Genomic DNA, 115,343 nt, shown 5'->3' with positions numbered 1-115,343 from the left:
CAGATGGCCGCCGGCGTGAAGGGACGCAAGCGCATCGTCGCCTATTTCCGCGAGCAGATCCCGCTGCGACGCGGCAATCACGGCGGCGACGATCTGTTCTCGCAGCTCTGCCGCGCCACCCACGAGGATGGCGCCCTGCTCTCCGAGCAGGACATCATCGACCATATGAGCTTCTTGATGATGGCGGCGCACGACACGCTGACCTCGTCGCTGACCTCCTTCATCGGCGAGCTCGCCGCCAATCCGGACTGGCAGGATAGGCTGCGCGCAGAGGTTCTTGCGCTGGGGCTCGCACCGGGTTCGCCGAGCAGCTTCGACGACCTCGAAAAAATGCCGCTGTCGGAGATGGCGTTCAAGGAGGCCCTGCGGATCAAGCCGCCGGTGCCGTCGATGCCGCGCCGTGCGATGCGCGATTTCACCTTCAAGGGTTTTACGATTCCGGCCGGTACCGCCGTCGGCGTCAATCCGCTCTACACCCACCACATGAAGGACATCTGGCCGGAGCCGGATCGCTTCGATCCCTTGCGCTTCACCGAGGAAGCCCAGCGCAACCGGCATCGCTTCGCCTGGGTGCCGTTCGGCGGCGGCGCGCATATGTGCCTCGGCCTGCACTTCGCCTACATGCAGGCGAAGTGCTTTGCCCGGCACTTTTTGCAGAACCTCGAAGTATCGCTGGAGCCGGGCTACAAGCCGGACTGGCAGATGTGGCCGATCCCGAAGCCGCGGGATGGGTTGCGGGTGCGGGTGAAGGCGGTGTAGGCGCCCTCGCCGTCATTGCTTCGTCGCTTCGCTCCTCGCAATGACGAAAGTTGCAGAGATATCGCGGGCTCAACTCTCGTGCCCCGGACGCGCTGCAGCGCTTGCGCTGCTGCGCAGAGCCGGGACCCAGCAAGCCAGAGGGTAAGCTGCGGATAGACGGGCCCCGGCTCTGCGGAGCGGCACTTCACGCCGCACCGCATCCGGGGCTCGAGACCTATCCGCTACGCCTCATCAAACGCCTTGCGCAACGCTGACAATCCCTGCTGCTGCTGGCTCCAGTTGCGACCGCCGGTGATGGCGCCGTCGATGACGAGGTCGTGGCCGTTGATGAAGCTCGACTCGTCGCTCGCCAGGAACACCGCAGCAAGGGCGATGTCATCAGGAATGCCGGCGCGCGGGATCGGCTGCGCGGTCTTGTAGACATCACGCATCACCGCCGGCGTCTTCTCGGCGGCCTCTGTCGACAGCCCCAGCGCCTTGCCGAAAATGCCGGTTGCGATCGCGCCGGGCGAGATCGAGTTGACGCGCACATTGGACTCGCCGAGCTCCATCGCCACGCATTTGGTGAGATGGATCACCGCCGCCTTGGCCGCGCCATAGACGACCGAGGAGGAAAAGCCGGCGAGACGGCCTGCGATGCTGCCATTGTTGATGATGCTGCCAGACCCCTGCTTCTTCATGACGGGCGCGGCATGCTTCATGCCGAGCATGACGCTGCGCACCAGGGTCGCCATCGCCGCGTCGAACCGCTCGACATCGAGACCTTCGATGCCCCCGGTCTGCGCCGGGCCGCCGGCATTGTTGAACAGGCAGTCGATCCGGCCGAACCTCTCCACCGCGAGCGCGATCAGCGCCTGCATCTGCGCTTCGACCGTCACGTCGGTCTGGCGAAAGATGCAATCGGCCCCGAGCTGCTTCGCCAGCGCCTCGCCTTCCGGTATGCGCCGCCCCGCGATCACAATTTTGGCACCTTCGGCAACGAAGACTTCCGCCGTACGCAGGCCGATCCCGCTCGTCGCGCCCGTAATCACCGCAACCTTGCCATCCAACCTACCCATGGAATGTTCCTGTTTTCGAATGATTTGATGTCAAATGGCGGACGCCGATCGATCTCGGCGCCGCGACAGTCACTATTCCTGCCGGTCTGCGACAAGGCAAGCTTTGCTTGTGCATGCGACATGCGTAACATTCCCGCTCCTTTCTCGATTTACGCGCGCATAGCGCAACCGGGCCGGGCATGGAGAAGCTGATCGACGAATTCCGCAAGGGCTGGCAGGGCGTGGCAGCGCCATCGCTCGCTCTGAGCCTCGGCTTCGCGGTCGCCTGCCTGCTGGTTGCGACGGTGGCGCGCTGGGGTCTCGCGCATGTGCGGCCCGACGTCTACTTCACCCCGTACTTTCCGGCCGTGTTCTTTGCCGCCGCATTCGGCGGCTTGCGGATCGGCATCATCACCGCGCTGGTCGGCGGCGTGCTCGGCGTCGTCGTCAATTTCAGCGACGCTCTTGCCGATCGCTCCAGGTTCACCTTGCTGACCCTTTATTGGGGCGTCTCCGCCCTCACGATCTGGGGCGTCGAGCATTATCGCGGGATGCTGGCGGAACAGCGCCGGATTTCCAAACGCCTGATCGAGGAAGAAGAATACCGCAAGCTGCTGGTCGACGAGCTCCAGCATCGGCTGAAGAACAAGCTGTCGACCGCGCACGCCGTGCTGCACCAGGTGCTGCACGACCAGCCGCAGGTCTGGGCCCGGATCGACCCGCGGCTACGGTCGCTGGCTGCAACCGACGATCTGATCTCGCGGATCGACAAGGGCGGCTGCGATATCCGCGATCTCCTGATCGCAGAGCTCGGACCTTACGGCCATGTCCGCTTCACGCTCAACGGCGACCGGCTGTTCCTGCCGCCGAAGCTCGCCGTCACGCTGTCGCTGATGTTTCACGAGCTCGCCACCAACGCGGGCAAATATGGTGCGTTCTCCGCGCCGCGCGGATTATTGCAGGTGTCGTGGACCGTCAGCGGCGACCGTCTGACCGTCACCTGGGACGAAACCGAGGGCCCGAGCATCGACAAGGTCTCCGAGCCCGGCTTCGGCACCAAGCTGCTGAAGTCGGCGCTGTCGGCTTTCGACGGCAAGTCCGAGGTCTCGTATCTCAAGACCGGCCTGCATTGCATCATGCAATGCCGCATCCCGCAGAACGGTTAGACGCGGCACGAGCGCAAGAGACGCGCGCCCCGCTCGCAGTTTCGTTGCGCGCGTTGACGCTCCGTTAATGACGATGGGTCGGGCGCGTCGCATCGCCGCAAAACACCCCCGTATTTCTCCGTACCCCTTAACCAAACCTAAGAGGGAACTGCGCAAGATCGCGTCCATTGCAAAGGCGCGTTGAAACAACAAGATTCATGACTTCTATGAACGACAACAGATATTCCGGCGCGAGTGAAGCCGAACTCGGATTTCTCAAGGAAATCGTTAGAATGCTGCCTGCCGGTCTGACCGTGCAGGATGCGCAGGGTGAGCTTCTGCTGGTTAACGATGTCGCGGCCGCCCTGCTCGGCATGGACGGCAGCCGTCCGTCGCCCGATCCGACGCCGCGCCGGGAAGCCTGCCAGCGGGCACTGAGGTCCGGCGAGGCGGTCATCTCCGAGGAAGCGCTCCAGGACGGAGCTGCACGCCAGGTGCTGCTGACCACCCATCGCCCCGTCCGCGTTGCCGGACGCGAGCTGCTGATCTCGGCGTCCTCCGACATCACCGAACAGAAGAATTTCGAGGACCAGCTGTTCCGCTCGGCCTATTTCGACGAGCTGACCGGCCTGCCCTCGCGGCGCGTGATCGAGCATCGCGCCAGCAGCCTGCTCGCGCGCGACGGCAAAGGCGAGCGTTTCGCGCTTGCTTTTCTCGACGTCGACAATTTCAAGCACATCAACGACTATTACGGCCACGCCGTCGGCGATGCGCTGCTGGTCGAGCTGTCGAAGCGGCTCGGGCGCGACCTGCGCGATTCCGACATGCTGTCGCGCATCTCCGGCGACGAATTCCTGCTGCTGCTCTCCCCGATCCAGAGCCAGGAGGAAGTCGCCGAATTCATGCAAGCGACGCTGGAGCGGCTGACCGCACCGTTCTTCATCGACAATTCGGAAGTCTTCGCCTCCACCTCCGTCGGCGTCAGCCTCTATCCCGACCACGGCCGCAGCTTCGAGACGCTGCGCCAGAACGCCGACATCGCGATGTACCGCATCAAGAACAGCGGCAAGGGATCGGCGGCCTTCTTCGACGCCAGCATGGAGCGCGAGGCGCTGGCGCGGATGAAGATCGAGCAGTCGCTGCGGCTCGCCATCCTCGAAAAGCGCTTCTGCTGCGCGTTCCAGTCCAAGGTCGACATCCGCACCCAGGCCGTGACGGGCATCGAGGCATTGGTGCGCCTGCGCGACGACGAGGGCGTGATCCAGGCGCCGGGCTCGTTCATCAACCTTGCCGGCGAATTGGGACTGATCGACGAGCTCACCCATCTCGTGCTCGCCGAGATCGTCAAGTCGATCGACCTGATCAACGACAGCTTCGGCGCGGAAGCGACCATCAGCATCAACGTCGCCGCCAAGCAGGCCGGCAACCCCGAATTCATGCGCAGTTTCGCGCGGGCGCTGGACGAGACCGGCTTTCCACAGCGCTTCATGATCGAGGTGACGGAAGATGCCTTCGTCGCCAAGAATCATTTCCAGACCGAGATCCTGCCGATGTTCCGCAAGCTCGGCGTCGGCATCTCCATCGACGATTTCGGCACCGGCTATTCCTCGCTCTCGGCGCTCGCCGACATCACCGCCGACGAGATCAAGATCGACCGCTCGTTCATCACCGACATCCATAAGCGCCCGCGCAGCCAGGGCATCTTGCGCGCGATCGAATCCCTGAGCGAAGCGCTCGGCATGACCGTGATCGCCGAAGGCCTCGAATCCTACGAGGAGCTGGCCTATCTCCAGGCCGCGACCAAGATCCGCTACGCGCAAGGCTATTATTTCGCCCGGCCGATCTTCCTGGAGGAGCTCAAGCTCGCGACCCCCGCCTCCAGCGAATCCCGTCCCGGCGTGTCCAACCGCCCGACGCAGCAGAACCGCCAGGGCTATTCGCGGGCGAGCGGGTATCGGCGGTAAGGCGACAACGGCGCAACGAGTACCGCCGTCGTCCCGGGGCGCGCAAAGCGCGAGCCCGGGACCCATAACCCCAGGGAGCAGTTGTGGAGCGAGGCTCCCACTCCTAGTCTTCGCCAAACTTCTCCCTGTGGGTATGGGTCCCGGGTTCGCTTCGCGCCCCGGGACGACGGCAATTGCTAAGCTGCTTACGTGCCATTTCCCCCCTTTGAAATTGCTGCCCTTTTGCTAATACACAGGCGGACTTCCCTGAGGTACGCCATGCCCTCCTCCCCCGATGTCAGCGATCCCGCCTATGTCCGCGCGCGGGCGATGGTGACGCTGTTCGAGCGGCTGGAGCATCTGTGCGAGGGCGCGATCGCGATCGACCGCGGCGGACGGGTGATCTACGTCAACGAGAAATATCTGGCCTCGCTCGGCCTCAAGCACACCACCGAAGCGATCGGCCGGCCGATCGAGGAGATCATCCCGAACAGCCTGATGCGGACCGTCGCCGAGAGCGGCGAGCCGATCCTGCTCGACATCATGGAGCTCGACGGCGAGCAGCTCGTGGTGACGCGCATGCCGATCGAGGACGAGGACCGCAACGTCATCGGCGCGATCGGGTTCGTGCTCTACGACCACCTCGAGAGCCTCAAGCCGCTGCTCGCCCGCGTCACCCAGCTCGAGAGCGATCTGCGGCTGGCGCGGCGGCAATTGTCCAACGCCCGCGCGGCGCGCTTCACCCTTGCCGATTTCGTCGGCACGACAGCGGCGATCGCGCAGGCCAAGGAGTTCGCCAAGCGCGCGGCGCGGCAGAGCGTGACCGTGCTGCTCACCGGCGAGACCGGCACCGGCAAGGAGCTGCTGGCGCAGGCGATCCACAATGCGTCCTCGCGCGCGGAAAAGCCGTTCGTCAGTGTCAACGTCGCGGCGATCCCGGAGACGCTGATCGAGTCCGAATTCTTCGGCACTGCGCCTGGCGCCTATACCGGCGCCGACCGCAGGGGACGCGAGGGCAAGTTCCGGATCGCCGATGGCGGCACGCTGTTCCTCGACGAGATCGGCGAGATGCCGCTGCAATTACAGGCCAAGCTGTTGCGCGTGCTGCAGGAGCGCGAGATCGAGCCGCTCGGCTCGGACAAGATCAGCAAGGTCGATGTGCGCGTCATCGCCGCGACCAACGTGGATTTGCGCAAGCGCGTCAGCGACGGCGCCTTCCGCGCCGATCTCTACTACCGCCTCAACGTGCTCTCGATCGACCTGCCGCCTCTCAGAAAATGCCTCGACGACCTGCCCGACATCTGCGCGCGGCTGATCGAGGACATCAGCGCCTCCGGCGATTTCCTCAATGCCAGGATCACGCCGAGCGGATTGTCGGCGCTCGCGCGCTACGACTGGCCCGGCAACGTCCGCGAGCTCCGCAACATTCTGGAACGCGCACTGATCCTGAGCGATTCCGGGCGCCTGACCGGCGACGATTTCGTTCACATCCTGCCGGTCAGCGCGGAGGCCGGCCCCGGACCGGCGACGCAGATGACCGGCTCGGTCGTCCCCTATGCCGAAGCCGAAGCGGAGTTCGAGAAGCAGACGCTCGAGCATGCGCTTGCCGCCAGCAACGGCCAGATCTCGGAAGCCGCGCGGATGCTGCGCATCTCGCGCGCGACGTTCTACAAGAAGCTCGCCAAGTTCGGACTGGCGTCGGGGTCGCCGCCTGTCTGACTTTCGAGACGGCACGTGTCCGGAGTCTCGGACTCCTGACACCGTCATATCGGCACTCGCCTGTGGCGTTCGCGCGCGATCCGCCGCAATTTCAGGCATTCCCGCGCAAAGCTCCGGATCTGGCGCAGGGCTTGCTCTGAGGCAGCCTGAGGAAACGCAAGGGCTGATGTGAAGCCAGGGGATCGCTAACGCGAACGCGTCGCGGCCTGCGACGATCCGGCACGCGCACGTCAAGAGACTGTCACATGTGCCTCGTGCAAGCTCCGCCGGAAGGTGGAATTGCAATGTATGCACACTTGTGCAAATCGCTGTGATCAAGGCAGTTCATTCAAGGAGGAAATCATCGTGCGTCGATCGCTCATTCTCACGGCAGCCATCCTCGGCCTGGCCGCGAACACCTCCGCGCAGGCCGACGACCTCAAGGTCGCGCTGATCTACGGCAAGACCGGCCCGCTCGAAGCCTATGCCAAGCAGACCGAAACCGGCCTGCAAATGGGTTTTGAATACGCCACCAAGGGCACCATGACGCTCGACGGCCGCAAGATCGTCGTCATCACCAAGGACGACCAGGGCAAGCCCGACCTGTCGAAAGCCGCGCTCGCGGAAGCTTATCAGGACGACAAGGCCGACATCGCGATCGGCACGACCTCGTCGGCCGCGGCGCTCGCCATCCTCCCCGTCGCCGAGGAGAACAAGAAGATCCTGATCGTCGAGCCCGCCGTCGCGGACCAGATTACCGGCGAGAAGTGGAATCGCTACATCTTCCGCACCGCGCGCAACTCGTCGCAGGACGCAATCTCGAACGCGGTCGCGATCGGCAAGCAGGGCGTCACCGTGGCCACGCTGGCGCAGGACTATGCCTTCGGCCGCGACGGCGTCGCCGCCTTCAAGGAGGCGCTCGCCAAGACCGGCGCGACGCTCGCCGCGGAAGAATACGCCCCGACCTCGACCACCGACTTCACCGCGGTCGGTCAGCGCCTGTTCGACGCTCTGAAGGACAAACCCGGCCGCAAGGTGATCTGGGTGATCTGGGCCGGCGCCGGCAATCCGCTGGCCAAGCTCCAGGACATGGATCCGAAGCGCTACGGCATCGAGCTCTCCACCGGCGGCAACATCCTGCCGGCACTGGCCGCCTACAAGGGCCTGCCCGGCATGGAAGGCGCGACCTATTACTACTACGACATCCCGAAGAACCCGGTGAACGACTGGTTCGTCGCCGAGCACCAGAAGCGCTTCAACGCGCCGCCGGACTTCTTCACCGCCGGCGGTTTTGCCGCCGCGATGTCCGTCGTCGCCGCCGTCACCAAGGCGAAGTCGACCGACACCGAGAAGCTGATCACGGCGATGGAAGGCCTGGAGTTCGACACGCCGAAGGGCAAGATGGTGTTCCGCAAGGAGGACCATCAGGCGCTGCAAAGCATGTATCACTTCAAGGTCAAGGTCGATCCGAACGTCGCCTGGGCCGTGCTCGAGCCGGTGCGCGAGCTGAAGATCGAGGACATGGACGTTCCGGTCCGCAACAAGCGTTGATATCAAGTCCCCTCTCCCCGCATCGGCGGGGAGAGGCTTCTTCCACATTCCCAGAGTTCTCCCGATGGCCCTGACGCTAGAGACGCGCGACCTCACCATCCGCTTCGGCGGCCATGTCGCGGTCAACAACGTCACCTGCACGTTCCGCCCGGGCGAGCTCACCGCCATCGTCGGGCCGAACGGCGCCGGCAAGACCACCTATTTCAACCTGATCTCGGGCCAGCTGCGCGCTTCACACGGCAGCATCCTGTTCGACGGCACCGACATCACGCAGCATTCCGCGCCGCTGCGCACCCGCGCCGGCCTCGGGCGCGCCTTCCAGCTCACCAACCTGTTTCCGAACCTCACCGTGGAAGAGAACGTCCGCCTCGCGGTGCAGGCGGCCAGCGGCACCCATTACGACATGCTGCGGCCCTGGATGGTCCGCCGCGACCTGATCACCCGCGCCGATGCCATCCTCGACCAGGTCGCACTCGGCAATCGCCGCGGCGTCGCCGCCACTGCGCTGTCGCATGGCGACCAGCGCAAGCTCGAAGTGGCGCTGATGATCGCGCTCGAACCCAGAGTGTTCATGTTCGACGAGCCGACCGCGGGCATGAGCATCGACGAGGTGCCGGTCGTGCTGAACCTGATCGCGCAGCTCAAGCAGGACAAGAGCAAGATCATCCTCCTGGTCGAGCACAAGATGGACGTGGTGCGCTCGCTCGCCGACCGCATCATCGTGCTGCACAACGGACAACTTGTCGCCGACGGGCCGCCGGCCGAGGTGATCGCCTCGCCGATCGTGCAGGAAGCCTATCTCGGCATTGCTCCAAAGAGTGCCGCATGACCGATCTGCTCAAACTCTCCGGCGTGCACACGCATATCGGCCGCTACCACATCCTCCAGGGCATCGACCTCGCGGTACCGCAGGGCCAGACCACCATGCTGCTCGGCCGCAACGGCGCCGGCAAGACCACGACGCTGCGCACCGTCATGGGCCTGTGGCAGGCCTCCAGCGGCGAAATCACGCTCGGAGGCGAGCGCATCGAGAGCCGCGCCACGCCCGACATCGCGCGGCTCGGCGTCGGCTACGTGCCGGAGAGCATGGCGGTGTTTTCCGACCTCACGGTGAAGGAAAACCTGGTGCTGGCGGCGCGCGACGGGCCGCTCGACGATACCCAGCTCGACTGGATCTTCGGCTTCTTCCCCGCGCTGCGCCGGTTCTGGCTGTCGCGCGCGGGAAGCCTCTCAGGCGGACAGAAGCAGATGCTGTCGATCGCGCGCGCCATCGTCGAGCCGCGCAAGCTGCTGCTGATCGACGAGCCGACCAAGGGATTGGCGCCCGCGATCGTCATGGCACTGATCGAGTGCCTGAAGGAGATCAAGCGCAAGGGCGCGACGATCCTGCTGGTCGAACAGAATTTCTTTGCCGCCCGCGAGCTCGGCGACAACGTGCTGGTCATGGACAACGGCACCATCGTCCATCGCGGCGAGATGGCGGCGCTCGCCGCCGACGTGCCGCTGCAGGAGCGGCTGCTCGGCCTGAGCCTGGAGGCGCATCAGTGACTGAACTCGCCGCAAATGATCCGCTGCCGAAGCCGAAGCGCGATCTCGCGCCGATCCTGCTGCCGATCGCGCTGGCGCTTGCGATGATTCCTCTGGTGGGGTCACCCAGCACCTGGCTGACGCTGACCGCCGCGAGTCTCGCCATGGGCATGATGATCTTCATCATGGCCTCGGGGCTGACGCTGGTGTTCGGCCTGATGGACGTGCTCAATTTCGGCCACGGCGCCTTCATCGCCGTCGGCGCCTATGTGGCAACCCTCGTGCTCGCGCCGTTCGCGGCCTCGATGCAGGCGGATTCACTGTGGATGAACCTCGCCGTGCTGGCGCCGGCGGCGCTGCTGTCGATGGCGGTATCCGGCGCGCTCGGCCTGGTCGTCGAGCGCGTGCTGATACTGCCCGTCTATGGCCAGCATCTGAAGCAGATCCTGATGACGACGGGCGGCCTGATCGTCGCTGAGCAGACGCTCTATGCGCTGTGGGGACCGCAGATCATCCCGACGCCCCTGCCGACCTCGCTGCGAGGCTCCTTCATCCTCGGCGACGTCGCGATCGCCAAATACCGTGTGCTGGCGATGCTGATCGGCCTCGCCGTCTTCATCGCGATCCAGCTCGTGCTCAACCGCACCAAGCTCGGCCTGCTGATCCGCGCCGGCGTCGAGAACCGCGAGATGGTCGAGGCGCTCGGCTATCGCATCCGCCGCCTGTTCCTCGGCGTGTTCATGACGGGATCGGCGCTCGCCGGCCTCGGCGGCGTGATGTGGGCGCTCTATCGCGAGCAGGTCCATGCCTCCATGAGCGACGACCTCACCGTCCTGATTTTCATCGTCGTCATCATCGGCGGCCTCGGCTCGATCGGCGGCTGCTTCATCGGCGCCATCCTGGTCGCGATGGTGGCCAATTACGGCGGCTTCCTGGTGCCGAAACTCGCCCTCGTCTCCAACATCCTGCTGATGGTCGCCATTCTGATGTGGCGGCCGCGCGGCCTCTATGCGGTGACCAGCCGATGATGCTCCTGTCAGGCGATCCGCCGAAGAGCCGCGTGCTCACGCTTCTCCTCATCGTCATCATCCTGGCGCTGGCGGCGACGCCGTTCCTGTTCCCGGGGGCCAAGGCGCTGAACGTCGCGGCCAAGATCTGCGTCTTCGCCGCGCTCGTGGCCTCCTACGACCTCCTGCTCGGCTATACCGGCTCGGTATCGTTCGCCCACACCATGTTCTACGGCATCGGCAGCTACGCCATCGCGATCGCGCTGTACGGGATGGGCCCGAACTGGGCCGCGGTCGCAACCGGCATCGTGGTCGGCCTGCCGCTCGCGGCGCTGCTCGCGCTCGCGATCGGCCTGTTCTCGCTGCGGGTCGCCGCGATCTTCTTTGCCATGATCACGCTCGCGGTCGCCTCCGCCTTCCAGGTGCTGGCCTCGCAGCTCTCCTGGCTGACCGGCGGTGAGGACGGACGCAGCTTCCAGCTGCCGGAATTGCTGCGGCCCGGAACGGTGCTGATCTCCAAGAACCTGTTCGGATTCGAGATCAACGGCCGCATCCTCACCTTCTACCTGGTGTTCGCCGTCTCGGCCCTGATGATCCTCGCTTTGTTGCGTGTCGTGAACTCGCCGTTCGGACGCGTGCTCCAGGCGATCCGCGAGAACCGCTTTCGCGCCGAGGCGCTCGGCTTTCGCACCGTCTTCCACCTGACCTACGCCAACTGCCTCGCCGCGCTGGTCGCCGCCAGCGCCGGCATTTTGAACGCGCTGTGGCTGCGCTATGCCGGTCCCGACACCTCGCTCAGCTTCTCGATCATGCTGGACATTCTGTTGATGGTGGTGATCGGCGGCATGGGCACGATCTACGGCGCGATCATCGGCGCCACCATCTTCATCCTCGCCCAGAACTACCTTCAGTCGCTGATGGGCGTGGCCTCCAAGGCGGCGAGCGAAGCCGGCCTGCCGTTGCTGCCGGGGCTGTTGCATCCCGACCGCTGGCTGCTGTGGCTCGGGCTGCTGTTCATCGCCAGCGTCTACTTCTTCCCGACCGGCGTCGTCGGACGTCTGCGCAATGCCGGCCGCGACAAGAGCGCGGGCGCTTCGCATTAAGCCGGCATTAATGATGCAGCGCAGCGATTGTGATGGGCACGGCACAACCGCGACGTGATTCCCGCCCCACTGCATACGGGCGCGACTGCACAACCGGATTAATGCTTAGGTAACTGGCTTTCCTAAGGTTTGCGCCATTTGTGCGGTGTATTCCTGTCCTTCCAGGGAGGGGGGAAATGCGCCAGGTCTTTTCCACGGTGACAGCCGGAATGTCATCAGCCGCGACCAACGGCTGGGCGGCCTTGGCGCGGCGTGGTCCTGTCCTCTGGCTGACCCTGTGCGGCGTGTTGCTGGTCGCCGGGATCTTCGCCGTGACCGCCATGGCCATCGGCGAATTCCGCGAGCGCACCCTGGCCAATCGCGAGCGCGAGCTGGAAAACACGGTGCAGCTGATCGCGCGGCACTTCGATCAGCAATTCCAGGATTCCGACGTCGTCGCCGCCGACCTGATCGGGCAGATGAACCTGCCGGAGATCACCTCGCCGGCGATGTTCAGCGAGCGCATGTCCGGGCTCGCGACGAACCAGATGCTGCGGAGCAAGATCAGCTCCGTCTCCTATCTCGGCGACATCGCGATCTACGATGCCGACGGCGAGCTGATCAACTGGTCGCGGGCCGAGCCGCTGCCCAAGATCAACGTCTCCTCGCGCGCCTACTTCCAGACGTTCAAATCCGATCCGATGGCCGAATCGGTCATCCTGGAATCGGTCCGCAGCTTCATCATCGGCAAATGGACCACGATCGTCGCGCGGCGGCTGAGCGGCGCGGACGGCACCTTCCTCGGCGCCATGGTCCGGCGGATCGATCCGGACAGCTACCGGCAGTATTTCGCTTCTGTCGCGCTTGCCGAGGGTACGGCGATCTCGCTGTTCGATCGCGAAGGCAAGATGCTGGCGCGCTATCCACATGTCGAAGAGCTGATCGGCAGGAATTTCAAGGACGCGCCGCTGATGCGCAAGATGCTGGCCGAGGGCGGCCGGCACACGCTGCGCGTCAAGGGACCGATCGACGGCGAGGACCGCCTCGGCTCGGGGGCCTCGCTGTCGCATTTCCCGCTGGTCATTGTCGCGACCAACACCACGAGCGCCGCGCTGGCCGACTGGCGTCAGCAGACCGGCTTCATGGTCACCACGGCAACGCTTTCGGCGATCGTGATCGCATTGATCCTCTTCCTGATCATCCGCCAGATCAGCCGGCAGAACCGGGAAGCCCAGGAGCGGATCGAAGCGGAACGGCTGCGGCTCGACACCGCCCTGAACAACATGTCGCACGGGCTGATCCTGTACGACGCCGCCGGATTTATCGTCACCTGCAACCGCCGCTACTCCGAGATGTTCGGCCTGTCCGACGACATCATCAAGCCCGGCTGTCACATCCGCGAGGCGATGCAGCATCGCAAGGAGCGTGGCACGTTCGGCGGCGACGTCGAGACGTTTTGCACCGATGTGATGCGGGTCGTCGCCGAGGGCAAGGTCTCCAGCAGGATCCACGAACTGCCCAACGGCCGCGCCTTCCAGGTCATCAACACCCCGCTGGCGCAGGGCGGATGGGTCGCCACGATCGAGGAAATCACCGAGCGGCGCAATCTGGAGCAGGAGCGCGACCGCAACTACATGTTCCTGCGCGAGATCATCGATCACATCCCCTCGCAGATCACGGTGAAGGATGCCCTGACGCGGCAATATCTGCTGGTCAACCGGACCGCCGAGGAGCAGTTCGGCCAGTCGGGTGACGTCATCGTCGGCAAGACTCCTTTCGACATGTATCCGGAGGCCGCCGCCAGGATCGTCAACGACGACGACAGCAAGGCGCTGCAGGCGCCCGGGGGATTGTTCAAGGACGAGCACGCCTGGCAGAGCCAGACCAAGGGACCGCGCTACATCACCTCGACCCGGATCGGCATTCGCGACAAGTCCGGCGAGCCGCGCTACCTCATCAGCGTCGTCGAGGATGTCACCGAGCGGCGGCGCGCCCACGAGAAGATCGCGCATATGGCGCATTACGATGCGCTGACCGACCTGCCGAACCGCACGCTGTTCCGCGAACAGATCGAGCGCGAGCTGGCGAAGGTCGCCGGCGGCGGGCAGTTCGCGCTGCTCTATATCGACGTCGACGAATTCAAGGGCATCAACGATTCGCTCGGCCATCACGTCGGCGACGAGCTGCTGAAGGCAATCGCGACCCGTCTCCGCGGCTGCCTCAAGAAGAGCGACCTGATCGCGCGGCTCGGCGGCGACGAATTCGCCGTGATCCAGAGCGGAATCCAGTCCTCTGCGGACGTGCTGTCGTTCGTGACGCGGATCTACGAGGCGATCCGCCAGCCCTATCACTGCCTCGGCCATCAGCTCTCCACCGACGCCAGCATCGGCATCGCGCTGGCGCCGCAGGACGGGACCGATCTCGACCAGCTCATCAAGCACGCCGATCTTGCGATGTACGGCGCCAAGGCCGAAGGACGCCGTACCCATCGCTTCTTCAAACCGGAGATGGATGCCAGCGCCAAGGCGCGCCTGACCATGGAGCAGGATCTGCGTCAGGCGCTGGTGAACGGCGGCTTCGAGATCCACTACCAGCCGCTGGTCGACCTGCGCACCAACGACGTGTCGGGCTGTGAGGCGCTGCTGCGCTGGCGGCATCCAGAACGCGGCTGGGTGTCGCCGGCGGAGTTCATTCCGATCGCCGAGGATACCGGCCTGATCAACGAGCTCGGCGACTGGGTGCTGCGCATGGCCTGCAACGAGGCCGCGACCTGGCCGGCGCATGTGCGGATTGCGGTCAACGTCTCGCCGGTGCAGCTCAAATGCGACACGCTGGCGCTGCGGATTGCCAGCGCACTCGCCGCCTCCGGGCTCTCTCCCTCCCGGCTCGAGCTCGAAATCACCGAGGCCGTGCTGATCCGCGACGACGAGGCCGCGCTCTCGATCCTGCACCAGCTCCGGTCCATCGGCGTGCGCATCGCGCTCGACGATTTCGGCACCGGCTATTCCTCGCTGAGTTATCTGAAGCGCTTCCCGTTCGACAAGATCAAGATCGACCGCTGCTTCGTCGCCGACATCGCGGAGACCAGCGGCGCGCCCGTGATCGTGCAGGCGGTGGTGAACATCGCCGCAGCCAGCCACATGACCACCGTCGCCGAGGGCGTCGAGACCGAGGCGCAACGTGAGATGCTGCGCGCGCTCGGCTGCACGGAGATGCAGGGCTATCTGTTCAGCAAACCGAAGCCGGCCGCCGAGGTACGAAAGCTGTTCGGTCCGAACGATGCCGCGCCGGTGGCGGCGGTGGCCTGAGATGGCGAAGCCGCGGAAAACGTCAGCGAAAGCCGTCGACGTCGCGGATTCCTATGCCGTGCGGCTGATGCAGCATCTGGTGGTGCCGACCTTCGTGATCGACCCCAAGCGCCGCGTCGTGATCTGGAACAGAGCCTGCGAGCGGCTGACCGGCGTTCCCGCCGCGGAGGTGATCGGCACGACGAAACACTGGCAGGCCTTCTACGAGACCAGGCGCCCCTGCCTCGCCGACCTGGTCGCGCTCGACCGTCCCGAGCAGCTGCCGGAGTTTTATTCGGAATATGCCGCACGCGGCCACAACGGGCTCGGCTTTTCCGCGGAGAACTGGTGCGTGATGCCCAAGCTCGGCAGCCAGCTCTATCTCGCGATCGACGCCGGCCCCATCCACGACGAGGCCGGCCATCTGATCGCCGTGGTGGAGACGCTGCGCGACCTCACCGATCAGAAGCGCGCCGAGATGGCGCTGAAGGAGCTCGCCACCAAGGACGGGCTGACCGGCCTGTCGAACCGGCGCGCCTTCGACCAGATGCTGATGAGCGAATGGGCCCGCGCCCAGCGGACGCAGAAGCCGATGGCGCTGCTGTTCGTCGACGTCGATCATTTCAAGCTTTTCAACGACCGGCACGGCCACCAGAGCGGCGACGAATGCCTGCGCGCGGTCGCTGATGTCGTCAGCCGCCATGCCGTACGCCCGCTCGACCTCGCCAGCCGCTATGGCGGGGAAGAGTTCGCGCTGATCCTGCCCGACACGGAGTGCGATGCCGCCTGCGCCATCGCCGAGGAGATCCGCCGTGCCGTCATGGCCTTGCGGATCGCTCATGGCGCTGCTGGCGCCGGCGACCACGTCACCCTCAGCGTCGGCGTCGCCAGCCATATTCCCACTGAGGCCGACGGCAACCCCGACCGGCTGCTGGGTGCGGCCGACGAGGCGCTCTATGCGGCAAAACGGCTCGGCCGCAACCGCGTCATCTGCTCCGAACGCCTGCTGGCGGAGTTTGCGCGCGCCGATCGCGACGCGCCCGCCATTCCCATCGTCGCCAATCGCCGGTCCAGCCGCGGCTGACGTTCATCCCACCGAAGGTTCTATTGCGTTCGGCCTCACCAACGGGTGATGTTGCGCCGGAACAACACTCACATTTTCTTCTCGAAAAGCCGCAATTTCTCGGGCGCTCGTTTGAATATAGATAAGTCGTTGCCTGGAGCCGTATTCGCTTTGAAATTTCCCCGCCCATCTCGCAGTGCCCTCCCCTCCGCCAAAAACGCCATCGCCTGGTCGCGAGTGACGGCCGAACCCGGCTCGGCCGCCAAGACCAACCGCTGATGACCGAAGCAGCCGGTTCGTTTCGCGGACGTGTCCACCGCGGAACGCAGCAAATTGGTGGCACCTGCATCGAGCTCGAGGCCGCGGGCGAGCGAATCCTGCTCGACCTTGGCCTTCCGCTGGATGCCGACGGCGCGTCCGACGATCTTCTCCCGCCGGTGGCCGGGCTTCGCGTCGAAGATCCAACCCTGCGTGCGATCGTCCTGTCGCACGGACACGGCGATCATTGGGGTCTGCTTCCCCTGTGCAAACCCGACGTCCCCCTCGCCATGGGCGCCGCGACGGCGCGCATCATGTGTGCGGCGGCTCCTTTCGTGCCCAACGCCTTCGTGCCAAATGTTTCATTCGAGCTGAACGATCGCAGGACTTTCCAGATCGGTCCGTTCAGCATCACGCCCTATCTCGTCGATCACTCGGCCTATGATGCCTATGCGCTGCTGATCCAGGCTGCCGGCCGGCGTCTGTTCTACAGCGGCGACATCCGTGCCCACGGTCGCAAGGGCGGTCTGTTCGAGCGATTGGTCAGCCATCCGCCCCGCGATATCGACATGATGCTGATGGAGGGGTCGAGCCTCGGCCGTCTCGACGAGCACACGCAATTCCCGACGGAGGACGACATCGAGGCGAGGCTGACCCAGAGTTTTAAACAGCCAGGCTTCGTCATCCTCTCGGCGTCCGCGCAGAACATCGATCGCGTCGTCAGTATCTATCGCGCCTGCAAGCGCAGCGGCCGGACGCTGCTGCTGGACCTCTATGCGATGGAGATATTGCGGGCCACCGGCAACGAGCGCTTGCCGAACGCCGGCTGGCCCAATTTGTCGGTCTATGTGCCGGAATATCAGCGGCGACAGATCGCAAGGAACAAGCGCTTCGACCTGCTGGATCCCTACAAATCCGCACGGATCTACCGCGAGCGCATCACCGAGATCGCCGATCGCACCGTGATGCTGTTTCGTCCGGCAATGGCCCACGACGTGGAGGCCGCAAATCTCTGGCCCGGCACCAGAGCGATCTGGTCGCAATGGGACGGATATCTGAAGGACGGTCCTGGCGCCAGACTGAAGGCGGATCTCGCGACACGCAGCGTTCCCATCGAGATCATCCACACCTCGGGCCACGCCAGCATCCTGGATCTCAAGCGACTCGCGAACGCAATACAGCCGGACAGGCTGGTGCCCGTTCACACATTCGAAGGCGACAGTTTCTCCAGATATTTTGACAACGTCACGCGACGCAGCGATGGCGAATGGTGGGAGGTATGAGATGAGCTTCAGACGCGGAATCCGGGGCGACGACTTTCGCAAGGCACTCGAGACACTCGCCCAGCAGGATGGGTGGTGGAAAGACGTTCTCGCCGATCCCACGCTCATCATCGGCATTCGGGACGAGTACCTGAACGTCTATTGGCAGGGACAATCCATCTTCAAAGTGTCATTCAAGGGCGGGAAAGTGACCGCCTCGACGCATGAAAAATATCTGCTGAATCCGGACCTCAAGGATCAGGTTTCGCTGGTCGAGGGGAAGTTCGCCTTCGGCAACGCCGAGCAAAGGATGCTGACGCGCGACTACGAAGGCGCAGAGACGCTGGCGAAGCTCAAAAGGGCCGCATCGCCCTATTCCGGACAGGAGAAGGAAGGCGTCCACGAGATCGCGACGTCCAATCTCTCCGTCGTCGACGTCGAGATTGCGATCAACGCATCCGGCGTCCCCGGCATCAAGCGGAACCTCCCCCGCATGGACCTGGCGAACTTCGAAACGACGGCGACCGGCGTGGATCTGGTGTTCTGGGAGGCCAAGACGTTGAGCAACCCCGAGCTGGAGAACGGCGACATTGTCGGTCAGCTCGGGGACTATCAGAAGGTGATCGACCTTCACAAGACGGAGTTCGATGACAGCTATCGATGGGTTGCGAAGAATCTGGCCGAGATGGCGGAATGGAGCAACGGACACCGCAATGTGGCTGCGGCGATCAGCGCCGTCGCGAAGGGGGCAAAGATCAACGTGAGCAGCGCCAATGTCGGGCTGCTCGTGTATGATTTCACCGCGGCTCAACGCGATCGCAAGGACAAGGACGGCAAGACGCTGAGCGACAGAGTGATTGAATCGCTCGCGAAGGTGGGCGTGGGTCCGGAGCGGATCAGGTTCAAAGGCACGACAAAGGGTCTCACCATCTAAGTTGGCACGCGGGAGAAACCTGGCTTTGCATCTTCCCGAGCACGAAGAGCTCACCTTCGCGATCGGCGACATCCACGGCTGCTTTGAGAAGCTGACGTCGCTTCTCGCCGCGTGCGACCAGATTCGCGGCCTGCGGAGCGCCCAGTTCGTCCTTGTCGGAGACTACATCGACAGGGGGCCCCAAAGCCGCGGGGTGATGGATTTTCTCGTCGGCAGCGAAGGGAAGCAGGACCGCCCCTTCGTCTGTCTGCGGGGCAACCATGAGGAGATGCTGCTTCGCGCAGCCGACATGGAGCGCACCGACCGCGACCTGATGAATTGGTGGGGCAACGGCGGCGAGCAGACGCTCGACAGTTACGGGATCGACGATCCCGCCGACCTGCCGAGCGAGCATCTCGACTGGATACGCGCGCTTCCGCTGATGAAAATCGAGCATGGACGAGTTTTCGTCCACGCTGGGCTACGGCCGGACGTGTCGCTGGCGTCGCAGTCCGAGCGAGACTTGCTGTGGATCCGGGAACCCTTCCTGTCGTCGGATCACGACCACGGGCTTTTCGTTGTCCATGGTCATACGCCGGTCCGGTCCGGGACACCTGATCTGCGAGCCAACCGGTTGAATCTGGATACCGGCGCCTGCTTTGGCGGCCCGCTCACCGCGGCCGTGTTCGCCACCTCGGAGACGGGCCCGTTGATGTTCGTGACCGATTCCGGGGAGATCTCGGGACCGGCCGCCCTCCGGGATTGAAGAGCGAAGCATAAGACCAGGAATCGGGCGATGCCGGGCGTCCGGGCCCGGGCAAAGCGGAGGTTGCCCACCCCCCGCCAATCGGCTAAATGAACCTCGACTAGCACCCGTAGCTCAGCTGGATAGAGCGTTGCCCTCCGAAGGCAAAGGTCACACGTTCGAATCGTGTCGGGTGCGCCAGTCTCCTTACTCTTTACCGAGACTGTGTGCCGGACCGAGACTGTGTGCCGGCTTTTGACGCTGTGACGGCACCATCCATCAAATGTTGCGGCTCGCAATCTGGCCTTCGCAACGTCGCGCGCGCGTCCGGCTAAGCACGTCGAATGGAAAAGCGGTCACAAATCTCTGACCAGCGGCGCAATTGATTGCACCCTTAAATTGTACTATTGTTCATGGGTTGCGGAAAATGAGCCTGATCGCAGCATGTTTCTGGTCGCGATCATCGGGGTAGGTCCGATTGTAGGCGTGATGTCGCAGACCGATATCCGGTTATTGTCGGACTGAATCACCCCAGGAGCGCTCGTCCCGCAAGCAATGAGCCAACACGGCACCTGCTTGACGACGTCGATCCAGTGGCGGCGCCAGGAACAGGGCTTCGCAATCAACCGAGTCGGGAGGGGTGCTTCAGATGAAAACCATCGCCCAGTTCGTCGAGGATCGCATTACGACGCTTTCAGACCTGAAAGACGCACTCCAGACCGCGATGCAATTGGAGTTCTCCACCATCCCGCCTTATCTTTGCGCGCAATGGTCGATCAACAGCGACCCGGGCGGCGTCGGCGGTATGATTGAGGACATTGTGGTGCAAGAGATGTATCACTTTGCCCTGGCAGGCAACATGCTGACCGCGATCGGCGGCGTGCCATCCATTGCCAATGCGGCCTTCATTCCGAGCTACCCGACCAATGTCCTGCCCGGAGAAATTCTGCAAAAATTGCCCGTTGATCTGAAGCCGCTTACGCCAGATCAAGTTCAGGTCTTCATGCAGATCGAGTATCCGGAATTTCCACCGGTCGCGCTCACCGCAAGAACGGGACCCGCGACGATCGGTGATTTCTACGATGCGATCGCCGAGGGCTTCACCACAGTCAATCCCGCGATCAATGCCAGCGCTTTCGCGGTCAATTCGGGGGAAGCAACGCCGATCAAGAGCATCGCCGATGCGCAGGCGGCGATCCTGCTGATCAAGGGCGAAGGTGAAGGTACGGAAGGCTCTCCTAACCAACCCCCAACCGGCAATGCAACATTCGCCCACTATTATGTCTTCAAGGAAATCTACACCGAGAAAACGCTGGTGCAGGATGCGGCGGGCCACTGGAGCTTTACGGGAGCACCAATCCCGTTTCCGACCTGGTTCGATTTTCAGCAATCAACCGTCACACCGAGTCCGTCGCTTGCATTCAACCAGGCCCTGTCGCAGCTCTTGATCGGCCTTCAAACGTGCTGGACAAGCGGTACAAGACCCAGCATCGGCGCCATGTTCACACTTCAGTCGCTTGGCACGGACCTCATCCAGCAGGGCATTCGTCCTGAGTTCCTATGGGCGCCTCCGTCGGCATGAACTCCGGATCTGCCGCCTGCCTCCCACGGCAAGCACTCACGTCAGCATCGAGATGATCGACTGGATCTGATCGGAGGCGGACGTCACCAGGGCGTCATACGACGTATGACCGTGCGCGGCAGTCTTCAAAATGCATTCGGCGACAGCGGCTTTCAGACCGAACACCGACTGATGGGCCGGCACGCTCGCCATCACGGTCTCGAGGGCCTGGCGCATCGTCTGAATGAGCTCGGAGCTGTATTGCATTGGCTGTCCTCCGCGCTCCCATTTAGGAACGCGGGCCTAGGCTCGCCACTCACAAGCCTGAGATTGCTCTTTGATGAACCTTGGACAAATCGCCTCAATTCAAGCGCCAGATGGCCGCATTGAGCAGGCCGGCAAAGGCAACCCAGGCTGCGTAAGGCACGAACAACGCAGCGGCCAGCCTGTCCCGTGATGTCTCGAGACTGATGTAGGTCACGATCGCGACGAACAGACAGATGAGGATGACGAGCGCGGCGCCGATCTGGTGCATCGTGAACATCACCGGGGACCAGACGAAATTCAGCGCCAGCTGCGCGGCCCAGACCTGCATCGCTCGACCCGACGGCTCACGGCGAAAAGTCCGCCAGCCCGCGATGGCGATCAGGATGTAAAGGATGGTCCAGGCCACCGGGAACGCCCAGTTCGGCGGCACGAAACCCGGCTTGGCAAGGGCCGCATACCACTCTCCCGGAAGATTGGTCGCGCCGATCAGCCAGCCGATGCCGACCACACCGACGACGAAGACCAACAACTGAAGCATCCATCACCTCGCGCTTCTCTTCGGGCAATTGTATCATCGTTCCATGAGCGAATCCGGCACGGTGACTGGCGAGGCCACGCCCGTCCGCAAGATCATCCATATCGACATGGATGCCTTCTATGCGTCCGTGGAGCAGCGCGACAATCCGGAGCTGCGCGGCAAGCCGGTCGCGGTCGGCGGCTCCGCGGAACGCGGCGTCGTCGCGGCCGCCAGCTACGAGGCCCGCAAGTTCGGCGTTCGCTCCGCGATGCCGTCGGTGACCGCGAAGCGGCAATGTCCCGATCTGATCTTCGTCAGGCCGCGCTTCGAGGTCTACAAGGCGATCTCCAGGCAGATCCGCGACATCTTTGCCGAGCACACGCCTGTTATCGAGCCATTGTCGCTCGACGAGGCCTATCTCGACGTGACGGAGAATTTGCAAGGCATCCCGCTGGCGCGGGACGTCGCCTTGCTGATCCGTGAGAAGATCAAGGCCGAGACCGGCCTCAACGCTTCGGCGGGCATTTCCTACAACAAGTTTCTTGCAAAGCTCGCCTCCGATCATCGCAAGCCCAACGGTCAGTTCGTGATCTCGCCGGAAATGGGAGCCGCCTTCGTCGAGACGCTGCCCGTCGGCAAGTTCCACGGGATCGGCCCGGCGACCAGTGCGAAGATGAATGCGCTCGGCCTGTTCACCGGCCTCGACATCCGCAACCAGACGCTGGAGTTCATGAATGCGAATTTCGGCAAGTCGGGCGCCTATTACTACTGGATCTCACGTGGCGTCGACGAGCGGCCGGTCCGGGCCAACCGGATCCGCAAGTCGATCGGCGCGGAGACGACATTCTCGACCGACCTCGACGAATACGGCGCGCTGGCCGCCGAGCTCAAGCCGCTCGTCGACAAGGTCTGGCGCCATTGCGAGACGACCGGCAATCGCGGCCGCACCGTCACCCTGAAGATCAAGTTCGCCGACTTCGAGATCATCACGCGCAGCAGGTCCGTCACAGCGCCGGTTGCAGGCCGGGACGATCTGGAGCGGCTGGCCTGCGGCCTGCTCGAAGTCGAAATGCCGCTGCCCAAGCGCGTCAGGCTCGTGGGGGTATCGCTGTCTGCCCTCCAGGACGGGGACGATGCGGAGCCGCAGCTGACTTTCGGTATTTGAACCAGCCTGGAAAGCCCCGCCGCGAAGGCGAGATCCTTGTCCGCGGCGTGGCCCCAGACCAGTCATGGAAGGTGGCGGGATTTTCAGACCCGCCAACGATGAAGGCCGATCCTCTCGGGCCAATCAATGCCTCACATGCTCGAACACGACGATCACGCCCGTCGGTTCCGGCTCGTGGGCCATCAGGCGCGTAAGGTCGGCATCGCTCCAGTTGGCGAGGCTGACGACTTCGCCGGTCTGGCGCTCGGCGCTGAGCGACGGCGTCGGCTCGAGCACCTTCAGGCCCGTCTCGTCGACGAAGAAGGTGTGCTCGCCGAACATGCTGTTGAGCTGCGGCATGGCGGGATGTTCGTCGGGGAGCACCTGGGCGCCGAGTTGGTTGACGGTCTGCTTCACCTGTTCGGATGTGAGCTTCATGAGCTGCTCCGTTTCTGTCGTGCCGGGTTTCAGTGAGTTGAGCCAAAACGGGCGTTCCCTGTGTCGCCTGGCTCAAATTCCCGAACGGGTGTTGCGCACGAATGTTCCGGAAAAATGCATTTCGTGATCGCCAGTTTCATCTGCCGCGCTCACGGCACGGGATCGCCACACGATGCACATGATCCGCCTGTCGATGCCGCTATTCGACGGCTTCGACGATCCGGATGTCGCGGTCGGCACCGTCGCCGAGCAGGTCGTGAGCGGCCTTGTAGGCGGGACTTTCATACGCCGCCCTGGCGCGCTCGACGCTGTCGAACTCGATGAGAACGACGCGTTCCATCAGGCCGTGCTCGTAGGCCGCAACCGGCATCCCGCGCGCGAGCACGCGTCCACCGGCGGCCTCAATGGCCGGACGCGACAGCTTGGCGTAGGCCGCCATGGCGTCGGGGCTCTTGATCGCGCGGTAGGTCGCAACCCAATAAGCTTTTGCCATTTTGTTTCTCCTTGTTCTCGTGAACTAGTGCTCGCCTCGGTTCTCGCCAACCGAGAGCGCGCAGATGCGTGACAGATATGTGTATGGCAGACCGGTCTCCTCGGCCCACGCGTTGAACTGTGCCTGCACTTTTGCGAGATCGCCCTTTGATTTGACCTCTTCGGCGATGTCGAGGCCGGCATCGCGCAGGCAGGCGACGACATCCCTGGAGGTGACAAAACCATCCCAGCCGACGAAGCGCAGCAGCATCTGCCCGGTGTTGCCGCCGAGCCGGCTGCCGCGCTTGGTCAGGAGATCGAGCAGGCCGACCTCGTTGGATGGCGGCCATTTCGCCAGAAACTTGCCGAAGCTGCCGTGCTCTTTCGCGATCTCCTGGACGAAGGCCGCGTTGTCGCGCACCGACATGATCTTGGCGCCGTTGCGCACGATGCGCGCGTCGCGCACGAGGCCCTCCCAATAATCCTCGGGCTGGAAGGTGAGCTTGGCCGGCTGGAAATGCAGGAACGCCGCTTCAAAGCCGTCCCATTTCGAATCGATCACGCTCCAGGCAAAGCCGGCACAAAACACCCGCCTGGTCATCTCGGCGAGGATGCGATCGTCGCCGAGCTTGGCCAGCCCCTTCAGGTCGGGCTTTTCGGGCATCAGCCTGTCGAGCGCCTTGGGGCCGCCCTTGCGTTTCTCGGCGCGGGCACGAATGGTCTTGAAGGAGGTCATGCGGATACGGGCGTTTGAGGATGCGCCACGACATCAGAATTCGATGACACGGTCCAGCCCTGCGGTGCCCGGCTACTTGCGCACACCAATGCACCGCAGCATGCTGCCGGCCATTGGCTTGACGAAGAGAGGCAGCCATTCTGGTCTGCTTCTTGCTTTGTAAATGACGTTTTGGAATTCCCAGACCTTTTCAAACCCGCCCATGGATTTTCAATGCGCTGCCTGGTCGTGGCCGATTTGCACTACTCGCTGCCGCAGCTCGACTGGCTGGCCAGCGCGGCGCCGCAGTTCGACCTCGTGATCTTCGCCGGCGATGCGCTCGACATCGGCTCGATGGTGGATTTTCGCGCGCAGATCGTGGTGCTGAAGAAATACCTCGCGCTGCTCGCGGCGCAGACCCGCGTGATCCTCTGCTCCGGCAATCACGACCTCGACGAGCGCAACGCGGAGGGCGAGAAGATCTCGCGCTGGATCTCGGAGGTGCGGGAGCTCGGGATCATTTGCGACGGCGACAGCCTCACCATCGGCGACACGCTGTTCACGGTGTGCCCGTGGTGGGATGGCCCGCTGGTCAAGCAGCGCATCGTCGCGCAGCTGCGCGACGCCGCCGAAAGCCGCCCGCAGCGCTGGATCTGGGCCCATCACGCGCCGCCGGCGAATTCACCGACCAGCTGGGGCGGCAAGCGCTTCTTCGGTGATGTCGATCTGGTGCAGTGGATCATGCAGTATCAGCCGTCGATGGTGATCTCGGGCCATGTGCACCAGTCGCCCTTCATCGCCGACGGCTCGTGGTTCGACCGGCTCGGGCAGACATGGGTGTTCAACGCCGGCCTGCAACCGGGACGGCCGCCGACGCATATCGTGCTGGATCTCGCTGCGGACAAGGCGTTCTGGCTGGCTGCGGGCGAAGCGCAGTGGATCGACCTCGCCGCACCGCTGAAGCGGCCCGCAAACACCATCGAGGAGCCGCCGGACTGGCTCACATCCTTGGATCGGATTGCCGATCCGAGCCTGGCGACACCTCGAGCGGCGGCAGGTTGATCATGCTCTGGAGCACCTCGCCGACCATGGCGAGATGCGTGCCGTGGCCGGCATATTGCCGCTTGAGATCGGCGAGATAGGTGTTGGCAACGTTGAGCCGCTGCGCCAGCGTGCGCGCGAGCAGCAGCGCGACCTCGGGCCGCTGGATGAGGAATGACGCCGCGTCCTCGAACTCATAGATGACGGAATCCGAGCTGGCCCGCACCGTTGCCGTATGCGGCAACCCAAGCAGCACGGACATCTCGCCGAACACGGCGCCGGGCTCGGTGATGGTCGCGACCACCGTGTCGCTCTTGAGCACGTCGAGCCTGCCCTCGACGAGCACGTAGAGGTGGCCGCTGCTGGTGCCACCCTCGGTGACGACCGACGTGCCGGCCTTGACCTGCCGCTCCGTTCCGCCGGTGCAATGATCCAGAACTGCGCGCATCGCCGAAGCTCCCATCGCTGGGGAAATCCAGGCGATACTAGAGCACGATCCGTGCCAGGCGGCAACGCGCGGACGGCTACCGCGACAAGCGCTTTGCGAGATGAACCGACTGCCAGTCTCCGAGACCGGTATCCCGGAAGCCTGCCTTCTTCGCCAGACCGCGCATCTCGGCATTTGTCCGCGCAGTCTCGGCGGCGATCATCTCGTGGCCAAGATCGGTCGCCCGCGTCTCCATCGCCGTCATCATCTGCAAGCCGAGGCCCAGGCGCTGGAACGCATCGGCGACCGAAATGGCAAACTCGCCATGCCGTGCAGTCGCATCATAGGCGTAGTTCGCTTCGCCGATGATGGTGTGCTGCCCTTCCTGCCTGACTTCGGCGAGCAGGGTGAAATGACCGGGACGGCCCGTCTTCGCCACGCATTCGGCCGCGACCAGGGCGACGTCGGCGCGCGCGCCCATGAAGCGCTTGTTGCGCGACGTCGTGGACAGGCCGGTGAAATAGACCGACAGGTTCTCGACGTCGGATACGCTGGCGGTCCTGATGCAGACCATGCCCTTCGCTTCGGCCAGTTCGAGCGCCTCAACGACGGCTCCCGGAAACAGCTGTGACATGCGTAATGCTCTCGGCAGGTTGCGTGGACCGCACACCTAACCGAGACCGCGCTTCCGCGGCTTGGACACCACTGCCAATCATGCGGCTGAAAACGAACAGCTCGTTGTCCCGTGCCGCGCATCACACACGGGAGAGTGACGGCACCTCGTCGGGCATGATCGCCTGGAGGCCGCCGAAGCGGCGCTCACGGCCGTGGAAGGACACCAGCGCCGCGGAGAGATCGCCAGCGTCGAATTCGGGCCACATCCGCTCGGTGAAGTGCAGCTCGGCATAGGCGCCTTCCCAGAGCAGGAAGTCCGACAGCCGCTTCTCGCCGGAGGTGCGGATGATGAGATCGACGTCGCGAAGGCCTGCTTCACCTGTGACGAGCTGCGAGAAGGCTTCGCGGGTGAGGCTCGTCAGTGCCGCCGCCTTCGCTGCGGCGTTGAGGATGGCGTCGCGCGCGGAATAGTCGACCGCGATGCGCAGGTGAAGCGCGCTGCCGTGCGCCGTGGCGTCCTCCGCGCGCGCGATCGCATTTGCGATGCCGTCGGGCAGACGGTCGCGTCGACCGATCACGGTGAGGCGCACGCCGTTCCTGGCGAGGCTCTGCACCTCGTTGGCGAGATAGAAGCGCAGCAGAGTCATCAGCGCGGCGACTTCGGTCTTCGGCCTGCGCCAATTGTCGGTTGAGAAGGCGTAGAGCGTCAGCGTCCCGATGCCCTGCTTGGGTGCGGCCTCGACGATGCGGCGGATCGCCTCCACGCCGGCCTCGTGGCCGCGCAGGCGCGACAGGCCGCGGCGCGTCGCCCACCTGCCGTTGCCGTCCATGATGATGCCGACGTGAAGCTTCTCGTTGCGAGAGGTCATGTCGCTTTGCATTGCAAAGTCTCCGGTCAAAAAAGGGGGGATCAGGTCGAGATGATACCGAGACGGCCGAGCGGCGGCGCGTCGCGGCCGGCGGCCTTGGCGGCGTCGCGCACCAGCCGCTCGAGCACGGCGAGATAGTCGAGGAAGCGGCGGCGGCCGGCCTTGGTCAGGCGGCAGGTCGTGTGCGGGCGGTTGCCCTCATAGCCCTTGGTCACCTCGACGAGGCCGGCCTCCTGGAGCACGGCGAGATGCCGGCTGAGATTGCCGTCGGTGAGGCCGCAGAGCTGCTTGAGGTCGGCGAACGCCAGACCCTTCGGATGCGCCATCAGCGAGGTCAGAAGCCCGAGCCTCGCCTTCTCGTGGATGACGCGGTCGAGCCCTTCATAGGAGAAGGGTGCGCTGTCAGTCTTCGACATCATGGTCTCCGGACGCGAAATACAGAATGCCCGCCATCACCGACTGCCCGATCACGAAGGGCAGCCCCATGGTCCACGGCGATAGCGTGTGAGTCCGGCTCGCGAGCACCACGACCGCGAAGCCGGAAACAAAATACCAGGCGCCGGCGAGCGCGACGGTGCGCGGCAGCGAGCGGACGGAAGCGAAAATGCCGAGCGACACCAGGATCTGCCACAGGCCGGGCAACAGCCACAGCGTCTCGCTCGCGAACTTCCACATCACCACCGCGAGCAGCACGCCGGCGACGCCCGCGGGCAAGAACTGCTCGACCGCCTGATGGATCATGGCATCGGCCAGGCCGGAATGATGACGGCGCGAGCGCGCGCGCATCTCGATGCCGATCATCAGAACGGAGAGCACCGCGGCCATGAACCAGCCGAAGAAGAAGCCGACCGGCTCGCTGGTGGGATCGCCGAGCAGCCAGAATTGGAGGATTGCGGTGAGAAGCGCGACGGCGCCCGTCGCAGCGATCGTCGCCGGGCCGTAGCCGCGGAACGCCGTGCCCGCCGCAATCTGGTTGCGGATCGCCACGATGTCGGCCAGTGCCTTGTCGAGATCGCGCATTGGCAACGCCAAAACCCCGCTCCGCCCAATTAACCGGGACCGCCGTCCCGTCACTTTGTATCGCAAAGTATATAGCACCGCAAAGTAAAGGCAAGCCCGGCGAGGAGGTCCTGTCCGGACAAACAACTGCCGATTGCACTGCGTATCCTCCCGCGGATAAGATGGATCGAAAAGCATTATGGGGGGATGGTATGTGGCTTAAGTCGTTTGTCGTTGCATCGCTTTTGCAGGCGAGTGTCGTCGGAGCTGCCCATGCGAAAGGACCATTCGGCAGCGTCAATGTCGGCAACTGGATCGGCGGCGCCTTCAGCAATGACGAGACGGGCGCTTTCTCCCATTGCGCCGCGACGACGCCTTATGCGAACGGCGTCATCCTCGTCGTGAGCCAAAATGCAGCCGGCACATGGTCACTCGCCTTTGCGAGTCCCAGCTACCGCTTCAACAAGGGCGAGAACGCCGCGATCGACGTGACCTTTGACGGGCAGGAGCAAGCCAGGCTGTTCGCCACGGCGTACCAGCCCAACATGCTCACGGCCATCATGCCGGTCAATGTTGTGCGCACGTTTCAGAAGGCGAGCCTGATGGTGGCGACAGCCGGCCGCGCCGTTCTGAATTTCGATCTTACCTCGACCGGGCCGGTGATCGCCGCATTGGCCAATTGCGTGACCAAGGTGAAAGCCGACGGGCTCGACAAGGCCGGCGACTTCACCAAGATGGCCGCCAAGCCGCAGCCTGCGCCGGACAAGCAGGCGCCGCCGGCCGGCAGCAAAGTTGCCAGGGCCAAGACCGGCACCGGCTTCGTGGTCAGTGCGAACGGCCATGTCGTCACCAACAACCATGTGATCGACGGCTGCGTCGGCGACATCAAGGGCAACCTCACCGGTGAGGCCGCGATGGTGCTGCGCGTCGTATCGAGCGACGTCAACAACGATCTCGCTTTGTTGCAGGCGCCGTCGACGACGACATTCAAGGACTTTGCGCGGATCCGCGATCGCTCGATCCGCTCCGGCGATTCCGTCATCGTAATCTGCTTTCCCTTCCATGGCTTGCTCACGTCGGACTTCACCGTGACGACCGGTATCGCGAGCTCGCTCAGCGGCATGCGCAACGACACGCGTTTCCTGCAAATCAGCGCGCCGGTGCAGCCCGGCAATAGCGGCGGCCCGCTGTTCGACACCACCGGTCAGATCGTGGGCGCGGTCACCGCAAAGATCCCCGCACTTCGCATCGTCGCTGCGACCGGCAACATTCCGGAGAACATCAACTTCGCCATCAAGACCGGCATGCTGCGCGACTTCCTCGACAATTCCGTGGTGCCCTACCAGACCTCCGAACCGAAGGGCGAGCTCAAGACCACCGACATCGCCGGCAACGCGCGGCCGTACACGATGCTGATCTCGTGCAATGGCACGGAGCAGGCCGACGCGAAGCGGTAGACTGCGCTTCAGCCTCCGCTGTCATGCCCCGCGAAGGCGGGGCATCCAGTACGCCGCGGCTTCTAGATTCGACACGACCGTCTCGGAATACCGGATCGCCCGATCAAGTCGGGCGATGACACCGTTGGTGTGGGCACAGCGCACCCGCCGTCTCACCCGTGGCAGCACGCCCCCTTCGCCTGCGGCTCGTACTGGTCGCGCAGGCGGACCCAGTCCATCGGATAGGGCAGGCCGTCCTCGTGACGACCGAGCGGGGTGAGGTCGAGATACTGATAGGCCGCGTTCATCATGTCGAGACCGCGCGCGAAGCAAGAATAGGTATGGAAGATCTCGCCGGCCTCGTTGCGGTAGAACACGCTGATACCGGGCAGCTCCGGACCGTAGAACGGCGTGGTGCCGAAATTGTACTTCGGCACGCCCTTGTCGATCTGCTCGCGCGTGAACGAGACCTCGTAATCGTAGTTGAAGTCATTGCCCCCTGACGAGACCCAGTCGAAGGTCCAGCCCATCCGCTTCTTGAAGGCCTCGAGCTTGGCGACCGGCGCCAGCGAGATCGCAACCGTGGAGGTGTCGCGCGCGGCGAGGTGCGGCACGATGCGATCGAGACCGTCGGCCCAGAACGAGCAGCTCTTGCACGCGGCCTCCCAGTCGGGTGCAAACATCACATGCTGCACCACGAGCTGCGGGCGGCCCCCGAAGAGATCGCCGAGCGTCACCTTGCCGTTCGGTCCGTCGAACACATAGTTCTTGTCGACCTTCACCCAGGGCAGCGCGCGGCGCTGCTCGGCGAGGCGCTCGCGGGCCTGGCTGAGCTCCTTCTCGTGCGCCAGGTGGGCCTTGCGGGCCGCGATCCATTGCTCGCGCGAGACGATCTGATGTTGCTGCACGGTATCCTCCATGGTGTCAGGCGACGAAAGCGTCGAGCTTGTCGAGGCACGAGCTCCAGCCGCGCTGGTGATTGTCGCGTGCGGTTTCGTCGAAGAACTGGGCGTGATGGAAGATCATCAGCGTGCCGGCGCTATCCGGCTTCAGCGTGATCGTCACCAGCGATTCGCGCTCCGGCGTCGAATGCCAGGCCCAGGTGAACACCAGCCGCTCGTTCGGCACGACCTCGCGATAGATGCCGCCAGCCTCGAAATATTCGCCGTCGTCGCCGGTGAAGCTGATGCGGTAGCGGCCACCGGTACGGACATCGAGCTCGGCATCCAGCGTCGCCGGCTTCATGTTCGGCGGCCCGAACCACTGGACTATCTGCGCGGCTTGCGTCCAGGCGGCGTAGACTTTCTCCGGCCGTGCGCGGAGCCGGCGCGTGAGCGTGAGGCTTGGACGTTCGTTTGGACGCTCGCTTGGACGCTCGGCTGTGCGGGGATCGGTGCTGACGGCTGCGTTGGCCATGTCTTGTCCTCCACGAAGGCGGCGAGGCGGTCGAACTTCTCGGACCAGAACTGCGCGTAGCGATTGAGCCAGTTCATCGCCTGCTCCATCGGCTGCGCGGTGAGCCGGCAGGACACCGTGCGTCCGGTCTTCTCCCGCACGATCAGGCCCGCATCCGTGAGCACGTCGAGATGCTTCATGATCGCCGGCAGCGAGACCGGAAACGGCGCGGCCAGCTCGCTCACCGACAGGCCGTCCCGCTCGCCGAGCCGCGCGAGAAGGGCACGCCGCGTCGGATCGGACAGCGCCGCAAAGGTCCGGTCGAGCGTCTCGTCTCTATACTTAACCATTTGGTTTAGTATAGACGTGAACGAGAGGGCGTCAAGCAGGAACCCGCGCGTCCGGATCTGCACGACTGCGTGATCAGGCGGTGCTCAGTGTGAGCCGCGACTAGTACGGACGAACGTACCGACCGCGTAGTGACGGCTGAAGCGGAGGCCGTACGGCCACCTGGGCAGGATTTTGCGCGCAATAGCCCTTGCGGCCCGACGCGCTCATCTGACACTGCTCGCGGGTCTGATAGGAGCAGTCGCCGGGATAGCCGTATTCCGAGTTCTGAATGCACCACGCGTAATCATAGTCCGCGCGCGCCGGGCTCCCGCCAGCGAGCCACACAAGGACTATGGTGCCCAGCACAAATTGCGCCTTGCCCATGACCGACCTCCCGTGTTCGCCGCGCGACATCCGACCTCACAGAGTGAAAGGCTCGAGGAGCCGGTTTATTCCGGAGCGATCGCGCAAAAATACGCGGCTGCGCAATGCGCGCGCGGCTAGTACGGTGCAACGGGCCGCGCGCGACGGTGCGGCCGAGGTTGCGGCTGCGGCGCCTGGCCATAGGCCACCATTGGATTGGGCCCGCAGTACAGCAAGCGGCCGGAGACGCTGGCCTGGCATTGCTCATAGGTGCTGTAGGCACATTCGCCGGGATAGTCATACTCGCCGCCCTGGGCGCACCAGGGGTAGTCGCGGGCCGCCGCGGGCGTGACGGTGACGAAGCCGGCAAGGACCGTCGCGCCCAGCGTCAGCAGCGCCAATTGCGTCTTGCGCATGATCCAGACTCCTCTCTTCACAGGGCGAGATACGCGCCATGTATCATCAGGTTTCGCCGCGCCGTTTTATTCCAGATCAACGGAACGAAGTACGCAAGAAAAAAGCCCTGCCAGGCGGCAGGGCTCCAATCTCAGGGATCACAAGATCGCTACTCGACCTTCAGGCCGGCGAACTCGACGACCTTCTTCCACTTCTCGGTCTCGGCCTTGATCTCCTCGCCGAACGCCTCCGGCGTCTGCACCCGCGGCTCGCCGCCGAGTTCGACAAGTCGCTTGGTCATGTCGGGCTCCTTCATGAGCGTATTGATCTCATTGTTGAGCTTGGCGATGATCTCCTTGGGCGTGTTCTTCGGCGCGCCCATGCCGAACAGCGCGCTGGCCTCGTAGTCCTTCACGGTCTCGGCGATCGCCTGGACGTCGGGCAGCTGCGGCGAGCGCTCAGTGGTGGTGACGCCGATCGCGCGAAGCGAGCCGGAGCGGATGTGCTGGATGATCGAGGGCATGTTGTCGAAGATCACCTGCACCTGGCCGCCGAGCATGTCGGTGATCGCCGGCGCCGCGCCGCGATAGGGCACGTGCTGCATCTTGCAGCCGGTCAGCGCCATGAACATCTCGCCGGACAGATGCACCGAGGTGCCGTTGCCGGACGAAGCCATGTTCACCTTGCCGGGATTGGCCTTCACATATTCGATGAACTCGGCGACGTTCTTGGCCGGAACGTCCTTGTTGACGGTCATCACGTTCGGCACCCGCTGGAACGAGGCCACCGGCGCGATGTCGCGCACGAAGTTGAATTTGAGGTTGGTGTAGAGCGAAGCGTTGATGAAGTTGGCCGGATTGACCAGCTGCAGCGTGTAGCCGTCGGGCTCGGCATTGACGACCGATTCGGTGCCGATATTGTTGCCGGCGCCGGGCTTGTTCTCGATCACGAATTGCTGGCCGAGCCGTTCCGACAGCCGCTGACCGATCAGCCGCGCCAGGATGTCGGTGGCTCCGCCCGGCGGATAGCCGACCACCCATTTCACGGGCCGGGCCGGATAGTCGGCGGCAAGGGCCTTCGACAGCGGGGTGGCTGCAAGCGGACTGGCTGCGAGCAGGCCCAGCGCGGTACGGCGAGTGATCATCTCAAGGGTTCTCCCAACGTGTTGTTCTTGAAAGCCAGATGGCTTCAAAATGGCGTCGACGCGGTTGTAACAAAGCTTGCCGCAGGCGGAAAGTGCGCCCGGCGCATCACGACGAAAGGATAAGGCATGCCGGTCAAGGTCGAAGCCCTCGATCATCTCGTCATCAACGTCGCGGACGTCGCGGTGACCGCCGAGTGGTACCGCAGGATTCTCGGCATGGAAGTCAAGGTGTTCGACCCCGACGGCGGCAAAGCGCCGCGGACTTCGTTGCAATTCGGTAACCAGAAGATCAACGTCCGGCCGCGCGATGCCGACAAGGTCGAGTGGTTCACTGCGGACCATCAGACCGCCGGCAGCGAGGATCTGTGTTTCCTCACGTCTGCATCGCCCGACGAGGTGGTGGCGCATTTGACGGCACATGGCGTCGCGATCGAGGAAGGCCCGGTTCCCAAGCAGGGTGCCCGCGGCGCGCTGCGCTCGGTCTATTGCAGGGATCCGGATGGCAGCCTGATCGAGATTTCGTCGTACGAGGACGGTGGTCGATAGGGCCGCGCTGCCCACCCCATCGTCATTGCGAGGAGCCATTGCGACGTAGCAATCCAGACTGCCCCCGGCGGAGACAGTCTGGATTGCTTCGCTGCGCTCGCAATGACAATGGAGAGAGCGGGCGCTACGCCTCCCCCGATTTGCTCCCTGCGTCATCCAATGGCAGGAAGACGCAATAATCAAAAGGCAGCCGCCATCAAGATGCAGGCTGCACGGGAGGAGCCATGCCACCTCAATACACCGAATCCGGACTCGTAGGACCGTTCGACGGGCTCGACGTACCCTGGCTGCTGAAGATGCGCGCCGCGGTGCGCCGCGATCATGCATTCCTGATCTGGGCGCCGTTCGATGCGCCGGCGCGGCGCTGGAGCTACGGCGAGTTTCACGAGCGCGTCGGCGCGCTCGCGGCGGGGCTGGCCAAGCGCGGCGTCAAGCCGGGCGAATATGTGCTCATTCATCTCGACAATTGCATCGAGGCGCTGCTGGCCTGGTTCGCCTGCGTCGAACTCGGCGCCATCGCGGTGACCACCAACACCCGCTCGGCGCCGGCGGAGATGGAATATTTCGCCGATCATTGCGGCGCGGTCGCCGCGATCACGCAGCCGGCCTATGCCGAGCTCGTCGCGCAAAGCTGCCGCAACATCCGCTGGCTGGCGGTGACCTCGCACGATGCAGGCGCGGCGCCCGCGCAAGCGGTCTCGCGCGGCGACAGTTTTGAATCGCTATTCGCCGACAGCGCCGACCGTCCCAGGCGCGCGACCGACCCGTTCGCGCCGTGCAGCGTGCAGTACACGTCAGGCACGACCTCGCGCCCGAAGGCGGTGCTGTGGACCCACGCCAACGCGCTGTGGGGCGCCAAGATCAACGCCGCGCATGAGGACCTTCATGCGAACGACGTGCACCAGACCTATCTGCCGCTGTTCCACACCAATGCGCTGGCCTATTCGATGCTGGCAACGCTGTGGGTCGGCGCCACCTGCGTGATCCAGCCGCGGTTCTCCGCGAGCCGGTTCTGGGGCGTCGCGCGCGAGCATGGCTCGACCTGGACCTCGACGATTCCGTTCTGCATGAAGGCGCTGCTCGAGCAGGAGATCCCGAAAGACCACAAATTTCGCCTGTGGGGCACCGCCATCAACGAGCCGCCGGCGTTTGCTGCGTTCGGCGTCAAGATGATCGGCTGGTGGGGCATGACCGAGACCATCACCCACGGCATCATCGGCGAGGTCGACCAGCCCAACATCCCGATGTCGATCGGGCGCGCGGCTCCCGAATATCAGATCCGCATCACCGACGATGACGGACGGCCGACTGAAGTCGGCGACACCGGCAATCTCGCGATCAAGGGCATCGCCGGGCTGTCGCTGTTCGCCGAATATCTGCACAATGAAAAGGCGACGCGCGAAAGCTTCGACGAGCACGGCTTCTTTCTCACCGGCGACCGCGTCGAGCGGCTGGAGAACGGCTTCATCAGGTTCGGCGACCGCGCCAAGGACATGCTGAAGGTCGGCGGCGAGAACGTCGCGGCCTCCGAGATCGAGCAGGTGATCGCGGTGGTAGCAGGCGTGCGCGAGGCCGCGGTGGTGGCGAAGAAGCACCCGATGCTGGACGAGGTGCCTGTTGTCTTCATCATCCCGCACGGCGGCGTCGCGGGCGCGGCGCCCGATCTGCATGATCGCGTGATGGCGGCCTGCGGCGCGGGACTCGCGGATTTCAAGGTGCCGCGCGAGATCAGGCTTGTCGACGATATGCCGCGCTCGACGCTGGAGAAGGTGGCGAAGGCGGAGCTAAGGAAGATGGTGGGGTGAGCGTCGCCACGCGGCACGCTGCCGTAGGGTGGGCAAAGCGAAGCGTGCCCACCATTTGGGTCGCAATTGAGGAAGCATGGTGGGCACAGCGCTTTGCGCCTTTGCCCACCCTACGGCATCTTGCTCAAAACGATCCCAGCGCCACCGGCCGGAACGCCTGCAGCAGTTGCTGATCCAGCTTGCCGCCCATGCCTTCCATCATCGTGAAGGCGCGCGAGTGGGTGAAGGGCATGCGGTAGGCGCGCTTCTCCACCAGTGCCGCGTAGATGTCGACGATCGTCGTGACCCGCACGATGTCGCTGATCTGGTTCGACGACAGGCCGTTCGGATAGCCAGAGCCGTCGAGGAATTCGTGGTGATGCAGCACGACGTCGAGCATCTCCGGCGGGAAGCCGCCCTGCTCCGCGAGCGCGTCATAGCCGCGACGCGGATGCTGGCGCACCTCGGCCATCTCCTCGTCGGTGAGCTTGCCGGGCTTGTCGAGCAGCACGGAGGGAACGAAGGCCTTGCCGACGTCGTGCAACAGCGCGGCGCGGGTCAGGCGACGCTGGTCGTCCTCGCGCATGCCGAGATGCTGCGCGAAGGCGACGGCGAAGCCGGTGACGAACAGGCAGTGGCGGTAGCTGCCGACATGATGGCAGCCGACGGTGGTGAGCCATTCGCGCAGCGATGAATGCTTGATCGCCTTCAGGATCTTGCTCTCGGCGGCGATGACGTCGTCGAAGGTCAGGGGCACGCCGAGCGGCAGCTTCTCGAACATCTTCGCCAGCACCGCATGCGCCGCCTCGACGCCACGGTTGAGCGTCTTGCCGCGATCGGTTGCGTCATAGGTGGCGGTGTCGGGGAACGCGGCGCGGATGCGCTGAAGAATCGCATCGGGCTGCAGCGGCCGCGAGATCGTGTCGGTGGCGCCCAGCGCCCAGGCCTGCATGGTGCCGTGATGCAGGGCATCGGCGAGCACGAACAGGCGCGGCATCGTGCGATAGGCATCGCCGCGCAGCTTGTTGCGCACCCGCTGCACACTCTCGGGCGAGCGCAGATTGATGTCGACCACGAGACCGGACAGATCGCGCGACGGCTGCTCGGGAATGTCCTGCGTCGTCACCGTCGAAACGTCGCCCACGGCCTTCAGGATGCTGGCAAGCTCGGTGCTCTCGTCGCTCCGGTCGGAAGCGAGCAAGAGCCGGCGTTTGGCGGCGGATTTGGCTGGCGCGTTCATGGCTTCCCCAGAGCACGGGAGTGTATTTGGCGTCAGCCTAAGCCGGATCAGGTTCTCCGGCCCTTAAGAGGCGTGCTCAATGGAACCCTGCGGAATTGCGCGCAATTTTAGGGAATTGGGGTCGCGGCGCGGTTCTAGTCGAAAACGGTGAAAACAACCCCATGCACAGTAGAACGGGCCTTGATGGAAAGGGAAATTTGGGGCGCTCTCGCCCACTCTCCGCTGTCGTCGCCCGGCTTGACCGGGCGACCCAGTACGCCGAGGCGGCGCGGCCGGAGCTGAGAGGCCGCGGCGTACTGGATGCCCCGCTTTCGCGGGGCATGACAGCGAGATTGTGGAGACGCCTACCAAAACAAATCCGCCGGAAGTTGCCCTGCGGCGGATCAGCTTACTTGGCAATTACGCCTCGCCTTACGCCTTCATCGCCCCCTTCACAGCTTCGGCCGTGATCGGCAGGGCTCGGATGCGGGCGCCTGAGGCGTTGAAGATGGCGTTGCCGATTGCCGGGGCGATGACCGTCACCGCGGGCTCGCCGACGCCGGTGGCTTTTTCGCCGTTGGCGATCACGGCGACGGCGACCTCGGGCATCTGGCTCATGCGCAAGGGCGTGTAGCTGTCGAAGTTTGTCTGCTCGATGCCACCGTCCTTGAGCGTCGCCTTCTCGTACATCGCCAGCGACAGGCCCCACAGCGCCGCACCCTCGACCTGGGCACGGATGTTGTCGGGATGCACCTGCGTGCCGACGTCGGTTGCGACCGTGAGCTTCTTCACGGTCACCTCGCCCGACGGCGCCACCGCGACATGGGCGACGCACGCCGTCCAGCTCGCGGTCGCGCGTTCCTGCGAGGAGACGCAGGCCACGCCCATGCCCTCGCCTTTCGGCAATTGCTTGGTGCCGTAGCCGGACAGCCCCATCGCGGCGAGCAACGTGTTGCGCAGCCGCTGCGCGCCGCCGTCGTTCTTGCCCTTGCCGTCGAGCAGCGCGATGCGGAACTGCGCCGGGTCCTTGCCGGTCGCAGCCGCGATCTCGTCGATCATGCTTTCGACCGCCCAGAACGTCCAGCCGGGCGCCACCGAGCGAAGCTGCCCGGACGGCGTCGCATTGTGCGCGAGCTCGTTCTTGATCGCGCGCACATAATGGTTGGGCACGGTGTAGAAGAAGTCGGCCCCGTTCACCGTGAAGGAATCGAGCGGGCCCTTCTTGTCGACCGAGGGCGTCAGGAAGTCGGGGATGCCCCAGCGCGCGGTCGGCCAGGCCGAGACGACGTCGTGGCTGAGCGCGACGAGCTTGCCGTCGCCGTCCACGCCGGCCTTGACCTTCTGGTAGGTGAGCGGACGCGAGAAATCCATCGTCATGTCGTTCTCGCGCGTGTAGATCACCTTCACCGGCTTGCCGATGGCCTTCGCCGCCTGCACCGCCGGCACCATCATGTCGGCATCGAGCCTGCGGCCAAAACCGCCGCCGAGCCACATCTGGTGCATCACCACGAACTTCGGATCGATCCCGGCGGCACCTGCCGCAATCGCGCCGGAGCGCGTCGCGAACTGGTTGCCGGAATAGATGTGCAGGATGTCGCCCTTGAACTCCGCCGTGGCGTTCATCGGCTCCATCGGCGCGTGGATGTTGATGCTGGTGGTGTACTCCGCCTCCAGCACTTTTGCGGCCGAGCCGAACGCCGCGTTGGGATCGCCATCCTTGACGAAGAACTGGCCGGAATCGTCAAGCTTCTGAAGCCGCTTGGCTTCGTCGAGCAGCGACTCGCTCGAGACCTTCGCGTTCGGACCGCCGTCATAGGCGATCTTCAGCGCCTGCGCCGCCTTCTTGGCATTGGCGTAGGTGCTGGCGACCGCGACGACCCAGCCCGATGTCGTGCCGGTCTTGTCGTCGAGGGTGATGGCCTTGATGAAGCCCGGCACCTTCTTCGCAGCCGAGTCGTCGACCGACTTCACCGTGGCGCCGAAGCGCACCGGCGGCGTCACCACCGCGCCATAGGCCATGCCCGGCAGCATCACGTCGATGCCGTACTTGGCCGTGCCGTTGGTCTTGGAGGGGATGTCGAGCTGCGGCACCGACACGCCGATCATGGTGTACTGGTCCGGCGTCTTCAGCTTGATCGCCTTCAGCTCGTCCGGCGTGAAGGTCTTGGTCGCCTTGCCGCTCTTCACGACGTCGGCGAACGACATCTGCTTCTTCGACTTCGGATGCGAGATCACGGAATCGCGCACCACGAGCTCTGACGCCGGCACGCCCATCGCGGCGGCCGCGCCTTCCGTCAATGCCGTCCGTCCGGCTGCGCCGGCCCGGCTCATCGCGTCGAAGTTCATCATGGTCGACCAGCTGCCGCCGGTGATCTGCGCACCCAGCACGGGGTCGTTGAACTTCGGATCGTTGGAGGCGAGCGCGACGCGCATGTCGCTCCACTTCGCGCCGAGCTCCTCGCAGACGATCTGCGCCATGGTGGAGGCGATGTGCTGGCCCATGTCGGCCTTGCCGCAGGTCACGGTGACCAGGCCATCGGGCGCGATCGCATACCAGACGCTCGGCTCGAAGTTTGAAGGCGCAGCGAGCGCCTCACCGATGCCGGGCACGCCGGCATAGCCGAGCACGAGGCCGGTCGCTGCCGTGCCGACCAGGAAGGAGCGGCGGCTGAGATCTGATGTCTCGGGTGTGATGGTTGTCACGTGCTTATTCATGTGGGCCTCCGTTCGTTGCCGGAGACGGATGCGGTGCGCATCTCGGTGGCGGCGCGCATGATCGCCTTCTGGATCCGCGAATAGGTCATGCAACGGCAGAGATTGCCGTCCATATGCGCCACGACCTCCTCCTTGGTCGGATTGGCATTCTTGGCCAGCAGCGAGGCCGCCTGCATGATCTGACCCGACTGGCAGTAGCCGCATTGCGGCACCTGCTCGGCGATCCACGCCTTCTGCAGCGGATGATCGCCCTTGGCGGAGAGGCCTTCGATGGTGGTGATCTTCTTGCCGGCGACATCGCCGACCATGGTCTGGCACGAGCGCACGGCTTCGCCGTTGACGTGCACGGTGCAGGCACCGCACAGCCCGGCACCGCAGCCGAACTTGGTGCCGGTCATCTGCAATTGCTCGCGGATCGCCCAGAGGAGCGGCGTGTCGTTCGCCGCATCCACGGACAGACTCCGCCCGTTGATGGTGAGAGTTGGCATAGGCGTCTTCCCCTGCCGGTGCATGAAGCCGCTTACGGCGGCAACTTGAACAGTGGACGCCCACCGGGCTGGCGCCCACCTTGATCGCAAGAATGATCGGGTTCGCAGCCAGAGGCAAATGCAATTTGGAATCGATCGAAACTATCGCGGCAGCTCAGTGTTGTGCGTTGCGACAACGGCACCCGATGCAGCGACTGGACGCAACAGAGAATGCATCAGGCATGCGTGCCATCGCGTTCAGGCAGTTTCTTCCAGGTAACCCGTCGGGCTAGGATCGACGCGAAAACAACAACCAGCATAAAGAGGCGGGAGACATGCCAAAGGTCGATCGGGACGGTGTCGGGATCTACTACGAAGTTCACGGCGAGGGTCCGCCGCTGCTGCTCACCCACGGCTATTCCTCGACCTCGGCGATGTGGCATGGCCAGGTCGACGCGCTCGCGAAGGACCACAAGCTCGTCCTGTGGGACATGCGCGGCCACGGCCAGTCCGACTATCCCGACGATCCCCATGCCTATAGCGAAGCGCTCACCATCGGCGACATGGCCGCGATCCTCGATGCGGTCGGCGCCGAGCACGCCATCATCGGCGGGCTCTCGCTCGGCGGCTACATGTCGCTCGCGTTCTATCGCGCTTATCCGCAACGCGCCCTTGCCCTGCTGATCATCGACACCGGCCCCGGCTTCAAGAAGGACGACGCGCGCGAGGCCTGGAATGCGCGGGCGCTTGCGACCGCCGACAAGCTCGACCATGAAGGTCTCGACATGCTGAAGTCGGCGACACGCGAGCGCGCCACCGCGAGCCATCGCAACGCCAGGGGATTGGCGCTCGCCGCACGCGGCATGCTGACCCAGCGCGACGCCCGCGTGATCGAGCTGCTCCCCGACATCAAGGTGCCCTGCCTGATCGTGGTCGGCGCCGACGACGCGCCGTTCCTCGCCGCGTCCGACTACATGGCCGCAAAGATCCCCGGCGCACAAAAGGTCGTGATCCCCGCCGCCGGTCACGCCGTCAACATCGATCAGCCCAAGGCTTTTATTGACGCGGTGACGCCTTTCCTAAAGAACTTGCCGGGATAGGACGGTCGGACAGGGACACTGGCAATGAAGCAAGCGATACTGGCTGCGAGCGCGGTGCTGCTGTCGATGTCTGCGCAGGCCGAACCGTTCGGCGGCACGCAGCCGCGCCGGCCCTTCATTGCGACCTTGTCGAACAACACGCCGCTCGCCTTCGGCATGGATGCCGAGCAGACCGCGCGGGCACTGGGTCAGCCTCTGCAATATGTGCGCGGGCGGCCCGGCAACGAGATCTATCTCGCGCTTCGCAACCTCGGCGGCAGCGGACTGATCCCCTACCGTCACCGCCTGTTCCTGCAGTTCCGTCACGGACGGCTGGCGGGATGGAAGGAAGACTACGGCGAGAACTGGATGTGGGAGTGAGTGCGACGCGCAGCCGCCTCCCCTCATCCTGAGGAGCTTGCGGAGCAAGCGTCTCGAAGGATGAAGGCCACGCTGATGCGTCCCGGGCCTCTATCCTTCGAGACGCGCTCCGTTGGAGCGCTCCTCAGGATGAGGGCAGAGAGCTGAAATTTCGGATCGACAACCAAGAAGGACAACCCGCGTGGGACAAGACATCAAGCTGACGGCTTCCGACAATTTCCAGCTCGGCGCCTATCGCGCTGATCCCTCAGGCGCCCCGAAGGGCGCGGTGGTGGTGATCCAGGAGATCTTTGGGGTCAATCACCACATCCGCTCGGTCTGCGACCGCATCGCCAGGGAAGGCTATGTCGCGATCGCACCATCGATCTTCGACCGGACCTCGCCGAACTTCCAGTCGGGCTACACGCCCGACGAGATCGCCGAGGCGCGCAAGTTCGTCGCCAGTCCCGACTGGGACGCGATGCTGCGCGACACCCAGGCCGCGATCGACGCGGTGAAGAGCGTCGGGCCGGTCGGCATCATCGGCTTTTGCCTGGGCGGCAGCGTCGCCTTTGTCGCGGCGACGCGGCTGTCGGGCCTGAAGGCCGCGATCGGCTATTACGGCGGCGCCGTGGTGCGCTTCGCCGACGAGAAACCGAAGGTGCCGACGCAACTGCATTTCGGCGAGAAGGATGCCGGCATTCCCCTGACCGACGTCGAGACCGTCAAGGCGAAGCGGCCGGATGTGGAGGTCTTCATCTATCCCGGCGCCCAGCACGGCTTCCACTGCGACGAGCGGCCGAGCTACGACAAGGCGAGCTCGGATGTCGCCTGGCCGCGCTCGATGGAATTTTTCGCGAAGCATCTGACGAAGTAGCGCGCGCCACTCAAAGCAGGAATCGGGTGGCTGCATCACGGCACCCGGCGATAGAGCTGGCCGATCAAGCCAACTCGCGCCGGGAGATCGCCATGCAGCAAGCCATCACGCACCTCGTCATCCGCAATCCGTTCGGAACCATGGACGTCCCGGGCCCGGACGATTCTGAAGTCATGGACTACGCGGCGACCGCCACGCTGGCCGGCGATGCGGCCGACATCAACGCGGTACATTGGGCGGCCATCGCAGCGCCCTCGGACCCGCTCGAAGGCATCTGGGCGAGCCGCTGGAACGGTGGCGCCGATCCGACCATCGCGGGCGATACGCCAGACAGATGGAAAGAGGGGCGCGCGGAAATCCGCATCGCGGGGAGCCGGATCTATCTGCGTTTCGACTGGGACCATGGCCGCCGGCACGGCCTGATCGATGCTGCGCGCGAGGGCGCGCGCCTGGTCGGAAAGTACATCAACCTGACCACGCCTGCGATCACGCGGCCATGGATCGGGCTCGTGGTCGATGGCACGCGCATCGACGGATGCTTTCCGAACGGACGGCTGGATTTCAGGCGGTGAGCTAGAACCAGCGCTCGCCGACGAACACGGTGTCGCCGGGGCTCAAGGGAGTGCCGAGCGGGACGATGGCGCGCATCGCGCCGCCGGCTTCGGTGTGCGTGACGGTGACCACGTCGCGCTTGGCGCGGGGCGAGAAGCCGCCGGCGATCGCGACCGCGCTTTCGACCGTCATGTTCGGGACATAAGGATATTGGCCGGGTGCGGTGACTTCGCCGAGGATGAAGAACGGGCGGTAGGCTTCGATCTCGACCGCGACCGAGGGCTCGCGGATGTAACCGTTGCGCAGGCGTGCGGCGATTTCACCGGCGAGACCCGCCGGGGTGCGGCCGCGGGCCGGCACTCCACCGATCAGCGGCATGGTGATCGAACCGCCGGCATCGATGGCGTAGCTGTTGGTGAGGCCTTCCTGGCCGTAGACCACGACGCGCAGCCTGTCGCCGGCGTCGAGATGATAGGAGGAGTCGTAGCGCACCGGCGCCGCCATCGGCGCGGCGTAGCCGACCGGCATGGGTGCAGGCGACGAGGCAAAGGAATTGCGCAACGCGCCGATGGCGCCGCCACCGTCGGCGACGACGACCGGCTGTGGTGCGCCATAGGGCTGACCATAGGCCATGGAGTCGAGATCGGCACGGGGCTGCATGACCGCGACGGGACCGGCGGTCTGCATGCAGCCGCCGAGGGCAAGCGCGGCGGACGCTGCCAAGGAGGCTGTCAAGATCGACCATCGAAACGCGCGTGCAACCGGCACCGGACCTAATCCCTCGAAACGAGACGGCCCCAGTCTTGCACTGGTTATGGTTAACAAAGCGTTGAGGGGGGCAGCGCGGCAATGCGGATGCGATGACACCGCACACTCCGTCATGCCCGGGCTTGTCCCGGGCATCCACGTTCTTGGTGCCGCACGAAGATCGTGGATGGCCGGGACAAGCCCGGCCATGACGAGTTGTTCGTGGCGAGCTTACGCGCTCACACCCACGCCGATCGGGCAGGACACGCCGGTGCCACCGAGGCCGCAATAGCCGGCGGGGTTCTTCGCCAGATATTGCTGATGGTAGTCCTCGGCGAAATAGAACGCGCCGGCGGGCGCGATCTCGGTCGTGATGGCGCCGAGACCTTTTGCAGCAAGCGCCTTCTGATAGAGCGCCTTCGATTCATCGGCCGCTTTCTTCTGCGCATCAGAGTAAGTGTAGATCGCGCTTCGGTACTGCGTGCCGACGTCGTTGCCCTGACGCATGCCCTGCGTCGGGTTGTGGCTCTCCCAGAACGTCTTCAGGAGTTTCTCGTAAGAGATCTTCTTCGGATCGAACACGACCAGCACCACTTCGGTGTGGCCGGTGCGTCCCGAACAGGTCTCCTCATAGGTCGGGTTCGGCGTGTGGCCGCCTGCATAGCCGACAGCGGTCGCGTAGACACCGTCGCCGAGCTGCCAGAATTTGCGCTCGGCGCCCCAGAAGCAGCCGAGCCCAAACACGGCCTGCTCGAGGCCCGCGGGATAAGGCGGCTGCAACTTCGCGCCGTTGACGAAATGGGTGGTCGCGGTGGGAATGGCTTGCGCACGGCCCGGCAGCGCTTCCGTGACGCTCGGCAATGCGGTGGTCTTGCGCATGAACAGCATGATTGGCTCTCCGAGACGAGCTGTCCGTCGCTTGAGCCAATGCAACAAGCCAAGGGCTCAGGCGGCGCGCTCGCGATCAAGGTGGGAATATAGGTATCTACGCAGGAGGGGGCAGCCCTGTTACGGCTGCCGTCAACGCGAGGTTCAGTCTCGGCGGGAATTGAAAGATCAATCCCGGGAATATCCGATCAAGGGTTTCCGCGGGCGGAACAGGATCATCAGCAGGATGCCCAAAATGCCGAGCACGGCGAAAACCGGCTGATCCAGCACGAGGCGGATCACCGAGGTCCAGAGCCAGGGCGCCTTGGCCTCGACCCAGGTGCGGAACGCCGTCTGGCTGGCCTGGTTGATGTCGTTCCAGAACTGGCCGAACCGGGTGAACCGCAGGGTCTGGTCGGCCACCCAGCGGGCGCCGTCATAGACCATGAAGATGAACCCGCCGGCCAGCAGCAACAGCCCAATCAGTCGGAAAAAGCCGCGGATCATGCCTCACCTATATGGTCGTCCGATCGGACGACCTCTGCAATGCCGCCAGCCAATAGCCGGGCGACGGCAGAAATTCAACCTCTTCAGGGCGTTACGGCGCGCGCTGGAGCTCTCAGGGCCTGTTTTCCAGCCCCGGAAAGCGTTGACGGTGCCGCAGACCCCCTCTATAAGGGCGCCAACTGGCGGTGGGCGCAATCCTGCCGCCGCTGTTCTTTGAGCAGTTGCAGGCTCCATGAGCTTTAAAGGCTTGGAGCCTCAGAGACGACCGCAAGGCCGTCGCTCATGTTCCGGGAACAGCCCAGCAACCGAACACCCTAAATCCGAGCGTCGATTAAGCGGTCAAGCAGCCGGCGCTACCCGACCAAGACGCGACCGGTACCGCAAAGGATATTGAGACCATGGCCAATACCACTTCCGCCAAGAAAGCGACGCGCAAGATCGCCCGCCGCACCGCCGTCAACAAGTCGCGCCGCACCCAGATGCGTGGTGCCGTGCGTACCGTCGAAGAAGCCATCGCGACTGGCGACCGCGCCGCCGCGCTGAAGGCGATGGCGAGCGCCGAGCCCGCGCTGATGCAGGCCGCGCAGCGCAACATCGTTCACAAGAACAACGCGAGCCGCAAAGTCTCCCGGCTCACCGCGCAGATCGCCAAGCTCGCGAAGTAAGCTCGTCGAGTCATCCGATCGACTGATCGGATCGACATCGCGCTCGTCAATCAGCCCGGCTCGCGCCGGGCTTTTTGTTGCCTGTCACAATTCACGCTTGCGGTCGTTGGGCGACCACGCTTCCGTTGGAAGACTCGTGTCGTCTTCGCTGCGCTGCGCCCGTAATTTCACTGGCGGATGTTTTTGCAACAGTGGAAACTCTCACTGCGCTGCGAAAAACCCCTGCGGGGCGGGCTTAAGTTGAATCCGCGCGCGCGAGAGTTCTGCACACCGTAGTTTTCCCGGAACCGGTTCGCGATGGAGTTACCCTGCGAAACGAGACTCAAAAAGCGGTGTCTCAATAATCACTTATCGACATAGCGTCGACAAGCATTTGGAAAAATTGCCCGCAAGGCGTGCGCGTGACGCTTTTGTAAAAAATTTTTGGCGGTGGCGGAGATTTGTCACATGACGCGCGGCGCCTTCGAATCTGTGCACGGATTCAAACTCTTGCTCGCAAGCCTGTGCACAACTCCCGCGCGCCGTTAACGCTGGTCAAGTTTTTAGTCGCCTCAAGTGTGAATCAATTCCGTTGCGAGTCTTTCCGCATAGTGTATTCCTTAAGTCGTCCGCAGCGCCCACGATCTCAAGACCAGCGCGGTTTTAGAAACGGGGCGAGCGTGCAAATCGGCGGCGGTGTGCACGTAGGCGACGCTTCAACAAGCGATTGTCGGTTCAAAACCCATAGCAATATGGGAACGGTAGCTCTTTGTCTGAATGTCTCCATGTGGGATCTTCGATCCCGCTCGCGCCAGACGCAAACGAGAGATGTCATGAAACTACCGCGACACACGTGATGGCGTAGCCGAGCGGACGAACAGTGCAGACGGGCGGGACATCGGCGACTTCAGTCGCAGTTGTCTTCAGGACACGCAGGACCTTGCCGTGAGCAATCACGGCAGGACGGGGAGGGTATCATGTCTTACGGACTCAACGCGGTATTGAAACAAGCCACCTACTCCAACGATGCCGGTTTAGATCAGCCCAACCTCCAGCCTCCCGCGTGTGACGGAGCGCCGAGTACGCGCTGACCTCGCGACCCCTCCATCTCTGACATCGCTAGTCCGACCCGCGGCGTTCGCGCCGAACGGCGGAGCTGTGTCCGACGATGGAATCGCTCGAGGTCGTGCCCTTTGAAGGATCCTGGCGGGACCCCTTCATGGCACTCACAACGCAACTTTATCTCTCAATAGAAGTTTTTTGACGATGAACACATCGGAACAGGATCGCTGGTCACGCGTGAAGAGCCGGCTGCGCTCGAACGTAGGCGAAGACGTCTATACGAGCTGGTTCGCCCGTATGGATCTGGAAGGCGTGCAGGAGGAGAGCGTGCGGCTCTCGGTGCCGACGCGCTTCCTGAAGAGCTGGATTCAGGCGCATTATGCCGAGCGCGTACTGTCGTGCTGGCAGGCCGAGGCGCCGGAAGTTCATCGCATCGATCTCACCGTTCGCTCCGCGGTGCGCCCGGTCGTGCAGCAGAAGGAGACGCCTGCGCCGGTCGAAACACGCCGCGCGCCCGCGCCGGAACTGCGCTCGACGGCGACTGCGCCGGTCTCCGCAAATCATGACGCGCTCGGCGGCTCGCCGCTCGATCCGCGCCTGACCTTTGCGAGCTTCGTCGTCGGCCGCTCCAACACGCTGGCGCATGCGGCGGCACGTCAGGTCGCCGAAGGGCGTCGCGGCGATCCCGTCATGTTCAACCCGCTCTACATCCATGCGGGCGTTGGGCTGGGCAAGACGCATCTGCTCCAGGCCGTGACCTGGGCCGGCAATTCCGGCAACGAGCGCAAGGTGCTCTATCTCACCGCGGAAAAATTCATGTACGGCTTCGTCGCCGCGCTGAAGACGCAGACGGCGCTCGCCTTCAAGGAAGCGCTGCGCGGCATCGACGTGCTCGTGATCGACGATCTCCAGTTCCTGCAGGGCAAGTCGACCCAGGCCGAGTTCTGTCACACGCTGAACGCGCTGATCGATGCCGGCCGCCAGGTCGTGATCGCGGCCGACCGTCCGCCGTCCGACCTCGAAAGCCTCGACGATCGCGTGCGTTCGCGTCTCGCCGGCGGTCTCGTGGTCGAGATGGGCTCGCTCGGCGAAGAACTGCGGCATGGCATCCTGAAGTCGCGCGTCGCGGCGGCCCGCGCCCATCACGCCACCTTCGACGTGCCGGAGGAGGTGCTGCTCTATCTGGCGCGCACCATCACCCATAACGGCCGCGACCTCGAAGGCGCGATCAACCGGCTTCTCGCGCACTCGAAGCTGAACAACCAGCCGGTGACGCTGGAGATGGCCGAGCGCGAGGTGCGCGATCTGGTCCGGCCGCAGGAGCCGAAGCGGATCAAGATCGAGGACATCCAGCGCGTGGTGGCGCGGCAGTATAATGTCAGCCGTTCCGACCTCCTGTCCTCGCGCCGCACCGCCAACGTGGTCCGTCCGCGCCAGGTGGCGATGTATCTCGCCAAGACGCTGACCCTGCGCTCGCTGCCCGAGATCGGCCGCCGCTTCGGCGGGCGCGACCACACCACGGTGCTGCACGCTGTGCGCAAGATCGAGGCGCTGGTCAACAAGGACACGGCGCTGTCCGAGGAAGTCGAGTCGCTGAAGCGCCAGCTTCAGGAATAAACGCCTAAGGCTCCTGCCATTCTCCCGCCGCCCCGGCCATGCCTGGGCGGCGGTGTTCGTTTGCCGGGACGGCCGCCCTCCTTTTGGGCTGTAAATCGTGGGGAACCACCCCCCAATCCCTTGAAACGGATGGCTTTCCGCGCCACCTTGCGCGACCCTGACGGCTTTGGTCATATCGGCTGGATGATCCGGCTTTTCGGGGTCTTCGATGCCGTGGCGCGCGTCCCGCCGCCCGGCTTTTCCAACGTTGTGTTTCCTTGGGGATCGGGCGAGTAGTGCAATGAAGGTTACGGTCGAACGCGCGCAACTCCTGAAATCGCTGGGTCATGTCCACCGCGTGGTCGAGCGCCGCAACACCATTCCGATCCTCGGCAACGTGCTGGTCCGCGCCGAGAACGCGAAATTGTCGCTGAAGGCGACCGACCTCGACCTCGAGGTGACCGAGACGCTCCCGGCCGAAACCGCGACCGCGGGCTCCACCACCGTGCCGGCGCACATGTTCTACGACATCGTGCGCAAGCTGCCCGATGGCTCGCAGATCGTGCTGGAGGCCGACGGCGACCGCGCCGTGCTGGCGATCCGCGCCGGCCGCTCGCGCTTCACGCTGCAGACCCTGCCGGAGAATGATTTCCCGGATCTGGCCGCCGGCGACATGTCGCATTCGTTCTCGCTCGCCGCCAAGGACGTCAAGCGGCTGATCGACCGCACCCAGTTCGCGATCTCGACCGAAGAGACGCGCTATTACCTCAACGGCATCTATCTGCACGCCGCGGGCACGGCCACGGCCGCCACCCTGCGCGGCGTTGCCACCGACGGCCACCGGCTCGCCCAGCTCGACCTGGTCCAGCCCAAGGGCGCCGACGGCATGCCCGGCGTGATCGTGCCTCGGAAAACCGTCGGCGAGGTGCAGCGCCTGATCGAGGACAACGAGGCCGAAGTCACGATCGAGCTGTCGCAGGCCAAGATCCGCTTCACCATCGGCAATGTGGTGCTGACCTCGAAGCTGATCGACGGCACCTTCCCCGACTATGGCCGCGTGATCCCGCAGGGCAACGACAAGGAACTCGTCGTCGACAAGAAGGATTTCGAGAACGCGGTCGACCGCGTCTCCACCATCTCCAGCGAGCGCGGCCGGGCCGTGAAGCTCTCGCTGTCGCCGGGCAAGCTGGTGCTATCGGTCACCAACCCGGATTCCGGCAGCGCGACCGAAGAGCTCGAAGTCGAATACGCCTCCGACGCCCTCGATATCGGCTTCAACTCCCGCTACCTCCTCGACATCGCCGCCCAGATCGAAGGCGACGTCGCCACGCTGAAGCTCGCCGACCCCGGCTCGCCGACGCTGGTGCAGGACAAGGACGACAAGAGCGCGCTGTATGTGCTGATGCCGATGCGGGTGTGAGGGACGTGTTCCCTCGCCAGCGCACACTGCCTTTAGAACCAAGCGCGATGCACGTTACTGCGCCCTCTCCCCTTGTGGGAGAGGGCTGCACCGGTGTTTGACGCAAACTCACTTGGGTGAGGGGTTGGTGCCACGAGACCCGTCCCATCGACCGACCTCCCCGCCTCTCCGCCAATTTGCACGGAAGATGCGGCACGAGCCGACTGACGCCGAAATGGCAATGTGGCGCTTGCTGAGGGATCGTCGGCTCTCCACATTCAAGTTTCGCCGACAGGAGCCGTTCAAGAACTACATTCTCGACTTTGTCTGTTTCGAGAAAAGACTCGTGATCGAGATTGACGGAAGCCAACATGCAGAATCGGAAAGCGACGCAGCTCGTGACGCGGCCTTGTCCGCCAAAGGTTTCGCCATAGCGCGCTACTGGAACAATGACGTGCTACAGCAACCCGCTTCTGTGTTGGAAGACATCCTTGCAAAGCTTGCCGGGCGGTAAGATACCCCTCACCCGTCGCCTCACTTCGTGAGGCGCCACCCTCCCCCACAAGGGGGGAGGGAAGGCACTGCCCGGCAATGACAGAGTGATATGACCCCCTCCCGCATTCAACGCCTGACGCTGACGCATTTTCGCAATTACCGGGCGGCGGGGCTCGAGACGGCGGCTGACATGGTGGCGCTGGTCGGGCCGAACGGGGCCGGCAAGACCAATTGTATCGAGGCGATCTCGTTCCTGTCGCCGGGCCGCGGCTTGCGGCGCGCCACGCTGGAAGATGTCGCCGACAACCAGGGCGACGGCTCCTGGGCGGTGTCGGCGCAGGTCGAGGGCGCGCTGGGGCTCGCCACGCTCGGCACCGGCATCGACGCGCCGCGCGCGGACGCCACAGTCAGCCGGCGCTGCCGCATCGACCGCGAGCCGGTCAATTCGGCCACCGCCTTCGGCGACCATATCCGCATGGTGTGGCTGACGCCGGCGATGGACGGGCTGTTCATGGGCGCGGCCTCCGAGCGGCGGCGCTTCTTCGACCGCCTGGTGCTGGCGATCGACAGCGAGCATTCCAGCCGCATCTCCGCGCTCGAACGCTCCCTGCGGTCGCGCAACCGCCTGCTCGAGACGCGCAATTACGACGACCATTGGTGTGACGCAATCGAGCGCGAGACCGCGGAGCTTGCGGTCGCGGTCGCCGCAACGCGCGGCCAGACTGCGGCGCGTTTGACGGGCATGCTCAACGCCCGCGCGCAGGAATCCGCCTTTCCGTCCGCGCAAATCGCGCTGGACGGCTGGATGGAGAACGCGCTGCTCAACGAGACCGCGACGTCGGTCGAGGACCGCTACCGCCAAATCCTGCGCGACAACCGCCCGCGCGACGCCATCGCCGGCCGCACCACCGACGGTCCGCACCTCACCGATCTCCAGGTGATCTATGCGCCGAAGAGCATGCCGGCGCGCGATGCCTCGACCGGCGAGCAGAAGGCGCTGCTGATTGGCCTCGTGCTGGCGCATGCGAGCCTGGTCGCCGAGATGACCGGCATCGTGCCGCTGCTGCTGCTCGACGAGGTCGTCGCGCATCTCGATCCGAACCGGCGCGCGGCGCTGTTCGAGGAGCTGCGCAAGCTCGGCGCGCAGGTGTGGCTGACCGGTGCCGACCCCGCCGCCTTCGCCGACATTGGCGCAGGCGGCGATGTCTTTGACGTCGAGAGCGGACGTGTCTCCGCCCGGCGCTAGACCGCGCCGTTGAACCCGGCCGTTTGCAATCGCGACTAGCCTTTGAGGCCGCGGCGATGCCTGTCACGGCCTTCGCCAGCGCGCAAATGACATCACGCGCGAAAACCCTGGAGAATGAGATGCGGACGGTAAGGACCGGGGCGCGGGTCCCGGCTCAATGGCTGGCGTTTGCGTGCGGCCTCCTCTTGCTCGCGGTCTGCATGCTCGCAGCAAGCGCCAGCGCCTGGGTGCCGCATCTGTCGCCGCTGTTCGCATCGGCGCTCACGCCGGACCCCGCTGCCAAGCTGCCCGCTCCGACCCGTTACAGCTACCGAGGAACGCACACCACCGTCGTCAAGGGCGTTGAAACGCCGCTCCGCACAAGGCTGGAGGCCACCGTGCCCGCCGAGCTCGGCGACGTCCTCGCCTTCTACCGCACCGAGCTCAGCAAGCTCGGCTGGCAGGAGCAGCGCGATGGCGCGGTGGTCTCCGCCGATCACGTCAAGCTCGCCTTCGCCTCCCCGCTCGGACCTGGCATGCTGGCGCTCGACCGCAAAGACGCCAGCACCGCCGTCAATCTCGTGCAGAAGAACGCATCTGTCGCGGCCAATGCGAACGTGATGCCCGAGCCCGGCCAGGCGAAGCTGGTGTTCTCCAATATCAGCGAAACGGAAGCCACGCTCACGATCAACGACCGGACCATCAAGCACGCTGCCGGCGCCTACGCGGTTTCGCTGGATCTGCAGCCCGGCCAATATTCCTACGAGGTGAGCGTGCCGGGCCATCCAGCCACGACGAACATCCTCAACTTCGCCGCCGGCGATACCTGGGAGCTTACGGTCGGGCGCGACGGAGAGGCATGGTCGCCGCTCCTGCTGTATTGAACCTCCCGGGTTTCTGCCGCGACTTCTCGTCTGAGGCCGCGTCGACGGTGTCGCAGCCTGCAAATGCGCGCGCCTGAGCCTTGCGCGATATCCAGGAGACGTGACGATGTCGATGATCCCGCGCGGGACGCAAGTCCCGGCACGATGGCAGCTGCTTGCCTGCGGCCTTGTCCTGATGGCGAGCTGCTCGATCGCGGCCGCTGCCGACGGAGGCATTGTCGACGTCCATGCGCTGCCGCAGCTCGAGGGCGCCGTGGAAGACACCTCGCGCCCCGATCCCTACCGCGTCGAATACCGCATGCCGACGCCGGAAGCCGTGACGTCGCCGGCGGTGAAGAAACTCCTGAGCGCCGACGGCTGGGTGCCCTATGTGAGGCCGCTGGAGGAGAAGAGCACCACGCTGAACTTCAAGAAGGGACGGCAGGGCCTTTCGGTTCACTTCACGCAGGCCCTCGGCCGGCCCGATCAATCCGTGGTCTACTACACGACCGACCGGATCTACGGGAACGTGCCGTTTCCGGACGGCGCGAGCGACATCATGTTCGATGGGACCCGGCCCTATCTCGGCTGCATCGCGCCGAGCGCGCTCGATGCGACGTCGGATTTCTACGCCAGCCAGATGGCTGCGATCGGCTGGCAGAAGCTCACGCCGGAAACCGCCGCGCGCTGGACGACCAGCCTCGATGAAACCGTTCCCAACGGCCTGCGCGCCTTCTACGCGCACCCCGACAGCAAGGACACCGGCTTCTACCAGCAGAAGCCGGTCATGCTGACACTGACGCGCCGCGACGACGGCCGCACCAATGTCGATATCCGCGTCGCGCCCTTCGCCCTGCCCAGCGAGCTCAAGGCCGATAGCGATCTGGCCGGGCTGCCGCGGCCGAATCCGACCAAGACGGCCAGGGGCCTCGGCAGCGCAAGCTCCAACAAGCGCGAGATGTCGGCCGCCGCGATGGCCGAGCTGCCCGCCGTGCTCGCCTTCTATCATCGCGAGCTCGCCGCGCGCGGCTGGCAGGAAGATGGCAGCGCGCCGCTCGCGCCCGGCGACGAAGTCGCAATCAAAGTCTCCAACGCCGAGGAGACCGGCGTGCTGCGGCTTGGCCGCAAATATGATTTCACCATGATCAGCCTGAACGTGCAGGTGAAAGAATCCGCGCTGGCCGCCCGCGCCAAGGCGAAGAAAGAAGCCGATGAGAAATTTCTTGGTGACGCGCTCGGTGCGGCCAAGCAACTCATCGCCGCCGACGAGGCGCGGCGCAAGGTGCAGGCCGCCGGACTCTCCGATGCGCCGCTCAATGCGCTCGCCAACAGCAAGACACCGGTGCCGCTGCCCGAGACCGCCGAAGGCGTGACGTTCGAAGGCGGCGACGGCCGGCTCGAATTCTCTTCCACGTCGAGCGTGAAGGCGCTCGGCAGCTTCTACCGCGCATCGCTGAAGAACGCGGGCTGGAAAGAGCAGCCCTCCGTCATCAACCAGCCCAACATGGCGGTGATGGAATTCTCCAAGGCCGGCAAATCGATCTCGATGACCGTGATGCAGATGGGCCCGAAGGTGAATGTCAGCGCCACCGGATCCGGCCTCATGGTGGCTGCGGCGAAGCCGGTTGAGGCCAAATCGGCAGAAGCAAAGCCGATCCAAGCCAAATCGACCGAGCCGCTGAAGCCCGATCCCGATTCCGCCCTGCCGGTGCCGACGCAGCGCAGCTCGAGCGGGATCAGCTCGACGAAATTCCCCGGCAGCGACCAGTCTTTCCGCAAGGAGCTCGAAGCCAGCATTCCGGCTGAGCTCTCAGATGTCCTCGCCTTCTATCGCGCAGAGCTCACCAAGCGCGGCTGGCAGGAAAAGACTGACGGCGCGACTGTTACCGCCGAGCGGGCGGAGCTGGCGTTCGCCTCGCCGGAGGGTCCGGCCATGCTGAAGCTCGGCCGCGCCAGGGAGGAGACAACGGTCAGCCTGGTGCAGCGGAATCCGCAGGCCGCGGCCAAGGCCGACATCATGCCCAAGGCGGGCCAGGCCAGGCTGATGCTCGGCAATATCGGGCCGAAGGAGGCGTCGCTGACGATCAACAAGCAGACCATCAAGATCGCGGCCGGCGCCGGCGGCCCGCAATCGCCGAAAGGCCCGATGCTCGACCTCCCGCCCGGCAAGTACCAGTACGCGCTGCGTATGCCCGGTCAGCCCGCCCGCACCGACACCCTCACCGTTGCCGCCGGCGATGCCTGGGGCCTCCTGGTGGGACCAAGCGGCGACGTGCTTCCGCTGCAAATGTATTGAGGTGCGACGAAGCAGGTGCGCCCACGCACAGCCGGCGTTTCGGACCCGTGGGCGGAAAGTTGATCTAGATCAACAGAGCGTTGCGGCATCGCGTCCCGAATAGGCGTCAACAGGGTTCTGACGTCTCCAAGAGGGAGCTTCCAATGACGCGTACCCGTCACGTTGACGATAGCTCAAAGCCAGAAAGCCGCTTACTAAACCACCGCAACTTGCTGCTTTGCGGCACCGCACTGACCGTCGCTTTTTGGCTGTGTGCTCTGGAGACGACCTGCCTCGCGCAGCAAACCACCGGCACGCCGGGTTCGCCGAGCGCCACGACAACCATCGATGGCAAGCAGCTTCCGCCTGAACCTCCGAAGTTCGAAGGCGTGATCAAGGAAGATGCCACGGACTCCAAGCCATACTGGCCACCGTCCGTTGTGCCGCCCAAAGGCGCGCCGAACGTGCTGCTGATCATGACCGACGACCAGGGTTATGGCGTGACCGGCACCTTCGGTGGGGTGGTCCCGACCCCGAACATGGATCGCATCGCCAAGGCGGGCCTGCGTTACACGCAGTTTCACTCGACAGCGCTCTGCTCGCCGACGCGGGCAGCGCTGATCACCGGCCGCAACCACCACTCGGTGGGGTTTGGCGTGATCGGTGAAATGTCCACCGGCTTTCCCGGCTACGATTCCGTCATCGGCCCCGACAGTGCAACGGTCGGGACTATCCTTCGGGACAATGGATTTGCCACCTCATGGTTCGGCAAGAACCACAACACCCCGACCTATCTGTACAGCTCGGCCGGGCCGTTCGACCAATGGCCAATCGGCATGGGATTTCAGTATTTTTATGGGTTCATGGGCGGCGAGACCGACCAGTGGACGCCTTACCTTTTCCGCAACACGAGCCAGGTTTTTCCATGGGTCGGCAAGACCGGCTACAACCTCATCACCGACATGGCGGATGACGCCATCAACTACATGAACGGACTGAACGCGGCGGCGCCCGAGAAGCCGTTCTTCGTCTACTACGTGCCCGGCGGCACCCATTCGCCACATCAGCCGAAGAAGGAATGGAGCGAGAAGTTCAAGGGCAAGTTCGACATGGGTTGGGAGAAGCTGCGCGAGCAGATCTTCGCCAACCAGAAGCGGCTCGGGGTGATCCCGGCGAACACCCAGCTCACTCCCTGGCCGGATACGCTGCCGAAATGGGACTCGCTCTCGTTCATCCAGAAGAAATTGTACGCGCGCGAAGCCGAGGTGTTTGCCGGCTATGCGGCGTATACCGACTACGAAATCGGCCGCGTCATCCAGGCGGTCGAGGACATGGGCAAACTCGACAACACGCTGATCATCTACATCAGCGGCGACAATGGCACCAGCGCCGAAGGAACCCTCGAGGGCACGCCGAACCAGATGACCGCCTACAACGGCATTCTGAAACTGCCCGAAACCGAGCTGATGCTCCATTACGAGGATTGGGGCTCCGACAAGACCTACCCGCATATGTCGGTGGCGTGGTCGTGGGCCTTCGATACCCCGTTCAAATGGACCAAGCAGGTGGCATCGCACTTCGGCGGCACCCGGCAAGGCATGGCCATCTCATGGCCCGGCCACATCAAGGACGTCGGCGGCATCCGCAGCCAATTCCATCACATGATCGACATCGTGCCGACGATTCTTGAAGCCACCGGCATTCAGGCTCCCGACACCGTCAATGGCATCAAGCAAAGGCCCATCGAGGGCGTCAGCATGGCCTATACGTTCGACCAGGCCAACGCCAATGCACCGTCAAAGCGCGACACGCAATATTTCGAGATGTTCGCCAACCGCGGCATCTATCACGATGGTTGGTATGCATGTACGACGCCGCCTGCCCCTCCCTGGCTTCTGGGCACCGCCAAGCTGCCGGGGATCAATGAATACAAGTGGGAGCTTTACAACATCGCCGAGGATTACTCGCAGGCCAATGACCTCGCAGCCAAGAATCCCGACAAGCTCAAGGAGTTGCAAGCGTTGTTCCTGTCGGAGGCGGCGAAATACCAGGTCTTTCCGCTGGACAACTCGGTCCTGCCCCGCATTGTGACACCGCGCCCAAGCGCGACCGCCGGACGAACCGTTTTCACATATTCTGGTGAGAACGCTGGCATCCCTGACGCTAACGCTCCGAGCCTTCTCAATAAGGATTACACGATCACGGCCGAGGTTACCGTTCCTAAGGGCGGCGCGGAAGGAATGATCGCCACTCTAGGCGGTCGCTTTGGCGGATACGCCCTCTACCTGCTCAAAGGCAAGCCGGTCTTCGTCTATAACCTGCTCGATCTAGAACGGTACCGCTGGGAAGGTGGCATTGGCGGTCGCGACTTGTTTACCGATGCGCTCAAGCCGGGCAAGCACACCATTGTATTCGACTTCAAGTACAACGGACCCGGTCCGGGCAAGGGTGGCACCGGTGTACTGACGGCCGATGGCAAGCTGGTGGCCGCAAAGACGATCCCGCACACGATTCCGTTTCTTATGGCCATCGACGAAACGTTTGACATCGGCAGCGACACCCGCACGACGGTGGACGACAGCTATAAGCTGCCCTTCCGCTTCACCGGCAAGATCGACAAGCTGACCTTCAAGCTTGGCGCGACGCAGATGACGGAGGATGAGCAAAAGGTCATTCGACACGCGCTCGAAAGAGCGAGGGACTGAGCGCGACAAGTCGTGGCGATTCATGTCGGCCCCAACGCCACGACTCATCCTTCTTCGCTAAGAAATCGTTCGGCGGGATCCGCTTCGAAAGCCTGCGCGAAATATCATCGCGTATAGAAGGGAGTGCCGGCAGTGGATTCTTCCTTTGGCGCGCTGGATGCGTTGCCGGCGCCGGCGGCCCGCAATCGCCGAAAGGCCCGATGCTCGGCCTGCCGCCCGGCAAGTACCAGTACGCGCTGCGCCTGCCCGGGCAGCCCACTCGCAACGAGACCCTGACCGTAGCCGCCGGCGACGCCTGGGGCCTCCTCGTGGGGCCAAGCGACGACGTGCTGCCGCTTCAGATGTATTGATCCCGCCGCCTGTGCCTGTAACGGCTAGGTTGAACCTGTCCAGTTGGTGGGGCGACTAGTCGTCCGGAGGCGGCGGCGACTGTGTCGCAGCCGCTGCATCGCGCGAAGACTACAACGCGCGACATCCCTGGAGAGTGGCATGACGACGGTGAGGCGCAGAACGAAGGTCCCGGCACGATGGCGGCTGTTCGCGTGCGGCCTCGCTCTTCTCGCGGGCGGCCTGGTCGCCGCAGGCGCCGGCGGATGGCTGCCGCACCCGTCACCGCAAACTTCGGCCGCACTCACACCGGCGGATCCAGACGCCGAGATGCCGGTGCCGAAGCAACACAACTTCTCCAGCTCCAACACCACCCATATGACCGGCATCGAAATCCCGCTGCGGGTCGGACTCGAAGCCCATGTGCAGGCCGAGCTCGGCGATGTGCTCGCCTTCTACCGCGCGGAGCTCGCAAAGCGCGGCTGGGAGGAAAAGCCGGATGGAGCTGTGGTTGCCACCGATCATGTGCAGCTCGCCTTCGCCTCCCCCAAGGGGCCAGCCACCCTGAAGCTTGGCCGCGCGCAGGACGAGACCATTGTCAGCCTGGTGCAGCGGAATACGGAGGCCGCGGCGAAGGCCAATTTCCTGCCGATAGCAGGACAAGCGCGGCTGATATTCGGCTATCTCGCGCCGGACACGGCTTCGCTCACGATCAACGATCAGACCATCAAGATCGCGGGCGGCGTCAATCACCCACAAACGCTGGATCTGCCGCCCGGCAAATATTCCTACAAGCTGGTCGTGTCGGGCTATCCGGTGCGCACCGATACCATCACCGTGGCCTCAGGCGAGGCCTGGTCCCTCAGCTTGGGCGACGACGACAAGAAGCCGGATCAGATCTACTGAACCCAGTGACCTGTTCAGAGGCGCCAAGGCGCCTGGGAACGCGCTTCTCCGCCCCGCAAAATCCACGCCTTCAATAGCTAAAAAAAGGACCTCGAATCGCCCTTTTCGCAAGCCCCAGAATCGGCCTCCAGGAGCCTTGAAAACCGGCAAAAAATCCCTATTTCGTCAAAGGGTTGCCGGAAGATACTTTGCGCTAGGCGCAAGCGGTCTTTCATGGCACAAATAGCCTGCAAATCAGCGCCTTTTGCGCGGCTGATTCGGGCGACATCTCGAAGGCCTCTCATGACAGAACCTGCTCGGCAGACGCCTGCCGAAAACGAGCCCTCAAATCCGAGCGATTACGGGGCGGAATCGATCCGCGTGCTCAAGGGTCTCGACGCCGTCCGCAAGCGCCCGGGCATGTATATCGGCGACACCGACGACGGCTCGGGCCTGCACCACATGGTCTACGAGGTCGTCGACAACGCGATCGACGAGGCGCTGGCGGGCCATGCCACGCGCGTCGACGTCGTGCTCAATGCCGACAATTCCGTCACGGTGCGCGACGACGGCCGCGGCATTCCCGTCGACATCCACAAGGGTGAAGGCATCTCCGCGGCCGAGGTCATCATGACCCAGCTCCATGCCGGCGGAAAGTTCGACCAGAATTCCTACAAGGTCTCCGGCGGCCTGCACGGCGTCGGCGTCTCCGTCGTCAACGCGCTGTCGAGCAAGCTCGGCTTGCGCATCTGGCGCGACAACAAGGAGCACTACATCGAGTTCGCCCATGGCGATGCAGTCGCACCGCTGGTGGTGGTCGGCGACGCGCCGGGCAAGCGCGGCACCGAGGTGACGTTCCAGGCCTCAACGGAAACCTTCAAGAACATCGAATATGATTTTGCGACGCTGGAGCACCGGCTGCGCGAGCTCGCCTTCCTCAATTCCGGCGTCAACATCGCCCTCTCCGACATGCGCCATGCGGTCGAGAAGCGCGAGGAGATGCACTATTCCGGCGGCGTCGAGGAGTTCGTCAAATATCTCGACCGCAACAAGAAGGCGATCGTGCCGGCGCCGATCATGGTGCGCGCGGAAGCCAACGGCATCGGCGTCGAGGCCGCACTGTGGTGGAACGACAGCTACCACGAGAACGTGCTGTGCTTCACCAACAACATCCCGCAGCGTGACGGCGGCACCCATCTGGCCGGTTTCCGCGGCGCGCTGACGCGCCAGGTCAACGGCTATGCCGAGGCCAACGCCAAAAAGGAAAAGATCGCGCTGACCGGCGACGACTGCCGTGAAGGCCTCACCGCCGTTCTCTCGGTGAAGGTGCCCGATCCGAAATTCTCGTCGCAGACCAAGGACAAGCTGGTGTCCTCGGAAGTGCGTCCCGTGGTCGAGAACGTCCTCAACGAGGCGCTCCAGGCCTGGTTCGAGGAGCACCCGTCCGAGGCCAAGATGATCGTCGGCAAGGTGATCCAGGCCGCCGCGGCGCGTGAAGCCGCACGAAAGGCGCGCGAGCTGACGCGCAAGAGCCCGCTCTCGGTCTCCTCGCTGCCCGGCAAGCTCGCCGACTGCCAGGAAAAGGACCCGGCGAAGTCCGAACTCTTCATCGTCGAGGGCGACTCGGCAGGCGGCAGCGCCAAGCAGGGCCGCAACCGCGAATTCCAGGCGGTGCTGCCGCTGCGCGGCAAGATCCTCAACGTCGAGCGCGTCCGCCCCGACAAGATGCTGGGAAGCGAGCAGATCGGCACGCTGATCACCGCGCTCGGCACCGGCATCAGCGACGAGTTCTCGATCGATAAGCTGCGCTATCACAAGATCATCGTGATGACGGACGCCGACGTCGACGGCGCCCACATCCGCACGCTGCTGCTGACCTTCTTCTACCGTCAGATGCGCGACATCATCGACGGCGGTTACCTCTATATCGCCCAGCCGCCGCTCTATAAGGTCAGCCGCGGCAAGTCCGAGCAATATCTGAAGGACGAGCGGGCGCTCGAGGATTATCTGATCGACACAGGCCTCGACGACTGCGTCTTCATTCCCGGCGTCGGCGGTGATCGCACCGGCCGCGACTTGCGTTCGCTGGTCGACGACGCCCGCACCGTCCGCAGCGTCCTGCGCAATCTGCACAGCCGCTACAATCGCAAGGTGATCGAGCAGGCCGCCATCACCGGCGTGCTCAACAAGGCGATCTACGGCGATCCCGAGAAAGCCGCCGCAGCGGCACAATACATCGCGGGACGGCTGGACAACCAGGCCGAGGAGGTCGAGCGCGGCTGGGTCGGCCAGTACGTGGAAGGCCAGGGCTTCCAGTTCGAGCGCACCGTGCGCGGCGTCAAGGAAGCCGCCGTCATCGACGCCGCCTTCCTGGGCTCGGTCGAAGCCCGCAAGCTCGACGAATACACCGTGAAGCTCCAGGACGTTTATGCCCGCCCTGGCAAGCTGCGGCGCAAGGACATCGAGCACATGGTCTACGGCCCGGTCGACCTGTTCGAAGCGGTCACCGACGCCGGCCGCAAGGGCATCACGCTGCAGCGCTACAAAGGTCTGGGCGAGATGAACCCGGAGCAGCTCTGGGAAACGACGCTGGACATCGATGCGCGCTCGCTGCTGCAGGTGAAGGTCAAGGAGGTCGACGAGGCCGACGACATCTTCACCAAGCTGATGGGCGACGTGGTCGAGCCGCGCCGCGACTTCATCCAGGAACACTCGCTGAGCGCGACGATCGATATCTGAGGCGCGTGGCTTCCGCAGCGTCATGGCCGGGCTTGTCCCGGCCATCCACGCCTTGCTCCGCGGAACAAGGAACGTGGATGCCCGGGCCTTCGCCTCGCCGAAGCGGCTTCGGCCGCGCAGGCGGGACAAGCCCGGGCATGACGGTTAGGCCGATCCCAGCATCGCTGAACCTCACCCCCCACCATCGCGACGAAACGGCATGAACCCGTAAGGCCAATTCCGGCCGGGAAAACGCCATGCCATGACCGCCTCCGCGTCGACCAGTTCCGCCCTCCCCTCCCGCCGTCTCGGCATCATCGGCAGCATTGTCGGTGTGCTGGCGCTGATGGCGGCGGTGCTGCCGCACTGGGTGGTGCCGATGATCTTCCCGCCGCCCCCGGCGGACCAGGTCATCGTCGACACCGGCCATCGCATCAAGGACCGCGTGATCGCGCGCGTGAAGGGCGTGGAGTATCAGGCGCCGAAGGTCGAGAAATCGGCTGGACGGAGCTGGAGCGAAACCGCTTCGGCCACCGCGATCTCGCTCGGCCTGCTCGCCATCCTGCTCTCGGTCCTCGCGCTGATCTTTCGGGAGGAGCGGCTCCTTGCCGCCGTGGCCGCCATCCTCGGCACCGGCGCCATCGCGATCGAGATTTCCTTCGTCATGATCGGCGCGCTGATCCTGATCGCGATCCTCTATGTGGTCGCGAATATCATCGGGCTGTTTTGATGAGCGGCCTGCCGCGCCACAAGCTCCGGACCTCATCCTGAGGAGCCCGCGATAGCGGGCGTCTCGAAGGATGGCTGCGGGCGCGAGCCGGGCCTCTATGGTTCGAGACGCGCGTTCCGCGCTCCTCACCATGAGGGTCTCAGACCTTCCTCGGGGCCACCAACTGCGGCCGCCGCAATTGCTCCCGCGCTCAAATCTCTGTAGTTTCCGCCCGAAACAGCCCCACCCAACAGGACAGCGAGAACCCCGTGGCGCCCATCCAGTACATTGTCGAGGGCGGTCACCGGCTCTCGGGCTCGATCGAGCCGTCCGGCAACAAGAATTCGGCGCTGCCGATCATCGCAGCCGCCCTGCTCACCGAGCATCCGGTGACGCTGGAGAACGTGCCGCGGATCCGTGACACCGAGACGCTGGTCGAGCTGATCCGCTCGGTCGGCGCGGCGGCGGAATGGACCGCCCGCAACACGCTGCATATCCACGCCAAGAGCATCCGTGCCGCCGACCTCGACCCCGAGCTGTGCGTGCGCATCCGCGCCTCGATCCTGCTCGCGGGCCCCCTGCTCGCCCGCTGCGGCGAAGTGATGCTGCCGCCGCCCGGCGGCGACGTCATCGGCCGCCGCCGTCTGGACACCCATGTGCTCGCGCTCGAACAACTGGGCGCCAAGGTCACCGCCACCGACCGGCTCGAATTCCGCGCGGCAAAGCTCGCCGGTGCCGACGTGTTTCTGGACGAGCCGAGCGTCACCGCAACCGAGAACGCGCTGGTCGCGGCGGTCGCCGCCGACGGCGTCACCCATTTGCGCAACGCAGCCTCCGAGCCGCATGTGCAGGACCTCGCCAATTTCCTGGTCGCGCTCGGCGCGCGAATCGAGGGCATCGGCACCAACACCATGATCGTGCATGGACCGGCGACGCTGGGCGCCACGACCTACCGGATCCAGCCCGATCATATCGAGGTCGGCTCGCTGATCGGGCTTGCGGCCGTCACGCGCTCCCCGCTTCGCATCGTGCGCGCCGGCGTCGAGCATCTGCGTTCGATCCGCATGGGGTTCGAGCGGCTCGGCATCGTCTGCCGCATCGAGGGCGACGATCTCATCGTGCCCTCGAACCAGACGCTGAAGATCCAGGACGATTTCGGCGGCCACGTGCCGAAGCTGGAAGACCAGCCCTGGCCGGCCTTCCCGGCTGATCTGATGTCGATCGCGATCGTCACCGCCACGCAATGCGACGGCGTGATCCTGATGTTCGAGAAGATGTTCGAATCACGGATGTTCTTCGTCGACAAGCTGATCGCCATGGGCGCGCGAATTGTTCTTTGTGACCCTCATCGTGCCATCATCGCCGGCCCCAGCCGCCTGCGCGGCGCATCGATGATCTCGCCCGACATCCGCGCCGGCATGGCGATGCTGCTCGCCGCGGTCTGCGCCGAGGGCACCTCCACGATCAACAACGCCGACCAGATCGAGCGCGGCTACGAGCGCATCGACGAACGCCTGAACGCGCTCGGCGCGAAGATCAGGCGCGTGCCTGAAAGGAAGGGCTGAGGGCTCCTCTTCCCTTCTCCCCTTGTGGGAGAAGGTGGCGCGAAGCGCCGGATGAGGGGTATGTCTCCGCGAATCCACTCTGATTTGAATTCGCGGAGACATACCCCTCACCCGTCTCGCCGCTGCGCGGCGAGCCACCCTCTCCCACAAGGGGAGAGGGTGAAGAAGCATCTCGCACTCGGGGGCCATGTTTTCGACGTGCGGCTGTGCTATTGCAACCGCCATGCTCGACACCGTCCAGCCTCGTCCGCAGCCGCAAGCCGGCGTGCCGCAAAACCATCTCGCCGAAGAGTTCGTCGAGACGCTGCGGCTGGCCGTGCCGATGATGCTGACGCAGCTCGGGCAGATCGCGATGATCACGACCGATCTCGCGCTGATCGGGCGGCTTGGCGAGGATGCGGTCGCAGCCGCCGCGCTGGCGCACACGGTCTATTTCGTCAGCTTCACCTTCGGGCTCGGATTGATGGCCGCGGTGTCGCCGCTGGCCGCGCAGGCGTTCGGTGCCGGCGACGTCAAGCGCATCCGCCGCTCGCTGCGCGCCGGCCTGTGGATCGCACTCCTGATCTCGCTGCCGATGATGGCCTCGCCGCTCTATGGCGAGCGCATCCTGCTGGCGCTCGGACAGGCGCCGCAATCGGCCGCGCTCGCGCAGCGCTATCTGAACGGGCTGGCCTGGGGCATCGCGCCGGCGCTCGGCTTCATCGCGTTGCGCAGCATGATGAGCGCGGTGAACCGGCCGCAGCCGCCGCTGTGGATCACCGTTGCAGCGATCCCCGCCAACGCGGCGCTGGTCTATTGCCTGATCCACGGCCTGTTCGGCCTGCCGGAGCTCGGCCTGTTCGGCGCGGGGCTTGCGACCACGCTCGTCAATCTCGGCACCTTCCTCGCCGTGCTTGCCATCGCCGCATGGCGAAAGCCGTTCGCGGACTACCGCCCGCTCGCTCATCTGTGGCGGATCGACTGGCCCCTGATGCGACAGCTCATCGCGGTCGGCGCGCCGATCTCGTTTTCCCTGCTGCTGGAATACGGCCTGTTCTCGTCCGCCGCGCTGCTGATGGGATTGATCTCGACCACGGCGCTTGCCGCGCACCAGATCGCGCTCCAGGTCACGGCCGTGCTGTTCATGGTCCCGCTTGGCATCGGCATGGCGGCGACGGTCCGTGTCGGCCATGCTTTCGGCCGCGACGACCCGGCCGCGGTGAGGCGCGCGGGCCTCGTCGCGGCGGTGCTTGGCGTAGCGTTGGTCTCGGCCCTGACCGTTGCCATCATCCTCGGCCGCTACGAGCTCGGACGGCTGTTCTTCGGGAGCAGCGAGGCCAGCGCGGCCACCGTCGAGCTGACGGCGACCCTGCTGCTGGTCGGCGCGACCTTCTTCATCGCCGACGGCCTCCAGACCATCATGGCCGGCGCGCTGCGCGGCATCAACGATACAAGGATGACGTTGCTGTTCGCGGCGATCGGCTATTGGTGCGTCGCCTTTCCCATCGCCTGGGTGCTGGCCTTCAATGTCGGGCTCGGCGCGGTCGGCGTCTGGATCGGGTTCTCGACCGGCACGTTCGTCTATGCCGGCCTCCTGATCTTGCGCTTCCGCATGCTGACGCGCAGACTGGCGGGATGATCGGGATCATGGAGCCGGTGCGATGACCCTGTCCGTGGACCTCTTCTACTCCTACCGCAGTCCCTTCAGCTATCTGGCACTGCCGAAGACGCTCAAGCTCGTCGAACAGTACGATCTCGCGGTGAATTTGCGGCCGGTCTATCCGCTCGCCGTCCGCGTGCCCGGCTTCTTCAAGAAGGCCAGCCCGAACTTCATTCGCTATGTGGTGCTCGACAGCACGCGCGTGGCGCAGCACGAGGGCATCCCGTTCCGCTTTCCGAGACCCGATCCGATCGTGCAGGACAAGACGACATTCGATGTTGCGGCCGAGCAGCCCTACATCCACCGCCTGACCCGGCTGGGCGCGATGGCGCAGCTCGAAGGCCGCTCGCTCGCATTCACCGATGCGATCGCGCGCGTGCTGTGGGACGGCTCGGTGGCGGGCTGGAACGAAGGCGATCACCTAGCGCGCGCCGCTGAGGCGGCCGGCTTCGATCTCGCCGCGATGGATGAAGCGATCAGCGCAGACCCCGATCGCTACGAGCGGGTGATCGCCGAGAACGAGAAGGACCATGCCGCCTCCGGCCATTGGGGCGTGCCGACCTTCGTGTTCGAGAACGAGCCGTTCTTCGGCCAGGACCGCATCGATCTGCTGGTCTGGCGCATGGTGGATAAGGGCCTGAAAAGGCGCTGATCGTTGTTTTGGACGCGTTTTCTTCACGCGAACCACTATCCACTTCGCTCGAAAACGCTCTTGCCGGCCGGCATGAACCGGTTTCCCTGAATCTGCGACTGAGACGTGGCGCCCCGATCCCGGCGGCGCGTTCGGAGGGTCGCATGTATCTGGCAAAGTTCTTCCACCGCGCGCCCGGCGATGACGATCGCGAATTGATGCTGGTCCCGGGCAGCGATCCCATGGTGATCGGCGTTCACATGAACTGGAAGGGTGATCCCGACGCGAACGAATTTCTGCGCAAGGAATTTCCCGGCATCGCCGACACGGCCGCGGCTTTCCGCCGTCATGTCGCCAAGCTGGTCGCGGCCGGCTATGTCGAGACGGATCATACCAACTACACGCTGCGCGACCTCGGGTCCGATCCGCAAGCCAAGCCGGACTGGCAGAAGGGGCTCGATGAGCTGATGATCCTGGCGCTCAGCGCGCCGATGGCCGAGCAGGCCGCGCAGCTCGACGCGCTCAAGGGCACGCCGGCCGAACATGAGCCGTTGTATCTCTGGCACGCCGCTCGCCGCGGCAAGGTCGCCGGTGAAGATCTCGCACAGGCGGTGCGCTTTGCCGAACAGGCGCGCGATACGCTCGTTGCGCGGCGCGCTGCCGGGCAGCCGCATTATGCGTGGTCGCTCAACGAGAACGATCTCGAAGGACGCATCCTGGAATTACTGAGCGATACCTATCTTCAGGCCGACAATCCCGAGGCATCACTGAAGACGATCGAGCATCTTTGCAAGACCGCCCCGAACCACACGCGCATCCTCAAGCGCGCCGAGCTGCTCTGCGGCTATTTTCCCGAGCGGCGCGAAGAGGCCTTCGACGACGCCTTTCAATGGTCGCGGTTCGGCGGCTATGAGGACATCATGGCGTTTCCGGGCTATGAGGACTACGAGGCCCAGCGCAAGGCGGGAACATCAAGCAAAGGCTGGCGCTGGAAACCCGGTACGCCGGCGAGCGAAGCGGACGTGAGCAAAGCGGAGCAGGCGCTCGGCGTCCGGCTCCCCGATGACTATCGCAAGTTCCTGCTGACGCGCGGTGAGACCGAATTGATGGTGCGGCTGCCTGAATCATCGTCCGAGCTTCGCTTCTATGCGCCTGATGAACTCGCCACGCAGCTTCGCAATGTCCTGGACTTCATTGCCCATTCCGAGGACGAGCTCGAAGAGGCCTGCGCCTATTTCCGTCAGGAATACGGCGTCTCGCTGAAACATCTGGTGCCGGTTGCCGAGCCGTCGCAGCTCAGCCGCTGCCTGCTGCTCCATGTCGAGCCCGGCGAACGCTATGGCCAGTGCTTTCAGTGGGACCATGACGGCGCGTGGGAGCTGGAGCAGCAGCAGCCGGGTTTTGACGTCGCGCTGAAGACGCTGACCGATGGCATCGAGCGGCGCGACGCAACGCAACTCGCGTTCTTCGATCTGTAACGCGACTCATTCCGCCACGCGCGCGGACTTGTCGGTCGAGGCTTCCGACCATTCGCCGACGACGCGATCGAGGTCGCAGAGGTTCTGGTGCATCTGCTCCAGCGAGAAGCCGATCGCGAAGAAGCGCTCGGCGGTGTCGCCGGGCTGGCCTCGGATCAGGCCGTCATGACGGACGGCGGCAACGGCCTCGGCATAATGCTGGAGCGCGACGTGGACGGGATGGATCGCCGGCGCGCCGACACCCTCGCGCAAGGCAGCAGCGGCGGAGCGAAGGAATCGCGCGATCACGGTCGAGACTTCCGTCAGCGGGGCTGCAAGCCGCATCTGCACCTCGGCCGGCAGCGGCACCACCGTGGCACGGCCGATCATCACGACGTCATGGCGCAGCCGCAGCACGGTACGCAGCAGCGGGCCGGTGTCGGGCCCGCTCGACAGTCGCGCGGAGCGCTCACGCTCGGCTTCGGCTCCGATGGCATTCATGCCCACCATTGCCGTGCCGATGCCGTCCTGGATCCGGTGCAGCGCGTCGTTGTCGCGGCCGCGCGTGAGCCCCGCGAGCAGTTCGGTGAAGGCATCCGCGATCAGCTCAAGCAGCGTGGCCGCGCTGGCGCGGATCTGCCGCACGGCGCGCGACGGTAGCACCAGGAATGAGACCAGCAGGCCCGTGATGGCGCCGACCCCGACCTCGCTGACGCGGTCGATCGCCGACGCCATGGGATCGGAATGATGCATGGTCGGAACCAGCAGCACGATGATCGCCGTCACCGTGGCGGCGTTGAGGCTTGGGTTGATCGCAGCCACGAAGGCGAGCGGCGCGACCGCCAGCACCAGCAGCCCCAACAGGCCCGCCTCGGTCGAATAAGGGATCAGGATCGCGATGGCGCCGCCATAGATGGCGCCGCCGATGGTGCCGAGCACGTAGTCGCGCGTCGCCTTCAACGAGCGGCCGACGCTCATCTGGGTCACGATCAGCGAGGTCAGCACGGCCCAGAGCGGCAATAGCAGATGCAGCGCGGTGGCGATCGCATAGGCCGCCACCGCGGCCACCGTGACCCGGATCGCCAATCCGAGTTGCGTCCGCCGCGACCTGATCCGGTCGAACAGCTGTTTTGCAAATGCCATCGTCAGAAGTCCCGATCCTTTTTGGAGCCTGCCAAAAGCATAGCTGGTGCTCGCGGCCCCAAGGCCGCTTGAAAGGCCAAATCAGCCCGCCTAACTTGCGCGCCAAAACGAGGAAACACGATGGCTCACGAAACCGCAACGCTCGCCGCCTACGTCGTCAATCTGAAATACCAGGATATTCCGGCGGAGGTGCTCGATCGCGCCAAGGTGCTGACGCTGGACTTCCTCGGCAGCGCCATCCGGGCCCGCAGCGAGGCGGAATCCACCCCCTCGATCCTGAAGATGCTGGAAGCGCTCGCGCTCGACACCAAGGGTGAGTCCACCGTGTTCGGCGACAGCAAGACCTGGACGCCGGCGGTCGCCGCCCTCCTCAACGGCGCGCTCGGCCATTCCCTCGACTTCGACGACACCCACGCCGATTCCTCGCTGCATCCGAGCGCGCCGGTGGTTCCGGCCGCCTTCGCCGTCGGCGAGATGGTCGGCGCCTCGGGCCGCGACGTGCTGACCGCGATCGTGGCGGGCTATGAGGTCTGCTGCCGGCTCGGCAACGCGCTCGACCCGACCTCGCATTATGCGCGCGGCTTCCATCCGACCGCGACCGCCGGCACCTATGGCGCGGCGGCCGCCGCCGGCAAATTGTTCGGCCTGTCCGAGGCGCAGATCGTCGCCGCGTTCGGCGTCTCCGGCAGCCAGGCCGCGGGCTCGCTGCAATTCCTGGTCAACGGCGCCTGGAACAAGCGCTACCAGGTCGGCGCCGCCGCGATGAATGGCGTGATCGCCGCGACGCTGGCGCGCAACGATTTCGTCGGCGCGACGGAATCGGTCGAGGGCAAGCACGGCCTGCTCGCCGGCTACACCGATGATGCGCATCCCGACAAGGCGGTGGCCGAGCTCGGCAAGACCTATGAGACCATGAAGATCGGCGTCAAACCATATCCGAGCTGCCGCTACACCCATGCGGCGATCGACGCGCTGATCGCGATGCGGCGCGAGCACAATCTGACGCCCGATCAGGTCAAGCGCGTCGAGATCGGTTTGCATCGGAACGGCATCACCTTGACCGGCGATGCCGCGACCAAGCGGCATCCCACCTCGATCGTCGGCGGCCAGTTCTCGATGTTCTTCACCGGCGCGCTCGCGCTCGACCAGGGCTCGTTCGGCTGGGATGATTACAACCGCCTGGGCGACGCCGCCATCGACGCGCTCGCCGACAAGTTCGACGTGGTGCAGGACGACCGGCTCGAGGTCGGCCGCACCCATCCGTTCGGTGCGCGCGTCAGCATCACCACGGACGATGGCGTGCATGAGCGGCTCTATGCTGATCCCTCGGGCGAGCCGAATTCGTTCCCCGATGCGCAGGCGATGCAGCAGAAGTTTCTGACGCTGGCACGCCCGGTGCTGAACGCGCGCGCGGAGAAGTTTGCCGACGCGATCATGACGCTGGAGCGGTTCGACCGCGTGGCGAAGGCCACGGAGCTCGGGAGGTAGGAGATTCCCTCCGCGCAGACGGTGCACCCTCGCCCCTTGTGGGAGAGGGTGGATGCGCGAAGCGCAGCCGGGTGAGGGGTTCTCTCCGCGCGCGACTCTCTAGCGGTCTAATTCGCGGATAGAGACCCCTCATCCGGCGCTTCGCGCCACCTTCTCCCACAAGGGGAGAAGGAAGAAGAGACCGCGCTCCGCTGCTGTCATCAATCCACCCCCGCCATTTTCCCCTTCTCGCGCGTGGCTGCCACGACATCCCGCACCAGATCGAACACGCCGTCCGCTTCCGGCGGCCAGTTCGGCGAGCGTCCCAGCCGCACGATCACCAGACGCTCCGACGGGATCACGATCGTGTACTGCCCGATCGTGCCCTTGGCGAAGAAGGCATCGCGCGGCCAGCCGTGCTCCACGCGGAAATTCGCGCCGAAACTGTCGCCCTGGTTGGTCCAGAAGCCGGCGCCGATGCCGACCCAGGCATTCGGCGTGGCTGACGCCGCGTAATTCACCCAGCCCTCGGGGAGGATACGCTTGCCGCCGGCGACGCCGTCATTGAGATAGAGCTGACCGAAGCGCGTCCAGTCGCGCGCGGAGGCCAGCATCTCGCTCGATCCCTCGATCGTGCCGGCGCCGTCGAGCTGGAGCGTGACATGGCGCATGCCGAGCGGCGCGAACAATTCACGGCGCGCGAAGCGCAGCGCGTCCGCGGGGGTGCCGCCGGCGGCGTTGCGGATCAGGTGCGCGAGCATGATGGTGTTGCCGTCGTGATAATTCCACACCGTGCCCGGCGCGGTCGCAAGCGGCATGCTCGAAGCATAGGCGGCCATGTCGTCCTCGATGAATTTCATGCGATTGACCGGTTCGAAGGCGGAGCCGAGCGAAGCCTGCAGCGAGCTGCCGAGCGCGAGGCCCGCGGTGTGCCGAAGCAGCTGGTCGACGGTGATGGCGTGGCGGGGATCGTCCGGATTTGTCCACGCGGCAACCGGCGCGGGCTCGTCGAGCTTGAGCTTGCCCTGGCGCACGAGAATGCCTGTTAGCGCCGAGATCACCGACTTCGTCATGGAGAAGCCGAGCAGCGGCGTCTCCGGCCCGACACCATCCGCATAGCGCTCGGCGATGACGCGGCCCGACTTCATGACGACGATGGCGCGGGTGCGGCGGGCGGGCGGCTGCGCCGGTTCGGTGAAGGCGCGATCGAGTGCGGCCGATAGCCCCTCGCTTTGCGGCGGCACGATCGAAGGTCCCGCGATCTCGGGGAGCAATGCGGGCTGCTTGTCCTCCGCCGGCGGCGCGACGTCGGCGATATCAGCGCCGTGCTCCAGCGTACAGCCCAGCCCCTCGCGATAGACGGCATGGCTGCGGCCGAGGCCGAACAGCGTCACGGTGACGTCCTTGCGCGCCCGGTCGATCCGGTAGTCCATCGCCCAGGTGATCAGTCCCGAGCCGGGCATCGCGTCGGTGGTCTCGATGAAGGTGCGCTGCGGATCGAGGCCGGAGACAAATGTCTCGGCGCAGAGGATGTCGGCGAGGAAGCCGGTGGCGACCTGCGGCGCGTTGCGCGCGCGAGCCGCGCCGAATGCGAGGCCGATACAGGCGACGGTGGTGGTGAAGAGGATGATCTTGCGGCGGCGGGTCACGGGCTTTCTCCGGCTTCGGGGAACGTGCCGGGCAGGAAGCCGGAGTGAGCGGAGGAGTGCTCGCCGGATTTGGAAAATGGACTGGCTGAAACTGAACCGGGCTGGTCGATTATGAAAATAGCCAGTTATTTCAAATTCTTACTTTCGAGGAAACTGCCACCCTGTCGGCGGCGTGCTCCCTCGCCCCGCAAGCGGGGAGAGGCGAAGAGCCCGTTACGCCGCACTCACCTTCAGCCGCCGGTATTCCGTCGGCGTCACGCCCGTGACCGCCTTGAAGGCCCGGTTGAAGGGACCGAGCGACTGGAAGCCGGCGTCCATCGCGATGGTGATGACGGGGACCTCGGCCTGCGCGGGATCGGCGAGCGCGGCCTTGGCTTCCTCGATCCGGTGGTTGTTCAGGAACACATTGAAATTGCGGTAGCCGAGCCGCTGGTTGATCAGCCGGCGCAGCCGGTATTCGGGAATTTTCAGCCGGCCCGCCAGCACGCCAATGGTGATGTTCTCCTGGCGATAGATCCGCTCGTCCGCCATCAGCCGCATCAGGGCATCGATCAGCTTCTGGTCGGCGGCTTCATCGGTGGCTGTGGGATGGCTCAGAATGACCGCTGGCGTGATGCCCGCCGTCGACGGAAACAGGTCCGCGCCATCGACACGCATCATCGCGGTGGCGATGGCCGCGACGACGCAGGCCAGCACGCCGGCATTGATGGTGTTGGCGGCATCGCCGACGTCGCTGCCGGCGACGGCAATCTGGAGCAGCGCGTTCAGCCCGCCATAGAGCGCGGCAGCGCAGACGATGAAGACGCGGGCACGCCGCCGGCGCTCGACCAGGTCGGCCGGCCACGAGGCGATCGTCTGCCCCACCGCGAGCGCGATGAAGCCGAGCACGATCAGGTTCACCACGGTGACGGAGAACCGCACATGGCCGCCCGGCGCGATCCAGACGCACCCGGCGAAGCTGAACGCTGTCACCAGAGCCCAAATCAACCCATGCCACCAGCGCAAGCGAAAATCGTCGTCGAACAGCGCGCGCGTGAACAGCCAGAACACCACGATATTGCCGGTCGACAGTGCGATCAGCGGCGCATGCCAGGCCGGCACCAGCGACGTCACGCCCACCGAATAGCTCACCGCATGTGCGGCCGAGCCGAGCGCGAAGGCTGCGCCGAGGCGAGCCGCCAGCACGTTGCGGAAGTCCGAGAACAACGATGCCGCCAACACCAACAGCAGCGCCACGGCGCCGGCGCGAAAGGCAAGTTCGAGATGGGCAAGCAGCATCCGGTCGACCCGATCGCGCACGCACGCGCGTGACGCGAACCTAGTTCAGATCAGAGACCGATTCAATTTCGCCGGGTCCACGCGGCGCGCGACGTGATCCAGGCGTCGGCCGGCTTGCCGAACAGATCGATCTCGCGCTCCTTCCGGGCTCCCAGGCTGCGCGCCACGCCCTGCGACGGCATATTCGTGCTCTCGATACAGTGCATGATCTCGTCGATCTCAAAGCTGTCGAACACCCAGTCGATCGATGCGCTGGCCGCTTCCACCGCATAACCTTTGCCGCGGAATTCCCTGGCGATGCCCCAACCGACCTCGAAGCCGGGCCAGCCCGGCGGGCACCACGGACCAACCCGCCCGATGTAGCTGCCGCTCGATTTCTCCTCGACAGCAAACATGCCGAAGCCGTGGAGCGCCCAGTGCCCGGAGATCACGGCCGCGTTACGCCAGCCGGCAATCTCGGTCGTGACCGGCTTGCCGTCGGCGGCGATGAAGCGGGCGGTGCCGGGATCGGACAGCATCGCGGCGTTCGGTGCAATATCGCTCGCTCGCCATGGCCGCAGGATCAAATGTTCCGTCTCGATTCTGGGGCCCGTGACCTCGAGCAGCCTGGCGCCTGGCTTGAGCGGTGGGATCATCGGTCTTCTCCCGTTCCCGACATTGTTCTGTTACGATCATACCAGCAAGAAACAGGAGACCAAGATGAGCTGGCAACCCTCGAACGATCCCGTGCTCGGCGATCCCATGTCCTGCGACGCACTCGATCTCGTCATCGTGCCACGCACCCGCGACCTCGGCGACGGGTTCGTGGTGCGGCGCGCGCTCCCGCATGGCAGGCGGCAAATGGTCGGGCCCTTCATCTTCTTCGATCATTTCGGCCCGGTGCAGTTCGTCTCCGGCAAGGGCATGGACGTGCGGCCGCATCCGCATATCGGGCTTGCCACCGTCACCTATCTGTTCGACGGCTCGATCATGCATCGCGACAGCGAGGGCAACGTCCAGGAGATCGCGCCCGGCGCGATGAATCTGATGACCGCCGGCCGCGGCATCGCCCATTCCGAGCGCACCCCGGACGCGCAGCGCGCCTCGGGCCAGCAGATGCTGGGCCTGCAAAGCTGGATCGCGCTGCCGGCCGGATCCGAGGAGATCGCGCCGTCGTTCCAGCATTACGGAGCGGGCGATCTGCCGATGATTTCCGAGCGCGATTTTACCGCGCGGGTGATCGCGGGCTCCGCGTTCGGCATCACCTCGCCGGTTACGATGGTGTCGCCCTGGTTCTACACCGAGGTCACGGCGGTCGCGGGCGCCAGCGTGCCGCTCGACCCCGACCACGAGGAGCGCGCCATCTACGTCGTCGACGGCGAGGTCGAGATCGCGAACGAGCGGTACGAGGGGCCGCGGCTCCTGATCTTCCGGCCCGGCGACCACATCACCGTGAAGGCGTTGAAAGCGACGCGCATGATGTTTCTCGGTGGCGATGCATTGGAAGGCCCGCGCCACATCTGGTGGAATTTCGTCTCCTCCAGCAAGGAGCGGATCGAGCAGGCCAAGGAGGACTGGAAAACCGGCCGCTTCGCCGCGGTTCCGCAGGAACATGAGTTCATTCCGCTGCCGGAATAGGCTATCCCGATTTAGGCCGTACCATCCAGTGCGGCCTGAATCTCCTGTCCGATGGACTTGTCTGCGAAGGCCCTGCCGATGACCGCCATGCTCTCCAGCGACCTGCCCCTGCCCAAGATCGGACGCGGCAAGGTGCGCGATATCTACGCCGTCGACGACGACCGCCTGCTGCTCGTCACCACCGACCGCATCAGCGCCTTCGACGTCGTGATGGGCGAGACCATCCCGATGAAGGGCGCGGTGCTGACCCAGATCAGCGCATTCTGGTTCAACGAGCTCGAAGGCGTGGTGCCGCATCACATGATCAGCGCCGACGCCGACGAGATCATTGCCGCCGTGCCGGCCTTGAAGCCGCATCGCGCCGAGATCCTCGGCCGCGCCATGCTGTCGCGCCGCACCACCGTCTTCCCGATCGAATGCGTGATCCGCGGCTATCTCTCGGGCTCCGCCTGGAAGGAATATGCCGCCAGCGGCACGCTGGCCGGCGAGAAGCTGAAGGCGGGCCTCGTCGAGAGCGAGAAGCTGGAGCCTTCGATCTTCAGCCCGGCGACCAAGGCCGAGACTGGCCATGACGAGAACATCACCATCGCCAAGATGCGAGAAGTCGTCGGCGACGAGGTCGCCTACACGCTCGAGAGCATGACGCGCGCGGTCTATACGCTCGGCGAGGAGCTCGCCCGCGAGCAGGGCATTATCATCGCCGACACCAAGTTCGAGTTCGGCCGCGACAAGGACGGCCGTATCATCCTGATCGACGAAGTCATGACGCCGGATTCTTCGCGCTTCTGGGCGGTCGATGCCTACAAGCCCGGCCAGCCGCAGGCGAGCTTCGACAAGCAGCCTTTGCGCGATTATCTCGACGTCGAGCGCCACGCCGGCCGCTGGAACGGCGACGCGCCACCGCCCCCGCTGCCCGCCAGCGTCGTGGACGCAACCAGCAAGCGCTATCTCGAAGCTTACAGGCGCGTGACGGGGAAAGAGCTGAAGATCTAGCTTCGGCGCCACCGCTGCGCTTGCAATGACGTGATTGGGGAGGCTGTCCGCTACACCCTCAACTGTCATCGCCCGGCTCGACCGGGCGATCCAGTATTCCAGAGACGGCGATGGGATACGGAGAGGCTGCGGCGTACTGGATTCCCCGCTTTCGCGGGGAATGACAGCGGTGGGCGTGGAACGGCTTTCTGCCACGACACTAAATGTGCGCCAAAGCTTCGGTTTTTCCGTCCACCATATGGTTGACCATTCACATGTCGTGAATGGAGATCCTCACCGCAAAACTGTCGGATATTTCACAGTTACAAGAATCCAGTTGCGCTAGGCCCGTACTCGTCTACGTCTCGGGACGGGACTTTTCAGGGGCGAGCGCAACGGCGTGACCGATCCAGCAATTATTCTCAGCCCGGCTTCGCGATTCAATCCGGCCCTCAAGCGTGCGTTGAATGATATATTGGGCGGAACGGCGGCCAGCGTCCTGACCGTCACCTTCGGGCTGTCCTATTCGCTGCTGATCTTCGCCGGGCCGCTCTCGCCTTACCTGTCCTACGGAATCACGGCGACGTTCGTCAGTTCCGCGGTGCTTGCGATCGTCATCGGGCTCGGCAGCTCCCTGCCCTTCGCAGTTGGTGCTCCCGACAGCTCGACCGCGGCGGTGACGGGAATTCTGGCGGCCTCGGTGGTCGAACGCCTCGAGACGGCGAACCTGTCGGCACCGCTGCTCTCGCCGGTTCTGATCACGCTCGGCCTGTCGACGGTGCTGACAGGATTGGTGCTGTGCGGATTGGGCCTGACGCGGCTGGGCCGCGCCATCCGCTACGTGCCCTATCCCGTCGTCGGCGGCTTCCTCGGCGCCACCGGGCTTCTCATCGCCCTGGGCGCGGTGCGGGTGATCACCAACCACCCGCTCCAGTTCACGACGCTGACGCACTTCGCCAACGGCACCACATTGCTGGAGCTGGGCGCCGCCTGCGCGATGGCGCTGGTGCTGTACTTGACCTGGCATCGCTCGCGCAGCCCGTTCGGACTGCCGATCATCCTGGTCGGCGGCGTGCTCACGGCGCATCTGGCGTTCTGGATCACCGGTGTTTCATTCGATCACGCTCGCGCCCTGGGCTGGACGTTTCAGCCGCCGCCGCAGGCGGTCTTCATGCTGCCCTGGCACACCGACGAACTCGCCCGCTATCCCTGGTTTGCCGTGCCGGACCTGCTCGGCAACGTGGTTGCCGTCATCTTCGTCACGGCCTCAAGCACGCTGTTCAACACCACCGGCATCGAGGTTGCCGTGCATCGCGAGGCCAATCTGGAGCGCGAGCTGAACGTCACCGGCGCCGCCAATATCCTGACCGGCATGCTGGGTGGCTATGCCGGGTGCAGCTCGATCAGCCGTTCGATCCTCAATTTCTCCAGCGGCGGCCGCGGGCGCCTGTCCGGCCTTACGGTCGCGGCGCTGTCCCTGCTGATGCTTGCCGTCGCGCCCGATCTGCTCGGTTTCATCCCGAAATTCGTCATCGGTGGCCTTCTGCTCTATCTCGGCGCCGACCAACTCCACAAATGGATCATCGAGTCGCGCAAGCGGCTCTCGAAGCTCGAATATATCTCCCTGATCGCCATCATCGCGATCATCGTCGCCTGGGGCTTCGTCCCGGGCATCCTGATCGGCGTGATCATTGGCTGCGCGACGTTTGCGTTCAGCGCCGCACGGGTGGAGTCGATCAAATACAGTTTCGACGGCTCGGAATATCGCTCCTCGCTCGACCGCTCGCGCGACGACCAGGACGTGCTGCTGGCCCATGGCGGCAACATCCAGGGCCTGAACTTGCAGAGCTATCTGTTCTTCGGCTCCGCCAACCGGCTCTACCAGCACGTCAAGCAGCTGCTCCAGGAGCGCCCGGAGTGCCGTTATCTGCTGTTCGACTTCAAGCTCGTCACCGGCGTCGACTCCTCGGCTGCCTACAGCTTCGCCCAGATCAAGCGCAGCGCGCATGACCTCGGCGTCGAGCTGATCCTGGTGCATCTGTCGGCGGCGGCCGAGAAGGTGCTGCGCTCCAGCGACTTCGTCGGTGAAGGCGTCACCACCATCGGCGAGCTCGATCATGCGCTGGAATGGTGCGAGAACGAGATCATCTCGCAGCATCAGGGGCGGGTGCAGGAAGAAGCCAGCCTGCGCGACTGGTTCACCGGGATACTCGACAGCGAGGCCGACGCCGACGCGCTGATCCACCGCTGCCAGCGCCTCGAGGTCGAGGCCGGCGACATCATCGTGCAGGCCGGCGACCCCGCCGATTCCATGCATTTCATCCTCGACGGCCGCGTCGGCATCATGGTCCCCGCCGACGACGACCGCACCACGCGCGTGCGCAGCCTGGGGCGCTACACCACGATCGGCGAGATGGGACTGGTGTCGAACACGCCGCGCAGCGCGACGATCCAGGCCGAGGTCGCCAGCGTGCTCTACGTGCTCAACACGCTCCAGTTCGACGCGATCAGGGACGAGGACCCCGCGCTCAGCCACAAGCTGCTGACCTTTTTCGTGTCGGTCATGGCCGAGCGGCTGACGTTCGCGAACCGGACGATTGCGGTGTTGCGGCGGTGACGGGCCTGTAGCCCGGATCGAGCGGAGCGCAATCCGGGCTACACGCTATTGGTCCCTCGGATTTACAAATCCATGAAGCTGCCGAATGCGGTCACCGTCCAACACCGCCATGTCGACGCCTGTGGCGGCAGGTGTTGCGGCTCCGGGCGCAGCCAGCGTCCAGCCGAACAGGACCTGATCGTGATGCGCGTTCACGTGACCGGCGAGCGTGAAGCGGAGATCCGGAAGTCTCGCCTGCAAGGCTTGCACCAGGCGCTCGATCGCGTCCTTTCCAGCCACCGAGTCATTCGGATCGATATAGACGCACGCGTCGCTGAAGACTCTGTCGATCAGCAACCGGCGCTTCCCGGCATCTCTCTCGTTCCAGACCGCGATGTAGTTCTGGACGAGATTGGTCACCTGTTCACTCATTTTGCTTCCTTCTCTGTCGCATCCATGTCTGCTACTTGCGAAAGTGTGTCGCGAACCATCGTGTCCAGACTGCTCGCGGTGACGCCCAGCAGTTTCTCTGTATCGCCGGCATCGAGCAAAAGCGGCTTTTCGAACAAATAGGCCATCTCGATCCCTTCGCTGAAGCCGATGCCTTCCAGCTCAGCCGGGGCGAGTCGCGACAGGCCAGGAGCGTCGATCTTCAGTGCGGCTGCGAATCTCCGTACCAGTTCGCGCACCGACGCCGACTGCGACGGCACGTGAAAGGCGCGGCCCCATTCTCCGGTGAAGCGCGACGCCGCAACCAGCGTCTTCGCCGTGTCCTTGGTGAAAGACCAGGCATGCGCGGCATCCGGATCGCCGAGGAAGGCAACCGCCTCGTTCCTAAGCAGCGACGGCAACGCCAGCAGGGAAAAATAGGCGACTGCGCCCTCGCCGAGATAATCGCTCGCCCGCACTTCAAGGGCGGGAACGCTCGATCGCAACGCACGCTGCCACATGATGTGCCGGGTCGTGCCCTTTCGGGTGGTCGGGTCCGGCTCCATGTTTGGCGTGAGCGGGCTCGCAGCCCCCGCGCCATAGCCATAGACATTCCCGACCACGAGCAGCCTGGCACCAACCTGCTCGGCCGCCTTGACCGTTCCGTCCATGATCGGAAAGAAGTCGGTCGGCCAACGATGATAGGCCGCCATCGCGCACATGAAGATCGCATCCGCGCCCTTGCTGAGTACCGCCAGCTGTGCGGCATCGGTGGCATCCGACGAAACCGTACGCACATCGCCGGCATTGAGCGATCCGGCATTCCTGCTGGTCAGGATGACACTGTGCCCTTCTTCCGCCAGAAGGCGCGCGGTTTCGCGCCCGACCGGGCCGGCTCCCACAATCACGTAGTGACTCACTTGGCATCCTCATTTGTCGGGAAACGACAGATGAGTTCTTTGACGCCGGCGCCGTTGAAAATCGCGCACGATCCGCCAAATATCGAACACGTTCCGCCAAGATCTGGAGCCTGACCCATGCGTGCGAGATCGAGTTCGGCGTCAACATCGGCCGGCGCCACCGCTGCGGCCAGGCGAACCGAGCCTGACGCCGTTGCGCTGGAGCCGATCGGCGATCACCGCATCATCATCCACCTCAGCCGGGCGACGCGCTCATTCTGTCTCGAGACCGGGGAGCAGTTTCTACGTCAGGCCGGCGATATCGATGTGGTTCCGTCGGGCGCGATCGGTGGCTTCGTTGCGGAGACGCCCTACCAGTCGCTTCAGATCCGGCTCGCACCAAGCATGCTGGACCACGCAGCATCCAGGAGCCGGCAATTGGCATCCGCCCGGCTCGCGCATCATCATATGCTGCGGAATGACCGTATCGTTCTGCTCGGACAGGCACTCGAAAGCGACGTGAAAGCGGGCTCGCCGAGCGGGCCGCTGTTTGCCGAAAACGTGGGAATGGCCCTGGCGGTCGAATTGATCAACCTGGCGAATGATCCGCCGGGAGAGGCCATCCGCCTCTCGAACGCGCAGCTCCAGAGAGTCCTCGCCTATATCGATGCAAATCTCGACCAGCCGCTCACAATCGACATTCTCAGCCGCGAGGCCGGCGTCAGCAGCTCGCATCTGCGGACCTGGTTCAAAGCGGCCATGGATATCACGATTCATCGCTACATCCTGAGAAGGAGAGTCGAGCACGCGCGCCAGCTTCTCCTTCAAGGCGATCGCAAGCTAAGCGATGTTGCCCTCGCAGCCGGCTTTGCCCATCAGTCCCATCTGGCCAAATGGATGCGACGCGAACTCGGACGCAGTCCCAGCGAACTACGTCGAAGCAAGGACTGATCGGCGGCGGGCCCTACACCCCCGCCATCATCACGTATTTGATCTCGACATATTCTTCCATGCCGTGACGCGAGCCTTCGCGGCCAAGGCCGCTTTCCTTGACGCCGCCGAAGGGCGCGACTTCGGTCGTGATCAGGCCGGTGTTGACGCCGACCATGCCGGATTCCAGCGCTTCGGCGACGCGCCAGACGCGGCCGAGATCGCGGGAGTAGAAGTACGAAGCCAAGCCAAACGGTGAGGCGTTGCACATCGCGATCACATCGGCCTCGTCCTTGAAGCGGATCACCGGCGCGAGCGGGCCAAACGTTTCTTCCTGCGCCACCAGCGAGTCCGGCTTGACGTCGGCAAGCACCGTCGGCTCGAAGAAGGAGCGTCCGAGCTCACTGCGCTTGCCGCCGGTGACGACCTTGGCGCCGCGCTTGACCGCGTCCGCGATGTGGCGCTCGACCTTGTCGACCGCTTTCAAATTGATCAGCGGGCCCTGCGTGACGCCGCTCTCGGTACCATCGCCGATCTTCATCGCCGCGACCTTCTTCGAGAGCTTCTGCACGAACTCGTCGTAGATCTTGTCCTGGGCGTAGATGCGGTTGGCGCAGACGCAGGTCTGACCCATGTTGCGGTATTTCGAGACGATCGCGCCTTCGACCGCGGCATCGATATCGGCATCGTCGAACACCACGAACGGCGCATTGCCGCCGAGCTCGAGGCCGAGCCGCTTCACGCCGACGGCGGCCTGCTGGTAGAGGATCTTGCCGACCGCGGTCGAGCCGGTGAAGCCGACGAAGCGCACCGCCGGGTGCTCGCACAGCACCTTGCCGATCGGCGGCGCGTCACCGGTGATGATATTGAGCACGCCCTTGGGCACGCCGGCCTTCTCGGCGAGCACGGCCAGCGCCAGCGCCGAGAGCGGCGTCTCGTTGGCGGGCTTCAGCACCACGGTGCAGCCGGCCGCCAGCGCCGGCGAAACCTTGCGGGTAATCATCGAGTTCGGGAAATTCCACGGCGTGATGGCGCCGCAGACGCCGATCGGCTGCTTGATCGCGAGCAGGCGCGCATCGGGCCGCTGCGTCGGGATGGTCTCGCCATAGACGCGACGGGCTTCCTCGGCGAAGAATTCGATATAGGCGGCACCGATATCGACCTCGCCGAGCGCCTCGGAGAGCGGCTTGCCCTGCTCGGAGGTGAGGATCAGCGCGAGATCCTCACGGTTGGCGATGATCAGCTCGAACCATTTGCGCAGGATGTTGGAGCGCTGCTTGGCGGTGTGCTTGGCCCAGGCCGGAAAGGCGCGCTCGGCGGCTTCGACCGCCTTGGTCGTATCGTCCGCACCAAGCTGCGGAACCTTCGCGAGCTCGATGCCGGTCGCAGGATTGTTCACCGCGAAGACCGGCGAGCCGACCCAGGCGCCGTCGATGTAGCAGGCCTCCTTCAGCAACGACGGATCCTTCAACCGGTCGCGCAGATTGGACGTGGCTTGCGGGGCGCGTGCGGCGGCAGTCGGGGTCATGGCGTTACTCCTCGGGGCGCGATCGGATCGGCCCCGAATATAGGGACAGACGGCGCGCAATGCACCGTCCCGCAACGCACATCTGCTGGGAGTTAAAGTGGCAACGGCGCGGTTATGCCGCGCCGCTCATATAGGTCTCGCGCCGGCCGATCATGCGCTCAGCGGCTGCCTTGGCGTCGGCCTTCGAGGACGTCGCGCACGTCCGATATTCGAGATCGGGAACGTCGGAGGTGTCGCGGCGGCCGAACCAGGATTTCGAGCCCACAGGAAGCAGCGCCAGCGCCTGCGCCAGATTGTCGACGGCGCCGAACGAATAGAGCGCGCCGGTGCCGGCGATCCGGACCTCGTAAATGCCGGGCGAAATCGGCGCCTCGAGATTGTCGCCCCGTCCGGGACGGGGATAGCGCTTCCATTCGCTCCAAGTCGAAATCATCTGAGGTCCCCCTCGCGGTCATGAACGACCGCCAATATTTGCATCAAGTCTTAACGTTGGCCGTCGATTGGCCGCGTGCGGAAACGCCGCAACGCACAAAATGTTTCAAGTGCTTCAAACACGTGAAACATATCGCCAGAGCCTATCCACGGTCACGGTGAGTTGCGGCCATCCACCGCAGATTGTGACGGAGTGTTGCAGTTCAGCCCTCTCTCGTCCTGCGCACGCCACGCACCGTCAAGTCACGACATCGCGACCGGCGCGGGCATCTGGACGCGCTTGCCGCGCGGACCGTGCAGGAGGACAATCATTCGCTTCCAACAATAATCAAACCGGAGGAAACGCGTATGCAAAGCAAAGCCCAGATCGACGAGATCCTGCGCCAGAAGAGCGACGCCAAGGAGATTCCCGGCGTCGTCGCGATCGCCGCCAGCGGCAACGACGTGATCTATCAAGGCGCGTTCGGCAAGCGCGACCTGTCCAAGCCCGATGCGATGACTGACGACAGCGTGTTCTGGATCGCCTCGATGACGAAGGCGGTGACTTCAGCGGGCGCGATGCAGCTCGTCGAGCAGGGCAAGCTGTCGCTGGATGCGCCGATCGGTTCGGTGCTGCCCGACCTCGCCAAGCCGCAGGTGCTCGAAGGTTTTGATGCCAAGGGCGAGCCAAAACTGCGGCCGGCGAAGGGCGCGATCACGCTACGCCAGCTCATGACCCACACCGCCGGTTTTGCTTACAATGTGTGGAACGGCGATCTCGCGGTCTATCTGGAGAAGACCGGAACCCCGAACATCTTCTCCTGCCAGGACGTCGCGCTGAAGACGCCGATCATGTCTGATCCCGGTACGCGCTGGGAATACGGCATCAACATCGACTTCGTCGGCAAGGCAGTGGAAGCCGTGAGCGGCAAGCGGCTCGATGCCTATCTGCGCGACAATCTCTTCACTCCGCTCGGTATGAGCGACACCGGCTTCAAGATCACCGACAACATGCGCCAGCGGCTGGTCGCCACCCATGCTCGCGGCGAGGATGGATCGCTGGCGCCGATTCCGTTCGAGATCGAGCAGAATCCGGAATTTTGCATGGGCGGCGGCGGCCTTTACGGCACTGCCGGCGACTACATCAAGTTCACCCAGATGATCCTCAACAAGGGCCGCGGCAACGGCAACCAGGTGCTGAAGCCCGAGACGGTCGCGCTGATGGGCCAGAACCACATCGGCGATCTCACCATTGGCAAGATGACGACGGTTGCGCCCATGTACACCAACGATGTCGATCTCTTCCCCGACATCGTGAAGAAGTGGGGGCTGTCCTTCCTGATCAATACTGCCAAGACGCCGGAGGGCCGCAGCGCCGGCAGCCTCGCCTGGGCCGGTCTCGCCAACACCTATTTCTGGATCGACCCGGCGCGCGATGTTTCCGGCGTGATCCTGATGCAGGTGTTGCCGTTCGTCGACGCCAAGTGCATCGAGGCCTTCACGGGCTTCGAGCGTGGTGTCTATGCCGGGCTCGATGCGGGCAGCGGGAAGAAGGCGGCCTAACCCCTTAGTATGAGGCGCGCGGCGTCGCGCGCCTTCGCTGCAATGGATAACCTCGTGCCAAGGCCATCGGCTTCAGGCACGAGGCAAGAGCTTTGAGGAGACGAGCTTGGTGGACAATTTGGCTGACAAAGCCGACAGCTATGTTTGCGGCATCTCGGACACGCCGCTGCTCGGCGAAACCATCGGCCGCAGCCTTGACCGCGCCGTGCGGCGCTGGGGCCATCGCGAGGCGCTGGTCTCGCCTAGCCACGGCGTGCGATGGACCTGGACCGAATTCGCCGAACGGGTCGACGCGCTCGCCGCCGGCTTTATCGCGCTCGGCCTCGAGCGGGGGCAGCGGATCGGCATCTGGTCGCTGAACCGGCCGGAATGGACGCTGACCCAGTTCGCCGCCGCCAAGGCCGGCCTGATCCTGGTGACGATCAATCCCGCCTACCGCTTGAGCGAGTTGGAGTTCGCGCTGCGCAAGGTCGGCTGTAAGGCGATCGTCACGGCGACCGTGTTCAAGACCAGTCATTACTTGGAGATGCTCAACACGCTGCTGCCGGAACTGGCCAGCGCCAAGCCCGGACAACTAAACGCAGCGCGACTGCCGGAGTTGCGGATGGTGATCCAGATCGGTGGCCCCGCGGCATCGGGCACGATCCCGTTCGAAGAAATCGCGCGCATCGGCGGAGCGCAGCATCGCGAGCAGCTCACTGCACTCGGCGCTGCCTTGCAATTCGACGATCCCGTCAACATCCAGTTCACCAGCGGCACCACGGGATCGCCCAAGGGCGTGACGCTGACGCACCACAATATCCTCAACAACGGCTATTTCACCGGACGTGCGATGCACCTGACCGAGCAGGATCGCATCTGCATTCCGGTGCCGCTCTATCACTGCTTCGGCATGGTGATGGGCAACCTCGCCTCCGTCACGCTCGGCACGACGATGGTATATCCCGGCGAGGGTTTCGATCCGCTCGCGACGCTGCGCGCGGTCGAGCAGGAAAAGTGCACGGCGCTGTACGGCGTGCCGACGATGTTCATCGCGGAGCTCGATCACCCCGACTTCCCGAAGTTCGACCTGACATCGCTGCGCACCGGCATCATGGCGGGCGCGCCCTGCCCGATCGAGGTGATGAAGCGCGTCAACACCGAGATGAACATGCGCGAGGTCACCATCGCCTACGGCATGACCGAGACCAGTCCGGTCAGCTTCCAGAGCGCGACGGACGACCCGCTCGAACGGCGCGTCTCGACCGTCGGGCGGATTCATCCGCATGTCGAGGTCAAGGTCGTCGATCTCGAGGGCAGGATCGTCAAGCGCGGCGAACGCGGCGAGCTCTGCACCCGCGGCTACAGCATCATGCTGGGCTATTGGGAGGAGAAGGAAAAGACGGCGGACGTGCTCGATGCCAATGGCTGGATGCACACCGGCGATCTCGCCACCATCGACGACGAGGGCTATTGCAACATCGTCGGCCGCATCAAGGATCTGGTGATCCGCGGCGGCGAGAACCTCTATCCGCGCGAGATCGAGGAGTTTTTGTATCGCCACCCCAAGATTCAGGACGTGCAGATTTTTGGCGTGGCAGACACTCGCTATGGCGAGGAGCTCTGCGCCTGGATCCGCGTCAGGCCGGGCGAGACGCTGACGGCCGAAGAGGTTCGCGCGTTCTGCGACGGCCAGATCGCGCACAACAAGATCCCGCGCTATGTGGAGTTCGTCGACGAGTTTCCGATGACCGTGACCGGCAAGATTCAGAAATTCGTGATGCGCGATGCGGTGGAGCAGCGGCTGGGATTGAAGGCGGCGAAGACGGCTTAGGGTACGGCGTCATTGCGAGCGCAGCGAAGCAATCCAGTCTGCCTCTGCGGAGATAGTCTGGATTGCTTCGTCGCTACGCTCCTCGCAATGACGGGGAGAAAGCGGAGTTAAACCGTCAACCCGCGCTGCTGCGCCAGCTCCTTCAGCGACACCTGCGGACGCGCGCCGATGTGCTGGATCACTTCGGCGGCCGCGAGCGCGCCGAGCTCGCCGCACTGCTTGTGCGCAAGGTTGCGCGCGAGACCGTACAGGAAACCGGCGGCGAAGAGATCACCGGCACCGGTGGTGTCCACCAGCTTCGCGATCGGTGAGGCCGGCGCTGCGACGGCCTCGGTCGGCGTCACCACCACGCAGCCCTTCTCGCTGCGGGTGACCACGCCGAGCTTGACGTCGTTGCGCAGCTGCTTCAGGGCGGTGTCGAAGTCCGAGGTCGTGTAGAGCGAATGCAGCTCGGATTCGTTGGCGAACACGATGTCGACGGTGCCGTTGCGCATCAGTCCGAGGAATTCGTCGCGATAGCGATCGACGCAGAACGAATCCGACAGCGTCAGCGCCACCTTGCGCTTGGCATCATGCGCGATCTGGGCCGCCTTGACGAAGGCGTCCTTGGCGTTCTTGGGGTCCCAGAGATAGCCTTCGAGATAGACGATGCCGGCAGAAGCGATCTCGGCCGGATCGATGTCGGCGGGCGACAAATCCTGCGCGGCACCGAGATAGGTGTTCATGGTGCGCTCGCCGTCATCGGTGACCAGGATGTAGGAACAGCCGGTCGCAGGGCCATCCTTCGCAGCGGGCGTGTTGAAGGCGACGCCGGCAGCGCGGATGTCGTGGACATAGAGCTTGCCGATCTGGTCGTCCTTGACCTTGCCGACATAGGCCGCGCGTGCGCCGAGGCTGCCGATGCCGACGATGGTGTTGGCGGCAGATCCGCCCGAGACTTCGGTCGCCGGCCCCATGTCCTTGTAGATGGCGGCGGCCCGCGCCTCGTCGATCAGGGACATGCTGCCCTTGGTCATACCGTGCTTGCCCAAAAAGGCCTCGTCGGTCTTGACCAGCACGTCGAACAGCGCGTTGCCGATGCCGAGAACGTCATATTTCACGTCAGCCATTCACCTTGATCCTGTTTGGCGGATTGCGATACCCGCGGAAATCCGCTTCCTGTCGGTCTGAAATCTGGCTCGCGGCCTATCACGACCGGCCCCAAGCGGGCAAGCAACGGTATTATGTCGGCGCAATGATCCGCTCTTTCCTGACAGTTTCAACGGGAACACTGGCCTCGCGGCTGCTCGGCTTTGCCCGCGATTCCATGATTGCCGCTCTGTTGGGCACGGGCGCGGTGGCGGACGCGTTTCTGGCAGCGTTCCAGCTCGTCAATGTGGTGCGACGGCTGCTCAGTGAGGGGGCGCTGAACGCTGCCCTGATCCCGGCCTGGCTACGCGTCCGTGACCGTGATGGCGAAGCGGCCGCTTCCGCCTTCGCGGGACGCGTGCTCGGCACGGTCAGCGCGGCGCTGATCGCGATTTCGATCGTCATCGCGCTTGTGATGCCACTGATCATCACGGTGATCGCGCCTGGATTTCTGGGTAGCGGCACGCTCGATCTTGCCGTCGCGAACGCGCGGCTGATGCTCCCCTATCTCGCCTTCGCCGGACCTGTCACCGTGCTGATGGGGCTGCTCAATGCGCAGGGGCGCTTTGCACTCACCGCATTCTCGCCGCTGCTGTTCAACATCGCGCTGATTGCGGCCATTGCGATGCTGCTCGTCTGGCATGCCGACGCCGGCTTCGCAGCATGGATGCTGGCGGCGACCGTCGGCGTGGCCGGCCTGCTGCAATTGCTGATGCTGCTGTCGCAGCGAAGCGCGCGACTGGCGACGCCGCTGCGGATCAGCTTCGACGCGGAGATGCGCGCCTTCTTTGCCAAAGCCATCCCGGGCATGATCGCAAGCTCGGGCCCGCAATGGCTGATGGTCGCGGGCGCGATCATCGCCTCGGCAACGCCCTCCGCCGTGTCCTGGCTCTATTTCGCCAACCGCCTGATCGAGCTGCCGCTCGGCATCGTCGGCGTCGCCATGGGCACGGTGCTGGTGCCGGAGCTGACGCGCGCGGTGCGTAGCGGCGACCGTGACGCCGTGGCGCATGCGGAATCGCGGGCGCTGGAACTGGCAACCGGGCTGGCGCTGCCGGCGACGCTCGGCCTCGTCGTGCTGGCCGAACCAATCGTGCGGCTGTTGTTCGAGCATGGCGCATTCAGCGCGGACGACAGTACGGCCACCGCGCATGCGCTGATGTGGCTGGCGCTGGGCCTACCGGCGCATGTGCTGATCAAGGCGCTGTCGCCGGCCTACTATGCCCGCAGCGACACGATGACGCCGCTGCTGGCGACCGCCAAGGGCTTTGTGGTCGCGATCGCCCTCGCTGTCGTGCTCGGACACGTCCTTGGCGCGAGCGGAATCGCTGCCAGCATCGCGGCCGGCGCCTGGAGCAGTGCGATCTCGCTGCTGCGGAAAGGCACCAGCGAGTTCGGCTTCTCGGTCGATGCGGCCGCCCGCAACCGGCTGCCGCGGATCGTGCTCGCCGCGGCTGCCATGGGCGCCCTGCTCTGGCTCACGACCGGTCTGACGCCCGCCGAGGCGCATGGGCTGATCCGCTTCATCGTCCTGGGCGTGCAGATCGCAGCCGGAATCGCCGTCTATGGCGTGCTCCTGCAGGTCCTCGGCGCGGCCTCATGGCGCGAGGCGGTTAACGTGCTGAAGCGCCCGGCCCGGACCGAGTCCGAGGCGTGACGCCATCGAATTACCCTTGACGGGGCAGCGCCGCTGTTGGAAACGACGGCCGAATACCTTCCAGGAAGACTTACCATGGCATTCGTTGAACGGGTCTTTTCGGGCGTCCAGCCGACGGGCAATCTGCATCTCGGCAATTACCTCGGCGCGATCGTGAACTTCGTGAAGATGCAGGAAACCCACAACTGCATCTATTGCGTCGTCGACATGCACGCGATCACGCAAGGCGTGGACGTCTGGGGCGGGCCGGTCGAGCTCGCGCGCAACACCCGCGAGGTGACCGCGGCGTTCATCGCGAGCGGCATCGATCCGAAAAAGCACATCGTGTTCAACCAGAGCCAGGTCTCGGGCCATGCCGAGCTCGCCTGGATCTTCAACTGCGTCGCGCGCATGGGTTGGCTGGGCCGCATGACCCAGTTCAAGGAGAAGGCCGGCAAGGACCGCGAGAACGCGTCCGTTGGCCTCTTCGACTATCCCGTGCTGATGGCCGCCGACATTCTGCTGTACCGCGCCACCCACGTTCCGGTCGGCGAGGACCAGAAGCAGCATCTCGAGCTCTCGCGCGACATCGCGCAGAAGTTCAACAACGACTTTGGTGACTCGATCCGCAGCCTCGGCGCCAATGACGGCCTGTTCTTCCCGCTGCCGGAACCGCTGATCACGGGACCGGCGACGCGCGTGATGAGCCTGCGCGACGGCACCAAGAAGATGTCGAAGTCGGACGCCTCCGACAATTCGCGCATCAATTTGACCGACGACGCCGACACCATCGCGCAGAAGGTGCGCAAGGCGAAGACCGACCCCGAGCCGCTGCCGTCAGAGGAAAAGGGCCTGGAAGCGCGCCCCGAGGCCGACAATCTCGTCGGTATCTTCGCCGCGCTCTCCGGCCGCTCCAAGGCCGACGTGCTCAGAGAATTCGGCGGCGGCCAGTTCTCCAGCTTCAAGAATGCGCTGGTGGATCTGTGCGTGACAAAACTCTCGCCGATCGCCGGCGAGATGAAGCGCCTCGTCGCCGACCCCGGCCATATCGACGCGATCCTGAACGATGGCGCCGACCGGGCCCGCGCCATCGCCGACGAGACCATGAAGCTCTCGAAGGACATCGTCGGCTTCATCCGCCGGCGCTGATTCCCCGCATTTGCGAGACCCGGCCGGCGCCCACTGCGCCGGCCGCTTCTCCTCTCCCCAAGCGTGAGGGAGTGTGGCAGCATGCCGGCCGTGCACATTCCGGGACATGCATGACCAGCAAGCGACTTTGCTTCGAGCCGGGTCACAAGCCCAAATGCCTCGTGATCGTCGATGACACCGCCGAATGGGATCGCGCGGTCTACTATGCCAGCCGCTGGGCGATCCGCGCCGGCGGCGGCGTGGTCATGCTGCGCATCATCGAGCCCGAGCAGCAGAGTCAGGAATGGCTTGGGGTGGCCGAGATCATGCGCGCCGAGGCGCAGGAGGCGGCGGAAGCCGCGCTCGACCGCGCCGCCGGCCGCGCCAACGGCATCGCCGCGATCACGCCGGAGCGGGTGATCCGCGAAGGCGATGCAATGGAACAACTGCTCGCCGTGATCGACGAGGACCCTGACATCGCCATGCTGGTGCTCGCCGCCAATCCCGGCGCGGAGGGTCCGGGACCGCTGGTCTCGCTGCTGGCGCATGAACTGGGCACGTTCCCGGTGCCGGTGACGATCATCTCGGGCGCGCTGAGCGACGGAAGCGTGGATTCGCTGTCGTAGGCGTCCCTATCTGGACTGCGGCCAACCAGATATCCGTCATGCTCGGGCTTGTCCCGGGCATCCACGTTCTTGGCGCCACCAAGCAAGGCGTGGATGGCCGGGACAAGCCCGGCCATGACGGCGCGGGAATATTAAAGTGTCCTAACTCGCTGATATCGCAACGAAACGCCCTCCCCGCCCCTTGACCGTGCGTTCCTCGTCGCCATCTGCTACTGGATAGCTTGCGCGCCGGCCTTGAACCGGCGACGTCTGGAGAAAACCATGTTCATTCAAACCGAAGCCACCCCCAATCCCGCCACGCTGAAGTTCATTCCCGGCCGTGTCGTCGTCGACGGCGGCCCGATGGAATTTTCGAGCCGCGAAGCGGCCACGCGCTCGCCGCTGGCCGAAAAGCTGTTCGACGTGCCCGGCGTCACCGGCGTGTTCTATGGATCGGATTTCATCACCGTGACCAAGGCGAACGGTGAATGGCAGCAGCTCAAGCCCGCGATCCTCGGCGCCATCATGGAGCACTACATGTCCGGCGCGCCGTTGCTCGCCGATGGCGCGGCTCCAAGCGATGTCGACCTCGACGACGAGGATGAGTTCTTCGACGAGTCCGATGCCGAGACGGTCGACATGATCAAGGATCTGATCGAGACCCGCGTGCGGCCCGCGGTCGCCAATGACGGCGGCGACATCACCTTCCGCGGCTTCAAGGACGGTATCGTCTATCTCAACATGAAGGGCTCCTGCGCCGGCTGCCCGTCGTCGACCGCGACGCTCCAGCACGGCATCCAGAATTTGCTCAAGCATTTCGTGCCCGACGTGGTCGAAGTCCGGCCGATGTAGGCGAAGTGCCGTAGGGTGGGCAAAGGCGCGCTTGCGCCGTGCCCACCGTGCAATCATCGCGAAAAGAAGAGGTGGGCACGCTTCGCTTTGCCCACCCTACGAGATCTCTCCTACGCCGCCCGGCCGATGCTCGCCGCCTCTTCCGCGGCCTTGCGCATGCTCGCCGACATTTCGCTGGTGACGGTGCTCTGCTCCTCGACGGCGGCGGCCGTTGACGACACATATTCGCTGACGCCCTCGATCGCGCCCCGGATCGCCCCCAGCGCGGCGACCACGTCGACCGAGATGCCGTTGAGATTGCCGATCTCCTGCTCGATCCGATCAGCCGCCTGCTTGGCCTGATTGGCGAGGTTCTTCACTTCAGATGCCACCACGGCAAAGCCGCGACCGGCCTCGCCGGCGCGCGCGGATTCGATGGTGGCGTTCAGCGCCAGCAGATTGATCTGACCGGTGATGCTGCCGATCAGCTGCACGATCATGCTCATCGACTCCGCCGCCTGAGTCAGCCGCTGCGCCTGATGGTCCGCCGCCTCGACCCGATCGACCGCGGTCGATGCGGTCTCGCGCGAGCGCGTCATGGCTTCCGCGATCTCGCGCACCGAGGCGTTGAGCTCCTCGGCACCGGCGGCGACCGATTCCATCATGTCGCGCACCTTTTCGCTGCGCTTGCGCGCGATCACCTGGGCGGTGGTGTCGGAGGCGTATTTCACGACCTTGAACGGATTGCCGTTGAGATCGCGGATCGGATTGTAGGAGGCCTGAATCCAGACCTGCCGGCCGCCCTTGCCGACGCGCTGATATTCACCGGACTGGAATTCACCGGCGTTCAGCCTGGCCCAGAAGGCGCGATAGGCTTCGCTGTCGCGCTCGTCGGCGCCCACGAACATGCTGTGATGCTTGCCGACGATCTCGGACAGCGTATAGCCGAGCGCGCCGAGGAAGTTTTCATTGGCCGTCAAAACCTTGCCGTCCATGCTGAACTCGATCACGGCCTGCGACTTGCCGATCGCCTCGATCTGGCCGGCGAAATTCGCATTCGACAGCTTCTGCGCGCTGACGTCGGTGGCGAACTTCACCACCTTGAACGGCTTGCCGGTCTCATCGAGGATCGGATTGTAGGAAGCGAGAATCCAGACCTCCTTGCCGCCCTTGCCGAAGCGCTTGTACTCGCCGGACTGGAATTCGCCGCGGCCGAGCTTCGCCCAGAATTCGCGATAGGCTGCGCTATCGCGCTCACCTGCCCCCACGAATATGCTGTGATGCTGCCCCTGGATCTCGTCGAGCCGATAGCCCACCGTGCTCAGGAAATTCTCGTTGGCGGTGATGATGGTGCCGTCGAGATTAAACTCGATCACCGCCTGGGCGCGGCCGATCGCGGAAATCTTGCCGGCATCTTCGAGGCTGCGGATCTTGCGCGCGGTGATGTCGGTCGCGAACTTGACGACCTTCACCGGTTTGCCGGCCTCGTCGATGATCGGATTATAGGACGCCTGGATCCAGATCTCGCGACCGCCCTTGCCGAGCCGCTTGTATTCGGCTGATTGATATTCGCCGCGGCCGAGCTGCGCCCAGAACTCGCGATAGGCCGCGCTGCCCCGCTCCTCCGGCATCACGAACATGCTGTGGTGCTTGCCGGCGACCTCGTCGAGCCGGTAGCCCATCGCGTCCAGGAAATTCTGGTTGGCCGTGATAATGGTGCCGTCGAGATTGAATTCGATGACCGCCTGCGACTTGCCGAGTGCAATGACCTGAGCCAAGGCCTCCCTAGCCGAAGAACCGCTTCGCCAAAAAGACATAAATGAACCCTTCCAAATGACCGAACAGGCGCGGCTTGATCTGCCAAAGCGCCCCGTCTGAGTCGTCGTTGACTCGCTCTCCCGCCCGTTGACGGTGTCATTGGTTTGCTAATGATTACTTAAAATGACAACATTTCAATCACTTAGCTATCTCTAAGGTTGCAAATTGATGCATCCGCATCGAAAATGGGGAGCGAAAATTTTGTCGCCTTCGCGCCCACGTAGAATTACGGGGCCGATCGTGCGCCTGTCGAGAAATCAAACTTGGACTGGTTCGACCGCGGCTCGACCGACTAAGCTGATTCGATGCTGATCCTTGCCATCGATACTGCGCTGGAGGCGTGCGCGGCCGCCGTTCTCGACACCGACGCCGGCCAGCTGCTTGCGGAGGAATCGCTTCTGATGAAGCGCGGCCACGCCGAAGCGCTGATGCCGATGATCGCGCGCGTGATGCAATCGGCCGATCTTGCCTTCACCTCGCTCGACCGCATCGCCGTCACCGTCGGTCCCGGCAGCTTCACGGGCCTGCGGGTGGGCATTTCGGCGGCGCGCGGCCTTGCGCTCGCGGCGAAGCGGCCCGCCGTCGGGCTGACGACGCTTTCGGCCTATGCCGCCACCGTCGTCGGCCAGAGCGGAACGGCGCCGGTGATCTCGGCGATCGATGCGCGGCACGATCACGTCTACTTCCAGATCGTAGCCGGCGACGGCAGCCCGCTGGTGCGGCCGAGCGTCGTGCCAATTGACGCGGCGATTGCGGCCTCGCAATTCGGTGCGCCGCATCTGGTCGGCAATGCCGCAAAGATCCTCGCCGATCGCTGGCCGAAGGACGGTCCGCAACCCGTTGCGGTCGACGCGCAGCCCGCGCCTGACATCGGCTGGATCGCCTGGCTCGGCGCCGCGGCCAATCCCGAAACCACGCCGGCGCGGCCGTTCTATCTGAAGGCGCCCGACGCAAAGCCGGCCGCACAGCCACCGTTCGCAGCACAAGCCGCAACCTCATGATGAGATGGCTTTCGGAATGGTGGCGCGGCGGCACGGCCGCCGTCGAGCCGGCCTCCACGCGCGACGCCGCGCGGCTGGCGCAGTTGCACGGACAATCCTTTGCCCGCGGCTGGGGCGAAGGCGAGTTCGAAGGCATGATCGGCGAGCGCAACACGCTCGTGCACCGGTTGCGGCTCGGCCGCAAGACCATCGGATTCGCGGTCTCGCGAATCGGCGCGGACGAAGCAGAAATCCTCTCCATCGCGGTCGACCAGGCTCACCGCGGCCGCGGGCTGTCCGGCACGCTGCTGATGACGCATCTCGGCCACCTCGCAGGGCGCGGCGTGCGCACAATATTTCTCGAAGTCGAGGAAAATAACCAGCCGGCGCGGCGGCTCTACGATCGGGCCGGATTCATGGTGGTCGGGCGCCGCGAACGCTACTATAAGCAGCCCAACGGGGAACAATTGAACGCACTTCTGATGCGACGTGACTTGTCGTAACATTGATGGCAGAAAGCGCCCCCGTCAGGCAGACACACTATGACTGGACTTAAACCTTCCTCCGCCTCCAAGGCGACCGGCATCGAGGCTCGCTGCGCCGCCACCGGCATGCGCATGACCGAGCAGCGCCGCGTCATCGCCCGCGTGCTGGCGGAATCGGTCGACCATCCCGACGTCGAGGAACTTTACCGGCGCTGCGTCGCCGTCGACGACAAGATCTCGATCTCGACCGTGTATCGCACCGTCAAGCTGTTCGAGGATGCCGGCATCATCGAGCGCCATGATTTCCGCGAGGGCCGCGCGCGCTACGAGACGATGCGCGACAGCCATCACGACCACCTCATCAATCTGCGCGACGGCAAGGTGATCGAGTTCACCTCCGAGGAGATCGAGAAGCTGCAGGCCGAGATCGCCCGCAAGCTCGGCTACAAGCTGGTCGATCACCGGCTCGAGCTCTATTGCGTTCCGCTCGACGACGACAAGCCGACGTCTTGAGTGGCATGATCTTGTCGGAAAACCGCTTCACACTTTTCCGGATCATGCCGTAGTGCCTATAGATCTCATCATCTTCGATTGCGACGGCGTGCTCGTGGACAGCGAGGTGATCTCCTGTCGCGCACATGCGGACGTGCTGACACGGCACGGCTATCCGATCACGTCGGAGCAGGTGCTGGTCCGCTTCCTCGGCGTATCCGAGAAAGACGCGCGGCGGATGGTCGAACAGGAAATCGGCCACAACCTCCCCGACGATCTTGAGAGCCAAGTGAATGCGGCCACGCTGCAATTTTACGCCAGCGATTTGCAGCCGATCACCCACGTGGCCGCAGCGATTGCCGCAATCGATTTGCCGAAATGCGTCGCATCGAGCGGCACGCCGGAGAAGATCCATCACGGCCTGACATGCGCCGGGCTCTACGACCTGCTCGCCCCGAACATCTTTTCCGCGAGCCAGGTCGCTCGCGGCAAGCCCGCACCCGATCTGTTCCTGTTTGCCGCCGAACGGATGAAAGCCGCGCCGGAACGGTGCGTCGTGATCGAGGACAGCGTCCCCGGAGTGACCGGCGCGCATGCCGCCGGGATGAGCGTGCTGGGCTTTCACGGCGGCAGCCATTGCCCGCCGGGTCACGCCGAGAGGCTGCGTGCCGCCGGCGCCGGATTGACGTTCGACGATATGCGGCACTTGCCGGACCTGGTCCGGCGGGTCGCGGGGAACACCCGGGCGGGCTGATTTCGGCCCCGTCGTCATTCCCAGGCACACGCAACGCGTATGAACCCGGAATCTCGCGCCAAAACCTCTGGAATCCGGGTTCTCCCGCCTTGCGGGCGCCTAGGAACCACCCCACTGGGTGTCAATCGCTGGATTTTCGCCCCTCCAGCCTATATCTGAGGGGCGTCCTCCACCTCAATTCCGGGTTCCATGACGCCGCCGCGCAAGCTGCACATCAAATCATATGGCTGCCAGATGAACGTCTACGATGCCCAGCGCATGGTGGACACGCTGGCTCCGGAAGGATTCGTGGAGACGGCCAACGCGGAGGATGCCGACCTCGTCATCCTCAACACCTGCCATATCCGCGAGAAGGCCTCCGAAAAGGTCTATTCCGAGCTCGGCCGGCTGCGGGTCGCCAAGGACGAGGCCGCGCGCGGGGGCCGGGCGATGCAGATCGCGGTGGCGGGCTGCGTGGCGCAGGCCGAGGGTGGGGAGATCACGCGCCGCGCGCCGGTGGTTGACGTCGTGGTCGGCCCGCAGAGCTATCATCACCTTCCGGAGCTTTTGAAGCGCGCGCGCGACGAAGGCCGTGCGATCGAGACCGAGTTTCCCGCAGCCGACAAGTTCGGCTTCCTGGCCCAGCCAAAACCCGATGCGATTCGCGCGCGCGGCATTTCCGCTTTCGTCACGGTGCAGGAAGGCTGCGACAAGTTCTGCACCTTCTGCGTCGTGCCCTATACGCGCGGCGCCGAAGTCTCACGTCCCGTGGCGAAGATCGTCGACGACGTGAAGCGGCTCGCCGACAACGGCGTGCGCGAGCTCACGCTGATCGGGCAGAACGTCAACGGCTATCACGGCGAGGGACCGGACGGGACAAGCTGGCCGCTCGGCCGGTTGCTCGAACACCTGGCGAAGATTCCCGGCATCGCGCGGCTGCGCTATTCGACCAGCCATCCCCGCGATGTCGATGACAGTTTGATTGCAGCCCATCGCGATCTCGGTGAACTGATGCCGTTCGTGCACCTGCCGGTGCAGTCGGGTTCGGACCGGATTCTCGCCGCCATGAACCGGAAACATACCGCCGATGATTATCGGCGTGTCATCGACCGTTTCCGGTCCGCGCGCCAAGACATTGCTTTTTCATCAGATTTTATCGTGGGCTTCCCCGGCGAAAGCGAGCAAGATTTTCTCGCCACCCTCGCGCTTGTCACGCAAATCGGCTACGCTGCCGCATATTCGTTCAAATACTCCGCCCGGCCGGGAACGCCGGCCGCGGATATGCAGGAGACGGTGTCCCCCGCCGAGATGGACCAGCGATTGGAGCGGCTCCAGGAACTGATCGACAGCCAGCAATCGGCCTTCAACAAGGCCGCGATTGGCTCAACGGTCGATGTGCTGTTCGAGCGTCCGGCCCGCAAGGAGGGCCAGATCGTCGGCCGCACTGCCTTCCTTCAACCTGCGCATGTGATGGCCTCGCCCGACATCATCGGACAGATCCTGCCGGTCCGGATCGACAGCCTCGAACGCTATAGTTTCCTCGGTGAGCTCGTGACGCCGCGTAACGCGCGCGAGCCCGCTTTATCGCAAGCCATTGGAGCCTGAACCCTTGCCAAAAAGCGCATCGGATTCGTCTTCGTTCGCTCCCAGCCGCAAATTTGACCGCGACATGCAAGTTCCGCCCGAGACGCAGGTCGTCATCGACTTCGACGACAATCGCGCCGCTTCCGCGCTGGTCGGCCCCTACGGCCAGCATCTCGCCCAGATCGAGCGGCGGCTCGGCGTCGTGGTCGACTCCAAGGGCAACCACATCACCATCGGCGGCACGCGCGACGGCTGCGACGCCGCGCGCCGCGTGCTGGAGACACTCTACGCGCAGGCCGTGAAGGGGCAGGATCTCGACCAGGGCGAAGTCGAAGGCGCGATCCGCGCCGTGATCGCGCAGGGCTCGCTGTTCGAATTCGACGCCAAATCGGCCAAATCCACCTTCGACAGCATCAATTTGCGCAAGCGGCCGGTGCGCGCGCGCACTGCCGCGCAGGATTCCTACATCCGCGCGCTGAAGCGCCACGAGCTGGTCTTCGGCATCGGCCCCGCCGGCACCGGCAAGACCTGGCTCGCGGTCGCGCATGCCGCGCAGCTGTTCGAGCGCAAGGAAGTCGACAAGATCATACTGTCGCGTCCGGCGGTCGAGGCCGGCGAGCGGCTCGGCTTTTTGCCCGGCGATCTCCGCGAGAAGGTCGATCCGTATCTCCGTCCGATCTACGACGCGCTTTACGACCTCATGGACGCGCGCATCGTCGAGCGGGCGCTCCAGACCGGCGAGATCGAGATCGCGCCGCTCGCCTTCATGCGCGGCCGCACGCTGACCAACGCTGCGATCATCCTGGACGAGGCGCAGAACACCACGTCGATGCAGATGAAGATGTTCTTGACCCGTCTCGGCGAGAACAGCCGCATGATCGTGACCGGCGATCCCTCGCAGATCGACCTGCCGAACGGCCAGACTTCGGGCCTTGCGGAAGCGACGCGCCTGCTGGGCGGCGTCGAAGGTATTGCACAAGTTCATTTCAAAGCCGAGGACGTGATCCGCCACGAGCTCGTGGCACGAATCGTCTCTGCCTATGAGGGGCAGCCGCAGCGGCCGGCCACCGGTAAATCCTAGCGAGACAACAACCGGACCATACGGGCGCGGACGCAGGCGCCTTTTCGTTCCGAACAAAGACAATGTCACATCCAAACCTTCCCATGACCGAGGTCCTCGTCGTTGCCGATTGCTGGCAGCGCGAGCCCGATTCCGAAGCGGTGATCCAGCGTGCGGTGGCGGCCGCCGCCGAGAGTGTCGACGAGGACGTTGCCGACGCCGAAGTGGCCGTGATGCTGACCGATGATGCCGGCATCCGCACGCTCAACAGCAACTGGCGCGGCATCGACAAGCCGACCAACGTGCTGTCGTTCCCCGCGCTCCAGCCGGAGGGCGAGTGGAAGGAAGGCGATGCGCCGCGCATGCTCGGCGACATCGCGATCGCCTACGAGACCATGCGGCGCGAGGCGGACGAGGAACAGAAGCCGTTCGATCATCATTTGAGCCATCTCGCCGTGCATGGTTTCCTGCACCTGGTCGGCTACGACCACGAGAACGATGGCGACGCGGAGGAGATGGAAGCGCTCGAACGAGAGATCCTGTCTCATCTCGGCATACCCGATCCCTATGCAGACCGCCCGGGGACGCATTGAGATGCCCGATTCCGACCCTATTCACGACAATCCGCGCAATACCGCCAATTTGCCGGTCGTGGTGACATCAGGCGAGGTGATGCGGCCGACCGCGGAAGGCTGGCTGCTGCGTGCCATTCGCACCCTGTTCGGCTGGAAGGCGGGATCGGTGCGCGACGATCTCCAGGTCGTGCTCGATGCCACGACGCCCGACGACACCGGCTTCTCGACCGTCGAGCGCACCATGTTGCGCAACATCCTCGGTCTGCACGAGCGCCGCATCGCCGACGTCATGGTGCATCGTGCCGACATCATCGCGGTGAAGCGCGACATCCCGCTCGGCGAGTTGATGGACCGCTTCGAGAGCGCCGGTCATTCGCGCCTCGTCGTCTACAACGAGACGCTGGACGACCCCGTCGGCATCGTCCACATCCGTGATCTGCTCGCTTTCATGACCGCGCGCGCACGGGTGTCCGAGGCCACGAAAACCAAGCGCAAGAAGCCGCTGCCGGCCGGCCTCGACCTGCGTACGGTCGACCTGGCGTTACCGCTGCAGGATGCGCGCATCATCCGCAAGCTGCTCTACGTGCCGCCGTCAATGCGGGCGATCGACCTGCTGGCGCAGATGCAGGCCACGCGCATTCATCTGGCGCTGGTGGTCGACGAATATGGCGGCAGCGACGGACTGGTTTCGCTCGAGGACATCGTCGAGCAGATCGTCGGCGAGATCGACGACGAGCATGACAGCGACGAGCCGCCCTCGATCGTGCGCCTGCCCGACAACGCCTTCATTGCAGACGCCCGCGCCAGCCTCGACGACGTCCGCACGGTGATCGGCGAGGATTTCGTCACCGGCGAGGCGGGTGAGGAAGTCGAGACGCTCGGCGGCTATCTCGTCAGCTTCGTCGGGCGCCTGCCGGTGCGCGGCGAGGTGATCTCCGGCCCCGGCCATTACGAGATCGAGGTGCTCGATGCCGATCCGCGCCGCGTCAAGCGGCTGCGCATCTCGACACGGAAGGAGCGTCCTGCGCCGCGTACCCAGCGCGAGAGCCGCCGCCGCGAAGCCACGCCGGAGAGCGGCCAACCGCCTTCCAGCGACACGCCCGTCCCGCCGCCAAGCGACGGGACCGGTTCGCAGTGAGCCCGTTCCAGCGGTTTCGGCAGATTGCGCTTGCCATCATCCTCACCTGGGGATGGAAGCGTGCGCTCATCGCGATGGGATGCGGTGCGCTGTCGGTGCTGGCGCTGGCGCCATTCAATGTCTTTCCGGTGCTGTTCATCACCTTCCCGGTGCTGGTCTGGCTGATCGACGGCGCGGGCGCCGGACGATATCGCGGCGTCCCCGCCGCGGCACTGACGGGCTATTGGTTCGGGCTCGGCTATTTCGTCCCCGGCCTCTACTGGATCGGCTACGCCTTCTTCGTCGACGCCGATGTGTTCGCGTGGCTGACACCGTTCGCCGTGCTTGGCTTGCCGGCCTATCTCTCCATCTTCACTGCGATCGGATTCGCGCTGGCCCGCCTGCTCTGGACCAAGGATGCCACGCGCATCCTCGCGCTGGCCGCAAGCCTCACCATCGCCGAATGGCTGCGCGGTCACGCATTGACCGGCTTCCCCTGGAACGCGTTCGGCTATGCCCTGTCCGAGCCGCTGCCGCTGGCGCAGACGGCGTCGCTGATTGGCCTGTGGGGCATGACATTCCTTAGCATCGCGATCTTCGCAAGCCCCGCGGCTCTGATCGACCGTACTCCCGATCGCCGCCCGGCATGGCGCGCGCCGGCGGCTGCGATTGCTCTTCTGATTGTCATGAGCATCTTCGGCGCGATCCGGCTGTCGCTGCATCCGACCACGATGGTCGCGGGCGCGAAGCTGCGCCTGATGCAGCCGGACCTCCAGCAGGACGCGAAATTCAACTACGCCGCCAAGGCGGAGGTGATGAAGAAATATCTGGCGCTGTCGGACCGCGCCTCGGGGCCGCAATCCACCGGCGTGCGCGATGCCACCATCCTGATCTGGCCGGAATCCGCCTTTCCGTTCTTCCTGACCCGCGAAGCCGACGCGATGGCGCAAATCGCCGAGCTGCTGCCGAAGGGCACGGTGCTGATTACTGGCTCGGTCCGCGCCCCCGACCTGCCGCGGGGCACGCCGATCACGCGCGCCTATAATTCGATCTACGTGATCGATCACGACGGCAGCGTGCTCTCGGTCTACGACAAGCTGCACCTCGTGCCGTTCGGCGAATTCCTGCCCTACCAGGACCTGATGGAGAAGCTCGGCTTCGAGCAACTCACGCGCGTGCGCGGCGGATTCATTCCGGGCAGCGTGCGACATGCGCTATCGGTGCCCGGCGCGCCGCCCGCGCTGCCGCTGATATGTTACGAAGCAATTTTTCCAGGCGAGGTCGCCGGCCGCAATGAGCGTCCGGGCTGGATCGTGAATCTCACCAATGACGGCTGGTTCGGCATATCGACCGGTCCCTATCAGCATCTCGAGCAGGCCCGGATGCGCGCAATCGAGCTCGGATTGCCGCTGGTCCGGTCCGCCAATACCGGCGTGTCAGCGGTGATCGATCCGGTGGGACGAACCGTTGCCAGCCTCGGCCTCGGCGTCGAAGGCATTTTGGATGCAAACCTGCCCGCCGCAATTCCGCCGACCGTCTATGCGCGGGTGGGCGACGTGCCCGCAGCCATGCTCGTTGCGCTGGCCGTGTTTCTGGCGGTCCGCCGACGTGTTGCCAAACGGCACCCCTGATCACGCCTCGCGGCCGCCGCGACCGGAATCCTTTGACAACCGTAGTCCCACGGTTGACAGACTGCACGCGCCCTCCTCATTCTGCACCGGCTGCAAAAGACAGTGGGCGTTGCTAAATTTCTCCGCAATGTTTCCCAATAACAGGGTTTGATTTTGACGCTGCTGGCACCGGAGGCATTCTTGTGATTGCGCCGAAGGTGATGTTTGGAGGCTGAGGAAATGTCGAAAGCGCCCAACCCTGTTGACAAATATGTCGGCAGCCGCGTGCGTATGCGCCGCATCATGTTGGGCATGAGCCAGGAAAAGCTCGGTGAAGCTTTGGGCCTGACTTTCCAGCAGATCCAGAAGTACGAGAAGGGCACGAATCGCGTCGGCGCGAGCCGCATCCAGCAGATCGCCGAGATTCTGCAGGTGCCGGTGTCGTTCCTGTTCGAGGGCGGACCGAGCGGCGTGGCCGGCCCGGACGGCTTCGCCGAAGGCGCCTCGCCTTCCTATGTCTCGGACTTCCTCGCGACCTCCGAAGGTCTCGCTCTGACCAAGGCGTTCACCCGAATCACTGATTCGAAGATGCGCCGCTCGATCGTCGATCTTGTCGAGCAGATCGCCGCCCGCGAAGGTCCCGACAAACGCTGACGCGACGGCTCAATCCGATTTGAGACTGCGTCAAATCTGGCCTATGTCGTCATTTGCGGGCGCGTTTTTGGTGCGCGCCCTCTTCGATGATGCGGTTCAAAGGCACAGATGCGTTCATGACCAAGTCCAATTGGTTCGATTCACAAACTATTCTCGATGGCATCCGTCGCTGGGTGGAGATCGAGACGCCGACGGACACACCTGAACAGGTCAACAAGCTGATCTCCGTGGTCGCGGAGCAATACCGCGATCTGCCGGTTACGCTCGAGCGCGTCGCCGGCGTCGATGGCTGCGGCGATCATCTCGCTGCACGCTCGACCTGGGGCCAGGACCGGCCGGGCATTTTGGTGCTGAGCCACCTCGATACCGTTCACCCGATGGGATTCATCGAGCGCCTGCCGTTCAAGGTCGAAGGCGACAGCGCGTTCGGTCCCGGCATCTACGACATGAAGGGCGGCGCCTATATCGCCCATCACGCCTTTCGCGCGCTCTGCGCCGCCGGCGACCGCTCGCCGCTCGGCATCACCCATTTGTTCACCTCCGACGAGGAGATCGGCAGCCCGACCTCGCGCGCGCTGATCGAGGCGGAAGGGCGCAAGGCCAAATACGTGCTTGTGACGGAGCCCGCGCGCGACGGCGGCAAGATCGTCACCGGACGCAAGGGCGTCGGACGATTCGAAGTATTCATCAAGGGTGTGCCCGCACATGCCGGCACGAGGCCCCAGGATGGCCGCAGCGCGATCCGCGAGCTTGCCAACGTCATCCTGGCGCTGGAAGCGATGAATGATCTGGCACGCGGCGTTACGGTGAATGTCGGCGTGGCGCGCGGCGGCACGCGCCCCAACGTCACGCCGGAGGAGGCCTTTGCCGAAGTCGACCTGCGCGTGCCGAGCTTTGCCGACGCGGAAGAGTTCGTCGGCAAGATCCTCGGGCTGACATCGAAGACGGATGGCGTCACCGTCAAGGTCACGGGCGGGCTCAACCGTCCACCTTATGAGAAGAGCAATGCAGGCGCCTCGCTGTACGAACACGCGAAGTCGCTTGCCACCGAGATCGGCTTCGAGCTGATCGACACTCACACCGGCGGCGGCTCGGATGGCAATTTCACCGCCGCCCACACCGCAACGCTCGATGGACTCGGCGTCGACGGCAAGGGCGCACACACCCATTATGAGCAGATCTACCTCTCGTCGCTCGAACCGCGCGCGCGGCTGCTCCATCGCCTGTACCAGACGCTGCGATGAGCGAACGAAAATCAGATCCCGATCGCGATGATAGCGAGCGCGCCTTCTTCGGGCGCCGCAAGGGCCACAAGCTCAGGCAGCACCAGGCCGAGCTGATCGATCATCTACTGCCGCATCTTTCACTCGACATCGAGGGCGAGAAGCCGGCGAATGCCAATGAGATCTTCGATTCCGCGGCCGACGATGTGCGGCTTGAGATCGGATTCGGCGGCGGCGAGCATCTTGCGGCCGAGGCCCAGAACTTCGCCACGACCGGCTTCATCGGCTGCGAGCCCTATGTCAACGGCATGGCAAAGATCCTCGCGCAGATCGAGGCCGCCAACATCGGCAACATCCGTCTGTTCGCAGGCGATGCCGCCGAGCTGCTGGCCTGGCTGCCGCAGGCATCGCTGTCGCGGATCGACCTGATCCATCCCGATCCCTGGCCGAAGCGGCGGCACTGGAAGCGGCGCTTCGTCCAGGACCGCACCATCGCCGCGATGGCACGCGTGCTGAAGGCGGGTGGCGAATTCCGTTTCGTCTGCGATATCGACGATTACTGCGCGTGGACGCTGATGCATCTGTCGCGGTCGACGGATTTTCAGTGGCTCGCCGAATGCGCCGATGATTTCCGTCGGCCATGGGACGGCTACACCATGACGCGCTACGGCAGGAAGGCCACGCGCGAAGGGCGCAAGACCACGTATCTGCGGTTCAGGCGCGCATAGATTCTTCGCGCGATCCATCGATAATCGTCATGCCGGGGCTTGTCCCGGGCATCCACGTACTTTCCTTCTGTGGGCAGCAAGAACGTGGATGGCCGGGACAAGCCCGGCCATGACGACGAAGATCCGTACTTTGATTAGATCGTCTGGCGGTTGCGCCAGAATTTCACGACGCGCTCGGCCGTTGACGGCATCAGGCGCGTGAAGTTCACGCGCGCCTGCTCGAGATCGGCATCGGCCGGCGTGCGATGCGGGCCGTACCACATCAGGATCAGCGCGCGCACCGTGGGCCAGCCGAGATTGAGCACGCGCCCCAGAATGAGAATCGGATCGTAGCGGTCGCCCGCGACCAGGCGATCGAGGATCGAGAGGCGGACACCGGACATCGCCGCGAGCGAGGCGATCGATTCCTCGTATTTGAGCGCCTTGGCGAAGCCGAGCAGCGCGCTCTCGCCGAGATGACCCTCGCGATGCAAGGTCAGCACCGTGCGCTGTGCATCCGAGAAATCGCGGCGCGGCCCCGGCGGCAGCGCGGCCTCCTCGATCGCCGCCATGGCGCGCTTGATCTCGACCTGGCGCACGGGATTGACCACGCTCGAGAGGCGGCGGCGGATGACGTCGAGCGTGCCGTCGAGCAGCTGTTTCAGGTGCTCGCCCGAGAGATCGTTGCGCTGGCCGATCTTGAGCGTCAGCACGCCGTCCTGCGACGCACGCTTGATCAGCTCGGAATAGCTGCCTTGCGAGAACTCCGCGCCGGCATTGCCCGCGGCGCGACGCACCACGTCGCGATCGCCGCGCTCGACCAGCACGTCGGTGATGGCGGCCGACAGTGCGGGGCGCTCGGTCATCGCTAGCAGATGGCCCTGACCCTTCAGCCGCGCGATCTCGACGAGAGCGGCGTCGTCGAGCACCGGCGAGCGGCGCAGCACAGGACCCGCCACCATGATCTCGTTTTCGCGCGCGAGCTGGCTCACCAGATGCGGCGGCGCATTGTTCAGGCGCGAGAAACGCTCGGCGAGGTCGACGCGCGAGGCAAGCTCGGCATGCGGAACGAGATCGATCAGCAGATTGTCGAAGAGATCGACGAGATCAGGACGGAGCTTCTCGGCGTCCTGGAAGAACAGTTGGGCGATGGCGCGCGCGATCTCGCCGCGACGCCGGGGGTCGCCGCGTTTGACGATCTCGTCCAGTCCGGGAATGAGCGACGTGGCAGCGGTCATGAAAACGCAACTCGTACAGGGCACGCCGCGGGTGCGCCCTTGGTCCAAGTCGCCCCACAATCAGGGAATTTAGGCCTGCTAGATGAAGGAAGCGTTGCGCGGGGGGCCACAGGCCGGGCGCAAAAAGCCTCGTCTTTCCCGCGATGGGCCTTGTCCGGGAGGACGGAAAGGGCTATATCAGCGCCAATTCATCTTCTCATACGATCCGCGTAGTGAGAGTGGGCCCGAAAGGACCCGCTCTTTTTTATTACCTGAACGCGGCTTGGTGGAAGATATGCGACCCGGCGAGCTGCCGGGATAAAGAGTTCCGAAACAGGCTCTGCAGATCCTAACCTGTTCAAGTCCTTAACCAAGCCTTAACCATCGAGCGCCTTGACCCCTGATATGACCGAACCGAACACTGGTTCCACGGATGCCGAGTTGCTGGCCGAGCCGAGGCTCGTGGTCGAGCCGGGCGTGGCGGCACGTGTGTCTGCGGTCGCAGGTCCGGTGCTCGAGGGCATGGGCTACCGCCTGGTGCGGATCCGCATCTCCGGCGAGGCCGGCTGCACCGTGCAGATCATGGCCGAGCGGCCGGACGGCTCGATGCAGCTCGAGGATTGCGAAGCGATCTCGCGGGCGCTGTCGCCCGTGCTCGACGTCGCGGACCCCATCGACCGCGCTTATCGGCTGGAAATCTCCTCGCCGGGGATCGACCGTCCGCTGGTGCGCCGCTCGGATTTCGAGCGCTATTCCGGCTATCTGGTGAAGATCGACATGGCGGTCGCCCATGAGGGGCGGAAGCGGTTCCGTGGCATGCTTGGTGCCGTCGAAGGCGACCGCGTGCACCTGCATCGCGACGACGTCAAGGCGAACGATAATCCCGACGTTCTCCTGACGATGGAAGACATCGGTGAGGCACGCTTGGTGCTGACCGACGAGCTGATCGCGGAATCCATGCGCCGCGGCAAGGCCGAGGAGCGCCAGATGCGCCGCGATCTCGGCATCGAGCCGCCGGCTGCACCGCACGCGGAAATCAGTGCGAAGATCACCAAGAACACCAAGCCGCAAAAAAAGAAGCCGGCACCGACCAATACGAAGAAGCACCGCCTGGCCGCCGAACGCGCGCGGCGGGGCGAGATCGAGCCTGACGAAGGAGACTAGCCATGGCAGTCAGCGCCAATCGACTTGAATTGCTCCAGATCGCCGATGCCGTCGCGCGCGAGAAATCGATCGACCGCGGCATCGTCATCGCGGCGATGGAAGACGCCATCGCCAAGGCGGCACGGGCACGTTACGGCAGTGAGACTGACGTTCATGCCGAGATCGACCCGAAGAAGGGCGAGCTGCGGCTGTCGCGCCACATGCTGGTGGTCGAGAAGGTCGAAAATCATTCCAACCAGATCTCGCTGGTGGATGCGCAGCGCGCCAATCCCGGCGCCCAGGTCGGTGACACCATCGCCGATACGCTGCCGCCGCTGGAATATGGCCGCATCGCCGCGCAATCGGCCAAGCAGGTGATCGTGCAGAAGGTGCGCGAGGCCGAGCGCGACCGCCAATATCAGGAATTCAAGGACCGCATCGGCGACATCGTCAACGGCGTCGTCAAGCGCGTCGAATATGGCAGCGTGATCGTCGACCTCGGCCGCGGTGAAGCCATCATCCGCCGCGACGAGATGCTGCCGCGCGAAGTGTTCCGCAACGGCGACCGCGTCCGCGCCTACATCTTCGACGTCCGCCGCGAGACCCGCGGCCCGCAGATCTTCCTCTCCCGCACCCATCCGCAGTTCATGGCGAAGCTGTTCGCGCAGGAAGTGCCTGAGATCTATGACGGCATCGTCGAGATCAAGGCGGTGGCCCGCGATCCCGGCTCGCGCGCGAAAATCGGCGTGATTTCCCGCGATTCCTCGGTCGATCCCGTCGGCGCCTGCGTCGGCATGCGCGGCTCGCGCGTGCAGGCGGTGGTGAACGAGCTGCAGGGCGAGAAGATCGACATCATCCCGTGGTCGCCCGACATCGCGACCTTCGTGGTCAACGCGCTGGCGCCGGCCGAAGTCTCCAAGGTCGTCATCGACGAAGACCGCGAGCGCATCGAGGTCGTCGTGCCCGACACCAACAACCAGCTCTCGCTGGCGATCGGCCGCCGCGGCCAGAACGTGCGTCTGGCCTCGCAGCTCACCGGCTGGGACATCGATATCCTGACCGAGCAGGAGGAATCGGAGCGCCGCCAGGCCGACTTCGAGAACTCCACCCGCGTCTTCATGGAATCGCTCAACGTCGACGAGGTGGTCGGCCAGCTGCTGGCGTCCGAAGGCTTCACCTCGGTCGAGGAACTCGCGATGGTGGACCTCAAGGAACTCGCCGGCATCGAAGGCTTCGACGAGGAGACCGCGCAAGAGCTCCAGAACCGTGCCCGCGAATATCTCGAGCAGCAGGAGGCCGAGATCGAGGCCAAGCGCAAGGAGCTCGGTGTCGAGGACGCCGTCAAGGACGTGCCGGGCGTCACCTCCAAGATGCTGGTGAAATTCGGCGAGAACGACATCAAGACCGTCGAAGACCTCGCCGGCTGCGCCACTGACGATCTGGTCGGCTGGACCGAGCGCAAGGAAGGCGGCGAGCAGACCAAATTCCCTGGTGCGCTCGACGGTATCGAGATCTCCCGTGACGATGCCGAAGCCATGATCATGCAGGCCCGCGTCAAGGCCGGCTGGATCACCGAAGCCGATCTCGCCAAGCCCGCCGAAGAGGCCGAGGCGACCGAAGATCAGCCGGCTTAAGGACGAAGGAGAATGTCGCCCGGATGCTCGCAGATACTGACCACGATCTCGACCATGGACCGCGGACCGAAAGGTCCGCGACCATGCGGATGTGCGCGGTCAGTCGCGAGGTCCGGCCGATCGACGAGCTGATCCGCTTCGTCATTTCGCCGCAAGGCGACATAGTTCCCGATCTCAAGCGCAAGCTGCCCGGACGCGGCATGTGGGTCACCGCCTCGCGCGAGGTGGTTGCGGAAGCCGTGCGGCGTCACCAATTTAGCAAAGCCTTCAAGCGCGAGCTGCGCACTCCCCAGACGCTTCCCGCCGACATCGAGGCGCTCCTGGTTCGGAGCGTGACGGAAGCCCTTGGGATTGCCGCCAAGGCGGGCCAGATTGTGGCCGGCTTCGGCAAGGTCGAAAGCGCCCTGCGGGAAGGCACGGCCGAGGTCCTGATCCATGCCAGCGACGGGGCCGCGGACGGAATCCGCAAATTGGACATGCTGGCACGTCAAAATGGCGGGAATCGCGGCGCCAAGCCGCAGATTCCCGTCGTCACTGCGTTGAAATCGATAGAATTGGATTTGGCACTTACCCGGTCAAATGTGATACATGCTGCCCTGCTCGCGGGCCCGGCGAGCAAGTCATTCCTGTCACGTAGCCAGATGCTGGTCCGATACCGGATGGCGGACGATGACAAGACTGCCGAAAAGCCCGGCCAGGATTTCTGAGAGACAACGACGACCCAATAGGACGGTGCGGCAACGCACAACGTTAACAAAGATCAGGATTAGGACTGCTGAATGGTTGATACCAAGACCCCTGACGACAAGAAGCTGAGCGTTCCGAGCAAGACGCTATCGCTCAAGCCGCGCGTCGAAACGGGCACTGTGCGTCAGAGCTTCAGCCATGGCCGCAGCAAGCAGGTCGTGGTCGAGAAGCGCGGCAAGCGCCGCGTCGACGGCAGCCCCGAACCGCAAGCTCCCGCGGTTGTTGCAAAGCCGGCACCGGCCGCGCCTGCTCCCGCTCCGGCACGCCCGGCTCCGCCGCGCAACGCCGGCTCCGGCGTGGTGCTGCGCACGCTGACCGAGGACGAACGTTCCGCCCGCGCCAGCGCGCTGGCCGACGCCAAGGTGCGCGAAGTCGAAGAGCGCCGCCAGGCCGAAGACGAAGCCCAGCGCCGCGCTGTCCGCGAAGCCGCCGAACGCGTCGAGCGCGAAGCCGCCGAGGCCCGCCGCAAGGCCGAGGATGAGCGCCACCGCCACGAAGAGGAAGCCAAGCGCAAGGCCGAAACCGAGGCCAAGAAGCGTTTTGGCGAAGGCGAACAGCCGGCGTCAGCCGCGCGCCCTGCAACTGCCGCCCCGGCCGCTCCCACGCCACGTCCTGGCGCGCCCGCAGCACGCCCCGGCACCACCACGACCACGGCACGCCCGGGAACAACCACCGCGCGCCCTGGAACGACCACCGCGAGGCCGGGAGGCGGCCCGTTGGGTCGCGCTCCCGCGGTCGCAGCCGGACCGGACGAGGACGATGGTCCGCGCCAGATCCGTCGCGGTCCCGGCGGCGCCGCGCGTCCCGTGGTAGCCCCCAAGCCCACCCACAAACCCGGCCCGCAGAAGGAGCGCGGTCGCCTGACGGTCGTGACCGCATTCAATGCCGACGACGTGCGCGAGCGCTCGATCGCCTCGTTCCGCCGCCGCACTCAGCGCCTGAAGGGCCATGCCGCGAACGAGCCGAAGGAAAAGCTCATCCGCGAGGTGGTCATTCCGGAAGCGATCACCATCCAGGAGCTCGCCAACCGCATGGCCGAGCGCGCGGTGGAAATCATCCGCATGCTGATGAAGCAGGGCGCGATTCACAAGATCACCGACGTGATCGACGCCGACACTGCGCAGCTGATCGCCGAAGAGCTTGGTCACACCGTCAAGCGCGTTGCCGCGTCCGACGTTGAAGAAGGCCTGTTCGACGCCACCGACGATTCCACCGACACCGAGACGCGTTCGCCGGTGGTGACCGTGATGGGTCACGTCGACCACGGCAAGACCTCGCTGCTCGACGCGCTCCGCCATGCCAACGTCGTCTCCGGCGAAGCCGGCGGCATCACCCAGCATATCGGCGCCTATCAGGTGCTGTCGCCCGAAAGCGGCAAGAAGATCACCTTCATCGACACGCCCGGCCACGCCGCGTTCACCGCGATGCGCGCCCGCGGCGCCAAGGTGACCGACATCGTCGTGCTGGTGGTTGCTGCCGATGACGGCGTCATGCCGCAGACGATCGAAGCCATCAACCACGCCAAGGCGGCGCGGGTGCCGATCATCGTTGCCATCAACAAGATCGACAAGCCCGATGCGAAGCCCGAGCGCGTGCGCACCGAGCTGCTCCAGCACGAGGTGCAGGTCGAATCCTTCGGCGGCGAAGTCGTCGACGTCGAAGTGTCAGCCAAGAACAAGACCAATCTCGACAAGCTGCTCGAGATGATCGCGCTCCAGGCCGACATCCTCGACCTGAAGACCAATTCGGAGCGTCCGGCCGAAGGCACCGTGATCGAAGCCAAGCTCGATCGCGGCCGTGGCCCGGTCGCGACCGTGCTGGTCCAGCGCGGCACGCTTCGTGTCGGTGACATCATTGTCGCCGGCGCCGAGATGGGCCGCGTCCGCGCGCTGATCTCGGATCAGGGCGAGACGGTGCATGAGGCCGGTCCTTCGGTTCCGGTCGAGGTGCTCGGCTTCAACGGTCCGCCGGAGGCCGGCGATCGTCTCGCGGTGGTCGAGAACGAAGCCCGCGCCCGCCAGGTCACCAGCTATCGCGCGCACCAGAAGCGCGAGAACGCGGCTGCCTCGATCTCCGGCATGCGCGGCTCGCTTGAGCAGATGATGTCGCAATTGAAGACGGCGGGCCGCAAGGAATTCCCGCTGATCATCAAGGCCGACGTGCAGGGCTCGCTCGAAGCGATCCTCGGCTCGCTGGAGAAGCTCGGCACCGACGAAGTCGCAGCCCGCATCCTGCATGCCGGCGTCGGCGGCATCTCGGAATCGGACGTGACGCTCGCGGAAGGCTTCAATGCCGCGATCATCGGCTTCTCGGTTCGTGCCAACAAGGAGGCGGCTGCGGCCGCCAAGCGCAACGGCATCGAGATCCGCTACTACAACATCATCTACGACCTCGTGGACGACGTGAAGAAGGCGATGAGCGGCCTGCTCGCGCCGACCCTGCGCGAAACCATGCTGGGCAATGCCGCGATCCTGGAGATCTTCAACATCTCCAAGGTCGGCAAGGTCGCCGGCTGCCGCGTCACCGACGGCACCGTGGAACGCGGCGCCAATGTGCGCCTGATCCGCGACAACGTCGTCGTGCACGAAGGCAAGCTGTCGACGCTGAAGCGCTTCAAGGACGAAGTGAAGGAAGTCCAGTCCGGTCAGGAGTGCGGCATGGCCTTCGAGAACTACCACGACATGCGTGCCGGTGACGTGATCGAGTGTTATCGCGTGGAGACGATCCAGCGCTCCCTGTAAGTCCAAATCTTACCGAAGCGCCCGGATCTTTTTGAGCTGAAATTGCGGGAGTGCGATGGCCGGATTTATTCCGGCCATCCGCGCCGCATTCGTTTCAACAGGACAAATGACAATGCTCGTGTCCCAAACGCGGGCACGACGAGGTGATTTTCAACCATGCCCCGCCACCATCAGAAGAAAAGTTCCGCGCCGGGCGGCTCGCAACGCCAGTTGCGTGTCGGCGAGCAGGTTCGCCACGCGATGGCCGAGATTCTGGCGCAAGGCAATGTGCATGATGCGGACCTCGAAGGTCACATCATCACCGTGCCGGAGGTTCGGATGTCGCCCGACCTGAAGCTCGCAATGGTTTACGTGATGCCGCTCGGTGGCCGCGACACCGAGGTCATCATCGCTGCGCTCGAGCGCAACAAGAAATTCCTGCGCGGCGAAGTCGCGCGGCGCGTTAACCTGAAATTTGCACCTGACCTTCGTTTCCGCGTCGACGAACGATTCGACGAAGCGGAACGGATCGAGAAGCTTTTGCGAACACCTGCGGTGCAGAAGGACCTGGAACAGGATCCGGATTCGGATCGGGAAGAAGAGCGATGACGATGGACCCGGCTCACGGCACGATCGGCGGCGAAGAGACCGATCAGCGCGACGTGCAGAAAAATAATTTTGCGGATCTCGGCGGCGATTCCCAGCCGCATCAGGAGCCGCGCCGCGTCAACAACGATCCCCGCGCCAACAAGCAGAAGGGCAACCAGCCGCGCCGCGACCGCCGCGACGTCCATGGCTGGGTCGTGCTCGACAAGCCGATCGGCATGACCTCGACGCAAGCGGTCGCCGTGCTCAAGCGCCTGTTCAACGCCAAGCGCGCGGGACACGCCGGCACGCTCGACCCGCTCGCCTCCGGCGGCCTGCCGATCGCGCTCGGCGAGGCCACCAAGACGGTTCCCTTCGTGATGGACGGCCGCAAGCGCTACCAGTTCACCGTGTGCTGGGGCGAGGAGCGCGACACCGATGATATCGAGGGCCGGGTCACCGCGACCTCCGACCAGCGCCCGACCCGGGAGGCCATCCTGGCCCTGCTGCCCCGCTTCACCGGGGTGATCGAGCAGATCCCGCCGCGCTATTCCGCGATCAAGGTCCAGGGCGAGCGCGCCTATGACCTGGCCCGCGACGGCGAGGTCGTGGAACTGGCCCCCCGTCCGGTCGAAATTCATCATTTAACCCTTGTGGATCAACCGGATAACGACCGGACGGTGTTCGAGGCGGAGTGCGGCAAGGGCACCTATGTCCGGGCGCTGGCCCGCGATATGGGCCGGATTCTCGGCACTTACGGCCATATTTGCGCGCTGCGGCGGACCCTGGTCGGCCCATTTGACGAGAACGACATGATTCCGCTGGATCAGTTGGAGGCTTTATGCGATAGAGCCGCGTCCGGCGAGGGCAGCCTCGCCGACGCGCTTATGCCCGTTGAGACCGCGCTGGACGACATCCCGGCACTGGCCGTCACTCGGGCTGATGCGGCAAGGCTCCATCGGGGCCAGGCCGTTTTATTGCGCGGACGGGATGCGCCCACTAGTAGCGGCACAGTCTATGTCACGGTGGCAGGCCGTCTATTGGCGCTTGCTGAAGTCGGCAACGGCGAAATCATCCCCAAGCGTGTGTTCAACCTGACCGGTCTGACTGCCAGCACCGGTCGCAACGAGAGAAATTGACGATGTCGATTGCCGCAGAACGCAAAGCGGAAGTCATCAAGACGAATGCCAACAAGGCCGGCGACACCGGCTCGCCGGAGGTTCAGGTCGCGATCCTGTCGGAACGCATCAACAACCTCACCAACCATTTCAAGACCCACGTGAAGGACAACCATTCGCGTCGCGGCCTCTTGAAGCTGGTTTCGACCCGCCGCTCGCTGCTCGACTACCTCAAGAAGAGGGACGAGGCGCGTTACAAGGCGCTGCTCGAGAAGCACAACATTCGTCGTTAAGTGTTCCTGCGCGCGCCACTGGCGCGCGTTTTCGTGCGCGGTTTCGAGCGAAAGCGTTTGTTTAAAGGTTTTTGATCGAGGCTGCGTGCGCGTCGGGTGCGAGCCGTTGACGGCTAGCACCCGGGCACGATGGGCGAGGACCGCAATCCGGTGTTCGCGTTCGTGCCGACTGACAGTCCAGCAGCAATCCGGCGGCTGGGCACAACGGGCAAGGCGCCCGTATGACCCGAAAGGATGGACGCCATCCGAAATCCGAAAACCATGGCAGGATCGCAGGACGCTGATCGCCCGCTTCGATCAACGTCCCGCAATCTTGCGCATGGTTTTTGTTTTTCGGGCCGTCCTTCTTTCGAGAACCCATGAAAGAAGACATCTATGTTCAATAAGCATTCAGTCGAGATCGACTGGGGTGGACGCCCTCTCAAGCTTGAAACCGGCAAGATCGCGCGTCAGGCCGACGGCGCCGTCGTCGCCACCTATGGCGAGACCGTGGTGCTCGCCACCGTCGTCGCGGCGAAGGCGCCGCGCGAAGGCGTCGACTTCCTGCCGCTGACGGTCGACTACCAGGAGAAGACCTACGCAGCCGGCCGCATTCCCGGCGGCTATTTCAAGCGCGAGGGTCGTCCGACCGAGAAGGAGACGCTGGTCTCCCGCCTGATCGACCGTCCGATCCGTCCGCTGTTCGTCGACGGCTGGCGCAACGAGACCCAGGTGATCGTCACCGTGCTGTCGCACGACATGGAGAACGACCCTGACATCGTGGCGCTGGTGGCCTCATCGGCCGCGCTGACCCTGTCCGGCGCGCCCTTCAAGGGCCCGATCGGCGCAGCGCGCGTCGGCTTCGCCAATGACGAGTTCATTCTCAACCCGACGCTCGACGAGATGGTCGACACCCAGCTCGACCTCGTGGTCGCCGGCACGGCCGACGCCGTGCTGATGGTGGAATCGGAAGCCAAGGAGCTCAACGAGGACATCATGCTCGGCGCCGTGATGTTCGGTCACCGCCACTTCCAGCCGGTGATCAACGCCATCATCGAGCTCGCCGAGAAGGCCGCCAAGGAGCCGCGCGAAGTCACGGTGATCGACAATTCGGCGCTCGAGAAGGAAATGCTCGGCCTCGTCGAGCAGGAGCTGCGCGCCGCCTATGCCATTCCGATCAAGCAGGATCGCTACGCCGCGGTCGGCAAGGTCAAGGAAAAGGTGATCGCTCACTACTTCCCCGAAGGCCAGGAGCCGAAATACGACAAGCTGCGCATCGGCGGCGTGTTCAAGGAGCTGGAAGCCAAGATCGTTCGCTGGAACATCCTCGACACCGGCAAGCGCATCGACGGCCGCGATAGCAAGACCGTGCGCAACATCATCGCCGAAGTCGGCGTGCTGCCCCGTGCCCACGGCTCGGCGCTGTTCACCCGCGGCGAGACCCAGGCGCTGGTCGTGACCACGCTCGGCACCGGCGAGGACGAGCAGTACATCGACGCGCTGTCGGGAACGTACAAAGAGACGTTCCTGCTGCACTACAACTTCCCTCCCTACTCGGTCGGTGAGACCGGTCGCCTCGGCGGCACCAAGCGCCGCGAGATCGGCCACGGCAAGCTGGCCTGGCGTGCGATCCACCCGGTGCTGCCGCCGCACCACGAGTTCCCCTACACCACGCGCGTGGTGTCGGAGATCACCGAGTCGAACGGCTCGTCCTCGATGGCTTCGGTCTGCGGCGCCTCGCTGGCGCTGATGGATGCCGGCGTGCCGTTGAAGCGGCCGACCGCGGGCATCGCGATGGGCCTGATCCTCGAAGACAAGCGCTTCGCGGTTCTCTCGGACATCCTCGGTGACGAGGACCATCTCGGCGACATGGACTTCAAGGTGGCCGGCACCGAACAGGGTATCACCTCGCTCCAGATGGACATC

106 protein-coding genes and 1 tRNA gene (2 of these 107 running past the window's edge) are annotated in these 115,343 nt (G+C 64.6%); 72 read left to right on the top strand and 35 right to left on the bottom strand.

Annotated features, from left to right (window positions below):
- On the top strand, positions 1-759 hold the 3' portion of the coding sequence (locus tag CT676_RS05575; protein ID WP_085404075.1) for a cytochrome P450. 615 nt of this gene lie to the left of the window's left edge; only the last 759 of its 1,374 coding nucleotides appear in the window; the start codon falls outside the window, past its left edge; it ends in the stop codon at positions 757-759.
- A gap of 221 nt (positions 760-980) precedes the next feature.
- Here the strand turns inward: CT676_RS05575 and CT676_RS05570 are convergent, their stop codons facing one another.
- Positions 981-1,817 (bottom strand): glucose 1-dehydrogenase, encoded by an 837-nt coding sequence (locus tag CT676_RS05570; protein ID WP_085404076.1) that lies wholly within the window; start codon positions 1,815-1,817, stop codon positions 981-983.
- A 179-nt stretch (positions 1,818-1,996) separates the two neighbouring features.
- Between CT676_RS05570 and CT676_RS05565 the strand changes: the two genes are divergently transcribed.
- The 10 genes from CT676_RS05565 (at position 1,997) to CT676_RS05520 (ending at position 16,120) form a co-directional block, all read left to right on the top strand.
- Complete coding sequence (locus tag CT676_RS05565; protein ID WP_085404077.1) at positions 1,997-2,962, top strand: sensor histidine kinase; 966 nt, start codon at positions 1,997-1,999, stop codon at positions 2,960-2,962.
- Positions 2,963-3,168: 206 nt separating this feature from the next.
- Entirely contained in the window at positions 3,169-4,905 is a 1,737-nt protein-coding gene (locus CT676_RS05560; protein ID WP_167767949.1) for an EAL domain-containing protein, read from the top strand.
- Positions 4,906-5,163: 258 nt separating this feature from the next.
- Positions 5,164-6,603, top strand: a complete 1,440-nt coding sequence (locus tag CT676_RS05555) for a sigma 54-interacting transcriptional regulator (RefSeq protein WP_085404079.1) — start codon at positions 5,164-5,166, stop codon at positions 6,601-6,603.
- 345 nt (positions 6,604-6,948) lie between these two features.
- The gene (locus CT676_RS05550) at positions 6,949-8,133 is read left to right on the top strand and encodes a substrate-binding domain-containing protein (RefSeq protein ID WP_085404097.1); all 1,185 of its coding nucleotides are present in this window, start codon (positions 6,949-6,951) and stop codon (positions 8,131-8,133) included.
- Positions 8,134-8,197: 64 nt separating this feature from the next.
- Entirely contained in the window at positions 8,198-8,962 is a 765-nt protein-coding gene (locus tag CT676_RS05545; RefSeq protein ID WP_085404080.1) for an ABC transporter ATP-binding protein, read from the top strand.
- The gene (locus CT676_RS05540) at positions 8,959-9,681 is read left to right on the top strand and encodes an ABC transporter ATP-binding protein (RefSeq protein ID WP_085404081.1); all 723 of its coding nucleotides are present in this window, start codon (positions 8,959-8,961) and stop codon (positions 9,679-9,681) included. Before CT676_RS05545 ends, CT676_RS05540 begins: the two co-directional genes overlap by 4 nt.
- Positions 9,678-10,688, top strand: a complete 1,011-nt coding sequence (locus CT676_RS05535; protein WP_085404082.1) for a branched-chain amino acid ABC transporter permease — start codon at positions 9,678-9,680, stop codon at positions 10,686-10,688. The genes CT676_RS05540 and CT676_RS05535 overlap by 4 nt, the downstream gene beginning before the upstream one ends.
- Positions 10,685-11,770: a branched-chain amino acid ABC transporter permease gene (locus CT676_RS05530; RefSeq protein WP_028149341.1), complete on the top strand. Its 1,086-nt coding sequence runs from the start codon at positions 10,685-10,687 to the stop codon at positions 11,768-11,770. The genes CT676_RS05535 and CT676_RS05530 overlap by 4 nt, the downstream gene beginning before the upstream one ends.
- 176 nt (positions 11,771-11,946) lie before the next feature.
- Positions 11,947-15,057, top strand: a complete 3,111-nt coding sequence (locus tag CT676_RS05525) for an EAL domain-containing protein (RefSeq protein ID WP_135214089.1) — start codon at positions 11,947-11,949, stop codon at positions 15,055-15,057.
- Between the two features lies 1 nt (position 15,058).
- The gene (locus CT676_RS05520; protein WP_135214088.1) at positions 15,059-16,120 is read left to right on the top strand and encodes a diguanylate cyclase; all 1,062 of its coding nucleotides are present in this window, start codon (positions 15,059-15,061) and stop codon (positions 16,118-16,120) included.
- A gap of 68 nt (positions 16,121-16,188) precedes the next feature.
- Here the strand turns inward: CT676_RS05520 and CT676_RS45120 are convergent, their stop codons facing one another.
- Positions 16,189-16,605 carry a hypothetical protein gene (locus CT676_RS45120; RefSeq protein WP_244623072.1) on the bottom strand — a complete coding sequence of 139 codons (417 nt, stop codon included), beginning with the start codon at positions 16,603-16,605 and terminating at the stop codon, positions 16,189-16,191.
- Between CT676_RS45120 and CT676_RS05515 the strand changes: the two genes are divergently transcribed.
- The 5 genes from CT676_RS05515 (at position 16,498) to CT676_RS05495 (ending at position 20,859) form a co-directional block, all read left to right on the top strand.
- The gene (locus tag CT676_RS05515; RefSeq protein ID WP_244623071.1) at positions 16,498-17,640 is read left to right on the top strand and encodes an MBL fold metallo-hydrolase; all 1,143 of its coding nucleotides are present in this window, start codon (positions 16,498-16,500) and stop codon (positions 17,638-17,640) included. The two genes, CT676_RS45120 and CT676_RS05515, sit on opposite strands and share 108 nt — an antisense overlap.
- Before the next feature lies 1 nt (position 17,641).
- The gene (locus tag CT676_RS05510; protein WP_135214087.1) at positions 17,642-18,553 is read left to right on the top strand and encodes a hypothetical protein; all 912 of its coding nucleotides are present in this window, start codon (positions 17,642-17,644) and stop codon (positions 18,551-18,553) included.
- A gap of 25 nt (positions 18,554-18,578) precedes the next feature.
- Positions 18,579-19,298 (top strand): metallophosphoesterase family protein, encoded by a 720-nt coding sequence (locus tag CT676_RS05505; protein ID WP_085405098.1) that lies wholly within the window; start codon positions 18,579-18,581, stop codon positions 19,296-19,298.
- A gap of 103 nt (positions 19,299-19,401) precedes the next feature.
- Positions 19,402-19,478 (top strand) — tRNA-Arg (locus CT676_RS05500).
- Between the two features lie 448 nt (positions 19,479-19,926).
- Positions 19,927-20,859 (top strand): ferritin-like protein, encoded by a 933-nt coding sequence (locus CT676_RS05495; protein WP_085405097.1) that lies wholly within the window; start codon positions 19,927-19,929, stop codon positions 20,857-20,859.
- Positions 20,860-20,895: 36 nt separating this feature from the next.
- On the opposite strand, the gene CT676_RS05490 is transcribed toward CT676_RS05495, so the two are convergent.
- The gene (locus tag CT676_RS05490) at positions 20,896-21,105 is read right to left on the bottom strand and encodes a hypothetical protein (RefSeq protein ID WP_085405096.1); all 210 of its coding nucleotides are present in this window, start codon (positions 21,103-21,105) and stop codon (positions 20,896-20,898) included.
- Between the two features lie 94 nt (positions 21,106-21,199).
- Entirely contained in the window at positions 21,200-21,643 is a 444-nt protein-coding gene (locus CT676_RS05485) for a TspO/MBR family protein (RefSeq protein ID WP_085405095.1), read from the bottom strand.
- Positions 21,644-21,686: 43 nt separating this feature from the next.
- Here CT676_RS05485 and dinB point away from each other — a divergent pair, with 43 nt between their 5' ends.
- Positions 21,687-22,787, top strand: a complete 1,101-nt coding sequence (gene dinB / locus CT676_RS05480; protein WP_085405094.1) for a DNA polymerase IV — start codon at positions 21,687-21,689, stop codon at positions 22,785-22,787.
- A gap of 123 nt (positions 22,788-22,910) precedes the next feature.
- Here the strand turns inward: dinB and CT676_RS05475 are convergent, their stop codons facing one another.
- The 3 genes from CT676_RS05475 to CT676_RS05465 all read right to left on the bottom strand — a co-directional run bounded on the left by CT676_RS05475 (position 22,911) and on the right by CT676_RS05465 (position 24,411).
- Positions 22,911-23,204 (bottom strand): hypothetical protein, encoded by a 294-nt coding sequence (locus CT676_RS05475; protein WP_085405093.1) that lies wholly within the window; start codon positions 23,202-23,204, stop codon positions 22,911-22,913.
- Positions 23,205-23,403: 199 nt separating this feature from the next.
- The gene (locus tag CT676_RS05470) at positions 23,404-23,697 is read right to left on the bottom strand and encodes a DUF1330 domain-containing protein (RefSeq protein ID WP_085405092.1); all 294 of its coding nucleotides are present in this window, start codon (positions 23,695-23,697) and stop codon (positions 23,404-23,406) included.
- A 24-nt stretch (positions 23,698-23,721) separates the two neighbouring features.
- The gene (locus CT676_RS05465; protein WP_085405091.1) at positions 23,722-24,411 is read right to left on the bottom strand and encodes a DNA-3-methyladenine glycosylase I; all 690 of its coding nucleotides are present in this window, start codon (positions 24,409-24,411) and stop codon (positions 23,722-23,724) included.
- 213 nt (positions 24,412-24,624) lie between these two features.
- Between CT676_RS05465 and CT676_RS05460 the strand changes: the two genes are divergently transcribed.
- Positions 24,625-25,452, top strand: coding sequence for a metallophosphoesterase family protein (locus CT676_RS05460; RefSeq protein ID WP_085405090.1), 828 nt, complete (start codon positions 24,625-24,627; stop codon positions 25,450-25,452).
- Here CT676_RS05460 and CT676_RS05455 read toward each other — a convergent pair.
- The 5 genes from CT676_RS05455 to CT676_RS05435 form a co-directional block, all read right to left on the bottom strand.
- Positions 25,391-25,879 carry a cyclic nucleotide-binding domain-containing protein gene (locus tag CT676_RS05455; protein ID WP_085405089.1) on the bottom strand — a complete coding sequence of 163 codons (489 nt, stop codon included), beginning with the start codon at positions 25,877-25,879 and terminating at the stop codon, positions 25,391-25,393. The genes CT676_RS05460 and CT676_RS05455 overlap by 62 nt on opposite strands.
- A 76-nt stretch (positions 25,880-25,955) precedes the next feature.
- A complete protein-coding gene (locus CT676_RS05450; RefSeq protein WP_085405088.1) occupies positions 25,956-26,492 on the bottom strand; it encodes a GNAT family N-acetyltransferase in 537 nt (178 codons plus the stop codon).
- 121 nt (positions 26,493-26,613) lie between these two features.
- Positions 26,614-27,354 (bottom strand): di-trans,poly-cis-decaprenylcistransferase, encoded by a 741-nt coding sequence (locus CT676_RS05445; protein WP_085405087.1) that lies wholly within the window; start codon positions 27,352-27,354, stop codon positions 26,614-26,616.
- Between the two features lie 29 nt (positions 27,355-27,383).
- On the bottom strand, positions 27,384-27,758 hold the full coding sequence (locus CT676_RS05440; protein WP_063985952.1) for a transcriptional regulator: 375 nt from the start codon (positions 27,756-27,758) through the stop codon (positions 27,384-27,386).
- Positions 27,745-28,362 (bottom strand): hypothetical protein, encoded by a 618-nt coding sequence (locus CT676_RS05435; RefSeq protein WP_085405086.1) that lies wholly within the window; start codon positions 28,360-28,362, stop codon positions 27,745-27,747. The genes CT676_RS05440 and CT676_RS05435 overlap by 14 nt, the downstream gene beginning before the upstream one ends.
- A gap of 191 nt (positions 28,363-28,553) precedes the next feature.
- Between CT676_RS05435 and CT676_RS05430 the strand changes: the two genes are divergently transcribed.
- Entirely contained in the window at positions 28,554-29,798 is a 1,245-nt protein-coding gene (locus CT676_RS05430) for a serine protease (protein WP_135214086.1), read from the top strand.
- Positions 29,799-29,950: 152 nt separating this feature from the next.
- Here CT676_RS05430 and CT676_RS05425 read toward each other — a convergent pair whose 3' ends face one another.
- The 6 genes from CT676_RS05425 to CT676_RS05400 all read right to left on the bottom strand — a co-directional run bounded on the left by CT676_RS05425 (position 29,951) and on the right by CT676_RS05400 (position 33,405).
- Entirely contained in the window at positions 29,951-30,685 is a 735-nt protein-coding gene (locus tag CT676_RS05425; RefSeq protein WP_085405120.1) for a thioredoxin family protein, read from the bottom strand.
- A gap of 16 nt (positions 30,686-30,701) precedes the next feature.
- Entirely contained in the window at positions 30,702-31,049 is a 348-nt protein-coding gene (locus tag CT676_RS05420; protein ID WP_085405119.1) for an SRPBCC domain-containing protein, read from the bottom strand.
- Positions 31,046-31,522: a metalloregulator ArsR/SmtB family transcription factor gene (locus CT676_RS05415; protein WP_085405084.1), complete on the bottom strand. Its 477-nt coding sequence runs from the start codon at positions 31,520-31,522 to the stop codon at positions 31,046-31,048. Before CT676_RS05415 ends, CT676_RS05420 begins: the two co-directional genes overlap by 4 nt.
- 100 nt (positions 31,523-31,622) lie before the next feature.
- Positions 31,623-31,886, bottom strand: a complete 264-nt coding sequence (locus CT676_RS05410) for a DUF3551 domain-containing protein (RefSeq protein ID WP_063980087.1) — start codon at positions 31,884-31,886, stop codon at positions 31,623-31,625.
- Positions 31,887-32,002: 116 nt separating this feature from the next.
- Positions 32,003-32,281: a DUF3551 domain-containing protein gene (locus CT676_RS05405; RefSeq protein ID WP_071908969.1), complete on the bottom strand. Its 279-nt coding sequence runs from the start codon at positions 32,279-32,281 to the stop codon at positions 32,003-32,005.
- Between the two features lie 149 nt (positions 32,282-32,430).
- Entirely contained in the window at positions 32,431-33,405 is a 975-nt protein-coding gene (locus CT676_RS05400; protein ID WP_071908968.1) for a tripartite tricarboxylate transporter substrate binding protein, read from the bottom strand.
- A gap of 126 nt (positions 33,406-33,531) precedes the next feature.
- On the opposite strand from CT676_RS05400, the gene CT676_RS05395 reads away from it, so the two are divergent.
- Together CT676_RS05395 and CT676_RS05390 are read left to right on the top strand one after the other, a co-directional pair.
- A complete protein-coding gene (locus tag CT676_RS05395) occupies positions 33,532-33,951 on the top strand; it encodes a VOC family protein (protein WP_085405083.1) in 420 nt (139 codons plus the stop codon).
- A gap of 224 nt (positions 33,952-34,175) precedes the next feature.
- Complete coding sequence (locus CT676_RS05390) at positions 34,176-35,756, top strand: AMP-binding protein (protein WP_085405082.1); 1,581 nt, start codon at positions 34,176-34,178, stop codon at positions 35,754-35,756.
- A 124-nt stretch (positions 35,757-35,880) separates the two neighbouring features.
- Here CT676_RS05390 and CT676_RS05385 read toward each other — a convergent pair whose 3' ends face one another.
- The 3 genes from CT676_RS05385 to CT676_RS05370 all read right to left on the bottom strand — a co-directional run bounded on the left by CT676_RS05385 (position 35,881) and on the right by CT676_RS05370 (position 40,157).
- Positions 35,881-36,975, bottom strand: a complete 1,095-nt coding sequence (locus CT676_RS05385) for an HD domain-containing phosphohydrolase (protein ID WP_063980092.1) — start codon at positions 36,973-36,975, stop codon at positions 35,881-35,883.
- Between the two features lie 411 nt (positions 36,976-37,386).
- The gene (locus CT676_RS05375; protein WP_085405080.1) at positions 37,387-39,669 is read right to left on the bottom strand and encodes a molybdopterin cofactor-binding domain-containing protein; all 2,283 of its coding nucleotides are present in this window, start codon (positions 39,667-39,669) and stop codon (positions 37,387-37,389) included.
- Positions 39,666-40,157 (bottom strand): (2Fe-2S)-binding protein, encoded by a 492-nt coding sequence (locus tag CT676_RS05370; protein ID WP_014491023.1) that lies wholly within the window; start codon positions 40,155-40,157, stop codon positions 39,666-39,668. Before CT676_RS05370 ends, CT676_RS05375 begins: the two co-directional genes overlap by 4 nt.
- 314 nt (positions 40,158-40,471) lie before the next feature.
- Here CT676_RS05370 and CT676_RS05365 point away from each other — a divergent pair, with 314 nt between their 5' ends.
- The 4 genes from CT676_RS05365 (at position 40,472) to CT676_RS05350 (ending at position 43,024) form a co-directional block, all read left to right on the top strand.
- Positions 40,472-41,236, top strand: a complete 765-nt coding sequence (locus CT676_RS05365) for an alpha/beta fold hydrolase (protein WP_085405079.1) — start codon at positions 40,472-40,474, stop codon at positions 41,234-41,236.
- A 24-nt stretch (positions 41,237-41,260) separates the two neighbouring features.
- Positions 41,261-41,596, top strand: a complete 336-nt coding sequence (locus CT676_RS05360) for a hypothetical protein (RefSeq protein ID WP_135214085.1) — start codon at positions 41,261-41,263, stop codon at positions 41,594-41,596.
- Positions 41,597-41,777: 181 nt separating this feature from the next.
- Positions 41,778-42,452, top strand: a complete 675-nt coding sequence (locus CT676_RS05355) for a dienelactone hydrolase family protein (RefSeq protein ID WP_135214084.1) — start codon at positions 41,778-41,780, stop codon at positions 42,450-42,452.
- A 92-nt stretch (positions 42,453-42,544) separates the two neighbouring features.
- Positions 42,545-43,024: a hypothetical protein gene (locus CT676_RS05350; protein WP_085405076.1), complete on the top strand. Its 480-nt coding sequence runs from the start codon at positions 42,545-42,547 to the stop codon at positions 43,022-43,024.
- Position 43,025: 1 nt separating this feature from the next.
- Here CT676_RS05350 and CT676_RS05345 read toward each other — a convergent pair whose 3' ends face one another.
- From CT676_RS05345 to CT676_RS05335, 3 genes are all read right to left on the bottom strand, one after another.
- On the bottom strand, positions 43,026-43,772 hold the full coding sequence (locus CT676_RS05345; protein WP_028151117.1) for a polysaccharide biosynthesis/export family protein: 747 nt from the start codon (positions 43,770-43,772) through the stop codon (positions 43,026-43,028).
- 210 nt (positions 43,773-43,982) lie between these two features.
- Entirely contained in the window at positions 43,983-44,639 is a 657-nt protein-coding gene (gene msrA, locus CT676_RS05340) for a peptide-methionine (S)-S-oxide reductase MsrA (RefSeq protein ID WP_135214083.1), read from the bottom strand.
- Between the two features lie 168 nt (positions 44,640-44,807).
- On the bottom strand, positions 44,808-45,125 hold the full coding sequence (locus CT676_RS05335) for a hypothetical protein (protein ID WP_007616084.1): 318 nt from the start codon (positions 45,123-45,125) through the stop codon (positions 44,808-44,810).
- Between the two features lie 398 nt (positions 45,126-45,523).
- On the opposite strand from CT676_RS05335, the gene rpsT reads away from it, so the two are divergent.
- The 16 genes from rpsT (at position 45,524) to CT676_RS05255 (ending at position 67,341) form a co-directional block, all read left to right on the top strand.
- Positions 45,524-45,790 (top strand): 30S ribosomal protein S20, encoded by a 267-nt coding sequence (gene rpsT / locus CT676_RS05330; RefSeq protein ID WP_028151115.1) that lies wholly within the window; start codon positions 45,524-45,526, stop codon positions 45,788-45,790.
- 1,245 nt (positions 45,791-47,035) lie between these two features.
- Complete coding sequence (gene dnaA / locus CT676_RS05320; protein WP_063980098.1) at positions 47,036-48,448, top strand: chromosomal replication initiator protein DnaA; 1,413 nt, start codon at positions 47,036-47,038, stop codon at positions 48,446-48,448.
- A gap of 280 nt (positions 48,449-48,728) precedes the next feature.
- Positions 48,729-49,847 carry a DNA polymerase III subunit beta gene (gene dnaN / locus CT676_RS05315; RefSeq protein WP_014491013.1) on the top strand — a complete coding sequence of 373 codons (1,119 nt, stop codon included), beginning with the start codon at positions 48,729-48,731 and terminating at the stop codon, positions 49,845-49,847.
- A gap of 127 nt (positions 49,848-49,974) precedes the next feature.
- On the top strand, positions 49,975-50,340 hold the full coding sequence (locus tag CT676_RS05310) for a DUF559 domain-containing protein (RefSeq protein WP_085405118.1): 366 nt from the start codon (positions 49,975-49,977) through the stop codon (positions 50,338-50,340).
- Positions 50,341-50,430: 90 nt separating this feature from the next.
- Positions 50,431-51,567: a DNA replication/repair protein RecF gene (gene recF, locus CT676_RS05305; RefSeq protein WP_085405075.1), complete on the top strand. Its 1,137-nt coding sequence runs from the start codon at positions 50,431-50,433 to the stop codon at positions 51,565-51,567.
- A 119-nt stretch (positions 51,568-51,686) separates the two neighbouring features.
- Positions 51,687-52,430: a hypothetical protein gene (locus CT676_RS05300; protein WP_085405117.1), complete on the top strand. Its 744-nt coding sequence runs from the start codon at positions 51,687-51,689 to the stop codon at positions 52,428-52,430.
- Positions 52,431-52,536: 106 nt separating this feature from the next.
- Positions 52,537-54,705 (top strand): hypothetical protein, encoded by a 2,169-nt coding sequence (locus CT676_RS05295; RefSeq protein ID WP_135214082.1) that lies wholly within the window; start codon positions 52,537-52,539, stop codon positions 54,703-54,705.
- A 143-nt stretch (positions 54,706-54,848) separates the two neighbouring features.
- The gene (locus CT676_RS05290; RefSeq protein ID WP_085405073.1) at positions 54,849-57,389 is read left to right on the top strand and encodes an arylsulfatase; all 2,541 of its coding nucleotides are present in this window, start codon (positions 54,849-54,851) and stop codon (positions 57,387-57,389) included.
- Positions 57,390-57,589: 200 nt separating this feature from the next.
- Positions 57,590-57,739: a hypothetical protein gene (locus tag CT676_RS43855; RefSeq protein ID WP_161495936.1), complete on the top strand. Its 150-nt coding sequence runs from the start codon at positions 57,590-57,592 to the stop codon at positions 57,737-57,739.
- A 139-nt stretch (positions 57,740-57,878) separates the two neighbouring features.
- Positions 57,879-58,622, top strand: coding sequence for a hypothetical protein (locus CT676_RS05285; protein ID WP_135214081.1), 744 nt, complete (start codon positions 57,879-57,881; stop codon positions 58,620-58,622).
- A gap of 282 nt (positions 58,623-58,904) precedes the next feature.
- Positions 58,905-61,340, top strand: a complete 2,436-nt coding sequence (gene gyrB, locus CT676_RS05280; protein WP_085405072.1) for a DNA topoisomerase (ATP-hydrolyzing) subunit B — start codon at positions 58,905-58,907, stop codon at positions 61,338-61,340.
- Positions 61,341-61,581: 241 nt separating this feature from the next.
- Positions 61,582-62,049 (top strand): hypothetical protein, encoded by a 468-nt coding sequence (locus tag CT676_RS05275; protein WP_085405071.1) that lies wholly within the window; start codon positions 61,582-61,584, stop codon positions 62,047-62,049.
- 248 nt (positions 62,050-62,297) lie between these two features.
- Entirely contained in the window at positions 62,298-63,593 is a 1,296-nt protein-coding gene (gene murA, locus CT676_RS05270) for a UDP-N-acetylglucosamine 1-carboxyvinyltransferase (protein ID WP_014491005.1), read from the top strand.
- 223 nt (positions 63,594-63,816) lie between these two features.
- Complete coding sequence (locus tag CT676_RS05265) at positions 63,817-65,211, top strand: MATE family efflux transporter (RefSeq protein WP_085405070.1); 1,395 nt, start codon at positions 63,817-63,819, stop codon at positions 65,209-65,211.
- Positions 65,212-65,233: 22 nt separating this feature from the next.
- Positions 65,234-65,884 (top strand): 2-hydroxychromene-2-carboxylate isomerase, encoded by a 651-nt coding sequence (locus CT676_RS05260; protein WP_085405069.1) that lies wholly within the window; start codon positions 65,234-65,236, stop codon positions 65,882-65,884.
- Between the two features lie 143 nt (positions 65,885-66,027).
- Entirely contained in the window at positions 66,028-67,341 is a 1,314-nt protein-coding gene (locus CT676_RS05255; RefSeq protein ID WP_135214080.1) for an SMI1/KNR4 family protein, read from the top strand.
- Positions 67,342-67,347: 6 nt separating this feature from the next.
- Here the strand turns inward: CT676_RS05255 and CT676_RS05250 are convergent, their stop codons facing one another.
- Positions 67,348-68,463, bottom strand: coding sequence for an FUSC family protein (locus CT676_RS05250; RefSeq protein ID WP_085405067.1), 1,116 nt, complete (start codon positions 68,461-68,463; stop codon positions 67,348-67,350).
- Between the two features lie 120 nt (positions 68,464-68,583).
- Between CT676_RS05250 and CT676_RS05245 the strand changes: the two genes are divergently transcribed.
- Positions 68,584-69,951, top strand: coding sequence for an MmgE/PrpD family protein (locus CT676_RS05245; RefSeq protein WP_085405066.1), 1,368 nt, complete (start codon positions 68,584-68,586; stop codon positions 69,949-69,951).
- Between the two features lie 200 nt (positions 69,952-70,151).
- On the opposite strand, the gene CT676_RS05240 is transcribed toward CT676_RS05245, so the two are convergent.
- The 3 genes from CT676_RS05240 to CT676_RS05230 form a co-directional block, all read right to left on the bottom strand.
- Positions 70,152-71,579 carry a serine hydrolase gene (locus CT676_RS05240; protein ID WP_135214079.1) on the bottom strand — a complete coding sequence of 476 codons (1,428 nt, stop codon included), beginning with the start codon at positions 71,577-71,579 and terminating at the stop codon, positions 70,152-70,154.
- A 213-nt stretch (positions 71,580-71,792) separates the two neighbouring features.
- Positions 71,793-72,857: a helix-turn-helix domain-containing protein gene (locus CT676_RS05235; RefSeq protein WP_085405115.1), complete on the bottom strand. Its 1,065-nt coding sequence runs from the start codon at positions 72,855-72,857 to the stop codon at positions 71,793-71,795.
- A gap of 62 nt (positions 72,858-72,919) precedes the next feature.
- Entirely contained in the window at positions 72,920-73,492 is a 573-nt protein-coding gene (locus CT676_RS05230) for a GNAT family N-acetyltransferase (RefSeq protein WP_135214078.1), read from the bottom strand.
- A 64-nt stretch (positions 73,493-73,556) separates the two neighbouring features.
- On the opposite strand from CT676_RS05230, the gene CT676_RS05225 reads away from it, so the two are divergent.
- The 3 genes from CT676_RS05225 to CT676_RS05210 all read left to right on the top strand — a co-directional run bounded on the left by CT676_RS05225 (position 73,557) and on the right by CT676_RS05210 (position 78,063).
- Positions 73,557-74,474, top strand: coding sequence for a pirin family protein (locus tag CT676_RS05225; RefSeq protein WP_085405114.1), 918 nt, complete (start codon positions 73,557-73,559; stop codon positions 74,472-74,474).
- Between the two features lie 78 nt (positions 74,475-74,552).
- Positions 74,553-75,467 (top strand): phosphoribosylaminoimidazolesuccinocarboxamide synthase, encoded by a 915-nt coding sequence (locus CT676_RS05220; protein ID WP_085405113.1) that lies wholly within the window; start codon positions 74,553-74,555, stop codon positions 75,465-75,467.
- Between the two features lie 379 nt (positions 75,468-75,846).
- Positions 75,847-78,063, top strand: coding sequence for a SulP family inorganic anion transporter (locus CT676_RS05210; protein WP_135214077.1), 2,217 nt, complete (start codon positions 75,847-75,849; stop codon positions 78,061-78,063).
- A 45-nt stretch (positions 78,064-78,108) separates the two neighbouring features.
- Here the strand turns inward: CT676_RS05210 and CT676_RS05205 are convergent, their stop codons facing one another.
- Complete coding sequence (locus CT676_RS05205) at positions 78,109-78,462, bottom strand: nuclear transport factor 2 family protein (protein ID WP_167767947.1); 354 nt, start codon at positions 78,460-78,462, stop codon at positions 78,109-78,111.
- Between the two features lie 8 nt (positions 78,463-78,470).
- Complete coding sequence (locus CT676_RS05200) at positions 78,471-79,391, bottom strand: NAD(P)H-binding protein (RefSeq protein ID WP_085405061.1); 921 nt, start codon at positions 79,389-79,391, stop codon at positions 78,471-78,473.
- Positions 79,392-79,508: 117 nt separating this feature from the next.
- On the opposite strand from CT676_RS05200, the gene CT676_RS05195 reads away from it, so the two are divergent.
- Entirely contained in the window at positions 79,509-80,321 is an 813-nt protein-coding gene (locus tag CT676_RS05195; RefSeq protein ID WP_085405060.1) for an AraC family transcriptional regulator, read from the top strand.
- Between the two features lie 13 nt (positions 80,322-80,334).
- Here CT676_RS05195 and CT676_RS05190 read toward each other — a convergent pair whose 3' ends face one another.
- Positions 80,335-81,828, bottom strand: a complete 1,494-nt coding sequence (locus CT676_RS05190) for an NAD-dependent succinate-semialdehyde dehydrogenase (RefSeq protein WP_071908943.1) — start codon at positions 81,826-81,828, stop codon at positions 80,335-80,337.
- A gap of 112 nt (positions 81,829-81,940) precedes the next feature.
- Positions 81,941-82,261: a hypothetical protein gene (locus CT676_RS05185; protein WP_028150598.1), complete on the bottom strand. Its 321-nt coding sequence runs from the start codon at positions 82,259-82,261 to the stop codon at positions 81,941-81,943.
- Positions 82,262-82,608: 347 nt separating this feature from the next.
- Here CT676_RS05185 and CT676_RS05180 point away from each other — a divergent pair, with 347 nt between their 5' ends.
- Both CT676_RS05180 and CT676_RS05175 read left to right on the top strand, forming a co-directional pair.
- Positions 82,609-83,802 carry a serine hydrolase domain-containing protein gene (locus CT676_RS05180; RefSeq protein WP_071908942.1) on the top strand — a complete coding sequence of 398 codons (1,194 nt, stop codon included), beginning with the start codon at positions 82,609-82,611 and terminating at the stop codon, positions 83,800-83,802.
- Positions 83,803-83,920: 118 nt separating this feature from the next.
- Complete coding sequence (locus tag CT676_RS05175) at positions 83,921-85,615, top strand: AMP-binding protein (RefSeq protein ID WP_085405112.1); 1,695 nt, start codon at positions 83,921-83,923, stop codon at positions 85,613-85,615.
- Between the two features lie 107 nt (positions 85,616-85,722).
- Here the strand turns inward: CT676_RS05175 and CT676_RS05170 are convergent, their stop codons facing one another.
- Entirely contained in the window at positions 85,723-86,724 is a 1,002-nt protein-coding gene (locus CT676_RS05170) for an adenosine kinase (RefSeq protein ID WP_085405059.1), read from the bottom strand.
- A 125-nt stretch (positions 86,725-86,849) separates the two neighbouring features.
- Between CT676_RS05170 and murJ the strand changes: the two genes are divergently transcribed.
- From murJ to CT676_RS05150, 4 genes are all read left to right on the top strand, one after another.
- Entirely contained in the window at positions 86,850-88,400 is a 1,551-nt protein-coding gene (murJ, locus tag CT676_RS05165; RefSeq protein WP_085405058.1) for a murein biosynthesis integral membrane protein MurJ, read from the top strand.
- Positions 88,401-88,475: 75 nt separating this feature from the next.
- Complete coding sequence (gene trpS / locus CT676_RS05160; protein ID WP_085405057.1) at positions 88,476-89,528, top strand: tryptophan--tRNA ligase; 1,053 nt, start codon at positions 88,476-88,478, stop codon at positions 89,526-89,528.
- Positions 89,529-89,638: 110 nt separating this feature from the next.
- Entirely contained in the window at positions 89,639-90,133 is a 495-nt protein-coding gene (locus tag CT676_RS05155) for a universal stress protein (RefSeq protein WP_063980124.1), read from the top strand.
- A gap of 261 nt (positions 90,134-90,394) precedes the next feature.
- Entirely contained in the window at positions 90,395-90,964 is a 570-nt protein-coding gene (locus tag CT676_RS05150; protein WP_085405056.1) for a NifU family protein, read from the top strand.
- A 110-nt stretch (positions 90,965-91,074) separates the two neighbouring features.
- Here CT676_RS05150 and CT676_RS05145 read toward each other — a convergent pair whose 3' ends face one another.
- A complete protein-coding gene (locus tag CT676_RS05145; RefSeq protein ID WP_167767946.1) occupies positions 91,075-92,760 on the bottom strand; it encodes a PAS domain-containing methyl-accepting chemotaxis protein in 1,686 nt (561 codons plus the stop codon).
- Between the two features lie 306 nt (positions 92,761-93,066).
- Here CT676_RS05145 and tsaB point away from each other — a divergent pair, with 306 nt between their 5' ends.
- The 12 genes from tsaB to trmB all read left to right on the top strand — a co-directional run bounded on the left by tsaB (position 93,067) and on the right by trmB (position 104,002).
- Entirely contained in the window at positions 93,067-93,762 is a 696-nt protein-coding gene (gene tsaB, locus CT676_RS05140; protein WP_135214076.1) for a tRNA (adenosine(37)-N6)-threonylcarbamoyltransferase complex dimerization subunit type 1 TsaB, read from the top strand.
- Positions 93,759-94,244, top strand: a complete 486-nt coding sequence (gene rimI, locus CT676_RS05135; RefSeq protein WP_063980127.1) for a ribosomal protein S18-alanine N-acetyltransferase — start codon at positions 93,759-93,761, stop codon at positions 94,242-94,244. Before tsaB ends, rimI begins: the two co-directional genes overlap by 4 nt.
- A 39-nt stretch (positions 94,245-94,283) precedes the next feature.
- Positions 94,284-94,739, top strand: coding sequence for a Fur family transcriptional regulator (locus CT676_RS05130; RefSeq protein WP_028150589.1), 456 nt, complete (start codon positions 94,284-94,286; stop codon positions 94,737-94,739).
- Between the two features lie 52 nt (positions 94,740-94,791).
- A complete protein-coding gene (locus CT676_RS05125; protein ID WP_085405053.1) occupies positions 94,792-95,472 on the top strand; it encodes an HAD family hydrolase in 681 nt (226 codons plus the stop codon).
- 189 nt (positions 95,473-95,661) lie between these two features.
- On the top strand, positions 95,662-97,056 hold the full coding sequence (gene miaB / locus CT676_RS05120) for a tRNA (N6-isopentenyl adenosine(37)-C2)-methylthiotransferase MiaB (RefSeq protein WP_028150587.1): 1,395 nt from the start codon (positions 95,662-95,664) through the stop codon (positions 97,054-97,056).
- Between the two features lie 64 nt (positions 97,057-97,120).
- Positions 97,121-98,116, top strand: coding sequence for a PhoH family protein (locus CT676_RS05115; protein WP_071908935.1), 996 nt, complete (start codon positions 97,121-97,123; stop codon positions 98,114-98,116).
- Between the two features lie 83 nt (positions 98,117-98,199).
- A complete protein-coding gene (ybeY, locus tag CT676_RS05110; protein ID WP_223153827.1) occupies positions 98,200-98,688 on the top strand; it encodes an rRNA maturation RNase YbeY in 489 nt (162 codons plus the stop codon).
- A 1-nt stretch (position 98,689) separates the two neighbouring features.
- A complete protein-coding gene (locus CT676_RS05105) occupies positions 98,690-99,808 on the top strand; it encodes a hemolysin family protein (RefSeq protein ID WP_063980132.1) in 1,119 nt (372 codons plus the stop codon).
- Positions 99,805-101,418, top strand: a complete 1,614-nt coding sequence (gene lnt, locus CT676_RS05100; protein ID WP_135214074.1) for an apolipoprotein N-acyltransferase — start codon at positions 99,805-99,807, stop codon at positions 101,416-101,418. The genes CT676_RS05105 and lnt overlap by 4 nt, the downstream gene beginning before the upstream one ends.
- 219 nt (positions 101,419-101,637) lie before the next feature.
- Complete coding sequence (locus CT676_RS05095; RefSeq protein ID WP_008131807.1) at positions 101,638-102,051, top strand: helix-turn-helix transcriptional regulator; 414 nt, start codon at positions 101,638-101,640, stop codon at positions 102,049-102,051.
- A gap of 86 nt (positions 102,052-102,137) precedes the next feature.
- Positions 102,138-103,295: a M20 family metallopeptidase gene (locus CT676_RS05090; RefSeq protein ID WP_135214073.1), complete on the top strand. Its 1,158-nt coding sequence runs from the start codon at positions 102,138-102,140 to the stop codon at positions 103,293-103,295.
- Complete coding sequence (gene trmB, locus CT676_RS05085) at positions 103,292-104,002, top strand: tRNA (guanosine(46)-N7)-methyltransferase TrmB (RefSeq protein ID WP_135214072.1); 711 nt, start codon at positions 103,292-103,294, stop codon at positions 104,000-104,002. Before CT676_RS05090 ends, trmB begins: the two co-directional genes overlap by 4 nt.
- Positions 104,003-104,136: 134 nt before the next feature.
- Here the strand turns inward: trmB and CT676_RS05080 are convergent, their stop codons facing one another.
- Positions 104,137-105,219 (bottom strand): DUF2336 domain-containing protein, encoded by a 1,083-nt coding sequence (locus tag CT676_RS05080; protein WP_135214071.1) that lies wholly within the window; start codon positions 105,217-105,219, stop codon positions 104,137-104,139.
- 384 nt (positions 105,220-105,603) lie between these two features.
- Between CT676_RS05080 and rimP the strand changes: the two genes are divergently transcribed.
- The 8 genes from rimP to pnp form a co-directional block, all read left to right on the top strand.
- On the top strand, positions 105,604-106,362 hold the full coding sequence (rimP, locus tag CT676_RS05075; protein ID WP_063980137.1) for a ribosome maturation factor RimP: 759 nt from the start codon (positions 105,604-105,606) through the stop codon (positions 106,360-106,362).
- A 2-nt stretch (positions 106,363-106,364) separates the two neighbouring features.
- Positions 106,365-107,975, top strand: a complete 1,611-nt coding sequence (gene nusA, locus CT676_RS05070) for a transcription termination factor NusA (RefSeq protein ID WP_028150578.1) — start codon at positions 106,365-106,367, stop codon at positions 107,973-107,975.
- Between the two features lie 23 nt (positions 107,976-107,998).
- Complete coding sequence (locus CT676_RS05065) at positions 107,999-108,682, top strand: RNA-binding protein (protein WP_071908928.1); 684 nt, start codon at positions 107,999-108,001, stop codon at positions 108,680-108,682.
- Between the two features lie 72 nt (positions 108,683-108,754).
- Entirely contained in the window at positions 108,755-111,463 is a 2,709-nt protein-coding gene (gene infB / locus CT676_RS05060) for a translation initiation factor IF-2 (RefSeq protein WP_063980139.1), read from the top strand.
- A gap of 156 nt (positions 111,464-111,619) precedes the next feature.
- Positions 111,620-112,051 (top strand): 30S ribosome-binding factor RbfA, encoded by a 432-nt coding sequence (gene rbfA, locus CT676_RS05055; protein ID WP_135214070.1) that lies wholly within the window; start codon positions 111,620-111,622, stop codon positions 112,049-112,051.
- Positions 112,048-113,166, top strand: a complete 1,119-nt coding sequence (gene truB, locus CT676_RS05050) for a tRNA pseudouridine(55) synthase TruB (RefSeq protein WP_135214069.1) — start codon at positions 112,048-112,050, stop codon at positions 113,164-113,166. The genes rbfA and truB overlap by 4 nt, the downstream gene beginning before the upstream one ends.
- A gap of 2 nt (positions 113,167-113,168) precedes the next feature.
- A complete protein-coding gene (gene rpsO, locus CT676_RS05045; protein WP_008131787.1) occupies positions 113,169-113,438 on the top strand; it encodes a 30S ribosomal protein S15 in 270 nt (89 codons plus the stop codon).
- 375 nt (positions 113,439-113,813) lie between these two features.
- A protein-coding gene (gene pnp, locus CT676_RS05040) for a polyribonucleotide nucleotidyltransferase (protein ID WP_135214068.1) crosses the window boundary here: on the top strand, positions 113,814-115,343 show its 5' portion. The gene runs 627 nt beyond the window's last position; only the first 1,530 of its 2,157 coding nucleotides appear in the window; the start codon lies at positions 113,814-113,816; its stop codon lies beyond the right edge, outside the window.

Origin of the sequence: Bradyrhizobium sp. MOS001, from assembly GCF_004634465.1 — a bacterium.
GTDB classification, from domain to species: domain Bacteria; phylum Pseudomonadota; class Alphaproteobacteria; order Rhizobiales; family Xanthobacteraceae; genus Bradyrhizobium; species Bradyrhizobium barranii.
Note: the sequence above shows the minus strand (reverse complement) of the source record. Positions and strands in the feature narration are given on the sequence as shown.

Coding starts and splice junctions, on each gene's coding strand:
- CT676_RS05570 (WP_085404076.1), bottom strand. CDS start 1,817: ATGGGTAGGTTGGATGGCAAGGTTGCGGTGATTACGGGCGCGACGAGC.
- CT676_RS05565 (WP_085404077.1), top strand. CDS start 1,997: ATGGAGAAGCTGATCGACGAATTCCGCAAGGGCTGGCAGGGCGTGGCA.
- CT676_RS05560 (WP_167767949.1), top strand. CDS start 3,169: ATGAACGACAACAGATATTCCGGCGCGAGTGAAGCCGAACTCGGATTT.
- CT676_RS05555 (WP_085404079.1), top strand. CDS start 5,164: ATGCCCTCCTCCCCCGATGTCAGCGATCCCGCCTATGTCCGCGCGCGG.
- CT676_RS05545 (WP_085404080.1), top strand. CDS start 8,198: ATGGCCCTGACGCTAGAGACGCGCGACCTCACCATCCGCTTCGGCGGC.
- CT676_RS05540 (WP_085404081.1), top strand. CDS start 8,959: ATGACCGATCTGCTCAAACTCTCCGGCGTGCACACGCATATCGGCCGC.
- CT676_RS05530 (WP_028149341.1), top strand. CDS start 10,685: ATGATGCTCCTGTCAGGCGATCCGCCGAAGAGCCGCGTGCTCACGCTT.
- CT676_RS05525 (WP_135214089.1), top strand. CDS start 11,947: ATGCGCCAGGTCTTTTCCACGGTGACAGCCGGAATGTCATCAGCCGCG.
- CT676_RS05520 (WP_135214088.1), top strand. CDS start 15,059: ATGGCGAAGCCGCGGAAAACGTCAGCGAAAGCCGTCGACGTCGCGGAT.
- CT676_RS45120 (WP_244623072.1), bottom strand. CDS start 16,605: ATGATCGCCGTGTCCGTGCGACAGGACGATCGCACGCAGGGTTGGATC.
- CT676_RS05510 (WP_135214087.1), top strand. CDS start 17,642: ATGAGCTTCAGACGCGGAATCCGGGGCGACGACTTTCGCAAGGCACTC.
- CT676_RS05495 (WP_085405097.1), top strand. CDS start 19,927: ATGAAAACCATCGCCCAGTTCGTCGAGGATCGCATTACGACGCTTTCA.
- CT676_RS05490 (WP_085405096.1), bottom strand. CDS start 21,105: ATGCAATACAGCTCCGAGCTCATTCAGACGATGCGCCAGGCCCTCGAG.
- CT676_RS05485 (WP_085405095.1), bottom strand. CDS start 21,643: ATGCTTCAGTTGTTGGTCTTCGTCGTCGGTGTGGTCGGCATCGGCTGG.
- dinB (WP_085405094.1), top strand. CDS start 21,687: ATGAGCGAATCCGGCACGGTGACTGGCGAGGCCACGCCCGTCCGCAAG.
- CT676_RS05475 (WP_085405093.1), bottom strand. CDS start 23,204: ATGAAGCTCACATCCGAACAGGTGAAGCAGACCGTCAACCAACTCGGC.
- CT676_RS05470 (WP_085405092.1), bottom strand. CDS start 23,697: ATGGCAAAAGCTTATTGGGTTGCGACCTACCGCGCGATCAAGAGCCCC.
- CT676_RS05465 (WP_085405091.1), bottom strand. CDS start 24,411: ATGACCTCCTTCAAGACCATTCGTGCCCGCGCCGAGAAACGCAAGGGC.
- CT676_RS05460 (WP_085405090.1), top strand. CDS start 24,625: ATGCGCTGCCTGGTCGTGGCCGATTTGCACTACTCGCTGCCGCAGCTC.
- CT676_RS05455 (WP_085405089.1), bottom strand. CDS start 25,879: ATGCGCGCAGTTCTGGATCATTGCACCGGCGGAACGGAGCGGCAGGTC.
- CT676_RS05450 (WP_085405088.1), bottom strand. CDS start 26,492: ATGTCACAGCTGTTTCCGGGAGCCGTCGTTGAGGCGCTCGAACTGGCC.
- CT676_RS05445 (WP_085405087.1), bottom strand. CDS start 27,354: ATGCAAAGCGACATGACCTCTCGCAACGAGAAGCTTCACGTCGGCATC.
- CT676_RS05440 (WP_063985952.1), bottom strand. CDS start 27,758: ATGTCGAAGACTGACAGCGCACCCTTCTCCTATGAAGGGCTCGACCGC.
- CT676_RS05435 (WP_085405086.1), bottom strand. CDS start 28,362: ATGCGCGATCTCGACAAGGCACTGGCCGACATCGTGGCGATCCGCAAC.
- CT676_RS05430 (WP_135214086.1), top strand. CDS start 28,554: ATGTGGCTTAAGTCGTTTGTCGTTGCATCGCTTTTGCAGGCGAGTGTC.
- CT676_RS05415 (WP_085405084.1), bottom strand. CDS start 31,522: ATGGTTAAGTATAGAGACGAGACGCTCGACCGGACCTTTGCGGCGCTG.
- CT676_RS05410 (WP_063980087.1), bottom strand. CDS start 31,886: ATGGGCAAGGCGCAATTTGTGCTGGGCACCATAGTCCTTGTGTGGCTC.
- CT676_RS05405 (WP_071908969.1), bottom strand. CDS start 32,281: ATGCGCAAGACGCAATTGGCGCTGCTGACGCTGGGCGCGACGGTCCTT.
- CT676_RS05400 (WP_071908968.1), bottom strand. CDS start 33,405: ATGATCACTCGCCGTACCGCGCTGGGCCTGCTCGCAGCCAGTCCGCTT.
- CT676_RS05395 (WP_085405083.1), top strand. CDS start 33,532: ATGCCGGTCAAGGTCGAAGCCCTCGATCATCTCGTCATCAACGTCGCG.
- CT676_RS05390 (WP_085405082.1), top strand. CDS start 34,176: ATGCCACCTCAATACACCGAATCCGGACTCGTAGGACCGTTCGACGGG.
- CT676_RS05385 (WP_063980092.1), bottom strand. CDS start 36,975: ATGAACGCGCCAGCCAAATCCGCCGCCAAACGCCGGCTCTTGCTCGCT.
- CT676_RS05375 (WP_085405080.1), bottom strand. CDS start 39,669: ATGAATAAGCACGTGACAACCATCACACCCGAGACATCAGATCTCAGC.
- CT676_RS05370 (WP_014491023.1), bottom strand. CDS start 40,157: ATGCCAACTCTCACCATCAACGGGCGGAGTCTGTCCGTGGATGCGGCG.
- CT676_RS05365 (WP_085405079.1), top strand. CDS start 40,472: ATGCCAAAGGTCGATCGGGACGGTGTCGGGATCTACTACGAAGTTCAC.
- CT676_RS05360 (WP_135214085.1), top strand. CDS start 41,261: ATGAAGCAAGCGATACTGGCTGCGAGCGCGGTGCTGCTGTCGATGTCT.
- CT676_RS05350 (WP_085405076.1), top strand. CDS start 42,545: ATGCAGCAAGCCATCACGCACCTCGTCATCCGCAATCCGTTCGGAACC.
- msrA (WP_135214083.1), bottom strand. CDS start 44,639: ATGCTGTTCATGCGCAAGACCACCGCATTGCCGAGCGTCACGGAAGCG.
- CT676_RS05335 (WP_007616084.1), bottom strand. CDS start 45,125: ATGATCCGCGGCTTTTTCCGACTGATTGGGCTGTTGCTGCTGGCCGGC.
- rpsT (WP_028151115.1), top strand. CDS start 45,524: ATGGCCAATACCACTTCCGCCAAGAAAGCGACGCGCAAGATCGCCCGC.
- dnaA (WP_063980098.1), top strand. CDS start 47,036: ATGAACACATCGGAACAGGATCGCTGGTCACGCGTGAAGAGCCGGCTG.
- dnaN (WP_014491013.1), top strand. CDS start 48,729: ATGAAGGTTACGGTCGAACGCGCGCAACTCCTGAAATCGCTGGGTCAT.
- recF (WP_085405075.1), top strand. CDS start 50,431: ATGACCCCCTCCCGCATTCAACGCCTGACGCTGACGCATTTTCGCAAT.
- CT676_RS05300 (WP_085405117.1), top strand. CDS start 51,687: ATGCGGACGGTAAGGACCGGGGCGCGGGTCCCGGCTCAATGGCTGGCG.
- CT676_RS05295 (WP_135214082.1), top strand. CDS start 52,537: ATGTCGATGATCCCGCGCGGGACGCAAGTCCCGGCACGATGGCAGCTG.
- CT676_RS05290 (WP_085405073.1), top strand. CDS start 54,849: ATGACGCGTACCCGTCACGTTGACGATAGCTCAAAGCCAGAAAGCCGC.
- CT676_RS43855 (WP_161495936.1), top strand. CDS start 57,590: ATGCTCGGCCTGCCGCCCGGCAAGTACCAGTACGCGCTGCGCCTGCCC.
- CT676_RS05285 (WP_135214081.1), top strand. CDS start 57,879: ATGACGACGGTGAGGCGCAGAACGAAGGTCCCGGCACGATGGCGGCTG.
- gyrB (WP_085405072.1), top strand. CDS start 58,905: ATGACAGAACCTGCTCGGCAGACGCCTGCCGAAAACGAGCCCTCAAAT.
- CT676_RS05275 (WP_085405071.1), top strand. CDS start 61,582: ATGACCGCCTCCGCGTCGACCAGTTCCGCCCTCCCCTCCCGCCGTCTC.
- CT676_RS05265 (WP_085405070.1), top strand. CDS start 63,817: ATGCTCGACACCGTCCAGCCTCGTCCGCAGCCGCAAGCCGGCGTGCCG.
- CT676_RS05260 (WP_085405069.1), top strand. CDS start 65,234: ATGACCCTGTCCGTGGACCTCTTCTACTCCTACCGCAGTCCCTTCAGC.
- CT676_RS05255 (WP_135214080.1), top strand. CDS start 66,028: ATGTATCTGGCAAAGTTCTTCCACCGCGCGCCCGGCGATGACGATCGC.
- CT676_RS05250 (WP_085405067.1), bottom strand. CDS start 68,463: ATGGCATTTGCAAAACAGCTGTTCGACCGGATCAGGTCGCGGCGGACG.
- CT676_RS05245 (WP_085405066.1), top strand. CDS start 68,584: ATGGCTCACGAAACCGCAACGCTCGCCGCCTACGTCGTCAATCTGAAA.
- CT676_RS05235 (WP_085405115.1), bottom strand. CDS start 72,857: ATGCTGCTTGCCCATCTCGAACTTGCCTTTCGCGCCGGCGCCGTGGCG.
- CT676_RS05230 (WP_135214078.1), bottom strand. CDS start 73,492: ATGATCCCACCGCTCAAGCCAGGCGCCAGGCTGCTCGAGGTCACGGGC.
- CT676_RS05225 (WP_085405114.1), top strand. CDS start 73,557: ATGAGCTGGCAACCCTCGAACGATCCCGTGCTCGGCGATCCCATGTCC.
- CT676_RS05220 (WP_085405113.1), top strand. CDS start 74,553: ATGACCGCCATGCTCTCCAGCGACCTGCCCCTGCCCAAGATCGGACGC.
- CT676_RS05195 (WP_085405060.1), top strand. CDS start 79,509: ATGCGTGCGAGATCGAGTTCGGCGTCAACATCGGCCGGCGCCACCGCT.
- CT676_RS05190 (WP_071908943.1), bottom strand. CDS start 81,828: ATGACCCCGACTGCCGCCGCACGCGCCCCGCAAGCCACGTCCAATCTG.
- CT676_RS05185 (WP_028150598.1), bottom strand. CDS start 82,261: ATGATTTCGACTTGGAGCGAATGGAAGCGCTATCCCCGTCCCGGACGG.
- CT676_RS05180 (WP_071908942.1), top strand. CDS start 82,609: ATGCAAAGCAAAGCCCAGATCGACGAGATCCTGCGCCAGAAGAGCGAC.
- CT676_RS05170 (WP_085405059.1), bottom strand. CDS start 86,724: ATGGCTGACGTGAAATATGACGTTCTCGGCATCGGCAACGCGCTGTTC.
- murJ (WP_085405058.1), top strand. CDS start 86,850: ATGATCCGCTCTTTCCTGACAGTTTCAACGGGAACACTGGCCTCGCGG.
- trpS (WP_085405057.1), top strand. CDS start 88,476: ATGGCATTCGTTGAACGGGTCTTTTCGGGCGTCCAGCCGACGGGCAAT.
- CT676_RS05155 (WP_063980124.1), top strand. CDS start 89,639: ATGACCAGCAAGCGACTTTGCTTCGAGCCGGGTCACAAGCCCAAATGC.
- CT676_RS05150 (WP_085405056.1), top strand. CDS start 90,395: ATGTTCATTCAAACCGAAGCCACCCCCAATCCCGCCACGCTGAAGTTC.
- CT676_RS05145 (WP_167767946.1), bottom strand. CDS start 92,760: ATGTCTTTTTGGCGAAGCGGTTCTTCGGCTAGGGAGGCCTTGGCTCAG.
- tsaB (WP_135214076.1), top strand. CDS start 93,067: ATGCTGATCCTTGCCATCGATACTGCGCTGGAGGCGTGCGCGGCCGCC.
- rimI (WP_063980127.1), top strand. CDS start 93,759: ATGATGAGATGGCTTTCGGAATGGTGGCGCGGCGGCACGGCCGCCGTC.
- CT676_RS05130 (WP_028150589.1), top strand. CDS start 94,284: ATGACTGGACTTAAACCTTCCTCCGCCTCCAAGGCGACCGGCATCGAG.
- miaB (WP_028150587.1), top strand. CDS start 95,662: ATGACGCCGCCGCGCAAGCTGCACATCAAATCATATGGCTGCCAGATG.
- CT676_RS05115 (WP_071908935.1), top strand. CDS start 97,121: ATGCAAGTTCCGCCCGAGACGCAGGTCGTCATCGACTTCGACGACAAT.
- ybeY (WP_223153827.1), top strand. CDS start 98,200: ATGACCGAGGTCCTCGTCGTTGCCGATTGCTGGCAGCGCGAGCCCGAT.
- CT676_RS05105 (WP_063980132.1), top strand. CDS start 98,690: ATGCCCGATTCCGACCCTATTCACGACAATCCGCGCAATACCGCCAAT.
- CT676_RS05095 (WP_008131807.1), top strand. CDS start 101,638: ATGTCGAAAGCGCCCAACCCTGTTGACAAATATGTCGGCAGCCGCGTG.
- CT676_RS05090 (WP_135214073.1), top strand. CDS start 102,138: ATGATGCGGTTCAAAGGCACAGATGCGTTCATGACCAAGTCCAATTGG.
- trmB (WP_135214072.1), top strand. CDS start 103,292: ATGAGCGAACGAAAATCAGATCCCGATCGCGATGATAGCGAGCGCGCC.
- CT676_RS05080 (WP_135214071.1), bottom strand. CDS start 105,219: ATGACCGCTGCCACGTCGCTCATTCCCGGACTGGACGAGATCGTCAAA.
- rimP (WP_063980137.1), top strand. CDS start 105,604: ATGACCGAACCGAACACTGGTTCCACGGATGCCGAGTTGCTGGCCGAG.
- nusA (WP_028150578.1), top strand. CDS start 106,365: ATGGCAGTCAGCGCCAATCGACTTGAATTGCTCCAGATCGCCGATGCC.
- CT676_RS05065 (WP_071908928.1), top strand. CDS start 107,999: ATGCTCGCAGATACTGACCACGATCTCGACCATGGACCGCGGACCGAA.
- infB (WP_063980139.1), top strand. CDS start 108,755: ATGGTTGATACCAAGACCCCTGACGACAAGAAGCTGAGCGTTCCGAGC.
- rbfA (WP_135214070.1), top strand. CDS start 111,620: ATGCCCCGCCACCATCAGAAGAAAAGTTCCGCGCCGGGCGGCTCGCAA.
- truB (WP_135214069.1), top strand. CDS start 112,048: ATGACGATGGACCCGGCTCACGGCACGATCGGCGGCGAAGAGACCGAT.
- rpsO (WP_008131787.1), top strand. CDS start 113,169: ATGTCGATTGCCGCAGAACGCAAAGCGGAAGTCATCAAGACGAATGCC.